92 protein-coding genes and 1 tRNA gene (2 of these 93 cut by a window edge) are annotated in these 113,682 nt (G+C 67.7%); 43 read left to right on the forward strand and 50 right to left on the reverse strand.

From position 1 onward, the window contains the following. The 7 genes from C1O66_RS01785 to C1O66_RS01815 form a co-directional block, all read right to left on the reverse strand. Positions 1-804, reverse strand: partial view of a GMC family oxidoreductase gene (locus tag C1O66_RS01785; RefSeq protein ID WP_102766278.1) — the 5' end (the start) only. The gene continues 888 nt to the left of window position 1, outside the view; the window shows 804 of its 1,692 coding nt (coding positions 1-804); its start codon is at positions 802-804; its stop codon lies off the left edge, out of view. A 2-nt stretch (positions 805-806) separates the two neighbouring features. Continuing rightward, entirely contained in the window at positions 807-1,349 is a 543-nt protein-coding gene (locus C1O66_RS01790) for a hypothetical protein (protein ID WP_133155066.1), read from the reverse strand. Next, complete coding sequence (locus tag C1O66_RS01795; RefSeq protein WP_102766280.1) at positions 1,346-2,755, reverse strand: coniferyl aldehyde dehydrogenase; 1,410 nt, start codon at positions 2,753-2,755, stop codon at positions 1,346-1,348. The genes C1O66_RS01790 and C1O66_RS01795 overlap by 4 nt, the downstream gene beginning before the upstream one ends. A 232-nt stretch (positions 2,756-2,987) precedes the next feature. After that, complete coding sequence (gene purH / locus C1O66_RS01800) at positions 2,988-4,568, reverse strand: bifunctional phosphoribosylaminoimidazolecarboxamide formyltransferase/IMP cyclohydrolase (RefSeq protein WP_207795880.1); 1,581 nt, start codon at positions 4,566-4,568, stop codon at positions 2,988-2,990. 52 nt (positions 4,569-4,620) lie between these two features. Further along, entirely contained in the window at positions 4,621-4,860 is a 240-nt protein-coding gene (locus C1O66_RS01805; RefSeq protein WP_102766281.1) for a helix-turn-helix domain-containing protein, read from the reverse strand. Beyond that, the gene (gene dusB / locus C1O66_RS01810) at positions 4,857-5,957 is read right to left on the reverse strand and encodes a tRNA dihydrouridine synthase DusB (RefSeq protein WP_165794421.1); all 1,101 of its coding nucleotides are present in this window, start codon (positions 5,955-5,957) and stop codon (positions 4,857-4,859) included. Before dusB ends, C1O66_RS01805 begins: the two co-directional genes overlap by 4 nt. Before the next feature lie 164 nt (positions 5,958-6,121). Next, the gene (locus C1O66_RS01815) at positions 6,122-6,973 is read right to left on the reverse strand and encodes a substrate-binding periplasmic protein (RefSeq protein WP_102766282.1); all 852 of its coding nucleotides are present in this window, start codon (positions 6,971-6,973) and stop codon (positions 6,122-6,124) included. Positions 6,974-6,997: 24 nt separating this feature from the next. On the opposite strand from C1O66_RS01815, the gene C1O66_RS01820 reads away from it, so the two are divergent. Both C1O66_RS01820 and C1O66_RS01825 read left to right on the forward strand, forming a co-directional pair. Beyond that, positions 6,998-7,492, forward strand: a complete 495-nt coding sequence (locus C1O66_RS01820) for a YqaA family protein (RefSeq protein ID WP_102766605.1) — start codon at positions 6,998-7,000, stop codon at positions 7,490-7,492. A gap of 65 nt (positions 7,493-7,557) precedes the next feature. Beyond that, entirely contained in the window at positions 7,558-9,045 is a 1,488-nt protein-coding gene (locus C1O66_RS01825) for a carboxypeptidase M32 (RefSeq protein ID WP_102766606.1), read from the forward strand. 132 nt (positions 9,046-9,177) lie between these two features. Here C1O66_RS01825 and C1O66_RS01830 read toward each other — a convergent pair whose 3' ends face one another. The 3 genes from C1O66_RS01830 to C1O66_RS01840 form a co-directional block, all read right to left on the reverse strand. Then, positions 9,178-9,792: a PEP-CTERM sorting domain-containing protein gene (locus C1O66_RS01830; RefSeq protein ID WP_102766607.1), complete on the reverse strand. Its 615-nt coding sequence runs from the start codon at positions 9,790-9,792 to the stop codon at positions 9,178-9,180. Positions 9,793-9,931: 139 nt separating this feature from the next. Continuing rightward, positions 9,932-11,200: a patatin-like phospholipase family protein gene (locus C1O66_RS01835; protein ID WP_102766283.1), complete on the reverse strand. Its 1,269-nt coding sequence runs from the start codon at positions 11,198-11,200 to the stop codon at positions 9,932-9,934. A 47-nt stretch (positions 11,201-11,247) separates the two neighbouring features. Then, complete coding sequence (locus C1O66_RS01840; RefSeq protein ID WP_341476777.1) at positions 11,248-12,033, reverse strand: phasin family protein; 786 nt, start codon at positions 12,031-12,033, stop codon at positions 11,248-11,250. A 257-nt stretch (positions 12,034-12,290) separates the two neighbouring features. Here C1O66_RS01840 and C1O66_RS01845 point away from each other — a divergent pair, with 257 nt between their 5' ends. After that, positions 12,291-14,297: an SDR family oxidoreductase gene (locus tag C1O66_RS01845; protein ID WP_102766608.1), complete on the forward strand. Its 2,007-nt coding sequence runs from the start codon at positions 12,291-12,293 to the stop codon at positions 14,295-14,297. A 75-nt stretch (positions 14,298-14,372) separates the two neighbouring features. Here the strand turns inward: C1O66_RS01845 and C1O66_RS01850 are convergent, their stop codons facing one another. From C1O66_RS01850 to C1O66_RS01890, 9 genes are all read right to left on the reverse strand, one after another. Next, on the reverse strand, positions 14,373-14,840 hold the full coding sequence (locus tag C1O66_RS01850; protein WP_102766285.1) for a GyrI-like domain-containing protein: 468 nt from the start codon (positions 14,838-14,840) through the stop codon (positions 14,373-14,375). Positions 14,841-14,994: 154 nt separating this feature from the next. Further along, a complete protein-coding gene (locus C1O66_RS01855; protein ID WP_102766286.1) occupies positions 14,995-16,560 on the reverse strand; it encodes a methyl-accepting chemotaxis protein in 1,566 nt (521 codons plus the stop codon). Between the two features lie 398 nt (positions 16,561-16,958). After that, positions 16,959-17,393, reverse strand: coding sequence for a PaaI family thioesterase (locus C1O66_RS01860; RefSeq protein WP_102766287.1), 435 nt, complete (start codon positions 17,391-17,393; stop codon positions 16,959-16,961). 391 nt (positions 17,394-17,784) lie between these two features. Beyond that, positions 17,785-20,169: a M4 family metallopeptidase gene (locus C1O66_RS01865; protein ID WP_102766288.1), complete on the reverse strand. Its 2,385-nt coding sequence runs from the start codon at positions 20,167-20,169 to the stop codon at positions 17,785-17,787. A gap of 99 nt (positions 20,170-20,268) precedes the next feature. After that, on the reverse strand, positions 20,269-20,895 hold the full coding sequence (locus C1O66_RS01870; RefSeq protein ID WP_102766289.1) for a PEP-CTERM sorting domain-containing protein: 627 nt from the start codon (positions 20,893-20,895) through the stop codon (positions 20,269-20,271). Between the two features lie 192 nt (positions 20,896-21,087). Beyond that, on the reverse strand, positions 21,088-24,345 hold the full coding sequence (locus C1O66_RS01875) for an error-prone DNA polymerase (protein ID WP_102766290.1): 3,258 nt from the start codon (positions 24,343-24,345) through the stop codon (positions 21,088-21,090). Next, the gene (locus C1O66_RS24175; RefSeq protein ID WP_102766291.1) at positions 24,342-25,742 is read right to left on the reverse strand and encodes a Y-family DNA polymerase; all 1,401 of its coding nucleotides are present in this window, start codon (positions 25,740-25,742) and stop codon (positions 24,342-24,344) included. The genes C1O66_RS01875 and C1O66_RS24175 overlap by 4 nt, the downstream gene beginning before the upstream one ends. Beyond that, on the reverse strand, positions 25,699-26,643 hold the full coding sequence (locus tag C1O66_RS01885) for a recombinase RecA (RefSeq protein WP_133155069.1): 945 nt from the start codon (positions 26,641-26,643) through the stop codon (positions 25,699-25,701). Before C1O66_RS01885 ends, C1O66_RS24175 begins: the two co-directional genes overlap by 44 nt. A 335-nt stretch (positions 26,644-26,978) precedes the next feature. Further along, complete coding sequence (locus tag C1O66_RS01890; RefSeq protein ID WP_102766293.1) at positions 26,979-28,178, reverse strand: S1C family serine protease; 1,200 nt, start codon at positions 28,176-28,178, stop codon at positions 26,979-26,981. Positions 28,179-28,215: 37 nt separating this feature from the next. Between C1O66_RS01890 and C1O66_RS01895 the strand changes: the two genes are divergently transcribed. Beyond that, the gene (locus C1O66_RS01895; RefSeq protein ID WP_102766294.1) at positions 28,216-28,965 is read left to right on the forward strand and encodes a Nif3-like dinuclear metal center hexameric protein; all 750 of its coding nucleotides are present in this window, start codon (positions 28,216-28,218) and stop codon (positions 28,963-28,965) included. Then, a complete protein-coding gene (gene pdxA / locus C1O66_RS01900) occupies positions 28,962-30,020 on the forward strand; it encodes a 4-hydroxythreonine-4-phosphate dehydrogenase PdxA (RefSeq protein ID WP_102766295.1) in 1,059 nt (352 codons plus the stop codon). The genes C1O66_RS01895 and pdxA overlap by 4 nt, the downstream gene beginning before the upstream one ends. Positions 30,021-30,038: 18 nt before the next feature. Here pdxA and C1O66_RS01905 read toward each other — a convergent pair whose 3' ends face one another. Further along, positions 30,039-32,534: a DUF1631 family protein gene (locus tag C1O66_RS01905; RefSeq protein ID WP_133155070.1), complete on the reverse strand. Its 2,496-nt coding sequence runs from the start codon at positions 32,532-32,534 to the stop codon at positions 30,039-30,041. Positions 32,535-32,746: 212 nt separating this feature from the next. Beyond that, the gene (gene mscL, locus C1O66_RS01910; RefSeq protein WP_102766297.1) at positions 32,747-33,187 is read right to left on the reverse strand and encodes a large conductance mechanosensitive channel protein MscL; all 441 of its coding nucleotides are present in this window, start codon (positions 33,185-33,187) and stop codon (positions 32,747-32,749) included. 239 nt (positions 33,188-33,426) lie between these two features. Here mscL and petA point away from each other — a divergent pair, with 239 nt between their 5' ends. The 6 genes from petA to C1O66_RS01940 all read left to right on the forward strand — a co-directional run bounded on the left by petA (position 33,427) and on the right by C1O66_RS01940 (position 37,916). After that, entirely contained in the window at positions 33,427-34,023 is a 597-nt protein-coding gene (gene petA, locus C1O66_RS01915; protein WP_102766298.1) for a ubiquinol-cytochrome c reductase iron-sulfur subunit, read from the forward strand. Positions 34,024-34,067: 44 nt separating this feature from the next. Further along, complete coding sequence (locus tag C1O66_RS01920; protein ID WP_102766299.1) at positions 34,068-35,480, forward strand: cytochrome b; 1,413 nt, start codon at positions 34,068-34,070, stop codon at positions 35,478-35,480. Between the two features lie 21 nt (positions 35,481-35,501). Beyond that, positions 35,502-36,284, forward strand: coding sequence for a cytochrome c1 (locus C1O66_RS01925; RefSeq protein ID WP_102766300.1), 783 nt, complete (start codon positions 35,502-35,504; stop codon positions 36,282-36,284). A 162-nt stretch (positions 36,285-36,446) separates the two neighbouring features. After that, the gene (locus C1O66_RS01930; protein ID WP_102766301.1) at positions 36,447-37,064 is read left to right on the forward strand and encodes a glutathione S-transferase N-terminal domain-containing protein; all 618 of its coding nucleotides are present in this window, start codon (positions 36,447-36,449) and stop codon (positions 37,062-37,064) included. A gap of 36 nt (positions 37,065-37,100) precedes the next feature. After that, a complete protein-coding gene (locus C1O66_RS01935) occupies positions 37,101-37,754 on the forward strand; it encodes a ClpXP protease specificity-enhancing factor (RefSeq protein ID WP_102766302.1) in 654 nt (217 codons plus the stop codon). 86 nt (positions 37,755-37,840) lie between these two features. After that, positions 37,841-37,916: transfer RNA gene (locus tag C1O66_RS01940), tRNA-Thr, on the forward strand. A gap of 107 nt (positions 37,917-38,023) precedes the next feature. On the opposite strand, the gene C1O66_RS01945 is transcribed toward C1O66_RS01940, so the two are convergent. Beyond that, a complete protein-coding gene (locus C1O66_RS01945) occupies positions 38,024-38,371 on the reverse strand; it encodes a hypothetical protein (protein WP_223696641.1) in 348 nt (115 codons plus the stop codon). Between the two features lie 332 nt (positions 38,372-38,703). Between C1O66_RS01945 and secA the strand changes: the two genes are divergently transcribed. The 3 genes from secA to C1O66_RS24045 all read left to right on the forward strand — a co-directional run bounded on the left by secA (position 38,704) and on the right by C1O66_RS24045 (position 43,034). Next, positions 38,704-41,448, forward strand: a complete 2,745-nt coding sequence (gene secA, locus C1O66_RS01950; protein WP_102766304.1) for a preprotein translocase subunit SecA — start codon at positions 38,704-38,706, stop codon at positions 41,446-41,448. A 273-nt stretch (positions 41,449-41,721) separates the two neighbouring features. Then, positions 41,722-42,285, forward strand: coding sequence for a PEP-CTERM sorting domain-containing protein (locus C1O66_RS01955; protein ID WP_108724336.1), 564 nt, complete (start codon positions 41,722-41,724; stop codon positions 42,283-42,285). A gap of 53 nt (positions 42,286-42,338) precedes the next feature. Further along, positions 42,339-43,034: a PEP-CTERM sorting domain-containing protein gene (locus tag C1O66_RS24045; RefSeq protein WP_102766609.1), complete on the forward strand. Its 696-nt coding sequence runs from the start codon at positions 42,339-42,341 to the stop codon at positions 43,032-43,034. Positions 43,035-43,452: 418 nt separating this feature from the next. Here the strand turns inward: C1O66_RS24045 and C1O66_RS01965 are convergent, their stop codons facing one another. The 9 genes from C1O66_RS01965 to hemP all read right to left on the reverse strand — a co-directional run bounded on the left by C1O66_RS01965 (position 43,453) and on the right by hemP (position 53,621). Further along, a complete protein-coding gene (locus C1O66_RS01965; protein WP_133155086.1) occupies positions 43,453-44,523 on the reverse strand; it encodes a choice-of-anchor A family protein in 1,071 nt (356 codons plus the stop codon). Between the two features lie 185 nt (positions 44,524-44,708). After that, on the reverse strand, positions 44,709-46,106 hold the full coding sequence (locus tag C1O66_RS01970) for a DUF2325 domain-containing protein (RefSeq protein WP_102766307.1): 1,398 nt from the start codon (positions 46,104-46,106) through the stop codon (positions 44,709-44,711). 74 nt (positions 46,107-46,180) lie between these two features. Beyond that, positions 46,181-46,951: a TonB family protein gene (locus C1O66_RS01975; RefSeq protein ID WP_165794422.1), complete on the reverse strand. Its 771-nt coding sequence runs from the start codon at positions 46,949-46,951 to the stop codon at positions 46,181-46,183. A 33-nt stretch (positions 46,952-46,984) separates the two neighbouring features. Further along, the gene (locus tag C1O66_RS01980; protein ID WP_102766309.1) at positions 46,985-47,800 is read right to left on the reverse strand and encodes an ATP-binding cassette domain-containing protein; all 816 of its coding nucleotides are present in this window, start codon (positions 47,798-47,800) and stop codon (positions 46,985-46,987) included. After that, on the reverse strand, positions 47,797-48,852 hold the full coding sequence (locus C1O66_RS01985; protein WP_102766310.1) for a FecCD family ABC transporter permease: 1,056 nt from the start codon (positions 48,850-48,852) through the stop codon (positions 47,797-47,799). The genes C1O66_RS01980 and C1O66_RS01985 overlap by 4 nt, the downstream gene beginning before the upstream one ends. Then, positions 48,849-49,751, reverse strand: coding sequence for a heme/hemin ABC transporter substrate-binding protein (locus C1O66_RS01990; RefSeq protein WP_243392668.1), 903 nt, complete (start codon positions 49,749-49,751; stop codon positions 48,849-48,851). Before C1O66_RS01990 ends, C1O66_RS01985 begins: the two co-directional genes overlap by 4 nt. Further along, on the reverse strand, positions 49,748-50,851 hold the full coding sequence (locus C1O66_RS01995) for a hemin-degrading factor (protein ID WP_102766311.1): 1,104 nt from the start codon (positions 50,849-50,851) through the stop codon (positions 49,748-49,750). The genes C1O66_RS01990 and C1O66_RS01995 overlap by 4 nt, the downstream gene beginning before the upstream one ends. A 42-nt stretch (positions 50,852-50,893) precedes the next feature. Beyond that, a complete protein-coding gene (locus tag C1O66_RS02000) occupies positions 50,894-53,164 on the reverse strand; it encodes a TonB-dependent hemoglobin/transferrin/lactoferrin family receptor (RefSeq protein WP_102766312.1) in 2,271 nt (756 codons plus the stop codon). A 166-nt stretch (positions 53,165-53,330) separates the two neighbouring features. Next, positions 53,331-53,621: a hemin uptake protein HemP gene (gene hemP, locus C1O66_RS02005; protein ID WP_102766313.1), complete on the reverse strand. Its 291-nt coding sequence runs from the start codon at positions 53,619-53,621 to the stop codon at positions 53,331-53,333. A gap of 224 nt (positions 53,622-53,845) precedes the next feature. Between hemP and bfr the strand changes: the two genes are divergently transcribed. The 14 genes from bfr (at position 53,846) to C1O66_RS02075 (ending at position 68,152) form a co-directional block, all read left to right on the forward strand. Then, entirely contained in the window at positions 53,846-54,313 is a 468-nt protein-coding gene (bfr, locus tag C1O66_RS02010) for a bacterioferritin (protein ID WP_102766314.1), read from the forward strand. A 201-nt stretch (positions 54,314-54,514) separates the two neighbouring features. Further along, entirely contained in the window at positions 54,515-54,781 is a 267-nt protein-coding gene (locus C1O66_RS02015) for a (2Fe-2S)-binding protein (RefSeq protein ID WP_102766315.1), read from the forward strand. Between the two features lie 170 nt (positions 54,782-54,951). Continuing rightward, entirely contained in the window at positions 54,952-56,748 is a 1,797-nt protein-coding gene (locus C1O66_RS02020) for a phosphatase PAP2 family protein (protein WP_102766316.1), read from the forward strand. Between the two features lie 2 nt (positions 56,749-56,750). After that, positions 56,751-57,866: a glycosyltransferase family 2 protein gene (locus C1O66_RS02025; RefSeq protein WP_102766317.1), complete on the forward strand. Its 1,116-nt coding sequence runs from the start codon at positions 56,751-56,753 to the stop codon at positions 57,864-57,866. Beyond that, positions 57,863-59,470 (forward strand): ArnT family glycosyltransferase, encoded by a 1,608-nt coding sequence (locus C1O66_RS02030; RefSeq protein ID WP_102766318.1) that lies wholly within the window; start codon positions 57,863-57,865, stop codon positions 59,468-59,470. Before C1O66_RS02025 ends, C1O66_RS02030 begins: the two co-directional genes overlap by 4 nt. Further along, the gene (locus C1O66_RS02035) at positions 59,467-60,210 is read left to right on the forward strand and encodes a phosphatase PAP2 family protein (RefSeq protein ID WP_102766319.1); all 744 of its coding nucleotides are present in this window, start codon (positions 59,467-59,469) and stop codon (positions 60,208-60,210) included. Before C1O66_RS02030 ends, C1O66_RS02035 begins: the two co-directional genes overlap by 4 nt. Continuing rightward, positions 60,207-60,869 carry an acyloxyacyl hydrolase gene (locus C1O66_RS02040; protein WP_102766320.1) on the forward strand — a complete coding sequence of 221 codons (663 nt, stop codon included), beginning with the start codon at positions 60,207-60,209 and terminating at the stop codon, positions 60,867-60,869. Before C1O66_RS02035 ends, C1O66_RS02040 begins: the two co-directional genes overlap by 4 nt. Before the next feature lie 45 nt (positions 60,870-60,914). Further along, a complete protein-coding gene (locus tag C1O66_RS02045) occupies positions 60,915-62,624 on the forward strand; it encodes a gamma-glutamyltransferase family protein (protein WP_102766321.1) in 1,710 nt (569 codons plus the stop codon). Positions 62,625-62,656: 32 nt separating this feature from the next. After that, the gene (locus C1O66_RS02050; RefSeq protein WP_102766322.1) at positions 62,657-63,532 is read left to right on the forward strand and encodes a GNAT family N-acetyltransferase; all 876 of its coding nucleotides are present in this window, start codon (positions 62,657-62,659) and stop codon (positions 63,530-63,532) included. A gap of 421 nt (positions 63,533-63,953) precedes the next feature. After that, positions 63,954-65,345, forward strand: coding sequence for an MFS transporter (locus C1O66_RS02055; RefSeq protein ID WP_102766323.1), 1,392 nt, complete (start codon positions 63,954-63,956; stop codon positions 65,343-65,345). A gap of 38 nt (positions 65,346-65,383) precedes the next feature. Then, a complete protein-coding gene (locus C1O66_RS02060; RefSeq protein ID WP_165794423.1) occupies positions 65,384-65,953 on the forward strand; it encodes a GNAT family N-acetyltransferase in 570 nt (189 codons plus the stop codon). Positions 65,954-65,986: 33 nt separating this feature from the next. Next, positions 65,987-66,424, forward strand: a complete 438-nt coding sequence (locus tag C1O66_RS02065; RefSeq protein WP_102766611.1) for a GNAT family N-acetyltransferase — start codon at positions 65,987-65,989, stop codon at positions 66,422-66,424. 67 nt (positions 66,425-66,491) lie between these two features. Next, positions 66,492-67,757: an FAD-binding domain-containing protein gene (locus tag C1O66_RS02070; RefSeq protein WP_102766325.1), complete on the forward strand. Its 1,266-nt coding sequence runs from the start codon at positions 66,492-66,494 to the stop codon at positions 67,755-67,757. After that, positions 67,754-68,152 (forward strand): thiol-disulfide oxidoreductase DCC family protein, encoded by a 399-nt coding sequence (locus C1O66_RS02075; RefSeq protein ID WP_102766326.1) that lies wholly within the window; start codon positions 67,754-67,756, stop codon positions 68,150-68,152. The genes C1O66_RS02070 and C1O66_RS02075 overlap by 4 nt, the downstream gene beginning before the upstream one ends. Positions 68,153-68,167: 15 nt before the next feature. Here C1O66_RS02075 and ugpQ read toward each other — a convergent pair whose 3' ends face one another. Next, positions 68,168-68,923: a glycerophosphodiester phosphodiesterase gene (gene ugpQ / locus C1O66_RS02080; RefSeq protein ID WP_102766327.1), complete on the reverse strand. Its 756-nt coding sequence runs from the start codon at positions 68,921-68,923 to the stop codon at positions 68,168-68,170. Positions 68,924-69,270: 347 nt separating this feature from the next. Between ugpQ and C1O66_RS02085 the strand changes: the two genes are divergently transcribed. Next, positions 69,271-73,194, forward strand: a complete 3,924-nt coding sequence (locus C1O66_RS02085; protein WP_243392690.1) for a DUF3683 domain-containing protein — start codon at positions 69,271-69,273, stop codon at positions 73,192-73,194. An 86-nt stretch (positions 73,195-73,280) separates the two neighbouring features. Here C1O66_RS02085 and C1O66_RS02090 read toward each other — a convergent pair whose 3' ends face one another. Continuing rightward, complete coding sequence (locus C1O66_RS02090) at positions 73,281-74,309, reverse strand: Bug family tripartite tricarboxylate transporter substrate binding protein (protein ID WP_102766329.1); 1,029 nt, start codon at positions 74,307-74,309, stop codon at positions 73,281-73,283. A gap of 61 nt (positions 74,310-74,370) precedes the next feature. On the opposite strand from C1O66_RS02090, the gene C1O66_RS02095 reads away from it, so the two are divergent. Beyond that, positions 74,371-74,835: an HIT family protein gene (locus C1O66_RS02095; RefSeq protein WP_102766330.1), complete on the forward strand. Its 465-nt coding sequence runs from the start codon at positions 74,371-74,373 to the stop codon at positions 74,833-74,835. A 181-nt stretch (positions 74,836-75,016) separates the two neighbouring features. After that, positions 75,017-76,249 carry a hypothetical protein gene (locus C1O66_RS02100; protein ID WP_102766331.1) on the forward strand — a complete coding sequence of 411 codons (1,233 nt, stop codon included), beginning with the start codon at positions 75,017-75,019 and terminating at the stop codon, positions 76,247-76,249. A gap of 48 nt (positions 76,250-76,297) precedes the next feature. Here the strand turns inward: C1O66_RS02100 and C1O66_RS02105 are convergent, their stop codons facing one another. Next, positions 76,298-77,350 carry an ornithine cyclodeaminase gene (locus C1O66_RS02105; protein WP_102766332.1) on the reverse strand — a complete coding sequence of 351 codons (1,053 nt, stop codon included), beginning with the start codon at positions 77,348-77,350 and terminating at the stop codon, positions 76,298-76,300. A gap of 226 nt (positions 77,351-77,576) precedes the next feature. Here C1O66_RS02105 and C1O66_RS02110 point away from each other — a divergent pair, with 226 nt between their 5' ends. Both C1O66_RS02110 and C1O66_RS02115 read left to right on the forward strand, forming a co-directional pair. Continuing rightward, complete coding sequence (locus C1O66_RS02110) at positions 77,577-78,002, forward strand: Lrp/AsnC family transcriptional regulator (protein ID WP_102766333.1); 426 nt, start codon at positions 77,577-77,579, stop codon at positions 78,000-78,002. Between the two features lie 111 nt (positions 78,003-78,113). Continuing rightward, a complete protein-coding gene (locus C1O66_RS02115) occupies positions 78,114-80,375 on the forward strand; it encodes a sensor domain-containing protein (RefSeq protein WP_102766334.1) in 2,262 nt (753 codons plus the stop codon). Positions 80,376-80,387: 12 nt separating this feature from the next. On the opposite strand, the gene C1O66_RS02120 is transcribed toward C1O66_RS02115, so the two are convergent. Beyond that, positions 80,388-82,805 carry a penicillin acylase family protein gene (locus C1O66_RS02120; protein WP_102766335.1) on the reverse strand — a complete coding sequence of 806 codons (2,418 nt, stop codon included), beginning with the start codon at positions 82,803-82,805 and terminating at the stop codon, positions 80,388-80,390. Between the two features lie 170 nt (positions 82,806-82,975). Here C1O66_RS02120 and C1O66_RS02125 point away from each other — a divergent pair, with 170 nt between their 5' ends. Continuing rightward, positions 82,976-83,971, forward strand: coding sequence for a patatin-like phospholipase family protein (locus C1O66_RS02125; RefSeq protein ID WP_102766336.1), 996 nt, complete (start codon positions 82,976-82,978; stop codon positions 83,969-83,971). A gap of 85 nt (positions 83,972-84,056) precedes the next feature. Then, entirely contained in the window at positions 84,057-84,710 is a 654-nt protein-coding gene (locus tag C1O66_RS02130; protein WP_102766337.1) for an LON peptidase substrate-binding domain-containing protein, read from the forward strand. 739 nt (positions 84,711-85,449) lie between these two features. Here the strand turns inward: C1O66_RS02130 and C1O66_RS02135 are convergent. Beyond that, a complete protein-coding gene (locus C1O66_RS02135; protein WP_102766338.1) occupies positions 85,450-86,007 on the reverse strand; it encodes a phasin family protein in 558 nt (185 codons plus the stop codon). 244 nt (positions 86,008-86,251) lie between these two features. Here C1O66_RS02135 and C1O66_RS02140 point away from each other — a divergent pair, with 244 nt between their 5' ends. The 4 genes from C1O66_RS02140 (at position 86,252) to C1O66_RS02155 (ending at position 90,480) form a co-directional block, all read left to right on the forward strand. Beyond that, positions 86,252-87,199, forward strand: coding sequence for a histone deacetylase family protein (locus C1O66_RS02140; RefSeq protein ID WP_102766339.1), 948 nt, complete (start codon positions 86,252-86,254; stop codon positions 87,197-87,199). Positions 87,200-87,314: 115 nt separating this feature from the next. Beyond that, entirely contained in the window at positions 87,315-88,037 is a 723-nt protein-coding gene (locus C1O66_RS02145) for a nitroreductase (protein WP_102766340.1), read from the forward strand. 13 nt (positions 88,038-88,050) lie between these two features. Continuing rightward, entirely contained in the window at positions 88,051-89,478 is a 1,428-nt protein-coding gene (locus tag C1O66_RS02150) for a sodium:proton antiporter (RefSeq protein ID WP_394341015.1), read from the forward strand. Between the two features lie 15 nt (positions 89,479-89,493). After that, positions 89,494-90,480 (forward strand): 2-hydroxyacid dehydrogenase, encoded by a 987-nt coding sequence (locus C1O66_RS02155; protein WP_102766612.1) that lies wholly within the window; start codon positions 89,494-89,496, stop codon positions 90,478-90,480. 30 nt (positions 90,481-90,510) lie between these two features. Here the strand turns inward: C1O66_RS02155 and C1O66_RS24180 are convergent, their stop codons facing one another. The 6 genes from C1O66_RS24180 to C1O66_RS02190 all read right to left on the reverse strand — a co-directional run bounded on the left by C1O66_RS24180 (position 90,511) and on the right by C1O66_RS02190 (position 99,388). After that, complete coding sequence (locus tag C1O66_RS24180; RefSeq protein ID WP_102766342.1) at positions 90,511-90,924, reverse strand: VOC family protein; 414 nt, start codon at positions 90,922-90,924, stop codon at positions 90,511-90,513. Between the two features lie 44 nt (positions 90,925-90,968). Continuing rightward, positions 90,969-91,814 (reverse strand): glycoside hydrolase family 19 protein, encoded by an 846-nt coding sequence (locus tag C1O66_RS02165; RefSeq protein ID WP_102766343.1) that lies wholly within the window; start codon positions 91,812-91,814, stop codon positions 90,969-90,971. Between the two features lie 742 nt (positions 91,815-92,556). After that, positions 92,557-93,051 (reverse strand): hypothetical protein, encoded by a 495-nt coding sequence (locus C1O66_RS02170; RefSeq protein ID WP_102766344.1) that lies wholly within the window; start codon positions 93,049-93,051, stop codon positions 92,557-92,559. A 614-nt stretch (positions 93,052-93,665) separates the two neighbouring features. Beyond that, positions 93,666-94,088, reverse strand: a complete 423-nt coding sequence (locus C1O66_RS02180; RefSeq protein ID WP_102766346.1) for a PACE efflux transporter — start codon at positions 94,086-94,088, stop codon at positions 93,666-93,668. Further along, positions 94,085-95,053, reverse strand: a complete 969-nt coding sequence (locus C1O66_RS02185; RefSeq protein ID WP_102766347.1) for a DMT family transporter — start codon at positions 95,051-95,053, stop codon at positions 94,085-94,087. Before C1O66_RS02185 ends, C1O66_RS02180 begins: the two co-directional genes overlap by 4 nt. Before the next feature lie 42 nt (positions 95,054-95,095). Beyond that, a complete protein-coding gene (locus C1O66_RS02190; protein ID WP_102766348.1) occupies positions 95,096-99,388 on the reverse strand; it encodes a hypothetical protein in 4,293 nt (1,430 codons plus the stop codon). A gap of 140 nt (positions 99,389-99,528) precedes the next feature. Between C1O66_RS02190 and C1O66_RS02195 the strand changes: the two genes are divergently transcribed. The 3 genes from C1O66_RS02195 to C1O66_RS02205 all read left to right on the forward strand — a co-directional run bounded on the left by C1O66_RS02195 (position 99,529) and on the right by C1O66_RS02205 (position 103,157). Next, positions 99,529-100,929: a DNA recombination protein RmuC gene (locus C1O66_RS02195; RefSeq protein WP_102766349.1), complete on the forward strand. Its 1,401-nt coding sequence runs from the start codon at positions 99,529-99,531 to the stop codon at positions 100,927-100,929. A gap of 28 nt (positions 100,930-100,957) precedes the next feature. Beyond that, positions 100,958-102,229 carry an MFS transporter gene (locus tag C1O66_RS02200; RefSeq protein WP_102766350.1) on the forward strand — a complete coding sequence of 424 codons (1,272 nt, stop codon included), beginning with the start codon at positions 100,958-100,960 and terminating at the stop codon, positions 102,227-102,229. A 67-nt stretch (positions 102,230-102,296) separates the two neighbouring features. Further along, complete coding sequence (locus tag C1O66_RS02205) at positions 102,297-103,157, forward strand: substrate-binding periplasmic protein (RefSeq protein WP_165794425.1); 861 nt, start codon at positions 102,297-102,299, stop codon at positions 103,155-103,157. 142 nt (positions 103,158-103,299) lie between these two features. On the opposite strand, the gene C1O66_RS02210 is transcribed toward C1O66_RS02205, so the two are convergent. Together C1O66_RS02210 and C1O66_RS02215 are read right to left on the reverse strand one after the other, a co-directional pair. After that, on the reverse strand, positions 103,300-103,482 hold the full coding sequence (locus C1O66_RS02210; RefSeq protein WP_102766352.1) for a hypothetical protein: 183 nt from the start codon (positions 103,480-103,482) through the stop codon (positions 103,300-103,302). A gap of 114 nt (positions 103,483-103,596) precedes the next feature. Next, positions 103,597-104,367, reverse strand: coding sequence for a hypothetical protein (locus C1O66_RS02215; protein WP_133155071.1), 771 nt, complete (start codon positions 104,365-104,367; stop codon positions 103,597-103,599). 303 nt (positions 104,368-104,670) lie between these two features. Here C1O66_RS02215 and C1O66_RS02225 point away from each other — a divergent pair, with 303 nt between their 5' ends. Next, a complete protein-coding gene (locus tag C1O66_RS02225) occupies positions 104,671-107,508 on the forward strand; it encodes a M16 family metallopeptidase (protein ID WP_165794426.1) in 2,838 nt (945 codons plus the stop codon). A gap of 5 nt (positions 107,509-107,513) precedes the next feature. Here the strand turns inward: C1O66_RS02225 and C1O66_RS02230 are convergent, their stop codons facing one another. The 6 genes from C1O66_RS02230 to C1O66_RS02255 form a co-directional block, all read right to left on the reverse strand. Continuing rightward, positions 107,514-108,506 (reverse strand): dienelactone hydrolase family protein, encoded by a 993-nt coding sequence (locus C1O66_RS02230; RefSeq protein ID WP_102766356.1) that lies wholly within the window; start codon positions 108,504-108,506, stop codon positions 107,514-107,516. A 117-nt stretch (positions 108,507-108,623) separates the two neighbouring features. Then, complete coding sequence (locus C1O66_RS02235) at positions 108,624-110,453, reverse strand: di-heme-cytochrome C peroxidase (RefSeq protein ID WP_102766357.1); 1,830 nt, start codon at positions 110,451-110,453, stop codon at positions 108,624-108,626. Positions 110,454-110,542: 89 nt separating this feature from the next. Beyond that, positions 110,543-112,234, reverse strand: coding sequence for a hypothetical protein (locus C1O66_RS02240; protein ID WP_102766358.1), 1,692 nt, complete (start codon positions 112,232-112,234; stop codon positions 110,543-110,545). Between the two features lie 186 nt (positions 112,235-112,420). Next, on the reverse strand, positions 112,421-112,699 hold the full coding sequence (locus C1O66_RS02245) for a hypothetical protein (protein ID WP_102766359.1): 279 nt from the start codon (positions 112,697-112,699) through the stop codon (positions 112,421-112,423). A gap of 48 nt (positions 112,700-112,747) precedes the next feature. Then, positions 112,748-113,269 (reverse strand): hypothetical protein, encoded by a 522-nt coding sequence (locus C1O66_RS02250; protein ID WP_102766360.1) that lies wholly within the window; start codon positions 113,267-113,269, stop codon positions 112,748-112,750. A 55-nt stretch (positions 113,270-113,324) separates the two neighbouring features. Further along, positions 113,325-113,682, reverse strand: the 3' portion of a protein-coding gene (locus tag C1O66_RS02255) for a sensor histidine kinase (RefSeq protein ID WP_102766361.1). The gene runs 1,004 nt beyond the window's last position; only the last 358 of its 1,362 coding nucleotides appear in the window; the start codon falls outside the window, past its right edge; its stop codon occupies positions 113,325-113,327.

Consider the following 113,682-nt stretch of genomic DNA (forward strand, 5'->3'; position numbering starts at 1 on the left):
CTGGATGGGCTGGCAGATCAGGGCTTCAGCCTCGCGCTCATCGCTGTTGCCCAGCTTGCTCTGCAGCTCGAAGCGCTCGGCCCGGGTCTGCACCAGCAGGGTCGCACCCAGGTCCAGAGCGGCCGGGATGGTGGTCACCAGCATGGACTGCTTGGCATTGGTCGGACAGCCCAGGCCGCAGGAACCCAGGTTCCAGCAGCCTTTGACATTGCGGTTGATGGTGGGCGCAGGAACGCCGACCTTCTCCAGGCCGCGGCGCAGTACCTGGTTGTTGGCGTTGGCTTCGGTCAGCCAGGGCGAGATGTTCAGGCGCTTCTCCACCTGCTCGAACCAGGGTTGCATGGCGTCGAAGTTCAGCGTGCTCAGGCCGAAGCGCTCGCCCCAGAAGGCCAGGGTTTCGGCCGGGGTGCGGAAGGAGCCGGCCCAGTTGACGGTGGTGCTGCCGCCGACGCAGCGGCCTTGCAGCACGGGGATGGCCTGGTCGGCGGTCTTGCGGCCGCCGCCTTCCTGGTAGAGCTGGGTGTAAGCGTCGGATTCGCGCTGGCGGAAGTCGCGGCTGGATTTGAGCGGGCCTTCTTCGATGATCAAGACCTGGAGGCCGGCGCGCGCCAGCATCTCGGCCGTGACGCCGGCGCCGGCGCCGCTGCCGATGATGGCGACATCGCAGTCGATGCGCTCGGGCAGGGCACCATGCGGGCCGCCGCGCACCTTCCAGCCGCGTGCCAGGCCTTCTGCAATGGGGTCTGGGATGCCAGTGATCGCGCCGCTGGGGCCGTCGTTGTCACGGATGTCACTGCTGCTCATGCTCAATTCGTCCTCGGACCGGGGTAGCCGACCAGGGCCCAGCTGGCCGGGTCGTTGAAGAACACCAGGCAGTTCAGGTCCCGCAGGGCATGGAAGACCTGCTGACGCAGGGCCAGGCTGGAGTGGCCCATGACTTGCAGCCGGGCCTGCACTTCGGCCGCAGAGGCCTCGGCCCAAGGGCTGCGCAAGCCCATCAGGCCCAGGCGGCCGGGCGCCGTGCCCAGCAGGGTCAGCAATTGGCCCAAGTCGCCGCGCAAGGCGGGCGGGAAGCCGGCAATCTGACGGTCCAGTTGGTCCATGTGTCGGGCCAGGCGTGCTTCGCGAGCCGGACCCTCGGGCGGCAGCAGATCGCCGCAGACGGCCACGGTGATGGCGCGCATCAGCTGGCGCGAGGGCGCGCTCAGGCGGCCTTCGATCAGGCCGGGCTTGCTCAGCAAGGCAGTGCCGGCACCGGCCACGGCCAGCAAGGCCGTGGCCCCCAGGCCTAACTTCAGAAAGCGGCGGCGCTGCATTGAGGCTGGGGAGGACATCGGGGTGGCGTTCATGCGATCTTCTTCAGCAAACCCAGCAGGCGGTCAAAGGTCTTGCCGTAGGGTGGGAAAAACAAGCGCGTGCCGGCCCAGCGCGATTGGTGGAAGACTGGCTTCTCCTTGCTGAAGCTGCGGAAGCCGAACTCGCCGTGGTAGGCGCCCATGCCACTGGCGCCAACGCCGCCGAAGGGCTGTTCCTCCTGGCCGAGGTGCCAGATGCAGTCGTTGACCGTCACGCCGCCGGCCTGGGTCTGGCTCAGCACATGCTCCCGCATGGCGGCATCGCGGCCGAACCAGTACAGGGCCAGGGGCTTGTCGTGGCGGTTGATATAGGCGAGGGCATGGTCCACCTCGACGTAGGGCACGATGGGCAGCAGGGGGCCGAAAATCTCCTCCTGCATCACCGTCATCTGCTCGTTCACGCCCAGCAGCAACTGCGGCACCAGGCCGCGGCCGACGGTTTTTTCCTCGTGGCTGGGGATGATCTTGGCGCCCTTGGCGCGGGCATCGTCGAGCAGGCCGCGCAGCCGGGCCAGGTGGCGCGGCGTGGCGATGTGGGTGTAGTCGGGGTTGCCGGCGATCTTGGGGTAGAGCCGGCGCATGGCGCCGCGGATCTCCTGCACCAGGGGCTCGACCATGTCCTTGGGCACCAGCAGGTAGTCGGGCGCCACGCAGGTCTGGCCGGCGTTGAAGAGCTTGCCATGCGCGATGCGGCTGGCGGTGAGCTTGAGGTCGCAGCTGCGGTCCACCAGGGCGGGCGATTTGCCGCCCAACTCCAGCGTCACCGGGGTCAGGTTTTGCGCCGCCGCCTGCGCGACGATGCGGCCCACGGCGGTGGAGCCGGTGAAGCACAGATGATCAAAGGGCAGGGCGGTGAAGGCGCGCGCCAGCTCGGCCTCGCCATTGACCACGGTCATCTCCTCGGGCGCAAAGAACTCGGCCACCATGGCGGCCATCAGCTCACCGGTGCGCGGTGTCAGCTCCGAGGGCTTGATCATCACCCGGTTGCCCGCGGCCAGGGCGCCCACGGCCGGGCCCAGGGCCAGGTAGTAGGGGTAGTTCCAGGGCGCCACCACGCCGACCACGCCCAGAGGCTGGCGCATCAGCAGATTGCGGGCCGGCTGGAAGTGCAGGGCGGTGGGCTGGCGGCGCGGGCGCATCCAGTCACGCAGATGCTTCTGCGCATGGCGGGCGCCCGATTCGACCGTGAAGATGTCGGCCAGCAGGGTTTCCTGGCGGGCGCGGTGACCGAAATCGGCCGAGATGGCTTTCACCAGGGCTTCGCTGTGTTGGGCCGTCATGCGGCGCACGCGTTCCAGCCGGTCCAGGCGGACCTCGCGGCTGGGCGCCATCTCGGCGCGGAAGGCGGCGCGCTGCTGTTCCAGCACGAGATGCAGACGCTCTTGCAGCGTTTGATCCATTGAAAGTGTCTCCTGGCGGTCTTTTCCTGTTTGCCGCCAAGGCTAACCGCAAGCGCATCCCCTGCCTAGCGAATCAGCCCTCGGCTAGAGGCAGGTGTCTAGTCGTGCTGAAAGAGGGCCGGCCTGCCAAGGAAAGCGAAACGGCCGACCCTGCCGCCTACGGGCAGGGCCGGCCGTTTGGCAGGCCGCGGGACAGGTCGTGGGGGGGCCGTACAGCGCCTCGCGCTGCCGCTCAGTGGCGGAAGTGACGCACGCCGGTGAAGACCATGGCCAGGCCGCGCTCATTGGCGGCGGCGATCACTTCGTCGTCGCGCATGGAGCCGCCTGGCTGGATGACGCAGGTGGCGCCAGCATCGGCCAGCACGTCCACGCCGTCGCGGAAGGGGAAGAAGGCATCGCTGGCGACCGCCGAGCCCTTCAGTTCCAGGCCGGCGTTGGCGGCCTTGATGGCGGCGATCTTGGTCGAGTCGACACGGCTCATCTGGCCGGCGCCCACGCCCAGGGTCATGCCGCCGCCGCAGAAGACGATGGCATTGCTCTTCACATACTGGGCCACGGTCCAGGCGAACATCAGGTCATCGAGCTGCTGGGCGCTGGGCTGCAGGGCCGTGACGATCTTCAGGTCTTCCTTCTTGAGGAAGTGGTTGTCGGCGCTTTGCAGCAGGATGCCGGAACCAATGCGCTTGCTGTCGCCCAGATTGCGGCCTTGCAGCCAAGGTGTCGAGCCGCCCGGGGGCAGGTCGATCTGCAGCAGGCGCACATTGACCTTGGCCTTGAAGATCTCCAGCGCTTCGGCGCTGAAGCTCGGCGCCATCAGCACTTCGACGAACTGCTTGGACACGTGTGCAGCAGCGGCGCCGTCCACCTCACGGTTGAAGGCGATGATGCCGCCGAAGGCGCTGGTCGGGTCGGTCTTCAAGGCCTTGGCATAGGCTTCGGCCGCGTTGGCGGCGACGGCCACGCCGCAGGGGTTGGCGTGCTTGACGATCACGCAGGCCGGCACGTCAAAGCTCTTCACGCATTCCCAGGCGGCGTCGGAGTCGGCGATATTGTTGTAGCTGAGTTCTTTGCCTTGGAGTTGCTTGGCGGTGACCAGCGAACCGGGTGCAGGGTGCAGATCGCGGTAGAGCGCAGCGGTCTGATGGCTGTTCTCGCCGTAGCGCAGGTCTTGCACCTTGACGAAGCTGCTGTTCATCTGGCCGGGGTACTCGGACAGCGTGCCTTCTTCGGTGCGTGCGCTCAGGTAATTGCTGATCGCAGCGTCATATTGAGCGATGCGGTTGAAGGCGGCCACGGAGGCGGCAAAGCGGGTCTTGTCGCTGGTCTTGCCGTGAGCCTTCAGCTCGGCCAGCACTTGGGCGTACTGGCTGGCGTCGGTCAGCACGGTGACGTCTTTCCAGTTCTTGGCCGCGCTGCGCACCATGGCCGGGCCGCCGATGTCGATGTTCTCGATTGCGTCTTCCAGCGTGCAACCGGGCTTGGCGACGGTGGCCTCAAAGGGGTAGAGGTTGACAGCCAGGATGTCGATCATGGTGATGCCGTGCTGAGCGGCGGCAGCCATGTGTTCGGGGAAGTCGCGGCGGGCCAGCAGGCCGCCGTGCACCTTGGGGTGCAAGGTCTTGACGCGACCGTCCAGCATCTCGGGGAAGCCGGTGTGATCAGCCACCTCGGTCACTGGCAGGCCGGCATCGGCCAGCAGCTTGGCCGTGCCGCCGGTCGACAGCAGGCGCACATTCAGGGCGTGCAGCTCCTTGGCGAATTCGAGGATGCCGGTCTTGTCGGACACGGAGATCAAGGCAGTCAGTTGCGTCATGGCAGGTGCTCGTCGGGGAGTGTGGATTCGTGGCGTGTGCTGTGTGCGGGGCTCACAGCATCTGGTGTTCGGTCAGCTTGCGGCGCAAGGTGTTGCGGTTGATGCCCAGCCATTCGGCCGCCTTGCTCTGGTTGCCCTGGGCTTTTTGCATCACCACCTCGAGCAGGGGCTTTTCCACCAGCTTGATCAGCATCTCGTGCATGGAATGAGGCTCCTCGCCTTCCAGGTCACTGAAATAGGCCTGCAGGTTCTCGCGAACGCATTGATCGATCGGGGTGGGCGTGGTGCTCATGCAGAAGCTTTCGGTGCGTGTTCTTTTTGTGAGGAGGCGTCGTCGGTGTCGCCGCCATCGTCCCCGAGGGGCAGCGTCGACACAGGCAGCCGTTCATGCTGGTCGGCCAGCTCGGCGAACCACTGGCGCAGGGCGATGACCTGGGCCTCGCAGCTCTCCAGCAGGTTCATGTGCTGGCGGAACTCTTCGCCGCCGGGCAGGCCGCGCACGGCCCAGCCGATGTGCTTGCGCGCGCTGCGCATGCCGGCCAGCGCGCCATAGAGGCTGTAGTGGTCGTGCAGGTGTTCGATCAGCCAGTCGCTGGCGTCCTGCACGCGCGGTGGCGGCAGCGCTTCGCCGGTGCGCAGGAAGTGATCGATCTCGGCAAAGATCCAGGGCCGGCCTTGGGCAGCGCGGCCGATCATCAGGGCATCGGCGCCGGTGCGATCGAGCACGGCCTTGGCTTTCTGAGGCGAATCGATGTCGCCATTGGCCACCACCGGGATCTGTAGCGCGGCCTTGACCGAGGCCACCGTGTCGTACTCGGCCAGGCCTTTGTAGCCCTGCTCGCGGGTGCGGCCATGCACGGTGACCATGGCAATGCCGGCATCCTGCGCGGCCAGGGCCAGGCGCTGGGCGTTCTTCTCGGTTTCGCACCAGCCGGTGCGCATCTTCAGGGTCACCGGCACGCCGAAGGGCGCGGCCGCTTCGACCACGGCGGCCATGATCTCGGTGGCCAGGGGTTCGTCCTGCATCAGGGCCGAGCCGGCCCATTTGGTGCAGACCTTTTTGGCCGGGCAGCCCATATTGATGTCAATGATCTGGGCGCCGCGCTCGATGTTGTAGCGGGCGGCCTCGGCCATCATGGGCGCGTCGGTGCCGGCGATCTGCACGGCGATGGGACCGGCCTCACCGTCGTGGTTGGCGCGGCGCGAGGTCTTGAGGCTGTTCCAGAGGTCTTTGCGCGAGGTCACCATCTCGCTGACCGCATAGCCGGCACCCAGGCGCCGGCAGAGCTGGCGGAACGGCCGGTCGGTGACGCCGGCCATGGGCGCCACGAACAGTCGGTTGGGCAGGGAATGGGTGCCGAGACGGAGCGTCGGCAGGGCGGCGGGCATGGAGACGACGGCGGGCGAAAAAGAAGCGGTGGAGCGGCGGGGCGCCAGCGCGGCGGCCGCACTGGCAGGCAGCTGGCGAGCCGTTCACAGCCCTCAATCTGCCCAAAAAAGAGGCAGGATTATATGCCGCGGGTGCCCGTCCAGGCGGCTTGGCCCGCTGCTATTTATTTCACGTTCGGGCTGTGCAGGCGCCAGAGCTGGATGTTTTTGTCCAGCAGCTCGGGCAGCGGGTTGGCGCCAGCCAGCTTGTGCAGGGCGCGGGCGATCCGTCCCCGCAACTCGCCGGTGTTGCAGGGCGATTTGTGGGCCAGAGTCAGGTGCAGGGCTTCGTTGGCGACGGCCGGCGTCAGCATGCGCACCCCCTGGATGTCCAGCTTGGCCAGAAAGGCCTGGCCGGGGCTGTCTTCGTAAATCAGGTAATCGGCCCGGCCGCGCTGCAGCATCTGGATGGCCTGCTCCAGGCTGGCCACCTGGGTGATCTTGAGGGCTTGGCGGGCGTAGCGGTCGAAGGCCTCGCCAAAGCTGTTGTTGATGACCGTCACGCCCTGCTGGCCGACCAGATCGCTCCATTGGCGGTAAACCAGGCGTGACTTGGCGTTCACCCAGATCACCGAGCGTGTCTGGTGAAACGCCGGGGTGAAGTAGTCCATGTACTCGGTGCGCGGCTGGGTCCAGAAGGCCCCGGCGATCAGATCGATGCGGCCGGCCTTGGCCTCTTCCTGCACCCGGCCCCAGGGGCCGACGTAGCGCATCTCGATGGTCACGCCCAGCTCCTGGGCCAGACGCTGCATCAGGTCGGCATTGGCGCCGACCAGGCGGCTTTCATCGGCTGGATCGCGCCAGAGGTAGGGCGGGTATTGCGGGTTGCCCGAGGCCACCAAGGTTTTGCAGACGGCGGGTTCGGCCCAGGCGCCCGAGCTGCCGCCCAGCCACAAGCCCGCGAGCAGGCACAGCCAGCGGCGATGCTGCTGCCAGGCTCGGCTCAGGGGGGCAGGGGAGGTAGGGCGGGCGCTCATCCGGGCCTCAGGATAATGCCTTTGATGGAAACCGCTTTGCAAAACATGATTCACGGCCTGCTGGCCTGGGCCGCGCTGCCGGCGGTGGGCCTGCCGGCGGTGTTCCTGATCGCCCTGGTCTCGGCCACCTTGCTGCCCCTGGGTTCGGAGCCGGCCGTGTTCCTGCTGGTCAAGGCCGATCCGGCCATGTTCTGGCCGGCGGTGCTGGTGGCCACGGTGGGCAACACCCTGGGCGGCGCCATCAGCTGGTGGATGGGCCGAGGCGCCGAGCTGGCCTACGAGCACCGCGTCAAGCGGGCTCCGCCCAACCCGCGCGCCCTGGCCTGGCTGCAGCAGTTCGGGGCCAAGGCCTGTTTGCTGAGCTGGCTGCCGGGGGTGGGGGATCCGCTGTGTGCCGTGGCGGGCTGGTTGCGCCTGCCCTTCTGGCCCTGCGTGGCCTATATGGCGGTGGGCAAGTTCTGCCGCTATGTGCTGATGACGGCGGCCCTGATCTGGGTCTTCCCGGGTTCGGCGCCCTGACTTGGGGCACGGGCCGGTCGAACGTGGACAATGCGCCCCAGTTCCAACTCTTCGCGAACCGCCTCATGAGCACGCCCGCCTACACCGAACTGTTCCAGCGCCACCAGCGTCTGCACCGCCTGGGTCATCTGCAATCGATCGCGCAATGGGACCAGTCGGCCAATATGCCGCCCAAGGGCAATGAGGCGCGCTCGCTGGCCCTGGCCGAAATGGGCGGCCTGCTGCACCAGCTGGCCACCGAGCCGCAGCTCAAAAGTCTGCTGGAGCAGGCCGCAGCGGAAAACCTGGAGGCCGACCAACGCGCCAATCTGCGTGAGATGGGCCGCGCCTGGCGCGCGTCCAACGCCTTGCCGCAAAGCCTGGTCGAAGCCAAGTCTTTGGCCAACTCTCGCTGCGAACATGCGTGGCGCGCGCAGCGCCAGGCCAATGACTGGGCCGGCTATGTCGAGAACCTGCGCGAGGTCGTTCGTCTGACCCGCGAAGAAGCGACTCTGCTCGCCGATGGCACGGGCCTGTCGCGCTATGACGCGCTGCTCGATCTGTACGAGCCCGGCATGCGCAGCGCCGAAGTGGACCGCGTGTTTGGCGACCTGCGCAGCTGGCTGCCGGCCCTGATCCGGCAGGTGCGCGAGAAGCAGGCGCAGGAGACCGTGATCCGCCCGGTCGGCCCCTTCACGCAAGCGGCGCAAAAAGCCCTGGGCCTGGACGCCATGCGATTGATGGGCTTTGATTTCGAAGCCGGCCGCCTGGACGAGAGCAGCCACCCCTTCTGCGGCGGCGTGCCCGAAGACGTGCGCATGACCACGCGCTACCGCGAGGACGATTTCCTGCCCAGCCTGATGGGCACCATCCACGAAACCGGCCACGGTCGCTACGAGCAGAACCTGCCGCGCGAGTGGCTGGGCCAGCCTTTGGGCCAGGCCCGCTCCATGGGTTTGCACGAAAGCCAGAGCCTGTCTTTCGAGATGCAGCTGGGCAGCCATCCGGCCTTTGCCCGCCTGCTCAGCCCACTGGTCAGCCGCCATCTGGGCGAGCAGCCTGCTTTTGAGCCGGGCAATCTGAATCGCCTGCTGACCCGTGTGAACCCCGGCTTCATCCGTGTGGATGCTGACGAGGTGACCTACCCGGCCCATGTGATCCTGCGCTACGAGATCGAGCGGCCTCTGGTCGAGGGCGAGATCGAGGTCGAGGACATCCCGGCCCTGTGGGACGCCAAGATGATGGAGCTGCTGGGTCTGGACACCCGTGGCAACTACAAGGACGGCTGCATGCAGGACGTGCACTGGGGTTGCGGCCTGATCGGCTACTTCCCCTGCTACACACTGGGCGCCATGTATGCCGCCCAATGGTTCGCCACCATGCGCCGCGCCATGCCCGACCTGGACGCCCGCATCGCCGCCGGCGATCTGGCCCCGGTGTTCGACTGGCTGCGCGAGAACATCTGGCTGCAAGGCAGCCGCTACGAGACGCCCGAGCTGGTGCGCCGCGCCAGCGGCGAGACGCTGAATCCGGCGCATTTCAAGGCCCATCTGCAGTCGCGCTACCTCGGCTGAGGCCCGCAGCCACGGCCGCTGCAAAAGCAAAGGGCGCCCCCGCGAGGAGGCGCCCTTTTTTGGTTCCGCTTTTCTCTTCTCTTCTTTTCTTGTCGTTTCAGGACCCACGACGTCCCGGTGTGCGGATTGTGATCAGTTCAGGCGCCGGCGGCGGGCCAGAAAGCTGAGCGCGGCCAGGCCGCCCAGCAGCAGGGCGGCGCTTTGCGGCTCCGGCACGGCCGTGGTGATGCTGACCTGGTCCAGCGAGGTGCCCAGACGGTCGCTGCTGCCGCTGGCGCGGAAGTAGAGCGTGGTCGCGCCCGTGGCATTGAAGTCGAACTGCAGCTGCTTCCAGTCGTGGCTGTTGCCACCGGTGCCGCTGCTGACCGCGTTCCAGTGGCTGCCGTCCAGGCTCCAGTCCAGGCCGTTGCTGGCCTGGCCGTTGCCGATGCGGTCGGCGTAGAAAAAGCTCAGGGTGTAGCGCTGGCCGGCCTGGGTGGCCACGGTCTGGAACATGCTGCTGTTGGCCGTGGTGTCCAGCTCCACGAAATTGACGCCGTCGCGGGCCAGGCCCACCGCGTTGTTGCGCACCTCGATGCCGGCGCTGCCGCCAGTCCAGCCGCTGATGTTGCTGAAGATGTCCCAGCGATTGCTGGAGTTGATGACCACGGATTCAAAGCTGCCGTTGACCACCAGATTGCTGGCGCTGTCGGCCTGGCTGAGCAGCGGGGTGGCGAGCAGCAGGGCGGAGAGGAGCATCGTGCGCATGGGGACTTCCTTGAGGCGGGCCGCCGGTGCGGAGGCCCTGGAAGCCATTGTTGCGAGGCCTGGTCTGCGGGAATACCCCTGGCTGGAGGGGCTGCAGGGCGCGAACGTGACGGGGGTCACGCCGCAGCGGCCTGTGCGCTCAGGCGTGGCGCGCTTCCAGCAGGCTCAGGGCCGCGCGCAGGCGGCGCAGAGCATCTTCGGTGCGGGTGGCCGCGGGCTCGCTGAGCAGGCGTCGGCCTGGCTCGTTCAGTGCTTCCAGGTTGAGGCTGAGGCCATGGCGCTGCAGGGCGGCCTGCAACTTGGGCGCGCGGCGGCGCAGGCGCGCCCGCGTGGTCTGGTAGGCGTGCTCGGCCAGATGGCGGCGCTGCGAGTAGCTGAAGGTGTTGGCCAGGAACATCTCGGCATCGCGGTGGTCGGGCTCGAAGAGCAGGATGTCGGTGCCGGGGTGGGTGTGCTCGTAGCGCTTCATGCCCAGCTCCAGCCGCGAGTGGATCAGCGAGCGGAAGGTCTGGCTCATCACCAGGGGCAGGCCGCCGTCCACGAGGTGGGGGATGGAGGTTTCCTGGGGCCCTTGGCCCCGTGCCGGCATCTGTTGCGCCAGCGGATGCTCGCGGTCCGATTCATAGGGCACCAGCGGGTTCAGGCAGATCAGCAGATCCACGCCTTCCTGCAGCAGCAGCGAGGCATGCAAGGTCTTTTTGAGGGCGCCGTCCACATAGTGACGGCCGGCGATCTTGACCGGCGGGAACAGGCCCGGCAGGGCGGCGCTGGCCTGCACGGCGCGCGAGATGGGCACATCGTCCCAGCCGGGCAGGCCGAAGGGCACAGCCTCGCCGCTGTCCAGATCGGTGGCCACCAGCACCAGGCGGCGGCCGAGTTCGCGGAAATCGTTGCTGCGGCCGGGCAGGGCGAACTGGCGGCGGATCTGCGCTTCCAGCGCGTCGCCTGAAAGCAGGCCGGTGGGCAGGGCGCGGCCCAGGCGCTCGAAGGCGCCCATCAGCGAGCGGCCTTCCATCCAGTGATCCCAAACTGCAGATTTCAGCAGACCGGGCAGCAGGCGCAGGCGCTCGCCGTATTCGGCCCAGGCCGGGTGCATGAGCTCGGCCGGGTCAAAGCTGTCGGGTGCCGGGGCGCTGTTCTCGATGAAGGCCGCGCTGAGCATGCGCGGGCCCATGCCATTGGCCAGGCCGGCGGCGATGAAGCCGCCGGCGCTGATGCCGATGTAGGAGTCGCAGTCGCAGAAGTCCAGGCCCGTGATCGATTCTTCCAGCGCGCAGAGCGCGCCGATTTCATAGATCGCGCCGAGCGGCCCACCGCCCGCCAGGGCCAGCCCGATGCGCGGCCGGCCGGAGCGGCGCGGTGGCGTGGCGGGGGGGGCCGAGCGGGGCTTGCGGCGGGCTGTGGGCATGCGGCGGTGGGACAGTCAGCGAGTGCGCGTGGCGGGCGGTCGATCGATCAGGCGGCGGTGCCGGCCTCGGCGGCGGCTGCGGCAGCCGGGCTGGCGCTGGCAGCGGCGCTCACCGGGGCGGCGGCCTTCTTGGCGCGCGGCTTGGCGGCGGGCTTGGGCGCCGGTGCGGCTGCTTTGGCTGCTGCCTTGACCGGAGCTTTGGCGGCCGGCTTGGCAGCGGCCTTCACCGGGGCTTTGGCTGCCGGCCTGCTCGCGGCTTTGGCGAAGGGCTGGGCGGGTGCCTTGCTGGCAGCGGCCTTTTTGGCGGGCGCTTTGGCTGGGGCTTTGTCGGCGGTTTTAGCCGCCGGCTTGGCCGCAGCCTTGGCCTTGGGTGCCGCGGCCTTGCCGGCCTTCTTGGCCGGCACCTTCAGGCCCAGGGCGTCGCTGAGGGCGTCGATGCGCTCGATCAGCTCGTCGATGTCCTTGGCGGCGGGCACGCCCAGGCGCTTGAGCGCACGGGCCACGCGTTCTTCAAAAATCGATTCCAGCTTGTCCCAGTGCTGGCCGGCCTTGCTGCCGACATCACCGGCCATGCCGCTGACCTTGCTGGCCATGGCGCCGAGCTTTTCTTCGGCGGCCGATTGGGTTTTCTTCTGCAGGGTCAGGCCTTCCTTGACCAGGGCTTCAAACACCTTGCCACCCTCGCCCTGTGCCTTGGAGAAGGCGCCCAGGCCAGCGGCCCAGATTTGTTGAGCGGAGTCACGCACGCTCTGCGCCAGCTGGCTGTCCAGCAGGCCGGCGGGCAGGGCGCCGCCGAAGGCTCCATTGGAAGCGGAGTTTTTCTTGGCTGCCATTTTCTGAAGCTTCTTGACCATGTTGTCAGTCCTTGGAGAGCGTTGGTTGGATTGTCGCCAGCCTTTGCCAGCGATGAAGTCACTATAGATCGCCCCGCTGGCATTTGGCACCGGGGAAAGCTAGGCAGTACGCTCTACCTAAGCCCGGATGGGGCGCTGTGCAGCCCTGTGCGGGAAAGCATGCAGCAGCGCCTGCTTTCACTTGGTCAAGAATCCAGGCACAAGAGTTCTCGCACCCCTACGCAGGAGACATGCACATGCAGCAGTATTTCGTCACCGGAGCCACGGGCTTCATCGGCAAGCGCCTGGTCAAAAAGCTGCTGGCCCGGCGCGGCAGCACGGTTCACTTCCTGCTGCGCGAAGAAAGCCGGGACAAGCTGCCCGAGCTGCTGGCCTTTTGGGGCCTGGCCAAGAACAGCACCCGCGCGCTGCCGGTGTTCGGTGACCTAACGGGCAAGAAGCTTGGTGTGGCGGCGGAGGACCTCAAGCGCCTCAAAGGCCAGATCGACCATGTCTTCCATCTGGCCGCGGTCTACGACCTCAAGGCCGACGAGGCCTCGCAAGTGGCGGTGAATGTCGACGGCACGCGCAGCCTGGTCGAGTTTGCCCAGGCCATCGAGGCCGGTCATGTTCACCATGTTTCGTCCATCGCCGCGGCCGGCCTCTACGAAGGCGTGTTCCGCGAGGACATGTTCGACGAGGCCGAGGGCCTGGATCACCCCTACTTCATGACCAAGCACGAGAGCGAGAAGATCGTGCGCAAGGAGTGCAAGCGGCCCTGGACGGTCTACCGCCCGGCCATGGTGGTGGGCGACTCCAGCACCGGCGAGATGGACAAGGTCGACGGCCCGTACTACTTTTTCAAGCCCATCCAGCGCCTACGCCAGATCCTGCCGCCCTGGATGCCCTCGATTGGCCTGGAAGGCGGGCGCGTCAACATCGTGCCGGTCGATTTCGTCGTCAACGCGCTCGACCACATCGCCCACCGCGAGCGCAAGAGCGGCGCCTGCTTCCATCTGGTCGACCCGGTCGGCTACCGCGTCGGCGATGTGCTGGACATCTTCTCCAAGGCCGCGCATGCGCCCAAGATGAATCTCTTCATCAATGCGGCCCTGCTCGGTTTCATTCCCAAGAGCGTCAAGAAGGGGCTGATGGCGCTGGCGCCGGTGCGGCGCATCCGCAATGCGGTGATGAAGGATCTCGGCCTGCCCGACGATATGTTCACCTTCATCAACTACCCGACTCGCTTTGATTGCCGTGAGACCGAGGCTGCGCTCAAGGGCTCGGGCATTGCCTGCCCCAATCTGCATGACTACGCCTGGCGGCTGTGGGATTACTGGGAGCGCCACCTCGACCCCGATCTGTCGATCGACCGCAGCCTGCGCGGTGCCACCGCCGGCAAGGTGGTGCTGGTGACGGGCGGCTCCTCCGGCATCGGCTTGGCGGCGGCCAAGAAGTTTGCCGAAGCCGGCGCCATCACCCTGATCTGCGCCCGCGACGAGATCAAGCTGGCCGAAGCGGTGAAGGAGATCCGCGAGGCTGCTGGTGCGCAAGCCCAGGTGCACGCTTTCTCGGCCGACATTGCCAACGAGGAAAGCTGCGCGGCCATGATTGCCGCCATCTCCGAACAGTTCGGTGGTGTCGATTTCCTGATCAACAACGCCGGCCGCTCGATCCGCCGCGCCATCGAGAGCAGCTACGACCGCTTCCATGATTTCGAGCGCACCATGCAGCTGAATTATTTCGGCTGCCTGCGCGTGACCATGGGTCTGCTGCCCGGCATGGTGGCCAAGAAGAAGGGCCATGTGGTCAACATCTCCAGCATCGGCGTGCTGACCAATGCGCCGCGCTTCTCGGCCTATGTGGCCAGCAAGGCCGCGCTCGATGCCTGGACACGCTGCGCCTCCAGCGAATATGCCGACCTGGGCGTGACCTTCACCACCATCAATATGCCGCTGGTGCGCACGCCCATGATCGCGCCGACGCAGATCTACAAGAACGTGCCTACGCTGGCGCCGGAAGAAGCGGCCGATATGGTGGCGCAGGCCTGCATTGCCAAGCCGGTGCGCATCGCCACACGTCTGGGCATCACCGGCGAGCTGATGCATGCCCTGGTGCCGCGTGTCGCGCAGATCGTCATGAACACCAGCTTCCGCATGTTCCCTGACAGCGATGCGGCCAAGGGCGCCAAGCCCGGCTCCAAGCCGCAGCTGTCTGCCGAGGCGATCGCCCTGCAGCAGATGATGAAGGGCATTCACTTCTGAGCCTCGAAGCGGGTGCCACGAGTCGGGTGGCGCCCGCTGTTCGAACCGAGCTTCTTCAGTGCGCCGGGTCTCGATCTAGTCTTTCAGGCCGATGCAGATCTGCACATGGCCCGGGCCCAGATAACGCTCCAGGTCCACGCCGTAGGCGCGCTCGGGCGCGCCCGGCTGCTCGAAATAGGCCCAGACCTCGCCCCAGGTCTGGATCAAAGCCTCTGGCAGAGTGCCCTGGGCTTCAAAGACCAGGTAGCGGCCGGCCGGCACCTGCAGGCGGCGGTCGGTGGTGGCTCCGGCATTGACCTTGCGTTCTTCCGCGCTGTGAGGCGCCCGGATGCCAGCCAGCACGCGGTAGTCCGCGTGGTGGCGGTCGGCGTAGTCGAAGTAGGCCCCGAACACATCACCTTGCAGGCCCGAGCCTGCAAAGTCTTGCCAGAGCCGGCCGATGCGCGCGCGCTCGGGATGCTGGTGGTCCATTTCAGCGGCGTTGCTGGTGCGGCAACTCAGGCCGAGGAGTTCAAAGGCGGGGAGGGTTTCGACGTGGGGCATGGCGCACGGTGCAGTCTGCTGATGGGCTTGGGAGCGAAGTAGCCCCGATCATCGTTGCAGACGGCGCTGGCGTGCGGCCTGGGCGGCCGTTGAGCTGCGGTAGTAATCACGCGACCTTGCTGGCCGCGGTGGCAAGGCGCTCCGCGGCGCGGCTTCAGTGCCGGCCTGGCTCGGCGCGGAAGATGGCCAGGGCGCGCACCAGCTGATCGGCCTGGTTGCGCAGGCTTTCGGTGGCGGCGGTGGATTGCTCGACCAGGGCGGCGTTCTGCTGCGTGACCTGGTCGAGGTGGTTGACCGCCTCGGTGACCTGGCCGATGCCGGTGCTCTGCTCGCGGTTGGCCTGGCTGATGCTGGTGATCAGCTGGCTGACCTGGCTCACTTGCTGGACGATCTCGCCCATGGTGCGCTCGGCATTGCCGACCTGGCGGGCGCCATGTTCGACCTTCTCGACGCTGTCGCTGATCAGGGTCTTGATCTCCTTGGCCGCCTCGGCGCTGCGCTGGGCCAGGCTGCGCACCTCGGCCGCCACCACGGCAAAGCCGCGGCCTTGCTCGCCAGCGCGCGCCGCTTCCACGGCCGCATTCAGTGCCAGGATGTTGGTCTGGAAAGCAATGCCGTCGATCACGCCGATGATGTCGTTGATCTTGCGGCTGGAGGCGGTGATGCCTTCCATGGTGCGGTTGACCTGGCCGACCACCTCGCCGCCTTGTTCGGCCACGCGGCTCGCATCCTGGGCCACCTGGGTGGCCTGGTGGGCGGTGTCGGAGTTGTTTCGCACGGTGGAGCTCATCTGCTCCATCGAAGCGGCCGTTTCCTCCAGGCTGGACGCCGCCTGTTCCGTGCGGGCGCTGAGGTCGTTGTTGCCTTGCGCGATCTCGCTGCTGGCGGTGCGCACGGTCAGCACCTGCTCGCTGACGTCGTCCACGATCCAGCGGAACATCAGGCCCAGCTGGTTGATGGCGCGCATGCTCATGCCAAGCTCGTCGACGCGGTCCATCTGGATGTTGGAGTGGGTATCGCCCGCTGCAATGGCGCGGGCCTGCGAGGCGAGCAATTCGACCGGCGTTGAAACCTGGCTGTGCAGCCACCAGGCACTCAGGCCGCAGCTCAAGGCCAGGATGCCCGCCAGGCCGGCCAGCGCGCCCGTTGCCAAGCCGAGCTGGCTGGCTGCCAGCAGGCTCAGCACGGGCATCAGCAAGGCGCCGGCCCAGATGCGGGTTCGCACCGACCAAGTCTGCAGTCCGCGTGAAAACACGCCACGCAGACCGCGTCGCACGATCAATCCTTTGTGGAAGCTCAAGTCACCGGCCTGACCCTGACGAAAGGCGGCATAGAGCGTTTCGGCGGTCTGGATTTCAGCGCGCGGCGGTTTGGTGCGCACCGACATATAGCCGACCACGCGGCCGTGGCGCTCCACCGGCGTGGCGTTGGCGCGCACCCAGTAGTGGTCGCCGTTCTGGCGGCGGTTCTTGACCAAGGCGGTCCAGGACTGGCCGGACTTGAGCGTGGCCCACATATCGGCGAAGGCTTCCGCCGGCATGTCGGGGTGGCGCACCAGGTTGTGGGGCTGACCGAGGATGTCGGCCTCGCTGTAGCCACTGACGGCCACAAAGGCGCCGTTGGCATAGGTGATGCGGGAGTTGACATCCGTGGTGGACATCAGGGTGGCATCGGCCGGGAAGTCATATTCCCGTTGGCTGACCGGCTGATTGTTGCGCATGACAAACCTTGTGTTGTGGGCGCGGCTCTCGGTGCAAGGACGCCGGTGTTGGCCGCTGGATGGCTGAACCACGCACAGGCCTGAGACTGCTCCGTCTGGGTGCAAGTCAGACCTGATGGATGGAGGACCTCTTCCCTGATCCGGCGTCGCCCATTCACTTCTGCAGGAGGTGAGGCGGGCAGGCCGGGAGATCCCCTGGCGTTATCGGCAGTGTGACGAATTTGTGAAGGCGCATGTGTGCGAATTTCGCATCTCTGTCGCTCCAGCCGAATGCCGGTGCAGTGCCTGCAAGGTGGCGAGCAGCAACTGGCTGCCAAAGCCTGCCAACAGCAGGGCCAGTGAGCACCCTGTGCTCGACTCGGTGAAGCTCCGCTCCGTGGGGTCAGGTCTTGTGGGCCTCAGTCTTTGCGCGGAATGGCGTAGGTGCCCACCACATGCGCGACCGGCTCATCGCTGCCCTCGGAGTACAGGCTGACCTCGCCCACCGCCAGGGTTCGGCCCAGCTTCATCAGGGTGCAGACGCCGAGGATGTCACGGTCACCGGCCGGCTTGCGCAGAAAATTGATGTTCAGGCTGGTGGTCACCGTCAGTGGCACGATGCCGATCTCGCCAAGAATGGCCACGTACAAGGCCACATCGGCCACGGTCATCAACACCGGCCCGGACACGGTGCCGCCGGGCCGCAACTCCGACTCACCGACCGGATGCCGCACTGTTGCGCTGCGCGGCCCCAGCGCCTCGATGCTGCATTTGGACTGCGGAAACTCCCGGGCCAGGAAGTCGGCCAACTCGGCCTGGCTTGGGCGTGGAGGGGCTTGGTGAAGGCGTGTCATGGGTGGTGATGCGGGGTCAACTCGTCGTGGATTGATTTTGACGGCCTTGTTGCCGCCTGAGCGCTGCGTTTCGAAGAACAGCTGGTCCGTCGAGGGAGGCAGTTGCATGCGGCTGTCGGCACAGAGCCGTCGTTCGCTGAGGTTTCGATTCGAACGCAGAGTTCTCGGAGAACCGCAGAGGCTGCAGTGAGAGAAAGGAGTTTTTGTCTCAGCGTCCTTTGCGGTCCTCTGAGAGCTCTGCGAGCTGCAGCTTGTGCGCGAGCGACAGCTCCGCGCCGACAGCTTCCTTCAGCGCGTTCCAAGCCCGGCCATAAAAAAGGCCTCCCGAAGGGAGGCCTGTATGAACCGTGAGAAGGGACCGGCGAGCGCAGCGCCGGTGCCGCTTTCAGGCTCAGGGGGTGCAGCGATACACCTTCACGTCATCGACATACCAGCCGATGTTGCCACCGCAACCGTCGGTGGACATCTCGAAGCGCAGCTTGACCTTGTCATTGGGCTTGGCAAAGCGAGACAGGTTGACGATGGAGCGACCCCAGGAGCCACTCACCGAACCACCGTCCGTGCCCGAGAAGGCGGCTTGGCCGGCCAGCGGGTTGTCGTTGCCTTGGGCGACCGTTTTCAGGGTCGTGTTGTAGGCGTTGTAGACAAAGTCCGAGGCGGCGATCAGCTGCCAGGCACCGCCGTTGACGCTGATCTTCAGATTGCCGCCGTCCCAGGTGGGCTCGGTGGCGACCCAGTGATCAAACGTCAGCTTCGGCGCTGCGGCATCGGCCGTGATGGCGAACTCGGGGCTTTCGATGCGGACGACGCCCGCTTCGTTGCCGCCGGGGCTGCAGGTGCCGATATTGGGGTCGGCAGCAAACAGGGCATAACCCGGGCGTCCGTTGGGCAGCTTGGTCACCACGCCCCAGTTGCGAGGTGTGAACTCGGGGTTGCGGCCTTGGTAGCTGACTTGCCAACGCACACCGCCGGCCTTGCCGCCGTCGAAGCTGTCCGACAGCAGCGGAGCCACATTGCCGGTGGGGCACAGGGCTGGTGGCGACTTGGCCAGCAGGGGCACAAAGTTGCACTGCGACGGTGGGGTGCGCAGCTCAACGGCTTGGGCCATCTTGCCAATCTGCGCGCAGTCCTGGGCGTTGATGACCTCGCCCGAGGGAGCGCCAGTCTTCAGGTCGTTCAGGTTCTGGCCGGTCAGGTCGGTGCAGGACTGAGCCAGGGCGTCGGCGTGATCGGCGAAGCCGCTGGCCGGGCCTTGGTACACGCTTTGGGCGCGGTAGTAGATGTGGGCGGCCTTGGTCAGGCCGATCGGGAGGATCGTCTGACCGTTGTAAGTGCCGCCGTCCACCAGCAGGGCGTAACCATGGTTGGGCACGCCGGAGTTGCTGTGCACGCCACCGGAGTCGCCGGTGCTGCAGCGGTAGCGGGTGTCCGTCACCTTGGCCGGGTGGCCGTAGCAGGTCGGGTTGTACATATCGCGGATGGCGCCGCTGAAAGCGGTGGCATCTTCGCCCATCAGCCAGCGCACCGAGTTGTCGGTGCCGGGCACGCCACCGACCTTGGTGAAGACCGTGCAGGCGCCGGCGGTACGGGCCGCATCGGGAACGTCGGTGCCGCGGCTGTTCAGGCGGTCCACGGTTTCACCCCAGATGTCGGAGTAGGCCTCATTCAAGGCGCCCGGTTGCCATTGGTAGATCAGGCCGTGGGTGTACTCGGTGTAGGCATGACCCCATTCGTGCGCGGTCACGTCGTCGGTTGTGGTGCCCGGGCAGAAGGAGATGTAGGTGCCGTTCCAGGACGCGTTCGGGCAGAGGTCGCCGCGGTTGAAGATCGAGTCCATGGTCTTGCCCTTGCCGTCAAAGGCGTCGCGACCGAAGGCGTTCTTGAACATGTTGTAAATGTCGGCAGAGGCGGCAATCATGTTGTCAGCCTCGACGGTGCCGGTCGGGAATGCCTGGCCTTCCACCCAGAACGGTGAGTTCGGGTAGTTGGGCACCGGCGGCAGCTTGCCCTGGCCGTCGAAGGCGCGGCGGTTCATGGACTCATGGATGCCGCTGATCTTGTCGATCACCTTGCCGGTGTGGGCATCGACGTACACGAACTCGCGCACATCCTGCTTGTTGCCCACTTCGACCTGCCAGGCCAGGTGGTTGATGCCTTCCACGCCCTTGGCCAGACCTTCGCGGAAGATCATCAGGGTCGGGGTGCCGGCGCTCAGGCGAGTCGGCCGCTTCAGTTCGGCATTGACGGCGGTCACGGCGATCTTGCTGGCCTGCTCGGCCGTGCGGCTGGGCGTGGCCTTGACGTTGATGCCGGGGATGAAGGTGCCGTTGACGACCACCAGATTGTCGGCGGCGTCGTAGTGGGCCTTGAGTTCGCCGCCGAACACCGGCAAGCCTTGGTAGACCTGCTGGTAGCTCAGGCGGGTGCTGCCTTGGCGGTCCTTGCTGATGATCGGGGCCGACAGTTCGCTGCTAGCGTCTCGGATGCCAAACAGCGCGGCGTACTCGTTCAGGAATTGCACCGTGGCGGTCTGCTTGGCGGCATCGCCGACGGCACTGGCACGGGCAGCCAGCTTGGCGCCGGCCGGCACGCGCACGAAGCGGGCGGCACCGGTGGCGGCATGGTAGGACACATCAGCGCTGCTGCCGGTGGCAGTGGCCAGTCGGTCCAGGGCTTCGCGTTGGCCGTTCAGGGCGTTCTGTGCCTGCGCTTGGCTGGCCAGGGCCAGGCCCATGGACAGGGCCAGCAGGGACAGCTTCTTTTGGTTTCGGGTCATAAGGTCTCCGGAGCGCGGTGGCTTCACCGCATCAACATGGATGGAAGAATCGGCGGCATCGAGGCGGGCGCTTTCGGTGCGCCCGCCGCTATGGGGCGATCAGTGTTGCGTGGCGCTGCTGCGGCGGCGGGCGAGGGCACCCACGCCGATCAGGCCCAGGCCCATCAGGGCCCAGCTGCTGGGTTCCGGCACCGGGGTGACCGAGCCCACGGTCAGGTTGTCCACGCTGGCGTACAGCGTGGCGCCGGGTGCGCTGATGGTCAGCGAGCTGATGACCTGGGTCGAGGCGAAGCCGCGGAAACTGTCAGCCGCGCTGGCCGGGGTGAAGGTGGTGGTGGTGCCGTCGCTCAAGGTCAGGGTCACCGCAACCTGCTGGAACTCGTCCGACAGGTTGACGTTGAAGAAATCGCCGCCCACGGCGGTGACATTGCCGCTGGTGAAGGTGATGGTCAGTGCCTGGTCGGGCAGGCTGGTGCCCAGGACGGAGCCCGATGCGTACAGATCGCCGAGAGAGCTGATGCTGTAGCTGAAGCCTCCCGAGCTGAAGCTCAGGTTGGCGCCGCTGGCCGGACTGCTCAGGCCAGCGAAAGCCTCGGTGTAGCCGGGGCCGCTCAGGCCGGCCAGGAAGGCGGCCGAGTTGGTGTAGGTGGTGGTGTCGGCGAACGACGGTGTGGCCAGGGCGGCCAGCACGGCGGCCGTGACAGCCAGGCGGTGTGCAGTCTGCATTCAGATTCCCTCGATCAAATGGATGAGACGAACCCCAGAAGGTTCTCGTGCCTTCGACGTTCTCACGTGACGCAAGTCACGGAAAGGGGGGAAGCACTAGGAGTGAAGTGCCTGTCCTGAAAACGCGGGATGCGGGATCACCGGATTGCGAGCGGTCGATATTTGTGCCATGTCGAGCGCGGCGTTATGAGTTCAGTGAAAGTCGCGGCTGCCCACGTCCTTGCCCAGGCGGCCCAGCAGCGGGGTCAGGTCTTGCACGCGGCGGGCGATCAGATTGCGCACGCCGTTCTCGTACTGCCACTGGCCCTGTACCGCCAGCAGCCGGGCCACCAGGATGGTGCGGCGGAAGGCGGCGTAGACATCCGGCCAGACGATCACCTGCACGCTGCCGCTCTCGTCTTCCAGGCTGATGAAGAGCACGCCCTTGGCCGTCTGCGGGCGCTGGCGCACGGTGACCAGGCCGCAGGCCTGGGCCGACTGGCCGCTGCGCCAGGCGCGCAGCTCCTGCGCATTGCGGTAGCCCAGGCGTGCCAGCCGGGGCCGCAGCAGGGCCAGCGGATGGCTGCGCAGGCTCAGGCCCAGGGCGGCGTAGTCCCAGACCACCTCTTCGCCCTCGGCGGCCGCCGGCAGGTCCAGCTCCTCCTCGGCGGCATAGGCCTGGCGCAAGAGCGGCGGCTGGGCGCGCAGGGCCGAGGCCTGCCAGACCTGCTGGCGGCGGTGGCCGGCCAGGCTTTGCAAGGCATCGGCCGCGGCCAGCTGCTGCAGCTCCTGCTGGTCCAGGCTGGCGCGCAGGGCCAGGTCTTGCGTGTCCACAAACCGCCCCTCAGCGGCTCGCGCGGCCTCGATGCGCAGGGCCGCCGCCCGGCTCAGACCGTGTACCAGATGCAGGCCCAGGCGCACGGCCGGCTGCACGCCGTCGTCCAGGCGCTCGGCGGGCTCGGGCGCCTCGGGATGCTCCAGGCTGCTCAGCCAGCCGCCGTGGTTGACATCGCTGGGCCGCACCTCGATGCGGTGGCGGCGGGCGTCCTGCACCAGCTGGCTGGGGGTGTAGAAACCCAGCGGCTGCGAGTTCAGCAGGGCGCAGAGAAAGGCCGCCGGTTCATGGCGCTTGATCCAGCAGGACACATACGTCAGCAGGGCGAAGCTGGCCGCATGCGACTCGGGGAAGCCGTAGGAGGCAAAGCCCTTGATCTGGCGGAAGATGGCCTCGGCAAACGCGTCCTCGTAGCCGCGTTCGCGCATGCCGCTGAGGATCTTCTCGTGGAAGCGGGCCAGGTCACCGGGCCGCTTCCAGGCGGCCATGGCGCGGCGCAGCTGGTCGGCCTCGCCGGGGCTGAAGCCGGCGGCGATCATGGCCACCTGCATCACCTGCTCCTGGAAGATGGGGATGCCGCAGGTGCGCTCAAGCGCGGCGCGCAGATCGTCTTTCGGATACTTGATTTGCCCGGGCGGCAGGGCGCGGTTCTGCAAATAGGGGTGGACCATGCCGCCTTCGATGGGCCCGGGCCGCACGATGGCCACCTCGATCACCAGGTCGTAAAAGCAGCGCGGCCGCAGGCGCGGCAGCATGGACATCTGCGCGCGTGATTCGATCTGGAACACCCCCACCGTGTCGGCGCGGCAGATCATGTCGTAGGTGGGCTTGTCGTCGGCCGGCACATCGCTCATGCCGAAGGGCTGGGCAGCCGGGTAGCCGCGCAAGCGGCTGATCAGGGCGAAGCTGCGCTGCAGGGCGCTGAGCATGCCAAGGGCCAGCACATCGACCTTCATCAGGCCCAGGGCGTCGATGTCGTCCTTGTCCCACTCGATCACGGTGCGCTCGGTCATGGCCGCGTTCTCGATCGGCACCAGGCGCGAGAGCGGGCCGGCCGTCAGCACAAAGCCGCCCGGGTGTTGGCTCAGGTGGCGCGGCATGCCCATCAGCTGGCGGGTGAGCCGCACCAGCTGGCGGATCTGCAGGTCCTGAGGGTCGAAGCCCAGCTCCTGCTGCAGCTGGGCCAGGCGATCGTCGGGCAGGGATTCCTCGCTCCAGCCATGGTGGTCGCCGGCTAGCTTCTCGACCAGGGCCTCATCCAGCCCCAGGGCGCGGCCGACATCGCGGATGGCGCTGCGCGGCCGGTAGCTGATCACCACGGCGGTCAGCGCGGCGCGTTCGCGGCCGTATTTGCGGTAGAGGTACTGGATCACCTCCTCGCGCCGCTCGTGTTCGAAATCGACGTCGATGTCGGGCGGCTCGTTGCGCTCGCGGCTGATGAAGCGCTCGAACAGCAGGCTGCTGCGCGCCGGGTCCACTTCCGTGATGAAGAGGCAGTAACAGACCACGCTGTTGGCCGCCGAGCCGCGGCCCTGGCAGAGGATGTCCACGCTGCGCGCGAAGGCGACGACATCGGCCACGGTCAGGAAGTAATGCTCGTAGCCCAGCTCCTGGATCAGGGCCAGCTCATGCTCGATCTGCGCGCGCAGCTCGGGCTTGATGCCATGGGGCCAGCGGCGGGCCGCACCGGCCTCAGTCAAGGCGCGCAGATGGCTGCTCGGCGTGGCGCCTTCGGGCACGACTTCGGCCGGGTATTGGTAGCGGATCTCCTGGAGCGAGAACTGACATTGCGCCGCCACCCGCAAGGTCTCGGCCAGCAGGGCCGGCGGGTAGAGCTGGCCCAGGCGCAGGCGGCTGCGCAGATGGCGCTCGGCATTGGCCTGCAGCTGGTGGCCGCAGGCGGCGATGGGGCGGTTCAGCCGGGTGGCGGTCAGCACATCCTGCAAGGCCTTGCGCGAGCGCCGGTGCATGTGCACATCGCCGGCCGCCACCAGGGGCAGGGCCGTCTGCTCGGACAGCTGGCCCAGGCGCTGCAGCCAGAGCTCGTCGCCCAGCTCGCGCAGCAGCTCGACACCGATCCAGGCCTGGCCGGTGAAATGGCGCAGCAGCCAGCGCGCCGGGATCAGCAGCTCTTCGTCGCTGGCCTCGCGCGGCGGCAGCAGCAGGGCCAGGCAGTCGGCCAGCTCGCCGCGCTGGGCCGTCTCTTGCAGCCGCGCCCAGCTCAGGCGGTAGCTGCCCTTGGTGGCGCTGCGGCGCAGGCCGGTGATGAACTGGCAGAGGTTGCCGTAGCCCTCGAGATGGCGCGCCAGCAGCACCAGCTTGAACCTCACTGGGTCGGGGGTGGTCTCGGGCGGCCCGGGCGGCGCCTGCGCCAGCCGGCGCACGCTGAACTCGGCGCCGATCAGCAGCTTCAGCTCGGGCTCCCCGGTGACCGGGTCGCGCGGCAGGGCCTGGGCCGCCACATGGGCGCGCACCACGCCGGCCAGCGAGCATTCGTCGGTCAGGGCCAGGGCGGCATAACCCTGCTCATGCGCGCGCTCCACCAGCTCGCCCGGCGTGGAGGCGCCGCGCAGAAAGGAGTAGTTGCTGAGCGCATGCAGCTCGGCATAGGCGGGCAGCAGGCTTGATTTTTTCATGCGAACAGCCCGTGCAGAAACCAGCCTTCTTCTTCGCTGCTCAGGCGCTGCTGGAAGATCCACAGCAGGCCGGCCTGCGGGCTGCTGGCCAGGAAGTAATCGCGCTGCTGGTGCAGCGAGCTCTGGCCGTCGGCCGCCGGTTGCCACCAACCGCCCTCGATGCGCTGCGGCCCGGCCAGCAGTTGCAGCGCTGCGCCGCCGTAGACCGGCTGGTCCTGGCGCAGGCTCAGTCGCAGCGGCGGCGCCAGCAGCCAGGTCGGCTGTGGGCAGAGCGGCAGGGCCTCTGGCGCAGCGGCTGAGGCCGCCGTGTGGGGTGGGCTTTCGTTCCATGCCACCCAGCGCTGCATCTGTTCCAGCCGGTGGTCCTGCTGCAGCTGGCCGCAGCGCACAGCCTGTGCGCCGAGGCGGATGCTCAGGCGCATCAGCAGCTGCTCCAGCGGTTCCTTGGCCTGCTCGGGCCCGGCCGGCAGCAGGCTGGCGCTGCGCTCTTCCAGGGCCCGCACTTCGCCGGCCTGCAGGCTCAGCTCGGCCACCGGCGCGGCCAGCTCCAGGCGCAGCAGGTGCTCGTGCAGCAGGCGCGAGAGCTGGCCGAAATCGCGCGTCAGCGCGGCGCTGTGCACGAGCAGCCGGCCGCCCGGGCCGATGTCGCGCGCCCGCATGGCGTCATGGGCCCAGGCCAGCTCGAAGGCCTCGATGCCGGCGTGGCGCGCCGCCAGCCAGGCGCAGAGCTGGCGCAGCAGCTCCTGGGCGTGCTGCAGCAAGGCCAGGGCGTTGTCCAGGCGCTGCGGCAGCTCCAGCTTGGCTTGGAACTGCTCGGGCGCAGTGATCCAGGCATGGGCTTGGGGTGCCTGGCCATAGGCCTGGTCCAGGGCGCGAAGAAGCCCCGGGCCGAAACGCCGGCTCAGGGCGGCCCGCGGCAGGCGGCGCACATCGCCCAGCGTGCGGCAGCCCAGGCGCGCCAGCATGGGCGATTGCGCCTGCGCGGCGCTGAGGGTGAACAGCGGCAGCGGGTCCAGCAGGCTGGCCAGGGGGGCGGACAGGCCATCGGCCCGCACGCAGGCCTCACCCGGTGCCCCCGCCGCCCCCGGCTGCGCCAGCGCCCCGCGCGCCAGCGCCAGGGCCGCCAACGCGGTGGGCGCCCAGGCCAGGGCGGCCAGGCTCAGGCCGGCGTCGCCGATCCGCGCCGCCACCCGCTGGTGCAAGGCCTCGGGCCCGCCAAACAGGCGCAGGCTGGCGGCCACCTCCAGCACCACGGCCTCCTCCAGCGCCGCCACCCTTGGCGAGAACTGCAGCGCCCACCAGGCCAGGGCTGGGGCTGCGGCTTCGTGCCGGGGGTGGCTCGGGGCAGTGGCCTCATCCGGCGGCGCGGGCGGGCTGAGCAGGGCGAGCCAGTGCATGAGGCGAGGGCGCCGCGGGGCGCGGCGCTTGCAGAACCGGGGGCGTGTTGGGTGCCAGGCTCGGGCGTCCGAGGCCGCGCGCCAGCATGGTGGCCGTCAGCACCCGCTCCAGGCCCGAGGGCAGGGCGGGCAGCTGCAGCAGGCCTTCGAAAGCCGGGCCGCGCCGTTTCAGGATGCGCAGCTGCAGATCGGCCAGCTCCTGCTGCGGCTTGCGCGCGCCCAGGGCCAGGTCCAGATGCAGGCGCAGCGGCGCGGCCGAGGACTGCGCCGCCGCCGCCTCGGGCCGGAACAGGAACAGCGGCGCGTCCAGGCCCAGGGCCTGGGTCTGTAGGCGGCGCAGTTGCTCGGGCCGCAGTTTCGGCAACCAGAGCAGCAGGGCGGCGGCGGCATTCGATTTGATCGCCTGCTCGGCCGCCCAGAGCTGCTGCTGCGGGGTCTCTGGCGCCAGCCAGATCAGCTGTTGTGGCGCCAGGCCGGCGGCTTGCAAACCCGGCAGATGCGGAATCAGCGGAGGGTTGATCAGCAGCAGCGGCCGCTGTTGTTGCGCGCGCGGGGCGCTGGGCTTGCGCGCCCGGCCTCGGCCACGCGAGGCGGGGGCTGCTGCCTGCGGCTCGGCCAGCAGCCCGCGCAGCGCCGGCAGCAGCAAACGCCACTCCAGATGCAGGCCCGGCGGGCAGAGGAGTTCACTGAGGCTGTGCGTGGGCCAGCCGCCGCCGGGCAGTTCGGCGTCCAGGGCGGCAAAGCCGCTGCTCAGGCAGGGGCTGCTGCTGGCGCCCAGGCTGCTGGCCCGCCAGACCTGCTGCTCCAGCAAGCGAGCCTCGCGCTCGGCCAGCCGCGCCGGCGCTGCTGACGGCAGGGCCGGCATCGACGCGGGTGGAGCGTTGACGAGAGGGGTGAACATGGCAAAAAGGGCGGGCGGGTGCTGTGCATGAGCGGCCGAAGGCCGGTGAGCCGGAGAACCAGGGGATGGGGCCGAAATCCAGAAGCAAGGCCGGTTCCGGCCTCGGTGTCGTGATCCAGAACGCTGGTGAGAACTGTATTTTTATACAGTATACGGTCGCCGGTCCAGCGCGCCAAGCCTGCAAGCGTGATGCATGCCCGGCGCTTGAAAACAGGGGGCGCGCGTGGGCGAGCGCGCCCGACCGCAGGGCCCTTGGGTGGGCGCTGCGGGCGGCGGAGGCTCGGGAGGTGCGAGCGGTGGGGAGGCGAGAAGGTGGGAGCGCGCTTGGGGCCGGCTCAGTCCCGCTCCACCTGCGGTTTGGGCCGCTGAGCCACGGTGATGGCGATGTCCAGTTGTTGACCGGCGCGTTGCACGGTGACCTGGGTGCCGGTTTTGGGCTTGAGGGCGGAGACGGCGGCGAGCAACTGGGCCGGGGTGGCGACCGGGGTGTCGCCGACGCGGGTCAGCACATCGCCGGGTTTGAGGCCGGCCTTCGCGGCCGGGGCGTCGGCGACCACGCCGCTGATCAGCACGCCTTGCTTGACGGTGACCTTGAAGGCCTCGGCGAATTCGGGCGTCAGCTCGCGGGTCTGCACGCCGATCCAGCCGCGGGCGACCTGGCCATCGCGGATCAGCGACTCCATCACCTGGCGCGCGGTGCTGACCGGAATGGCGAAGCCGATGCCCAGGCTGCCGCCGCTGCGCGAGAAGATGGCGGTGTTGATGCCGACTAGGTTTCCTTCGGCGTCGACCAGGGCGCCGCCCGAGTTGCCGGGGTTGATGGCGGCATCGGTCTGAATGAAATTCTCGAAGGTGTTGATGCCCAGCTGGTTGCGACCCAGGGCGCTGACGATGCCTGAAGTGACCGTCTGGCCGACATTGAAGGGGTTGCCGATGGCCAGCACCACATCACCCACTTCCAGGCTCTCGGCATGGCCGAGCTGGATCACGGGCAGGCGCTCGAGTGCGATCTTGAGCACGGCGACATCGGTCTCCGGGTCGCTGCCGACCAGGGTGGCGCGGGCCTGGCGGCCGTCGCTGAGCATGACCTCGATGTCCGAGGCGCCTTCGATCACATGGTTGTTGGTGAGCAGATAGCCGTCGGCCGAGACGATCACGCCCGAGCCCAGGCCGGTCTGCGGCCGCTCAGACGGCTGACCCCGGCCGCGTGGGCCGAAATGGAAGCGGAACCAGGGGTCGTTGCTGTCGGCCGTGCGGCTGGGCGCCTTGCTGGCGGTGATGCTGACCACGGCCGGCGCGGCGCGGCGTGCGGCCAGGGCATAGCCGCTGCGTGCCGGGGCGGAGGCGCCGCTGGCTGCCGGCGCGGCCGGGCTGGGTTCGGCGATCTTGAACAGGGGCAGGCTGGCGGCCGGGCCACCGGCGCTGCCCGCGAGGCCGCGGCCTTGCAGCCATTGCGGTTTCAGGGTGCTGACCACGAAGAGCAGGGCCAGCACCACCGTGGTGGCCTGAGCGAAAATCAACCAAAGTCTGCGCACTACAACAACTCCTCTTCCGAACCCGAGCGGCCCACCGATGACTTCACGACACAGCCTGGAACGACATCTCCATATGGAGCTCAATGTCGACCGTTTCAAGGATTATGGGCCGAACGGTTTGCAGGTGGAGGGGCGGGCCGAGGTGCGCCATCTGGTCTGCGGCGTGACGGCCAGCCTGGCCTTGATCGAGGCGGCGATTGCCGCCGGGGCCGATGCCATCCTGGTCCACCACGGCCTGTTCTGGCGCGGCCAGGACGGCCGCGTCACTGGTTGGATGAAGCAGCGCCTGGCGCGCCTGCTGGCTGCCGATGTCAGCCTGCTGGCCTACCACCTGCCGCTGGACGCCCATGCCGAACTCGGCAACAACGCCCAGCTCGGCCGCGTGCTGGGCTGGCAGGCCGACGGCCGCTTCGGCGAGCAGGACCTGGGCTTCATCGGTGCGGCTGCGCAGCCTTTGAGCTTGCAGGCCCTGGGCGAGCAGATCGAGCAAGGCCTGGGCCGTGCGCCGGTGCTGGCGCCCGGTGATGGGCGGGTGCTGAAGCGCATTGCCTGGTGCACCGGTGGGGCTCAGGGTTATTTTGAACAGGCGATTGCGGCCGGCGCCGATGTGTTCGTCACCGGCGAGATTTCCGAGCCGCAAGCCCATCTGGCCGCCGAGACCGGCGTGGCCTTCATCGCCGCCGGCCACCATGCCACCGAGCGCTACGGCGTGCAGGCTCTGGGGCAGCATCTGGCCCAGCAGTTCGGCCTGAGCCAGCAGTTCATCGATCTGCCCAATCCGGCATGAGCACGCTCACGTCAAGCCCGCGGCCCTTGCTGCTCAGCATGGGCGATGTCTGCGGCATCGGCCCCGAGGTGGCGGTGGCGGCCTGGGCGGCCGATCTGGATCTCAGTGGTCGCAGCGATCTCTGCCTGGTCGGCGATGTGGCCGTGCTGCGTCGGGCCCTGGGCTTCATGGGTCTGCAGGCGCCGGTGCTGCAGCTGGAATGTTTGCAGGACTTTGCCCAGCGCCCGCCCCATGCCCTGCCGGTGTGGCAACCCCCGGGCCTGGCGGTGGGTTTGGTCGATGAGGCGCTGGGCCAGATCTCGGCGCGCGCTGGTGTGGCGGCGGCCCTGTGCATCGAGGCTTCGGTGGCCGCCCTCCTGGCTGGGCAGGCTCAGTGCCTGGTGACAGCGCCCATCCACAAAGAGGCCTTGCATGCGGCCGGCGTGGATTTCCCGGGGCATACCGAGCTGCTGCAGGCGCGCTCGGTGCCGGCCGGCGCGGCCTTGCCGCCGGTGCGCATGATGCTGGCCAATGAGGAGCTGCGCACGGTGCTGGTCACCATCCATTGCTCGCTGCGCCAGGCCATCGAGCAGATCAGCGCCGCGCGGGTGCTGGAGACGCTGCGCATCACCCACCAGGCGCTGCAGCGCATGGGCATCGCCCGGCCGCGCATCGCGGTGGCGGGCTTGAATCCGCATGCGGGCGAGGGTGGGCTGTTTGGCGATGAGGAGATCCTGCACATCGCGCCGGCCATCCAGCAGGCCCGGGCCGAGGGCCTGGACGCCAGCGGTCCTTACGCGCCCGACACGGTCTTCATGCGCGCCCGCCATGCGGCTGGCCACCCGGGCGAGTTCGATGTGGTGGTGGCCATGACGCACGACCATGGCCTGATTCCAGTGAAGTACCTGGGCGTGGAGCAGGGCGTCAACGTGACCCTGGGTCTGCCCTTTGTGCGCACCAGCCCCGATCACGGCACGGCTTTCGATCTGGCCGGCAGCGGCCGGGCCGATCCGGCCAGCATGGCGGCGGCGATTCGCATGGCGCGGCGCTTGATGCAGCCGCCAGTGGCGACCTGAAAGGGCGCCCTGAGGTTTTCAGCTCTTGCTGCCGATGGCGGCCAGCTGCTTGCGGGCGCGCGAGATCGCGCGCTCCATCAGGTAGGCGTGCTCAAAGGCGCGCAGACGGCCTGATTCGCACAGACGCTTGAGCATGCGTGCGGTCATGGTGACCGTTTCCTGGTGCTTGGCACCCTGGGTGAAGATGAAGAAGCTGCGGCCGGCGCTGATATGGGCCAGGCGGACCTTGTGCCAGCTGTCGCCGGTGTGCATGCGGTAGGCGAAACCGAGCTGCAGGTGGTCGATCAGCAGCTCGCCCTCGCTGGGCTCAGGCGCTTCGGTGGCGGCGGGCAGGCCGTCGATGCTGATGTCGACGGCCTGCAGCGGCGCTTGTGGCTCGTCGTCGCCGAGCACGATGTCGACCGTGCCGTCCCAATCGACCCCGCTTTCGCGCACCAGACCCAGGCTCTGGGCTTCCTGCGGGCTCAGGCGGCTGCCCATGTCCAGGTCTTGCGGCACGGTGACCGGTGCATCGGCGGGCAGGTCGCGCTCTTCCGGCGGCGCACAGCCGAACACGCCGTCCAGCTGCTTGATCAGCAGATTGGTTTCCAGCGCGCTGGGTGCCACGCCCTTGAGGGATTCGGCATGGGCCGGCAGCAGGGCGCCGAAGAAGACCTTGCGGGCGGGCTCGGGCCAGGCGATCAGGTCCAGGCCTTCGCCGAGGGTGCGCATCAGGGCGGGCAGCTGGCTCAGAAAGGCCTGGCGCTGGGCCGTGCCGCCCTTGGGCTGCACGCTCATCACCAGCTCGCGGCCGAGCTGGCGGAAGCGCAGGGTGCGCTCGGGCGTGCCCTTGGGGTCGCGCGAGGACAGCACGATGGCCTGACTCCAGACCTGGGCCAGGAAATCGCGCAGGAAATCCTGCATGGGCACGGGGGCCAGCGCGGTTTGCAGCTGCTGGGTGTAGCGCTGCTGCAGGCGCAGGTCGATTTCCTTGCGGTCCAGCAGCTCGGCCATATCGCCGACGGCGCTGCCTTCGCTGGCGCTCTTCAGTGTGCCGGCGATCTGCTCCTGGATGAAACGCTCCAGGGCATCGAGCTTGCTTTCGTAGACCTCCATGCGGTCGAAGTCGCCGCTGGCGACCTCCTGCACGAGATCGCGCACATGGGCCAGGAAATCGCTGCCGGGCGCTTCGCTGAAGTCATCGAAGGCGCAGGCCAGCGAGGCCATGCGATTGACAAAGCGGCGCACCGGATGCCGGCGCGAGGAGAAAAAGCTCGGGTCGCCCAGGGCCGCGCGCAGCACCGGCAGCTGCAGCCGGGCCAGCAGGCGCGCCATTTGCGGAGGCACCTTGGGGTCCGACAAGACCTGGTCGAACAGGCTGCTGACCACATCGATGACCATGTGATCCAGGCGCCCGGTGGCCGCCTGACGCAGCTCGTCGCGGTGGATCTGAATCAGATTGGGGGGCTGCACGCCTTGCCAGGCGGAGCCGCCGAAGTCTTCGGCCCAGTCGCCCGGCGCGGCGCCGAGTGCCGCGGGGCCCAGGGCTGCGCTGCCCGCATGGCCGCCGACCGCGCCCGACGGCAGGCCGCCGCTCATGCCGCTCATGCCGCCGAAGCCGGAAACACCGGCCGGTGCCGGCGCCTGGGCGAGGCGGCGCAGCAGGTCCATCAGCTGGCCGTCGACCACGCCCATACCGCCGGCGTTGGCGCTGCCGTAACGGCTGTGGCCGCCGGCCATGCCTGCGCCACCATAACTGCTGCCGCTGTAACTGTTGCCAAACTCGCTGCGAGCACTGCGCGGGCCGTTGTGGCTGAACTGCGCCTGCCCACCCGGGCCGGAATCGAGCTCGCCGTGCACCGAGGCGCCACCGGCCAGGCCCTGCGCGCGGGTGCTGGCGTTGGGGGATTCGTTGCCGCGCACGCGCAGGTCTTGCGGGCGCAGGCCGCGGTGGCGGAACAGTTCCGCGATGTCGGCATAGCAGGCGCGCATCTCCTGTGTCATCGCCCGCGTCATTTCATCGACCAGGATCTGTCGGCTTTCGCTATCCTCGGTCACGGCGTGGACGGCGGCCAGCAGGGCGCGTGCGACCAACTCGGGCCGCAGGGGGTTGCGATCGCCATTGCGCAGGCTGGCCACATAGGACTCGACCTCGCGCAGCTCCCACTCGCTCTGGTGGCCGATGGCCAGGCCGATGCGGTCGCTGACCACCAGGGCGTCGACCGCGTCATCGTCCATCAGGGACAGCTCGGTCCAGTCCTTCTTGGCGGCGGTGGTGGCTTCGGCCTTGGGGGCCTGTTCCTGGCTCAGCTGCTGGCGCAGCTCCTGAGTGAAGCGTTGGCTGAACAGGCCCTGCTGGCGGCGAAACACCAATTGGGTGGCCAGCAGCAGATCACGCCGCTTGGCTTGGCCGGCCGAGAGCGCCGCCAGACCCATGCCCTCGGCGCAGCGCTCCGAGGCCTGCTCGGCGGCTGTGCGAATGCGCTGGAGGGCAGCCTCCAGATGGGGGTTGAGTCCGAGGTCGGGCGAATTCATGAAGAGGGTGGGGGTGGAGCTGTCGTGAGCGTGCCACAAATCTGGGGTCAGTATCGCGTCAATACAAGGCCATCTCCAGCCAGATGTGCGGGCCTCGGCGCCTGAGCTTGCCAAATAGCTAACGCCCGGTGCCTGCGAAACTTTTGCTTACAGGCGGTCCGGGCGTTACGGGGCGGGGTGGCGCCGGTTTCAGCGGCGCCACAGGCGGGTGATCAGCGCTTCAGCGAGTCGCGGATCTCGCGCAGCAGCACGATGTCTTCCGGCGTCACCGGAGCCTCGGCCGGGGCGGGCGCCGGGGTGTCGGCGCGCTTGAGGCGGTTGATCTGCTTGATCATCAGGAAAATGATGAAGGCCAGGATGACGAAGTTCAGCAGCACGGTCAGGAAGCTGCCGTAGGCGAACAGAGGCACGCCGGCCTTGGTCAGGGCTTCGTAGGTCTGCGCGCCCTTGAAATCGGCCGGGATGCTGCCCAGCACCACAAAATAATTGGAGAAGTCCAGGCCGCCGACCACCTTGCCGACGATGGGCATGATCAGATCCTTGACCACCGAATCGACGATCTTGCCGAAGGCGCCGCCGATGATGACGCCGACCGCCAGGTCAACGACATTGCCCTTGACCGCAAACTCCCTGAATTCCGAGAAAAAACTCATCGATCTCTCCGTGGGCGGCCAGAGGCCGCGCTTTCCTTGTTGATGGATAAAAAACCATGCGAGCGCCCATGGGGCGCGCAACGGCCATGATTGTCGACGGCGATGGCCCCGCACAGCGGTAAAACGCTGATACTGTGGCGCGGAAAACAGTTTCGGATGCGGTTGCCGATACTGAGAGCTGATAGCGTCCGTTAGAATCCCGGGTTGCCCCCGATCAGAAGTCTCGTTTGAGGATCCTCATGAGTGACCAGCAAGTGGACCACGGCAAGCGCACCTGGCTCATCGCCACAAGTTGCGCCGGTGCCGTTGGCGGCGTAGCCACCGCCGTACCTTTCGTCAGTACTTTCACACCGTCCGAGCGTGCCAAGGCCGCCGGTGCCGCCGTGGAAGCCGATATCAGCGGCCTCAAGCCGGGTGAGAAGATGACCGTCGAATGGCGCGGCAAGCCCGTGTGGATCGTCCGTCGTACGCCCGAGCAGTTGGAAGCCCTGAAGGGTATTGACGGCCAACTGGCCGATCCGAACTCGGACCGCAAGGCCTACCCGACGCCCGAGTACGCCAAGAATACCCATCGCTCGATCAAACCCGAGTTCTTCGTCGGCGTGGGCATCTGCTCGCACCTGGGCTGCTCGCCCAGCGACAAGTTCCAGGCCGGTCCTCAGCCCTCGCTGCCGGATGATTGGCACGGCGGCTTCCTGTGCCCCTGCCATGGCTCGACCTTCGACCTGGCTGGCCGTGTGTTCAAGAACAAGCCGGCGCCCGACAACCTTGAGGTGCCCCCTCACATGTACCTGTCCGACGCCAAGATCCTGATTGGCGAAGACAAGAAGGCTTGATGCTCCGGCATCAAGTCGCACAAGGCTAAAGGACAGAGGTCAACATGGCTGCTGAATTCAAAGAAGCTCCCGCCGGCGCTGGCGCTGGCGAAAAACTGCTGACGTGGGTGGACAACCGCTTCCCGGCTAGCAAGCTCTACAAAGAGCATCTCTCGGAGTACTACGCTCCGAAAAACTTCAACTGGTGGTACATCTTCGGGTCGCTGGCCCTGGTGGTGCTGGTGATCCAGATCGTCACCGGCATCTTCCTGGTGATGCACTACAAGCCCGACGCCAATCTGGCGTTCGCCTCGGTCGAGTACATCATGCGCGATGTGCCCTGGGGTTGGCTGATCCGCTACATGCACTCCACCGGCGCTTCGGCGTTCTTTGTGGTGGTGTACCTGCACATGTTCCGTGGCCTGATGTACGGTTCTTACCGCAAGCCGCGCGAGTTGGTCTGGATCTTCGGTTGCGGCATCTTCCTGTGCCTGATGGCTGAAGCCTTCATGGGTTACCTGCTGCCCTGGGGTCAGATGTCCTACTGGGGCGCCCAGGTGATCGTGAACCTGTTCGCGGCCGTGCCCTTCGTCGGTCCGGATCTGGCCCTGTTGATCCGCGGTGACTTCGTGGTGGGCGACGCGACCCTGAACCGCTTCTTCAGCTTCCACGTCATTGCCGTGCCGCTGGTGCTGCTGGGTCTGGTGGTGGCGCACATCATTGCGCTGCACGAGGTGGGTTCCAACAACCCCGACGGTGTTGAAATCAAAGGCCCGAAGGCGCCCAAGGATGCCCAAGGGCACCCTCTGGACGGCGTGCCTTTCCACCCGTACTACACGGTGCATGACATCTTCGGCCTGAGCCTGTTCCTGATTGCGTTCACCAGCGTTGTGTTCTTCGCGCCGGAGTTGGGTGGTTACTTCCTGGAGTACAACAACTTCATCCCGGCTGACCCGCTGAAGACGCCAGCGCACATCGCCCCGGTCTGGTACTTCACGCCTTTCTACTCCATGCTGCGCGCCACGACCGACACCATGGTCAATGTGCTGGTGGGCATCATCGGGCTGGGTGCATTGCTGGCGGTCATCAAGGGCAGCTTCAGCGGCAAGGCCAAGATGGCGGTGCTGGTGCTCGCCGTGGTGGCCTGCTTCCTGCTCAAAGTCTTCGACGCCAAGTTCTGGGGCGTGGTGGTGATGGGCGGTGCCGTGGTGATTCTGTTCTTCCTGCCTTGGCTGGACCACAGCCCCGTCAAGTCGATCCGTTATCGCCCTGACTGGCACAAGTATGTCTATGCCGTGTTCGTGGTGTTCTTCCTGGTGCTGGGCTATTTGGGTATCCAGCCGCCGACCGACCTCGGCACGCTGGTTTCGCAAGTGGGCACGCTCTTCTACTTTGGCTTCTTCCTGCTGATGCCCTGGTGGAGCAAGCTGGGCACGCCCAAGGCTGTGCCTGACCGTGTGACCTTCCACGCCCACTGAACAAGCACCGGAGTCCAAAGAATGAAGAAACTCATCGCTACGCTGCTGACCGCCCTGTCTTTGGGTATGGGGCTGGTCTCCGGCGCCCATGCTGCCGGCGGCGGCATCGAGTGGGACAAGTTCCCCAAGGAAAAGATGACCGACATGGCGGCGCTGCAAAACGGTGCCAAGCTGTTCGTCAACTACTGCCTGAACTGCCACGCTGCAGCCTTCAATCGCTACAACCGTCTGCGTGACCTTGGCCTGACCGAAGCGCAGATCAAGAGCAATCTGCTGTTTGCGGGCGACAAGGTGGGCGAGACCATGAAGGTGTCGCTGGACCCCAAGCAAGCCAAGGACTGGTTCGGCGCGACGCCGCCGGATCTGACCGTGATCGCACGTTCGCGTGCTGATGGCTCCAAGGGTTCGGGTGCAGATTATCTGTACACCTATCTGCGCACTTACTACCGCGACGACACCAAGGCCACGGGCTGGAACAACCTGGCCTTCCCCAGCGTGGCCATGCCGCATGTGCTGTGGGAACTGCAAGGCCAACGCGGCGCCAAGTTCGCTGAAGAAGCCGATCCGCATGACGCCAGCAAGACAGTCCATGTCTTCAAGGGCTTCGAGCAACTGACCCCCGGTACCCTGGACGCTCGCGCGTACGACAGCGCCGTGGGCGATTTGGTCGCCTATCTCCAATGGATGGGCGAGCCGGCCCAGGCCCAGCGCTTCCGCCTGGGTGTTTTGGTGCTCTTGTTCCTGTCGGTGTTCACGGTGTTCGCATGGCGCCTGAATGCCTCGTACTGGAAAGACGTGAAGTAACGTCTTCCGTCCCGGTCCTGGCGGCTGCGAGAGCGGCGGCCGGGTCCAACACGCAGTGGGTGGCTCGTCCGGAGCGCCCGCTGCGTTTGTCTTTTGTGCGGCTCACTGCAAGACCCGATGTGACCCGCAGCCTTTTCACCTGACCTCTCGGAGCCTGCCGCCATGATGGTGCTTTATTCTGGAACCACCTGCCCCTACTCGCATCGCTGCCGCTTCGTGCTGTTCGAAAAGGGCATGGACTTCGAGATCCGTGATGTGGACTTGTTCGCCAAGCCCGAAGACATCGCCTTGATGAACCCGTACAACGAAGTGCCCATCCTGGTCGAACGTGACCTGATCCTGTACGAATCGCACATCATCAACGAGTACATCGACGAGCGCTTCCCGCACCCGCAGCTGATGCCCGGTGACCCGGTCGCCCGTGCCCGCGTGCGCCTGTTCCTGCTGAATTTCGAGAAGGAACTGTTCGCTCACGTGAACGTGCTGGAAGGCCGCGGCCAGGCCGTCAAGGCGACCGACAAGCAGCTGGAAAAGGCCCGCGCGCAAATCCGCGACCGCCTGACTCAGCTCGCCCCGATCTTCCTGAAGAACAAATACATGCTGGGCGACGATTTCTCGATGCTCGACGTGGCCATCGCACCGCTGCTGTGGCGCCTGGACTACTACGGCATCGACATGTCGAAGAATGCCCTGCCGCTGCTGAAGTACGCCGAGCGCATCTTCTCGCGCCCGGCCTACATCGAAGCGCTGACGCCTTCTGAAAAGGTGATGCGCAAGTAAGCGCCGACCGCAGCGTAGCGAGCACAAGAGTTCGACATGGATCAAAGCCCCGACAAGGGCGGACCGGGCAGCAGCTCGACCCGTCCCTACCTGATTCGCGCCCTGCACGACTGGTGCACTGACAACGGCTTCACGCCCTACATCGCGGTCCATGTCGACCGCCTCGTGCAGGTGCCAATGGAGTACGTCAGCAACAACGAGATCGTGCTCAACGTTGGCTTTGACGCCACCAGCGGTCTGGACCTCGGCAACGAGTTCATCCAGTTCAAGGCCCGCTTCGGCGGCACCGCACGCGAGATCATGGTTCCGGTCGATCATGTGGTGGCCATTTACGCCCGTGAGAACGGGCAGGGCATGGCCTTTCCTGCGCCTGAGCTTGCCGACACCACGGCGCCCGCTGCCGGTGCTGTGGCTGCGTCTCCGTCGGTCGCGGAGGCGCCGAAGCCCGCGCGTGGCTTGCGCCTGGCTTCTGTGCCTTCGGCTGCTCCCGAGGCGACGGACGAGTCACCTGCGACCGAATCGCCGCTTGAATCGCCTGCCGCGGCGCCTGAACCTGCCGCTGCAGCCCCGGCGCTGACTTCGGTGCCGGCCTCGCCTGCTCCGGCCGCCGATGCGGCACCGGGCGATGGCTCGGAGCCTGACGGCCCGGGGCCGGGTGCCGGTCGTCCCGCACTCAAGCGGATCAAGTGAAGGACAAGACCGATCGGGTCTGACTTCACGTTCTTGAATCCTTCGGGCTTGGGGCGTCAAAACTCCGGCTATACTGAAGGGCTAGTGCCGGCTTAGCTCAGTTGGTAGAGCAACCGCCTTGTAAGCGGTAGGTCATCAGTTCGAATCCGATAGCCGGCACCAGACGCACAAACGAAAAAACGAGTCTTCGAGAGAAGGCTCGTTTTTTTTCGTCCCTGCCGTCCGTGGCTGGTTGGAACCGGCTCGGCGCCGAAGCGGCGTCTCGGGCCTCAGCCCTGCTGCTCGACCTTGATGCGCACCTTGTGCGGCTGAATGCCTTGCTCGGCCAGCAATTCTTCCAGCCGTGGTTGCAGCTGGCGCAGCTTGGCGGCCACGGCGGCGTTGGCAGCGATCAGGCTCCAGCCTTCTTCGTCCACCGGGCCGGGTTTGATGAAGCGGCTCAGCGCGCCAGGCAGGGCGGGGGCGACCACGGCCATGCGGCGTTTCGACTCATGCAGCAAACGCCCGAGGCGGGCCAGGGCGTCATGGCCGGCCAGGGCCTGCGAGATCGGCAGCGGGTCGGGCACCGCGCATGGGCTGGGGCTGCCGGGGGGGCGGATTCGGAACGGTGCGCGCATGGCGGCAGTGTAAGGCGCAGTGCCGGGTGACGCCCCCGCAAGCCGGGGCTTGCCCGGGGGGCGCAGCCCCAGGTTTGTCAAATGGCGAATGCTAAACTGACGGGCTTTTGCGCCTGGAGCACCGTGGATTTTGCGTAGGGCCGCGCTTGCAAGTGCGGCAGCACGCCCCATATGGACCGGGCGCATTCAGAAACAACACAAGAAGACCCGTCTCACACAGAAGGCCCAGTCTCGCGGCGCGAATTTCACGATGCACGCCGGCAGCGACAGCCGTCACCAGGAGCTTGCCCCGGCGGGCTCCCGTTCCACGACCGAACAAACCATCACGCTGCATGTTGCCCAAGCTTCTCACCCAGATTTTCGGTAGCCGCAATGAGCGCTTGCTCAAGGGCTATCGCCGCGTCGTCCAGCAGATCAATGCGCTGGAACCCAAGTTCGAAGCCCTCGATGACGAAGCTCTGCGGGCCAAGACCGCCGAGTTCAAGGCACGCGTGGCCCAGGGCGAATCGCTCGATGCCCTGCTGCCCGAGGCCTTTGCCGTTGTGCGCGAAGGCAGCAAGCGCGCGCTCAAGATGCGCCACTTCGATGTGCAGCTGATCGGCGGCATGGTGCTGCATGCCGGCAAGGTCGCTGAAATGCGCACCGGTGAAGGCAAGACCCTGATGGGCACGCTGCCGGTCTACCTGAATGCACTGACCGGCAAGGGCGTGCATCTGGTGACGGTCAACGACTACCTGGCCAAGCGTGACGCCGAGTGGATGGCCCAGCTCTACAACTTCCTCGGCTTGAGCGTGGGCATCAACCTGCCCAATATGCCGCGCGAGCAGAAGCAGGCCGCCTACGCCGCCGATGTGACCTACGGCACCAACAACGAGTACGGCTTCGACTACCTGCGCGACAACATGGTCCACGACGTGGCCGACCGCGTGCAGCGCCCGCTGGCCTACGCCATCGTCGACGAGGTGGACTCCATCCTGATCGACGAAGCGCGCACCCCGCTGATCATCTCGGGCCAGGCCGACGACCAGACCGATGTGTACCTGGCCATCAACCAGGTGGCACCGCGCCTGAAGAAGCAGATTGGCGAACTGGACCCGCGCACCGGCGAGGGCGTGATCGAGCCGGGTGACTTCACCGTCGACGAGAAGTCGCACCAGATCTACCTGACCGAAGACGGCCACGACAACGCCGAGCGCCTGCTCGCCGAAGCCGGCCTCCTGCCCGAGGGCGCCAGCCTTTACGACGCGGCCAATATCTCGCTGATGCATCATCTGTATGCAGCGCTGCGTGCCCACCACATCTACCACCGCGACCAGCATTACGTGGTGCAGAACGGTGAAGTCACCATCGTCGACGAGTTCACCGGTCGCCTGATGACCGGCCGCCGCTGGAGCGATGGCCTGCACCAGGCCGTGGAGGCCAAGGAAGGCGTGGCGGTGCAGAGCGAGAACCAGACCCTGGCCTCGATCACCTTCCAGAACTACTTCCGCATGTACGGCAAGCTGGGCGGCATGACCGGCACGGCCGACACCGAAGCCTACGAGTTCCAGGAAATCTACGGCCTGGAAACCGTGGTGATCCCGCCCAACCGCCCGACCCAGCGTCGCGACGAGCTGGACCTGGTCTACAAGACCAACAAGGAAAAGTTCGAAGCCGTGGTGCGCGACATCCGCGACTGCCACGAGCGTGGCCAGCCCGTGCTGGTGGGCACCACCTCGATCGAGAACTCCGAGCTGATCTCGGCTCTGCTGAACAAGGAAAAGCTGCCGCATCAGGTGCTGAACGCCAAGCAGCATGCCAAGGAAGCCGAGATCGTGGCCCAGGCCGGCCGCCCCGGCGTGATCACCATCGCCACCAATATGGCCGGTCGCGGCACCGACATCGTGCTGGGCGGCAATGTCGAAAACCAGGTCAAGGTCATCGAGGCCGACGCCTCGCTGCCCGATTCGGTCAAGGCCGAGCGCATCGCCAAGCTCAAGAGCGAGTGGGCTGGCTTGCATGAGGCCGTCAAGGCCCAAGGCGGCCTGCGCATCATCGCCACCGAGCGTCACGAAAGCCGCCGCATCGACAACCAACTGCGTGGCCGTTCGGGCCGTCAGGGCGACCCGGGCAGCTCGCGCTTCTACCTGTCGCTGGACGACCAGCTGATGCGCATCTTCGCGGGCGACCGCGTGCGCGCCATCATGGACCGCCTGAAGATGCCCGAGGGCGAGGCCATCGAGGCCGGCATCGTCACCCGCTCGATCGAAAGCGCGCAGCGCAAGGTCGAAGGCCGCAACTTCGACATTCGCAAGCAACTGCTCGAGTACGACGACGTCTCGAACGACCAGCGCAAGGTCATCTACCAGCAGCGCAACGACATCCTCGAAGCCGATAGCCTGGTCGAGCAGATCACCAATCTGCGCGCCAGCAGCCTGACCGATGTGGTGCGCACCTTCGTCCCGGCCGAGAGCCTGGAAGAGCAGTGGGATCTGGCCAGCCTGGAGCGCGTGCTGCGCGACGAGTGGCAGCTGGAGGTGCCGCTCAAGGCCCTGGTCGAGAAGAGCGACGCCATCACCGACGAAGAAATCGTCGAAGCCGTGGTCAAGGCCGGCGATGCCTCTTTCAACGACAAGATCGCCCGCGTCGGCATCGAGCAGCTGACGCCTTTCATGCGCATGGTGCTGCTGCAAAGCATTGACCAACACTGGCGCGAGCATCTGGCCTCGCTGGACTATCTGCGCCAGGGCATCCATCTGCGCGGCTATGCCCAGAAGAACCCCAAGCAGGAGTACAAGCGCGAAGCCTTCGAGCTGTTCTCGCAGCTGCTGGACGTGGTGAAGATGGAAGTCACCCGCACCCTGCTCAATGTGCGCATCCAGTCGCAGGAAGAGGCCGACCGCGCCGCCCAAGCCATGGAAGCGCGCGCCGACCAGGTCAGCAACGTCACCTACACCCATCCCAACGAGGATGGCTCGGTCTCGCAGGACCCGGCCGATGGCTTCGATGTGTCCAAGTACGGCCATGTCGGCCGCAACGACCCCTGCCCCTGCGGCAGCGGCAAGAAGTTCAAGGCCTGCCACGGCAAGCTGAGCTGATCGCCCGCGCGCCGCGGCGCGCTTGCGAGCCCAAAGACGCCCCGCCTGTCGGGGCGTTTTTCATGGGGGCCAGGCCTGCTGGCCCTAGGTTTACATCTCTAAAAGCCCTGACTTCCCGTGCTTTTCACACGAGCACGCGTGCCGAGCCCCTGCTCAGGGGGGCGACGTTATCGGGGGCTTCCCCTAGCATCTCCCCCTAGATTGAAGTGGTTTTCGATTGGACTGGTTTCACCGGTTCAGACCACGAAACTTTCGAACCGGAGGGTGATAGAGATGCGTACAAAACAAGCTGTCGTCGTGATGTCCCTGGCCACCGCCCTGATGGGCCTGGCTTCGCAAGTCCAAGCCGGCCCGGTCACTCAGCTGACTCTGGGGGCCGATGGCGCATTCTCGAACCCGAGCGTTGGCAACAAGAGCGGCCAGAACTTCGCCAACGTCTTCAGCGGCTTGCTGCTGAGCGCCGACACCCTGGTCAGCGGCAATCTCTTCACCAAGGCCAATATGGCCGTGGACGTGGAAGAGGTGTTCCTGCTCAAGCTCGATGGCAATGGCAAGGCCGACCCGGCCAGCCGCCTGTCCTTCACCCAGACCGTGGGCCGTGACTGGTCCAAGCCCGGCTACGGTGCCGAAGAGTGGACCCTGGCTCCTGTGAGCCTGAGCGCCGGCCAGTGGGAGCTGCATGTCAACGGCTACCTGGAAGGTGCCAAGCATGGCGCGGCTTTCAACGGCCAGCTCAAGACCGGCAGCAACAACGTGCCCGAGCCACAAAGCCTGGCCCTGAGCCTGGTGGCTCTGGCCGCCATGGCCGGCCTCAGCCGCCGCCGCCAGAAGGCCTGAGCCCGCCGCCGTTCACCGATCTGCCGAATGCACCGAATCGAAAGTCAATGACCATGTCGACCCTGTTCAAGAAGACCCTGACCGCCGCCACCTTGGCCCTGATCGCCGGCACCGCATCGGCCGCCAGCGTGGACCTGCTCTTCGTCAACAACTCCGGCGAGCTGGAGCTGGACACCTCCTACACCGACACCGCCGGCCGCCAGCTGGAATCCTTCGGTTATGCCACCGGGGCCCTGCAGTTCGAGAACCGCGCCGGTGCCAGCTTCTACGCCTTTTGCGTCGAACTGGCCCAGGACTACGCCAGCACCCGCCGCGGCTTCCAGACCTACTCGGAAGGCAGCTTCAGTGCCGGTGAAAACAAGCTGCTGCAAGGCCTGTTTGCCACCAGCTTCAGCAACTCGCTGAACGCCAGCCAGCAAGCCGCCTTCCAGACCGCGGTCTGGGAAATTACCCACGAAACCGCGGGCAACCCGCTCAATGTGGCCGCCGGCCAGGGTGCTTTCTTCGTGCAAGGCCTGGGCGGCGCCACCGTGGCCGAGCAGAACGCCTTTGTCGCCAGCGTCAACGGCTATCTGCAAGCCGCCGCCAGCTACAACGGCCCCGACCTTTACACCATCACCAAGCTCAGCAACGCCGACTACCAGGATCTGCTGACCGTCAGCGCCGTGCCCGAGCCGGGCAGCCTGGCCATGATCATGGCCGGTCTGGGTGTGATTGGCTTTACCGCACGCCGCCGTCGTCAAGCCTGATTGCTTTGAGTGACTGAGCGCTGCGAAGTGCGGCGCTGATCGGTCCCAACAGAACCAAAAAGGCCGGTCGATCAGACCGGCCTTTTTTCGTTCTGGTTCTCCAGCTGCTGACCGGCGAGCACTACCGGGGCGACGCGCTCCTGGCTCCGAAGCTCGCTTGCACAGGCGGCTCGGTCAAAAAGCCTGAGCTCGTCTGAGCCGCCGCTTCGGCCTGCAAATTGCGGTGTTTGCGTCCGCTGCCTTCGCCAAGCCCATACGCGTGTGAAGCTTCGGCGGCCCTCGCTGCTCCGTCTCGCTTTGTGCTGCAGCTCACAGCCTCATCGTGGGCTGCGGCTCTGTTCAAGTGCGTCATTTTCGAGCGCCCATGAAAAAGAGCTCCCGAAGGAGCTCTTGTGCTGGGCCGTAGCTGCCAGTCGCTTCAGCGCACGCGGCGGCGGCGGGCGACGAAACCGATCACGCCCAGGCCGGCCAGCAGCATGGCGTAGCTGCCCGGCTCCGGCACGGCCGAGACCAGGGGCGAGTAGCCAATTTCCAGATTGCTCTTCAGGCCCAGGGCCATGAGCTGGCCTTCGAGGTGGCCGCCGCCGGTGCGTTGCTCGCCGCCGTAGACCAGGGCGTAGGGCGCCAGGATGCTGCCGCCGACAAAGCTGCCCACGGTCACATCGGTGGCCTTGCTGAAGTTGAACAGCACATTGCTGTTCAGCGCGTCCAGCTGGGTGGCGGGCTTGCCCCAGGGGTCCAGGCCGCCGATGGCCACATTCTGGGTCAGTTGGCCGCCGGCAAACAGCACGGCATCGCTGCCGGTGTAGTTGATCACCACGGTGGCGCCGGCCTTGATGCCGCTCAGGCTCAGATTGCGGAAGGTGGCGGTGTTGACGTTGAAGACTTCAAAGTCAGCGCCGGTGCCGACGAAGCTGATACCGCTGATTTGGGTCTTGCCGTTGGCGGTGTAGCTGCTGATTTGCGTCTTGCCGGTGGCGCTGAGGCTGCCCAGCTGGGCGGTGGTGTTGCGCAGGGTGGTGGCCGCGGCGTTGAAGTCGATCAGGCCGCTTTGCTGACGCAGGTCCAGCGAGGCGGAAGAGCCGGCCTTGCTGCCGCCGAACACGCCGTAGCTGTTGCCGTACTTGCTCAGGCTTTGGTCCCAGTAAGGCAGGTGAGAACCCTTGGTGGAATCGACGCCGGCCGGCGCATTGCTGTAGATGCGGCCGCCCTGGAGTTTCACATCGCCGCCGACCACCAGGGCCGGGCCCGTCACCGTGGACGGAGTGCGGTAGTTGATGGACAGGCCGTTGGCCGTCAGATTGCCACCGACGGCCATGCGGCCCTCGATGTCATTCGCTTGCTCGACATTGCCAAGGATGAAGGCGCTGAAGCCCTTGGCAGCGCCGAAGTCGATGGTGGGCACGGCGTGCGCAGCGCCGGCACCCAGCAGCGCCAGGGCTGCAGAAACCAGTTGGAGGCCAGTCTTGAGCTGGGTCGTCTTCTTCATGGTCAGTTGCTTCACTCGATTCCCTTGTTTCGGTTGCGCTCTCTCGAAAAGCCTGTGTTTTCGAGCTGAGTAAATTCTAGGAAGCGTTCCCGCCTGCGGGTATCCCCGGACTCAAGTGGTATTTCATTGGTTTGTGCGCTATGCACGGAAGTGCGGCACTTGACACTCCGGCTGACCGTCACAACTCATGTCGCGTCGTCGGCCGCAGCTGCGGAACTGCCGGCCTCCAGCGCACCCAGCGCTCGGCGTAGGCTGCTGGCGCTGGGCGATTCGACGTAGACGCAGCGCTTGCCGTGGCGTTTGCAGTGGTCCTTGACCCGCCAGTAGGCGTCGTGGCTGATGCAGCCGGTCTGGCAGATCACCAGGTCGGCGGCGGCCAGGCTGGCGTCGAGCTTGGCGACGGCGTCTTCTTCGCCGCCGTCATGGTGCAGAAAACGGCCGCCCGTGCCCTCGATCAGCTGGCGGTAGATGGGCACCACGCTCGGCCGGCCGCCGACGCAGAGCACGGCGCGTTCGCCCAGGTCAGGCGATGACGCGGGCTCGGGTGCAGCGTTCGCCACCGGCTCGGCCGGCGCGAGCGTCTGCAGGCGCTGCAGCTCAGCCTGGCTTTCACGCTGGCGCTGCTCGGCCAGGGCGGCGTCCTGGCGGGCGCGCAGCAGGGCGCGTTCCAGATCCTGGATGCGGCTGAGTTGATGACGGATCTGCTCGGCCTGCTCCTGGCGGTGGCGCAGGCCCGGCGCGGCGGCCTCGAGCGCCTGCATGTCGTCGCGCAGGCTGGCGAGCAAGTTGTCGCGGCCCAGCAGCTGGGCGCGCAGCTGCACCAGCTCGGCAGCCTGGCGTTCTTGCGCCGCGGCGCGCTCCTGCAGCACCCGCTGGCTGCGCTGCTGCACGCGCGCCAGCTCGGCGGCCAGCACCGCGTTCTCGTCGGCCAGGGCTTCCAGCCGGCCCAGATCGGCGCGGTTGGCCGCGCCCACCTGGTGCTGCAGCATGTGGATGTCGCGCAGCACCTGTTCCTGCAGGCTGTGCTCGCAGCGCGCGTGCGTCAGGGTGGCCCAAAAGCAGGCGGCGACGTCGAGCGGCGGCTCGCCCTCGCGCAGGGGCTGGCCCTGGGCGGCCGCGGCCCACCAGGCGGCCAGGGCCAGGGTGGTCTTGCAGGTCGCCGCCAGGCGCAGGGTGCGGATGAAGCGCTGATCCAGCTCGCGCTGCAGCAGCTCGGCCACATCGCTGCGCTGGCCGCAGGCGTCGATGGCCAGGCAGTGCAGCTCGTAATCGTTGGCGCGCGGGTTGATGCCGGGCAGGCGCCCCAGGCGGCGCCGCAGCAAGGGCATGGGCAGGCAAACGCCGATCACCGGGCACAAGGCCTGGCTGGGCAGCTCCCAGAGCCGGCGTCGGCGCGAACCCAGGCGGTGCTCCGCCGCCGCGGGTTCTTTCGGCAGCGCCGGCTTGCGGGCCAGTCCACCGAGCAGGGCGGGGGCGGCCGAGCCGGTTTGGGCTTCGCCCTCGATCAGGGCGGTGAAGACATTGGGGCTGTCACACATGCGGGTCTCCTTGTAGGCGAGGTAGGCGATGTAGGCGAGGGACAAGTCGAGGGAAGGAGCAAGGGGGTGGGTGAACTCAAAAGGGGCGGACGCGAAAACGGTCTGAACTTCCGCTGCGCTCAGTGCGGCGACTCGGAGCTTGTCGGGTTGCCGCTGCTGCCGCGCTGCAAGGCAAAGCGCACCGGCACCTCCACCCAGCTGCTCAGTGCCTGCAGCTGCTCCTGCGTGCGCGCCTGGGCCGGCACATAGCGGCAGGCCAGGGCCAGGGCTTGCGCGGCCTGGTCCAGCAGGCGCCAGCCGCTGCCGCGTTGCACGCGCACCTCGGCCGCCCGGCCGTCTTCGGCCACCTGCACGCGCAGCAGCACCTGGCCCTCGATGCCGCGTTCGCGCAGCGCCGCCGGGTAGAGCCGGGCCGCCTGGCGCGCGGCGCAATCGCCATGCTCGGCCGGCAGCTGCGCCGGGCTGCCGATGTCGACCGGATGTGCGGGCATGGGCCGGGCGCTGACAGGGCTGGCTGCCGTTTGCTGGGCCACCGCGGCCAGCAGAGGCAGGTCTGCACGGGCCTTGCTGGCTTCGGCTTCGAGCGTCACAGGGGCACTGACGACAGAGGGTGCCTGTGCCATCGCCTGCAACACGGGCAAGCTCGGGGCGGCAGCCAGGGAAGGCCTCGGCGCCCGCTCAGGTCGTGGCGCAGGAGCGGAATCCTTCGCCTGCGGAATCCTCTGCGGCAGCAGCGACACGGCAACCGTCATCGGCCGTGCAGCAGGCGGGCTGGCCGGCCGCCCGTGCAAGGCCCAGGCCAGGCCCAGCACACCGCTCAGATGGGCCGTCAGCACCAGGCCCAGCACGACCGGGCGGCGCGGTGTGGCGAGGGCAGGTGTCTTGTGCATCGACATGGGCTCCGGGCGCTGGCCGTTGAAGCTTCAGGCCACGCGCCGCGGCGCGGCCGCAGGCGCCAGGCTGGCCACCAGGGCCGAGCCCTCGCCATCGCGCAGCAGACGCAGGCGCACGCCGTAGAGCTGCTCCAGCAAGGGCAGGGCGGCGGGCACGGCGCCGCAGTCGGCCAGCAGGCGGCCGGCTTGCAGCAGCCAGAGGCGCTCGAAGTTCTGCATCGCCAGGTGCAGGTCGTGCAGCACCGCCACCAAGGCATGGCCGCGGGCGGCGGCAAAGCGGCGCCAGCGCTCCATCAGCTCCAGGGCCAGGCCCGGGTCCAGGGCGGCCAGGGGCTCGTCCACCAGCAGCAGGCCGGCCTCGCAGTCCCAGGCCTGGGCGAACACGCGCGCCATCTGCACGCGTGCCTGCTCGCCGCCCGAGAGGCTGTCGAAGCGCCGGCCGGCCAGGTGCCCGGCCTGGGCCTGCAGCAGCGCAGCGGCGACGATCTGCGCCTGTTGCGGGTCGCCATCGCGCGTGGCTTGCGCCACCCGGCCCAGCGACACCACCAGCTCCACCGGCAGGCCAAAGGCCACGCCATGCTGCTGCGGCAGCACCGCGCGCCGCAGGGCCAGCGCCGCAGCCGGCCAGTCCTGCAGCGGCCGGCCGTCCAGGCGCAGCTGGCCGCGCTGCGGGCGCAACTCGCCGGCCATCAGTCGGAGCAGGCTGGATTTGCCAGCGCCGCTGGGGCCGAGGATGGCCACGCGCTCGCCCGCCTGCAGGGTCAGGCTGAAGGGGCCCAGCTCGGGCGCACCGGGCCCCGAGCCCAGGCGCAGGCCCAGCTGGTCCATTTGCAGCAGGCGGCTCATGTGACAGCTCCGTGGCGCAGGGACTGGCGCAGCAGCCACAAGAAACAGGGCGCACCGAGCAGGGCGCTGAAGATGCCGACCGGGATCTCGGCCGGCACGGCCAGGGTGCGGGCCAGGGTGTCGGCCAGCAGCAGCAAGAGGGCGCCGCTCAGCATGGCGCAGGGCATCAAGCGGCGCAGATCGGGCCCGACCAGCTGGCGCGCCAGATGCGGCGCCATCAAGCCGATGAAGCCGATGCTGCCGCAGGCCGACACGGCCAGGGCCGAGAGCAGGGCAATGCCCAGCACGCTGCGCCGCCGCAGGCCCTGCACATCGACGCCGACATGGGCCGCCTGCTCGCGCCCCAGGGCCAGGGCATTCAAGGGCTGGGCCCAGCGCCGGGCCTGCAGCGCCACGGCCAGCAGGGCCACGCCCATCAGCAGCAGCAGCCAGCCATTGGCGCCGGCCAGCGAGCCCAGGCTCCAGAAGCTCAGCGCGCGCAGCTGTTCATCGGTGGCCAGATGGCTGCACAAGCCCACCAGGGCGAAGGCCAGGGCCTGCACCGCCAGGCCGCAAAGCAGCAGGGCTGACACCGAGCCCGGCGCCAGCCAGCGCGCCAGGCGCTCCAGCGCCCAGCACACGCCCAGCGCCCCGGCAAAGCCCGCCACCGGCAGCAGCCAGATCTGCCAGGCCGGCGGCAGCTGGAACTGCAGGCCGGCGAACAGGGTCAGGCACAGGGCCACCGCGGCGGCCGCGCCGGCGCTGATGCCCAGCAGGCCGGGGTCGGCCATGGGGTTGCGAAACAAAGCCTGGCTCAGGCAGCCGGCCAGGCCCAGGGCCGCGCCGACCGCAAGGCTCAAACCCACACGCGGCAGGCGCAGATGCCAAAGCACATGGGCGCCGCCGCTCAGCGGCGCCTCGCCACCCGGCCAGAGCAGCCAGTCGCCCGGCGCGATCTGCACCGCGCCCAGATGCAGGGCCAGGGCGCTGCCCAGCAGCAGGGCCAGGCCCAGCAGCCCGGTGGCCGACAGCTGCGGCCGCAACGGGGTGGCCGTGCTCAGCGAGGGATTCATGCGCCGGCCCCAGCGCGGCCGGGCTCGGGGTAGAGGCCTTGCGCCAAGCGGGCCAGAGCCTGGGGCAGGCGCGGGCCGAAGCCCAGCAGCTCCAGGGCATCCAGCGCAAGCACGCGGCGTTGCTGGCCGGCTGGGGTCTGCGCCAGGCCGGGCAGCTTGAGCAAGGCCTCCAGGCCGCCGGCCGCAGCCAGGCCTTGCTCGGTCAGGAGGATGTGCTCAGGGGCAGCGGCGATCACCGCTTCCGGCGTCAAGGGCTTGTAGCCGCTCACGCCCTGCAAGGCATTGCGTGCGCCGGCATAACTGAGCATGGCATCGGCAGCCGTATCCTGGCCGGCGATGCGCACCTGGCCCATGCCGTGCGAGAGGATGAAGAGCACGCGCGGCGCCAGCCGGCTGCCGCGCGGGCCGGCGCTGCGCTGGGCCACCTGGCGCAGGCTGGCCTGCCAGTCACGTTCCAGGCGCTCGCACAGGGCAGTGGCTTCGCTGCGGCGGTTCAGCAGCTCGCCGAGTCGGCGGGTGCGGGCGATCAGGCCTTCGAAGCGGTGCTCGGCGCGCAGGATCTGCAAGGGCACGCCGGCCGCCTCCAGCTGGCGCAGCACGGCCGGCGGGCCGGCGTCTTCGGTGGCGATGATGAGCTGGGCTTGCAGGGCCAGCAGGCCCTCGGTGGCCAGTGTGCGTGCGTAGCCGACATTGGGCAGGCGTTGGGCTTGCGGCGGGTAGAGCGAGGTGCTGTCCACGCCGACCAGGCTGGCCTCCGCGCCCAGGGCATAGACCAGCTCGGTCAGCGCGCCGCCGATGCTGATCAGGCGCTGCGGGCTGGGCGCAGCGCACAGAGGCGTCGCCCCAGCGGCCATCAACAGGCCCAGGCCTGCCCCGGCGCTGAACTGGCGGCGCTTCACGGGCAGGCCTCCGCAGCGGCGGCCTGACGGTCCGCCAGGCTTTCCAGCAGGGTGCGCCAGTCGCAGCGCTCGGCCTGGCCGGGCTTGCGCTCGCCAAACATCATGGCGATGTTGCGGCCCTGGGCGTCGAAGAGTTCGAGCGAGCAGACCAGGCCGTCCACCGTGGGCTTGCGCACCAGCCAGGCCTGGGCGATGTGGTCTTCGCGCAGGTGCAGATTGAAGCCGGGGTCCAGCACATTGAGCCATGGGCCCATCACCGCCACGCGCTGGATCGGGCCGCTGTGGATCTGGATGGCGCCGGCATTGCCGGTGAACACCATGAGGGGCACGGCCTCCTGCGCCGCCCGGCTCAGCAGTTCCTGGGCCGCGGCCAGGGGCAGGGCCTGGGCAAACTGCGGCTCGGCCAGGCGCAGGGCTTGGGGGCGGCTGAGGCCGAAGCGGCGCAGCAGGGCGAAGAAGTCATGGGTGTCGCGCAGCGAAGCCCAGGCGGCATGGAAACCGGCCAGGTCGATTTCGGCATCGGGCTTCTCCGCGGGTTCGGTGGATGCGGCTTCGACCTGGATGCCGGGCGCCTGGTCTACGTGCGCAAAGCGCTGCACCAGGGCCTCGTAGGCCGCTTGATTGCTCTCCGGGCGCAAGAAGATCTTGTGGATGGCCTGACCGCTGGCGTCGAAGAACTGCAGGCTGCGCTGCTCGGCGCCATCAGCCAGGCGCTCGCTGAGCGCAAAACCATGGGCCCAGGCGCGGTAGAACAGGCGAAGATCGATGGCCCCGCCCAGCACCAGGCCGACGCCCCCTTGCGCGCTGGCGCCGCGGTAGGGCCCGGTTTTCTCGTGCACGCAGGATTCGTTGCGGGTCAGCGCCATCAGCTCGCCCAGGGCCTCGCAGGCTTCGATCAGCTCGGGCCAGAGTGGCTGCAGGCGCTGGGCGCGCAGCGGGGATTCCTCGGCGGTGAAGGCGCCGAGATGGGCGGCGACCAGCTCGCCTTCGCTGATCTGCAGCTTGTGGGCAATGTCGCGGTGGCGGGCAGGCTGGCCGGCGGAGGGGCTGAGGCGGGCGTGGCCAAAGGCCTGGCGCAGGCGGCTGAAGCTGGCTTGCATGGTGAAACTCTCCGGGTGTTGGGTGTGGAAAAGGGCGCGGGCTCAGAACTCGGCGGCCAGTGAGACCTGCAGCTGGCGGCCGGGCGCGGTGTAGGCGTCCAGCTCGGTGGTGGTGGCGGCCAGGCCGCGCACATCGGCCCATCGCCAGTAGCGCTTGTTGCCCACGTTGTTCAGCTGGGCCTGCAGGCGCCAGCCGGGCTGGACACGCCAGCCCAGGCCCAGGTCCAGGACCTGGTAGCGGGGCGTGAGGAACTGGCTGGCGACGCTGCTGTCCTGGGCGCGCTTGGCGGCGGCCAGCTGCCAGTTGGCGCTCCAGCTCCAGTCGCCGCGCTCCCAGCGCGCGCCCAGCTGGGCGCGGTCGGGCTGCACGGTGTCGAGCGGGCTGCGCTCGCCTTTTTGCTCGCTGTGGCCGCGGCTGCGGGCCAGGGCGGCGCTCAGCTCCAGGCCCGGCTGGGCCTGCCAGAACACCCGGGCCTCGACGCCGTGGATGCGCGCCTGGTTCAGATTGATCGACTGAAAGATCAGCGGGTCTTTGGGTTTGCCGCTGCCGCGCACCACCTGCTGGCTGATGAAGTCGCGGTAGCGGTTGCGGTAGGTGCTGAGCTGCCAGCGCAGCTGCTCGGCCACACGGCCGCGCAGGCCCAGCTCCAGGCTTTGTGCGCGTTCGGCTTTCAGGTCGGGGTTGCCGATGCTTTCATAGCCATGCACGGGGTTGGCAAAGCCGTTGTTGACCTGATCGGCCGTGGGTGCGCGAAAGCCCAGCGCCCACTGGGCATAGGGCTGGACCGTTTCGCTGGCGCGCCACACCAGGCCCAGGCGTGGTGTCAGTGCCTGGTCGCTGAGGCTGACCACGGCGCCGCTGTAGCCCGTGCTCTTGGGGCTGAGGCGGTAGCGCTCGTAGCGCAGGCCGGGAATCAGGCTCAAGCTGCCGGTCTCGATCTCGCTTTGCACAAAGGCGCCGATCTGGCTGGCATCGGTGTCGGGGAAGGGCTTGCTCGGGAAGCTCTCGCCGGCCGGCGGCACGGTGCCATCGCGCAGGCCGCTGATGCGGTTGCGGCTGAGGTCGATGCCGTAGCTCAGGCGCTGGCCGCTGAGCTGGGTCTGCGCCTGGCTGCTGAAGCCGATCAGTTCCTCGCGGTAGAAGCCTTCGCGGATACGGTCGGGCGACTGGTGGCGGTCTTCCACGCTGCGCTGGCGGGTCTCGCTGTGCTGCACATAGATCTGGCTGTACAGGGATTGCAGCCATTCGCCGTTCAGGTCGTCGTAGCGGTGTTCCAGCGAGACGCGGCGGCGGTTCAGGCGGTCTTGGGCGTCGAGGTCGATCACGGCCGTGGGCGTCTTGTCGTTGACCACGGGGGCTCGGCCCGACAGCACTTCGGTCTCTTGCTTGCGTTGGCGCAACTCCAGCGTCGCTTGCAGGCGCTGGCTGGGGCTCAGGCGCAGGCCGGTTTTGGCCAGCAGGTTTTCGCTGTGGATGTCGGCCGGGTTGGGCGCGGTGCGCAGGCTGTTGAGGTCTTTACGCTCGCCGCGGTTTTGGGTTTCATGGCCGCGCGTCAGGCTCAGCTGCAGCAGGTGCTGCCATTCGCCCTGTTGGAATGCATAGGCGCCGCTGAGGCGCTGCGAACGGTCCACCGTGGCCAGGCTGCTGCGCAGCAGGCCGGCCTGAGTCTTGCCGTCCTTGAGCAGGTCTTCGGGCGAGAGGCTGCTCAGGCTCAGGGCGCCGGCCAGGCCGTCGCTGCCGAACTGGGCCGAGGCCGGGCCGCGCAGCACCTCGGCGCGGCTCAGCGCATCGAGGTCCACCTGGTCGGCGCGGCCGCTGGCGAATGCGCCGAAGCTGAAGGCCTGGGGCAGGCGGATGCCGTCCACCATCATCAGCACCTGGTTGCCCTCCAGGCCGCGGATGTTCAGGCCCTCGTTGCCGGCGCGGCCGAGCGAGCTGCCAGCGGCGCTGAAGCGGGTGGCGGCGCTGCGCACAGCCAGATCGACCTCGTCGTCAAGCAGGTCCTTGAGGTTGCGCGCCTCACGCTTGAGCAGGGCGGCGCGGTCGATCACGGTGACGGTGTTGGGCACCTTGTCACTGGCCCGCTCGGTGCGGGTGGCGCTGATGGTGATCTCGGGCAGGGCCGTCACGGCGGCGGTTTGCGCCGCCTGGTCGGCCTTCGGCGTGCCGCTCTGGGCCAAGCCGAGCCCTGGCGTTGCCATCAGGGCCACCGCAAGGGCGATGGGTTGCAGCGTGCTTGGGTAATGGCTTACTTCAGCGCCAGAGAAAAATGGGCGCGAGGCAATCGAGGCGGCAGCGTGCGTGCGCAGCATGGTCGTGAGTCCTTGTCTGGAAAAGGGACTGGCACGGGCGGGCTGGCGCGGGGCGAGGCTGGCTGGTGCGAAAAAGAAATGAAAGAAGCGAACGTGTCTGGAAAAGAAACGGCAAAAAGGAAGTCGTTCGGGTGGTCAGGCGGGCCGGTGGAGGGCGGCGTCGGCGCTACTTGGTCAGGATCAGCTTGCCCAGCGAGGTGACGCGCAGCCGGTAGATCTGGCCGGCATGTTCGATCTCGACCTCGCGGCGGTCGGCCAGCAAGGTTTCGCTGCTGAGGCGGCGCGGCGCAGCGCCGGGGCGTGCCGACGACAGGGCTGCCAGCGATGCGGACGATGCAGGCGAAACGGGCGAGGCCGCGGGCGTGGGCCGCGTGGCCGACAGCGCGCCCGGGGCTTCGGTTTCCAGCGCCAGGCTGGCAGCCAGCAGGCTGGCGGGACGGGTGGAAGAGGATGACATGGCTCTCATCTTAAATGAGAACGATTCGTAATTGCAATCTCTTTCGAGCGCAGCCGCGACTGTCCTGTGCGCGTCGCAGTCGGGTGCCGAGATGAGAATGCAAGCTGTTTCGACCGGACGAGCGCGGTCTTGCCTCAGCGTGGAGCGGCTGCACGCACAATGCTCCGTCCGCGTGCGCCTTCGGCCTGCGCGCCACTTGCATGCTTTGTTGAAAGGAAGCCACCATGAAGGGTGATGCCAAGGTCATCGAATACCTGAATGCCCAGCTCAAGAACGAGCTGACCGCCATCAACCAGTATTTCCTGCACTACCGCATGCTCAAGAACTGGGGCCTGGAGCGCCTGGCCAAGCATGAGCACGACGAGTCCATCGAGGAGATGAAGCACGCCGACAAGCTGATCGACCGCATCCTGATGCTGGAAGGCCTGCCCAATCTGCAAGACCTGGGCAAGCTCTACATCGGCGAGAACGCGATCGAGGTGCTGCACTGCGACCTGAAGATCGAGGTCGGCTCGCACCCGCTGCTGAAGGAGGCGATCGCCTACTGCGAAAGCATCCGCGACTACGTCTCGCGCGAGGTGCTGGTCAGCATCCTCGAAGACACCGAAGAGCACATCGACCATCTGGAAACCCAGATCGGTCTGGTCGCCCAACTGGGCGAGCAGAACTGGCTGCAATCGCAGCTGTCCTGATCGCTTCAGAAGCACAGGCCGCCGTCCCGGGAGGGGCGGCGGCCTTTGTACTTTGCGCGGCAAGGCCCTCAGTTTCAGGGGGATGCTTGCGAACATGATTGAGAAGTGTTCGCATTTGCGATAGAGTGGCGACGCCATCTGGCACTTTTCTGCCCACTTCTTCATGCCATGTCGGCTCCGTGCCGGCAGCCGCCCCGCGCCATGATCGTCTGCCTCTGCCACCGTGTTTCCGATCGCGACATCCGCCGCCAGGTGGCCGATGGCGTGCGCAATTTCGAGGTGCTGCAGGACGAAACCCGGGTGGCCGCCGCTTGCGGCAGCTGCCTGGACTGCGCCCGCGAGGTCTTCGATGAAGCTGTGGCCCAACCCGCCTGCGCTGCCCGTTGCGGCGGCGCGCCCTTGCAGATGAGCGCCGGCAGCCAGCCGCTGCGCCGCATGACGGTGCGCCCGGAGCTGCTGCTGCCCTGATGGGCTGATTTGACGCTCGCGTGCGTGCGGCCGCTGCAGCGCTGATTCGCTTTTCTCCCTCCCTTTTTCCCTGAGCCGGCTGGCGTGCAGGCGCCTGTCGCCGGTTTGTCTTGATTCCGTCGAATCACTGACAAGTGCGCGTCATATGGGCTGCCTAGCATGGCCAGCTCATGAGCCCTGCCATTCCCAACGCCTGCGAGCGCCGCCTGCCTGACGCGCTCCTCTCGCGAGCGAGGCAGGGCGCCGTCCTGTGTCTGGCCGGCTTGCTGGCGCTGCTGGCCCTGGCTCTGCGTGGCTCCGGCCGCGAGCCGCTCTGGCTGGCCCAGCTGCAGCCCACGCTGGCGCAGTTCTCGCCCACGCTCTGGTCCTTGCTGAGCGTCGCCGGTCTCGGCTGGGCGGCGCTGGGTTTCGTGTCGGTGCAAAAGCCAGCCCTGGCAGAGCGCCTGTGGCCGACCGGCTTGTTTGCCTTGCTGGTCGGCGGCGTGCTGGCCCAGGTGCTGAAGAAATCGATCAACGCGCCGCGCCCGCCCTCGGTGCTGGGCGCGGGCGAGCTTTGGGTCACCGGCGATCCGCTTTTTTTCAACGCCATGCCCTCGGGACACTCGGCCACCGCAGCGACCTTGGTCTTGCTGATTTGGGCGCTGGCCCGGCCGCCGCGCTGGGGTCAGATCTTGCTGGTCTGGGCAGCGGTGTCGGTCGGCCTTGCGCGCGTCGGCGTCGGCGCGCATTGGGCCAGCGATGTGCTGGCCGGGTGGGCACTGGGCTTGGTGGTGGGTCTGCTGGCGCTGCATGCGGTGCCGCATGCGCCGCGTTGGATGCATGGCGCGCGGGGTGTGCGCTGGCGCGCTGCTGTGGGTTTGCTGAGCGGCTGCGTGCTGGCCCTCATGCCCTGGGGCTACCCTTTGGCGGAAAACGGCCAATGGCTGATGGGCCTGGGGCTGATCGCGGCCGCCGCCTGGCAGCTCTGGCGCCATGGTGAGCTGGCGCGACCGGCCGCCCTGCTGCGCATGGTGCTCGGCCTTTTGCTGCTGCTGGCGCTTCTGGCCTGGGCGGCGCCGCAGGTCGATCTGCAGCAATGGCAGGCCAGCCTGGCGCGCGTGGCAGCCGGCGACTGGTTGCTGGCGAGCCTGGCCCTTTTGCTGAGCTTGGGGTTGCGTGGCTGGCGGGTGCAGCTGGAGTGGCGCGCGCGGCGCGCACGCAGCGAGCTGCCCGCGGTATCGCTGAGTTATGGCGCCAGCCTGCGTTTGCTCTTGCTCCACACCCTGGCGTTGAACTGGGCTCCCTTGCGCAGCGGTGAGCTGGGCTACCTCTGGCTGGCTCAGCGCCAGTACGGCGCCACGGCCTCGGAAGCCCTGGCCAGCCTGGTCTGGCTGCGCCTGCAGGATCTGCTGGTCTTGGGCAGCTTGAGCCTGGCGGCGGTGCTGGCTTGGTGTTTGGGGCAGGGGGCGGGACTGGCCTTGCTGATGAGCGCGCTGTGCTTTCTGGCCGGCTCGGCGCTGCTGCGTGGCGTGTTGGCCCGGTTGCAGCCCTCGACCCAGCCACAAGCCTTGCCCCAGGGGCGGTGGGCGCGCTTGCGCGCGGCCCTGGCCCAGGCGCCATCCCTGGGGGCTCAGCGCCCCATAGCCTTGCTCAGCCTCGCCAACTGGTGGCTCAAGCTGGCGGCGCTGGGCGGCTTGCTGATGGCCTTGCTGGGCGGCTCGCCCTTGCAGGGCTTGCTGGCGGCGATCGGTGGCGAACTGGGCGGCATGTGGCCGATTCAAGCCACCGCGGGCCTGGGCAGTTATGAGGCGGGCGTGGCCGGCGTCGCCGCTTGGCTGGGCGTCGAGATGGCGCTGCCGCTGGTCCTGGCTGCCGCTCTGGCCGTGCACGGCCTGGCCTTGCTGCTCAGCACCGTGGCCGGCCTGCTGGTGCTCTTGTTCTACGGTTTCCCGGCCCGCGCGCCGGCGGTCACTTTGCGAGTCGCATGACGATGAATCCTTCTTCCTCCCTGGTCCTCGACCCGCCCCTGGGTGCGCTGCCGGCTGCCGGTGCTGATGCTGTTGGCGCAGCTGCAGGCAGTCATTCGGCCCACGCGCTCGAGCCGCTGCCAGCGCACCGCCTCAGCGTGGTCGTGCCCATGTACAACGAGCGCGAGAACGCCGCGCCCTTGATCGACGCGGTGCAGGCCGCGCTGGCGGACTATGGCTACCCTTGGGAGCTGCTGGTGGTGGACGATGGCAGCCGCGATGGCACGGCCGCCCTGCTGAGCCAGCATGCCCGGCGCGTCGGCCCGCATATCCGCGTCATCCGCCTGGCACGCAATTTCCGCCAGACCGCGGCCATGCAGGCCGGTATCGATGCGGCCCGTGGCGATGTCATCGTCACCATGGACGGTGACTTGCAAAACGACCCACGCGACATCCCGCGCCTGGTCGAGCGCCTGCTGCGCGAAGACCTGGATCTGGTGGCCGGTTGGCGCCAGCAGCGGCAGGATGGCCTGTGGCTGCGCAAGATTCCTTCGTTGCTGGCCAACCGCCTGATCCGCAAGATCACCGGCCTGCAGTTCCAGGACCTGGGCTGCAGTCTCAAGGCCTTCCGTGCGCCGGTGCTCAAGCAGGTTCGCTTGTACGGGGAGATGCATCGTTTCATCCCGGCCTGGCTGGCCACGGTGACCGCGCCCGAGCGCATGGCCGAGGAGCCGGTGCAGCACCACGCGCGCCTGCGCGGCCAGTCCAAGTACGGCATCTCGCGCTCGTTGCGGGTGGTGGTCGATCTGCTGGCCGTGTTTTTCTTCCTGCGCTTCGGCACCCGGCCGGGGCATTTCTTCGGCGTGCTGGGCTTGGGCGTGATGATGGTGGGCATGGCCCTGCTCAGTTATCTGGGCGTGCTCAAGCTGCTGGGTGAGTCGATCGGCGGCCGGCCCTTGCTGCTGCTGGGCTTCTTCTCGCTGCTGGGCGGCTTGCAGTTCCTGACCACCGGTGTGCTGGCCGAGCTCCTGATGCGGGTGTACTTCGAGGGTCGCCAGGTGCGGCCTTACCAGCGTGCCCTGCACAGCGCCGACGCCGACCCCACGCCCGAGCGCGGCTGGAGCCAGGCCGCGCCATGACGGCACTCGCTCCTCAGCGCTTCAGTCCGCTGGCCTGGGGCGGATGGGCGCTCGTCATGGCGACGCTGTTCCTGCTGCGCCTGGGCGCGGCGCCGCTCTTCGATGTGGACGAAGGTGCGTTTGCCGAGGCCTCGCGCGAGATGCTGGCCAGCGGCGATTGGCTCCACACCACGCTCAACGGCCGCGACCGTTTTGACAAGCCGATCGGCGTCTACTGGCTGCAGGCCGGCAGCCTGGCCTTGTTCGGTGTCAACGAGTTCGCGGCGCGCCTGCCCTCGGCCCTGTGCGGCCTGGGCTGGGTGCTGGCCCTGGCCGGCTTTGCCCGGCCGCGCTTTGGTGACGCCACCGCCATGTTTGCCGCCACGGCCCTGGGCAGCAGCCTGGGCGTGCTCCTGATCGGCCGCGCGGCCACGGCCGATGCGCTGCTCAACCTGCTCTTGGTGCTGACCCTGCTGGACTTGTGGCGGCATCTGGAGTCCTCGGCGGGCCGGCCCTGGGCGCTGCGCCGTGCGGCCTTGTGGGCGGGCCTGGGCGTGCTGACCAAGGGGCCGGTGGCGGTCTTGATTCCCTTCGCCACCTTGTTGCTTTGGCTGTGGCGCCAGCAGGGCTTGCGGGCTTTGCCGCGCAGCCTGTGGCGGACCCTGGCCGAGCCCGGCGCACTGGCCCTGTTCTTCATCGCCTGGGCGCCCTGGTATGCCTATGCCTTGCAACGCCATGGCTGGGCCTTCATCGATGGCTTTTTGCTGCAGCACAACTTGCAGCGTTTCAGCTCACCGCTGGAGGGCCATGGCGGCGGGCCGCTGTACTACCTGCTGATGCTTCCCTTGCTGAGCCTGCCCTGGACGCCGCTGCTGGCTGCGGCCTTGCTGCAGATCCGCCGGCATTGGCAGCAGCCCTTGCCGAGCTTTCTGATCTGCTGGGCTGGCTTTGTGCTGGTGTTCTTTTCGCTTTCGGGCACCAAGCTGCCGCACTACGTGCTGTACGGCCTGACGCCCTGGCTGCTGCTGGGCGCGATGTCCTTGAAGCCGCCCTTGAGCCGCGCCTGGCGCCTGGCACTGGCGGTTTCGGCTGCTGGCCTCGTGCTCCTGCTGGGCGGCTTGATGGCGGCGGCGGCCACGGGCCGCTTGACGGCGGGCAAGACCGGTTTGTATGCGGAACTGATCGCCGCCGCGCCGGCCCTGCCTGGCTTTGCGCCCGCGTTGCTGGCCGTCTTGATGGCGCTGTTGCTGGGCCTTTGGCTCTGGCCATGGCTGAGCCTGCCCAAGGCGGCGCTGGGCACGGCGGTTCTTGCGGGTGGCTTTTTGGTGGCCGTGGTCGTGCCCTGGTGGGGTCAGGTCTTGCAAGGGCCGGTGCGGGCAGCGGCCTTGACGGCCGCGCAGCGAGACGCGAGTCAGCCTGGCCAGATCTGGCTCTGGCGAAGCCAGACCCCGAGCTTTGGGTTTTACCGACAGCAGCCCACGCCTGGCCTGCCCGAGCCACGGCCCGGCGACTGGGTCTTCACCCGCGCCGATGAGTTGAAGAGCGCGCCGCCGGCTGCAGCCTACGACATCATCCGCCCCGGCCCGGGCTATGTGCTGCTGCGTTGGCGGACGGAGGCGCCATGAGCGTCTGGACCAGCCCACGCGCCCGCCATCGTGAGATGCGCGCCTTCCTCATCTGTCTGGTCGCAGCCCTGGCCTTGTTCGCCGCTTGGCCGACGCTGGACCTGAGCCTCAGCCGCAGCTTGTATGCCGGCCAGTTCGTGCACGCGGACAAGGCCTGGGTTCGGGCCATGTACGAGGCCGTGCCCTGGTTGACTCGGGCGCTGGCCGTTTACCTGTTGCTGCGCTTGCTGGCAGGCCGTTGGCGTTTGTCGCGGCCGGTCTGGCGGCGGCTGTGGGTCAGCTTGCTGCTGCTGGTGCTGGTGGTGGGCGCCCTGGTCCACGGGCCGGTCAAGCAATTCTGGTCGCGGCCGCGGCCGGTCCAGGTGCTGGAGTTTGGCGGCAGCGAGGCCTACAGCCCGCCGCTGGCGCCGGCGGGTTTGAACCCTGAACGCAAGCGCTATTCCTTTGTCAGCGGCCATGCCGCCTCCGGCTTTGCCCTGCTGGCGCCGGCCTTGTTCGCAGCGCCCGCGCGGCGGCGCTGGTGGGGGCGGGCGGCGCTGGGCCTGGGGCTGCTGATCGGCCTGGGGCGGATCTTGCAGGGTGGCCATTTCCTCAGCGATGTGCTGTTCGCCGGCCTGCTGGTCTGGGGCTCGGCCCTGTTGATCCGGCAGCTGTGGCTGTTGGGCGGTCTGCGCCGCGTGCGCCCGGCACAGGCACAGGCACGGGCCTGGATTCAGAGTTGGAAGAAGAGAACGGTATGACACGAGTTTCGAAAGGTCTGGCCGCCAGCGTGGCCCTGCTGCTGTGCAGTGCTCATGGCTGGGTTCAGGCAGAAGAAAGAGCCGCGCTCAAATCCATGGCCGTGGGCGGCAGCCTGATGAGCTGGGCCTGGCTGGCTTGGCAGGGTGCGCCGATTGACTCGGCCTTGTGCGCGAAGCAGGGCCCGAGCGGCCTGCGTTTCGAGGCCGCCAAGGACCGCGAGTTGCGCGCCGCCAGCCTGGGCTGGCGCCTGGGCGAATGCACGGCCTGGCGCGCTTCTTCAAGCGCACTCAGTCTGCAGCTGGCACCGCGGCTGCAGCTGGGGGCTTGGCAGGCCGAGCGCGGAGCCGCGGAGCCGCGGCGTTTGCTCGATGCCGCCTTCATCCCGGCCCTGCGCTGGGAACTGGGCTCGCCGGCCGCGGGTCTGCGCCTCGACCTGGAACTGGGCATCGGCGCCGGCCTGATCAGCCACAGCCGTATCGGCGCGCGCCAGAAGAGCACGAACTTCCAGTTCTTCGACGTCATGGGCCTGGGTCTGCGCAGCGCCGATGCGCGCTGGCGCCTGAGCCTGGACTACCGCCACGTCAGCAATGCCGACATCCGCAAGCCCAACCAGGCGGTGGACTTCATCGGCCTGAGTGTGGAAGTCCCCATGCCTTGAGTCGCCGGGGCGGGCCACAATCCGGCCCACACAGGAGACTTCGCGATGCAGGCTTTCGACTGGCAGAACCCTTACCCGAGCACACGCAGCCCGCTGTTCGCGCGCAACATCGTGTCCACCTCGCACCCGCTGGCCGCGCAAGCGGGCTTGCGCATCTTGGCCCTGGGCGGCAATGCCGTCGATGCGGCGATTGCCACGGCCGCCTGCATGACCCTGGTCGAACCCTGCAGCAATGGCCTGGGCTCGGACGCGTTTTGCATCCTCTGGGACGGCCAGCAGCTGCACGGCCTCAATGCCTCGGGCACGGCGCCCCAGGCCTGGACACCCGAACACTTCTTCAAGACCTATGGCACGGATGCGAAAACTCCGCCCAAGCGCGGCTGGGGCGGCGTCACCGTGCCGGGCGCCGTGGCCGGCTGGGTGGCTTTGAGCGAGCGCTTTGGCAAGCTGCCCTTTGCCGACTTGATGGCCCCGGCCATCGAGATCGCCGAGCGCGGCTATGCCGTGCCGGTGGTGGTGCAAAGCAAATGGGCGATGGCGGCGGAGCTGGCCGACCTGACCAGCCAGCCCGGCTTCGCCGAAGCCTTCTTGCCGCGCGGCCGCGCGCCCCAGGTGGGCGAGCTGTTCAAGTTTCCGGCGGCAGCCCGCACCCTGCGCCTGATTGCCGAGAGCAAGGGCGAAGCGTTCTACCGCGGCGAGGTGGCCGCGGCCGTCGAGGCCTTTGCGCGCAGCACCGGCGGCGCCATCACCGCGGCCGACTTTGCCGCCTACCAGCCAGAGTGGGTGACGCCGATCTCGCAAAGCTATGCCGGCCATGAGTTGCACGAGATTCCGCCCAATGGCCAGGGCATTGCGGCCCTGATCGCCCTGGGCATTCTCAAGCACCGCGATCTGCGCAGTCATGCGGTGGACAGCGTGGCCGGCCAGCATCTGCAGATCGAGGCCATGAAGCTGGCCTTCGCCGATGTGTACCGTTATGTCGCCGACCCGCGCAGCATGGATGTGAGCGCGGCCGAGCTGCTGGACGAGCAGTACCTGGCCCGCCGCGCGGCCTTGATCGACCCGAATCGTGCCCAGGATTTCCAGTGCGGCAACCCGGTCAAGGGCGGCACCATCTACCTGACTGCAGCCGACGAGAGCGGCATGATGGTCAGCTTCATCCAGAGCAATTACATGGGCTTTGGCTCCGGCCTCGTGCTGCCCGGCTACGGTGTGTCCTTGCAGAACCGGGGCCACTGCTTCACGCTGGAAGCGGGCCACCCGAACGTGGTCGCGCCCGGCAAGCGCCCATTCCACACCATCATCCCCGCGTTTCTGACAGCCCCCACGTCGCCTGCGGCTCCTGCCCCCCGAGGGGGCGCGGCGCCGCCTTGGGGCGGCCCGGCGGCAGCGCCTGACCCACAAATTCCGAGTCGGGTTCCAGTGATGAGCTTCGGCGTGATGGGCGGCAATATGCAGCCGCAAGGCCATATGCAGACCCTGGTGCGCATGCTGGACTATGGCCAGCAGCCGCAGACCGCCTGCGACGCACCGCGCTGGCGCTTCAACGAAGGCCTGTCGCTCAATGTCGAGCCGCACATGCCGCCGGCCACGGTGGCCGGCCTGCGCGAGCTGGGCCATCAGATTGGCGACATCCACGACAGTTATCAAGACTTCGGCGCCGGCCAATTCATCTGGCGCCTGGGCGACCCGGCGGTGGAAGGCTATGTGGCCGCCAGCGACCCGCGCCGCGACGGCGCCGCGGTGGGCTTCTGAAGCGAGGGTCAGGTCTTGCCTGCGTGCCGACCATGCCTGGCCTGATCGAGCGCCTGTCCCTGGGTTGGCAGACCGATCTGATCTTTGCCCGCTTCGACGGGCAGATGATCGAGCGGCCCGATTGCCTGGTGCTGCGCATGCCCGGCAACCCGCTGTTCTACTGGGGCAATGCCTTGATCCTGCCCGAGCCGCCGCGCGATACCGAGCTGACGCATTGGCTGCAGCGCTTTGAAGAGGAGGTGGGCCAGCACACGCGCGAATCCGGCCATGTGGCCATCGGTTTTGATGCGGCCGCGCCGCATGAGCCGCTCCTGAGCTGGGCAGCGGCCGGCTTCGAGATCTTTGGCAGCGCCACCCTGGCCGTCACGGCCGCGGCCTGGCGCCGCCCGCAGCGAGCTTTGGCGCCCGAGTTCCACATCCGCGCGCTGGACCTGACGCAGGAGGGTGAACTGGCCGCCGTGCTCGATCTGCAGTGCGAAAGCAATGACGCGGGCTACGAGCCCTTCGGCTATCGCGTGCACCGCGAGCGCCAGATGCGCCGCTATGCCGCGATGCAGGCGGCCGGTCTGGGTTCCTGGTTCGCTGTCTTCGCAGGCGAGCAGCTGGTGGCCGATTGCGGCCTGTTCCGGGCCGCGCAACTCGGCCGGCCCGAGCTGGGCCGCTTTCAGCATGTCGGCACGCACCCGGCCTGGCGGCGCCGCGGCCTGTGCACGGCCTTGATCGATGCGGTGGTGGGGCAGGGCTTGCAGACGTGGGGGCTGGAGCGCCTGGTCATGTGCGCCGACCCGGACGATGTGGCCATCGGCATCTACGAATCGCTGGGTTTTTCGCGTGCGCTGGCCGGCGATGTACGGGCCATCTGCGCGCAGAGAAGACCGACCCGGGATCAGGCGCCGAATCAGCGTTGAGGGTTCGCGCTGCGCCCCCGAGCTGCAGGGGGCGTGACCCCACGCACTTGCCCGGCCTCATGGCCCGCTGTTAGCATGGCCGCTCTTGATACAGATCAGACCATGACCAAGCTCCTCGACCGCACCCGACGACGCACACCCCGTGCGGCGCTCGCCTGCGCGCGAGTCGCAGCCTGGCCCCAGGCTGCCGCCGACTGCCCGCATTGACGCGGCGCTGCTTCGGTTGACCCCTCTCCTCGGTGAGCCGCCGTGCCTTTGATTTGCCGGCCTGCTGCTTCGCTTCCAGCTCACCCTGTTCCGCCTTTGTCTCTTGTTTGTTTCTCGCATTTCGCCGCCAGGGCGGAATGTCCTGCTTGTGCTTCGGCTCCCGCCCTGCGCGTGGTGAGCCGCACACCGGGAACCGTTTCGGAGTGTGTTTCTCATGGCTACCCGCTTTTTTGCATCCTTGTCGCGCCCCGGCCTCTGGCCGGGCTTGCTGTTCGAGCGAATGCGCCGCCTGCTGACCCTGCCGCCTGGCGATCTGCTGCGTGACGCGATCTACCGCCGGCTCTGGACTTCTATCCTGATCAGCTCCCTGGGCGGGCAGATCACGATGCTGGCCCTGCCGCTGACGGCGGCCGTGCTGCTCAATGCCAGCCCCACGCAGATGGGCTTGCTGACCTCGATGGAGATCGCGCCCTTTGTGCTGTTCTCGTTGCCAGGTGGTGTCTGGCTGGACCGCGTGCGCAAGCTGCCCGTCTATATCTTCGGTGAGGCTTTTCTGGGCCTGGCCGTGGCCACCGTGCCCCTGGCTGCCTGGATGGGCTGGCTCACCATGACTTGGCTGTATGTGGTCGGCTTTGTGCTCGGCACGGTCTACACCATCGCTGGCAGTGCCTCGCAAATTGTGCTGACCCAGGTGGTCAGCCGCGACCGCCTGGTCGAGGCCCATGCCAAGAATGCGCTCGCCTCCAGCGGCGCCGAAGTGGCCGGCCCCGGCGTGGCCGGAGTGCTGATCAAGCTCTTGGGTGCGCCCATGGCCCTGGCGGTGGATGCCGTGCTGGTGCTGTTCTCGGCCCTGATCCTGCGTGGCATCAAGGTGCAGGAGCAGCTGACGCCGAGCGGGCAGGCAGATTTCTGGCGCGACCTCAAGGCCGGCGTTCAGTTCGTGCGCGAGCGTGCGCTGCTGGTCAGCCTGGCCTGCACGGTGGGCAGCTGGCAGCTTTGCTACAACGCCGCGCAGGTGGTGCAGATCCTGTTTGCCACCCGCAGCTTGGGGCTGAGCGCGCAAGAGGTGGGCCTGAGCTATGTGGCCCTGGGCGCCGGCACGGTGCTGGCCAGTGTGTTCGGCCACCGCATCAGTGCCAAGGTCGGGCCGGGCCCTTGCCTGGTGCTGGGCGTGGCCAGCTCGGGTTTCGGCTGGCTGCTCCTCGGATTGATGCCGGCCAATGCCTGGGGTGTGGCGGCTTTTGCTTTCATGCTCTTCATGTTCGGCGTCGGTGCGGTGCTGATCTTCATCAACTTCCTGTCCCTGCGCCAAGCGGTGACGCCGGCGCCCATGCTGGGCCGCATGACCAGCACCATGCGCTGGTTGATCCTGATTCCAGCCGGCCCGGGTGCGCTGCTGGGCGGCTGGCTCGGTGAGCATGTGGGCCTGCGTTCCTCGCTGCTCTTCGCCGGTGTGGGCGCGCTCTGCCTGGCCTTGATCGCCTGGCGCCACCCGGTCATTCGCGATGTGCGCGAGCTGCCCAAGGCCGAGGATCTGGAAGACCAGAACCCGCAAGGCGTGGCCGGCGCCAGCGGCCTGGCGTTGGACCTGGGGCCGAACAAATGAGCGAGGCAAGACCTGACCCCGCTGTTTCTGGGTCGGCGGTGCCCGACCCCATCCTGATCGAGGTCCCCGAGACGATCAGCACCGAGCGCCTGCTGCTGGCCGCGCCGCGGCCCGGCATCGGCCCGGCGCTGAGCGTGGCCGTGGCCGAGTCCATCGGCCTGCTCAGCCCCTGGATGCCCTGGGCCCAGCAGGTGCCCAGCTTTGAAGAATCTGAAGCGGTGGCACGCCGCCAGCAGGCCGACTTCATCGCCCGCCGCGATCTTTGCTACCAGATCTACGACCGCGCGCCCGAAGGCCGCCGCCTGCTCGGCGGCACCGGCTTGCACCGCATGGACTGGACCGTGCGCCGCTTCGAGATCGGTTACTGGCTGCGCGCCAGCGCCCAGGGCCAGGGCTTCATGAGCGAGGCCGTGATGGCCCTGAGCCACATGGCCTTCGAGCAGCTGCGTGCTCGCCGGGTCGAGATCCGCATGGATGAAGGCAACCTCGCCAGCCGCGCCGTGGCGGAGCGCTGCGGCTTTGAGCTCGAAGGCATCTTGCGCTGCGACAGCCTGTCGCCGCAGGGGGAGCCGAGGAACACTTGCGTGTACGCACGCCTGGGCCTGTGATCGATGAGCGCTTCGGAATCGATCCGTTTTGACATGAGTGGCCCGCCAGACGCCGCGGCCTTTCAGCGGCTGTACGACAGCACCGGCTGGGCCGGAGGCGTGGAGCGGGAACCTTTGTTTTATGCGCGCGCCCTGGCGGGTTCCTGGGCGCAGTGTGCGGCCTATGCCGGTGAGGAGCTGGTGGGCTTCGGTCGGGTGATCTCGGATGGGGTTCTGCACGCCTTCATCACCGAGATGATCGTGCTGCCACCCTGGCAGGGACAGGGCCTGGGTGCGCAGCTGCTCGATCGCCTGGTTCAACATTGCCTGCAGCAGGGCTTGCGCGACATCCAGCTCTTCTGCGCCGAGGGCAAGCAAGCCTTTTACGAGAAGGGCGGTTTCACGCCGCGGCTGCCGGGCCGACCGGGCATGCAGTACACGCGATGTGCTGAGGCCTCCGAATCGCCCGTATCGCCAGCATCGCCTGAATAGCCCCGGCCCAGCGCGGCCATGCCCGCGAACCTATGCTGCGCGCTGAGCGCTTCAAGGACCCGCAGGCATGGACGACGACACGATAGGCAAGAGCTGGCACCGGCCCTCGCGGGCCCATGGCCATGAACTGCGGGCGCCTGAGTCAGCCACCGAGCCCAGCCTGGCCGCTGCGCGGGCGCGCATCGCGGTGGTTGACCCGGCGGCGTATGCGCGCAGTCGCAATGCACTTGACGGCGCGGTCACCGGTTTGTCGCCCTACCTCACCCATGGCTTGGTGAGCCTGGCCGAGGTCCTGGCCGGCGTGCAGCAGCGCCATGCGCTGGAGGTGCAGCACAAGCTGGTGTTCGAGCTCGGCTGGCGCGCTTACTTTCGCCACGTCTGGCAGCACCGGGGCGAGGCGATTTTTGCCTCGCTGCACGAAGGGCCTCTGCCCGATGCGGCCTATGCCCGCGAGCTGCCGGCCGATGTGCGCGAGGCCCGCACTGGTGTGCCGGTGATCGACCAGGCGGTTCGCACGCTCTACGAGACCGGCCTGCTGCACAACCACGCGCGCATGTGGCTGGCCAGCTATCTGGTCCATGTGCGCAAGATCCACTGGCGCAGCGGCGCCGACTGGCTCTACGGCCATTTGCTCGACGGTGATCTGGCCAGCAACCACCTGAGCTGGCAATGGGTGGCCGGCACCGGCAGCCGCAAGCCCTATTTGTTCAATGCCGAGAATGTGGCGCGTTATGCCCCCGCAAGCTGGCACAGCCCGGGCACGGTGATCGATGCCAGCTACGAAGCCCTCGATCAGCTGGCGCGTCAACCCCAGCCGGCGCTGCTGGAGGGAACGACCGAGCGGCCGGCCCCGAGGGAAGCACCCACCTTGCTGTCCGCGCCACCCCCGGGTTTGGCGATCCAGTCACCCGATGCGAGCCAGGTGGCTGGCCGCGAGGTGTGGCTGGTGCACCCCTGGAGCCTGGGCGCGCTGCCGGCCGACTTGCCGCCCGACACTCGGGTGATCGGCCTCTGGCTGCAGGACTTCCACCAGGTCTGGCCCTGGAGCGAGCGGCGCTGGCGCTGGGTGGCTGCACGCATGGCCGAGCTGGGCGCGGTGATGTGGTGGACGGATGCCGCGGCGCTGGGGCAGGCCTTGAGCGGCGCGCGCCGGGTGCGCTGCCGCGCCGAGCCGCATCTTCAAGCCTGGCTGCCCCGCTGGGCCGAGTGCCTGCCCGATCCGGCGCTCTTTCCAGAGGTGACGCCGTGCTGTGCGTCCTTCTCGGCCTGGTGGACCCGCAGCACGCGTGGCCTCAGCAGCACCGAAGACTTGCTGTCGAGGGAACCACGATGAAGCCGAAAACCTGTGAGCCCGCGCCCAGCGATTCGCTGACCGTGCTTTTCGACGGCGCCTGCCCTTTGTGCCGGCGCGAGATCGCGCTCTACCGCGGCCAGGCCGAGGGTCAGCCGGTCTGCTTTGCCGATGTCAGCGACCCGGCCCAGGTCTTGCCGGCAGGGCGCACGCAGGCGGAGCTGCTGGCGCGCTTCCATGTGCAGCTGCCCGACGGGCGCTTGCTTAGCGGCGCCGAGGCTTTTCTGGCCCTGTGGGCGCGGCTGCCCGGCTGGCGCTGGCTGGCCTGGCTGGGGCGGTTGCCTGGCGTGGCGCGTTTGATGGAGTGGGCTTACCTTGGTTTCTTGCGCGTGCGGCCGGCCGTGCAGCGGGGATTTCGGCGCTGGAAGCCCGACTGAAGCGCGCTGGCATGCTCAGTCGCCGGGCGCGAAGCGATCCACCGCGTCGGTGATGATGCCGTCCACCCCGTTGGCCCGCAGCCAGGCCACGACCGATTCGTCGTTGGCGGTGTAGACCAGGGCCTTCATGCCGGCCGCGTGGATGGCTTGCACGCGCGCCGCGTCCATCAGGCGGTAGTTGGTGATGACGGCCACGCAGCCCAGGCTTTGCGCCTCGTCAAGCCAGCTTTCGCGCGGGCTGTCGAGCAAGAGTCCGCGCGGCACGCCGGGGGCAGTCTCGCGGGCACCTTCCAGGGCGACGGGCTCGAAAGAGCTGAGCAGGGGTAAGTGCGCCTCCACACCGCCCCAAAGCCGCAGCACTTCGCGGCCCACGACCTGGCCGGTCAGGCGCTCCTGGCCCGGCGTCGGTTTGAGTTCCAGATTGAGGCCAAAGCGGTTGGCTTGGACGAAGCGGGCCACGGCCTCCAGGCTGGCCAGGGGCTCGCCCGCATGAGCGCGGCTGTGCCAACTGCCAGCGTCCAGGCGGCTCAGGTCCGACCAGCTCTGCGCGCTGGCCAGGCCCGAGCCCGTGCTGGTGCGGCGCAGGCTGCTGTCGTGCAGCAGGAAGGGAACGCCGTCCAGGCTCAGCTTCACATCGCACTCAAAAGCCCGGTAGCCATGGGCGGCACCGAGGCGGAAGGCGGCCAGGGTGTTCTCGGGTGCCAGCTTGCCGGCGCCGCGGTGGGCGATCCAGAAGGGCAGGGGCCAGGCGGGCGTGGACGCGATGTTCATGGCAGCGGATTCAGCTGAGGGCGACACGATGTTAGCCCTGGAGAGGGCGCTCCAGTCGCAAGGCCAATCGCCGCCGGAGGGCAGGGCAAATGCTGCGCTGCGGTACGATCACGGCCCGAGCGTGCAAGGCCCGGCCGCGCGATCCGCCGGCGGTTGCCGGTGTGGCGCAGGGCCGGCCCTGACAGGCCTGGGCCACAAGCCCGTCGATGCCCTGGGTCCGTTCGTTCCAGCCAATTCCCCAGCCTTGTGGCTGGGCTTTTCGGGCGCCAGAGCCCGGGGGGCCTGGCCGCAGCCAACCAAGGGTGTGTCGCCCGCACCTGGCCGCCATGAATGCACCGCATCCGTTGATGCTTGAAGATCCCGCTGCCCCGAACGCCGCTGCCGATGCGGCCCATGCAGCATCCCCCCGCCTGCGCGAGATTCCCTACAACTACACCTCCTTCTCCGACCGCGAGATCGTCATCCGCCTGCTCGGCGAGCCCGCCTGGGCCCTGCTGGACAAGCTGCGCGAAGAGCGCCGCACCGGCCGCTCGGCCCGTATGCTTTACGAGGTGCTCGGTGACATCTGGGTGGTGCAGCGCAACCCCTATCTGCAAGACGATCTGCTGGACAACCCCAAGCGCCGCGGCCTCTTGATCGAAGCCTTGCAGCACCGCTTGAGCGAGGTGGAACGGCGCCGCGACCCCAGCACTGACGCCCAACGCGATGCCGATGTCGGCCAGCTGCTGAAGGCCGCGCAAGAGGCGGTGCGCCAGTTCGCCAGCCAGTTCGAGCAGGTGGCCGAGCTGCGCCGCCGCACCATCCGCCTGCTGGGCAAGACCACGGCGCGCGACAACATCAAGTTCGACGGCCTGGCCCGCGTCTCTCACGTCACCGACGCGACCGACTGGCGTGTCGAGTACCCCTTTGTTGTGCTGACCCCGGACAGCGAGGCCGAGATGGCCCAGCTGGTCAAGGGCTGTGTGGAGCTGGGCCTGACCATCATCCCGCGTGGCGGCGGCACCGGCTACACCGGCGGCGCCGTGCCCCTGGTTTGGAACAGCGCGGTCATCAACACCGAAAAGCTCGAAGGCCTGCGCGGCGTCGAGATGCTGCGTTTGCCCGGCCTGGACCGCGAAGTGGCCACGATCTGGAGCGAGGCCGGTGTGGTGACGCAGCGCGTGTCCGATCTGGCCGAGCAGCATGGTTTTGTGTTTGCGGTCGACCCGACCAGCGCCGAGGCCTCTTGCGTGGGCGGCAATATCGCCATGAACGCCGGCGGCAAGAAGGCCGTGCTCTGGGGCACGGCGCTCGACAACCTGGCCAGCTGGCGCATGGTCACGCCCGAGGCCAAATGGCTGGAGGTGACCCGCCTCAACCACAATATGGGCAAGATCCATGATGTGGAGGTGGCCAGTTTCGAGCTGCGCTATTTCGACGCCAGCGGCAAGAAGCTGGAGCGCAGCGAGCGCCTGGACATCCCGGGCCGCACCTTCCGCAAGGAAGGCCTGGGCAAGGACGTCACTGACAAATTCCTGGCCGGTCTGCCCGGCATCCAGAAAGAGGGCTGCGACGGCCTGATCACCAGCGCCCGCTGGGTCGTGCACAAGATGCCGGCCCATGTGCGCACGGTCTGCCTGGAGTTCTTCGGCAACCCCAAGGACTGCGTGCCGGCCATCGTCGACATCAAGGACTTCATGTTTGCCGAGGCGAAGCGCCCCGGCGGCGCGGTGCTGGCGGGCCTGGAGCATCTGGACGACCGCTACCTCAAGGCCGTGGGTTATTCGACCAAGAGCAAGCGCGCCCATCTGGCCGGCGCGTCCTCCAACGGCCTGCCCAAGATGGTGCTGGTCGGGGACATCGTCGGTGAGGATGCCGATGCCGTGGCCCGCGCCACCTCGGAGGTGGTGCGCCTGGCCAATGGCCGCAACGGCGAAGGCTTTGTCGCCATCAGCGCCGACGCGCGCAAGAAGTTCTGGCTGGACCGCAAGCGCACGGCCGCCATCTCCAAGCACACCAATGCCTTCAAGGTGAACGAGGATGTGGTGATCCCGTTGCCGCGCATGGGCGAGTACACCCTGGGCATCGAGCGCATCAATATCGAGCTGTCGCTGCGCAACAAGCTGGCCCTGGTCGGCGCGCTGCAGCAGTTGTTCAGCACCGCCAAGCTGCCCCTGGGCAAGAGCGACGACGCTGGCGAGATTCCCAGCGCCGAGCTGCTGGGCGACCGCGTGCAGCAAGCCCTGGCCCTGCTGGCCGAGGTGGGGGCGCAGTGGCAACGTTGGAAAGATGAGCTGGACCTGCCCCGCCCCGAGGAAGGCGGAAGTTACTTCGATCAGCTGCAAGACCACAGCCTGCGTGCATCCTGGAAGACGCAGATCTTCAAGCCCCTGCAAGCCATCTTCAGCGGCGCGGCGTTTGCGCAGATCCTGGAGGAGTGCAAGCGCATTCACCAGGAGGTGCTGCGCGGCCGGGTCTGGGTGGCCTTGCACATGCATGCCGGCGACGGCAATGTGCACACCAACATCCCCGTCAACTCCGACAACTACGAGATGCTGCAGACGGCGCATGAGGCGGTGGGCCGCATCATGAAGCTGGCGCGCAGCCTGGACGGCGTGATCTCGGGCGAGCACGGCATCGGCATCACCAAGCTGGAGTTCCTCAGCGATGCCGAGCTGGCCGATTTTGCCGACTACAAGCTGCGCGTCGACCCCGAGGGCCGCTTCAACAAGGGCAAGCTGCTGCGCCCCAAGGCCTCCACCCACGGCACCTTTGCCGACCTGACCAATGCCTACACGCCCAGCTTCGGCCTGATGGGCCATGAGTCGCTGATCATGCAGCAGAGCGATATCGGCGCCATCAGCGACAGCATCAAGGACTGCCTGCGCTGCGGCAAGTGCAAGCCGGTTTGCGCCACCCATGTGCCGCGCGCCAATCTGCTCTATTCACCGCGCAACAAGATCCTGGCCACTTCCTTGCTGGTCGAGGCTTTCTTGTACGAGGAGCAGACCCGCCGTGGCATCTCGATCAAGCATTGGGAAGAGTTCGAGGATGTGGCCGACCACTGCACGGTCTGCCACAAATGCGCCAACCCCTGCCCGGTCAAGATCGACTTCGGTGATGTGACCATGAATATGCGCAACCTCTTGCGCAAGATGGGTCAGAAGAGCTTCCGCCCCGGCAATGCCGCGGCCATGTTCATGCTCAATGCCACCAACCCCGAGACCATCAAGATGGCCCGGGCGGCCATGGTGGGCGTGGGCTTCAAGGCCCAGCGCCTGGCGCACGATGTGCTGAAGACCTTTGCCAAGAAGCAGACCGAGGCCCCGCGCGCCACCCTGGGCCCGGCGCCGATCAAGGAACAGGTCATCCACTTCATCAACAAGAAGCTGCCCGGCGGCCTGCCCAAGAAGACGGCGCGGGCCCTGCTGGACATCGAGGACAAGGACTACGTGCCCATCATCCGCAACCCGGCCGCCACCACGGCCGAGACGGAAGCCGTGTTCTATTTCCCCGGCTGCGGCTCCGAGCGCCTGTTCAGCCAGGTGGGCCTGGCCACCCAGGCCATGCTCTGGCACGCCGGCGTGCAGACCGTGCTGCCACCGGGTTATCTGTGCTGCGGTTATCCGCAGCGCGGCTCGGGCCAGTTCGACAAGGCTGAGAAGATGATCACCGACAACCGGGTGCTCTTCCACCGCGTGGCCAACACCTTGAACTACCTGGACATCAAGACCGTGGTGGTTTCTTGTGGCACCTGCTACGACCAGCTGCAGGGCTACAAGTTCGAGGAGATCTTCCCCGGCTGCCGCATCATCGACATCCACGAGTACCTGCTGGAAAAAGGCATCACGCTCGGCAGCGACAAGAGCTACCTCTACCACGACCCCTGCCACACACCCATGAAGCTGCAGGAGCCGATGAAGACGGTCAAGGCCCTGGTCGGTGACAACGTGGTCGAGAGCAAGCGCTGCTGCGGCGAAAGCGGCACCCTGGGCGTGACCCGGCCGGACATCTCGACCCAGATCCGCTTCCGCAAGGAAGAGGAGCTGCGCAAGACCGAGACTCAGCTGCGCGAGAGCGGCAAGGTCGCGGCCGCCGACAACCTGAAGATCCTGACCAGCTGCCCGAGCTGCCTGCAAGGCCTGTCACGCTACGGCGGTGATCTGCAGAACGGCCTGCTGGAGGCCGACTACATCGTCGTCGAAATGGCCCGCCAGATCCTCGGCGAAGACTGGATGCCGCAGTACGTGGCTCAGGCCAATAACGGCGGCATTGAGCGGGTTCTTGTTTGAAGGTGAACAGGTGAACAGGTGAACAGGTGAATGGTTCACCAGGCGCGCAGCGCCGCTCACCGGTTCACACCTTCACTCTGGATTTCTCATTCGGCCGACAACTTCCGCTCGCGGATCAGCCGGTGCCAGGTCTGGGTTTCCTGCTGCACGAATCGGCCCAGGCTGGCCGCGTCGCTGGGCGTCACTTCAAGGCCGAACTCCTCCAGCCTTGCTTTCACCTCAGGCATTTGCAGTGTCCGATTCAACTCGGAACTGAGGCGTGTGGTCACAGCCTCGGGCGTGCCCCGAGGCAGGAACAGGCCTTGCCAGGCTGAGACATCCACGCCTTTGAGCCCCAACTCGTCGAAGGTAGGGACATCGGGCAGCTGCGCCACGCGCTTGCCGCTGAGCACGGCCAGGGCGCGCAGCTTGCCGCTGCGGATTTGCGGCAGGCCCGCGGCGGTGTCGAGGATGGCCATGGGCACCACGCCGGCCAGCAGGTCCTGCACCGCATTGGCCGTGCCGCGGTAAGGCACATGGACGATGAAGCTGCCGCTGCGTTCCTTGAGCATCTCCATGGCCAGGTGGTGCGGACTGCCCACGCCGGGCGAAGCGTAGCTGAACTTGCCCGGGTTCTTCTTCATATCGGACAGCCATTGGCCCACGCTGCTGAAGCCGGCCTGCGGGTTGACCACCAGCAGCAGGGGGAAGCGGGCCATCAGGCCGACCGCCTGGAAATCGCTGGCTGTGTAGGGCAGTTTTTTGTACATGGCGCTGTTGAAGACCATGGCGCCGTTGTCGCCGCTGAGCCAGGTGTAGCCGTCGGCCGACGATTTGGCGGCCGCATCCGTGCCGATGCTGCCGCCGGCGCCGGGCCGGTTGTCGATGACGATTTGCTGGCCCAGCTGCTTGCTCAGCTGCGGCGCCAGCTGGCGGGCCAGAAAATCCGAGCCGCCGCCGGCTGGGTAGGCCACGATCCATTTGATCGGGTGGGCTGGCCAGTTGCTGGCGTTGCCGCTTTGCGCCCAAGCGCTGCTGCCGCTAGTGCCCAGCAGGGTCAGGCCGGTCAAGGCGACCAGGGCGTGGGTCCAGCGGCGCCGTTGTTGTTGTGGGCCGCCATGGTTCTTCTTCCTCATCGGGCTCTCCTCAGGTGCATTGCTACAGTCGGCGCATCTTAGTCAGCCCAGGCTTGTCGATATGTCTGCCTCTCTCAGTGATTGCCCTTTGTGCCGTGATGCGCTGCTCACCGCGCCTGAGCCGGGTGTGGAGCTGCTGCTGCAGCGGCCGCGCTACCGCGTGGTGCGGGTGCAGGATGCGGATTTCCCGGCCTTCTACCGCGTGATCTGGCAAGCCCATGTGGCCGAGTTCAGCGATCTGGCCGCGGCGGATCGTCTGGTCTGCATGGAGGCGGTCACGGCGGTCGAACAGGCTTTGCGCCGCCAGCTGCAGCCCACCAAGGTCAATCTGGCCACCCTGGGCAATGTGGTGCCGCATCTGCACTGGCATGTGATCGCGCGCTTCGATTGGGACACGCATTTCCCCGCGCCCATCTGGGCGACCACTCAGCGCGGCGCCGATGCCGAGCGCCTGGCGGCCTTGCGCCAGGCGCTGCCGGCTCTGGATGCCGCGGTGCTGCAGGCCTTGGAGTCAGTGCCCGGTTGATGATGCGAACGCCCCGCCGTGCCTCGTTCCATCGCGCCACCCCTGCAAATGTCGCCTGAAATCAGCCGTTCTGCCTAGCCCCTGAATGCCCCCATGGGTTAGGTTCATGCCCGGCCTAAACTCAGTAAAAACTCACAAAAACAACGGGTGGGCGGGCGAGACAAGAACGGTTGGGTCTGCCATGGCAGTGAATGTGGATGTGCCCGGCGCGCCGGATGGGCGTGGCGCGCTGGACGAGGGGTCCTTGACGCAGGCCGAGGCCTTGGTGGCCGCCGAGGCTTTTGATGCCGCGCTGCAGCACACACGGGCGATGCTGGAGCGCTTGCGTGGCCGCGAAGCCGAGCCAGCGGTGGCCGAGTTGGCCCGCCGCATCTACCAGCTGCGCGGCGATTGCCTGACACGGCTGGACCGCTTCCCCGAGTTGCTGGCCGATTGCGCGGCCCGCATGGACCTGCTCTCGGTCGACCAGGCCTCGGCGCAGCGCGCCGAGCTGATGATCAAGATGTCGTTTGCGCATGCCAATCTGGCCATGCCCGAGCAGGCCTTGCGCTCGGCCCATGTGGCCTTGCAGGACGCCCTGAACCTGGGCCAGCGCCTGCTGTCGGCCCAGGCTCTGGAGCGTCTGGCCATGGCTTACCTGTCCATGGGTGACGGCGTGGCCGCCGAGCGGTTCATGTTCGAGGCGCTGGAGCACAGCGATGCCAGCAGCCCGCCGCAAGAGCGCCTGCGCCGGGTCTCCAACACCGTGCATCTGCTGTGCACGCTGCACGATGCCTACCTCGATATGGGCCTGGCCTATCTGGGGGAATCGGTGCTGGCCCGGGCTCAGGGCTTGCCGGCCAAGGCCGAGGCGCTGCTTCCCACCGTGCCGGGGCGCTACCTGGCCTGCATGTGGCAGGCCAACCAGGCGCGCTGGCTGCGGCGCAGCGGCCAGCTGGAGCCCGCAAGGCGTTGTTTCGAGGCCTGTCTGAGCCAGGCGCAGACCGAGGGCTGGCATGCGGTCAGCCGCCCGGTGCAGCTGGAGCTGGCGCTGATGGCCGAGCAGGAGGGCGATCTGAACACCGCGCTGGGTCTGCTGCGCGCGCTGTTCGAGCCTGAGAGCCTGCGTGTGCGCGATGTGGTGGCGTTGCCCGCCTATCGCGTGCTTGAGCGGATCTGCAGGATCTTGGGCCATGGGGCCGAAGCCGAGCAAGCGGCCGAGCGCCGGCGTGCTCGACAGGCGGCGCGTCATCAGGCGGTGTTGGAGGCGGCCGCGCACAACCACCACCACGGTCAACTCATCCTGTCCACCCTGGCGGCGGCCGAGCGCCAGCGGGTCGATGCCGAAATTCAGCGCCTGCGCAGCCAGCATGCGGCTGGTGCTGTGCTCCGTATGCCGGACCAGGAAGACTGGTTCCGGTTGGACTTGCCCTGACCCTGACCCTGGTTTGAACCCGGATCGAGTTCGCCCGGGAGCCCGCGCTCAGGCTGCCGCTTGCGCCAGGGCCGCAGCCGGTTGGCTCAGGCCCAGCTGGCCGAACAAGTCCTTGGGGTCGGCCATCTGCGGGATCAGGCTCACGTCCTGGCCCAGGCCCAGCTCGCGGGCCAGGTCGCGCAGCAGGCGCAGCATGGAGTAGTCCTCCAGCGCAAAGCCCACCGAGTCGAAGAAGGTGATCTCCTGCTCGCTGGCGCGGCCCGTGCTCAAGCCCTTGAGCACGCGCCAGAACTCGGTCACCGGGAAATCGGCCGGCATCTGCTGCACATCGCCTTCGATGCGCGATTGCGGTTCGAATTCGACGAAGACCGAGGCCATCTCCAGGACGCCGCGGTGCATCTCGGTCTTGCCGGGGCAGTCGCCACCGACGCCGTTGATGTGCATGCCGGGCTCGATCATCTCGGGCGTCAGGATGGTGGCATTGGTCTTGTCGGCCGTCACGGTGGTGACGATGTCGGCGCCGCGCACGGCCTCGGCCGTGCTCTTGCAGGCGATCAGGCGCAAGCCGGGCAGGGCGCTCAGATGGCGCTGCAGCTTGGCGGTGGCAGCCGGGTCGATGTCGAACAGGCGGATTTCGTTGATGCCCAGCAGGTGGTGGAAGGCCAGGGCCTGGAACTCGCTCTGCGCGCCATTGCCGATCAAGGCCATGCTGCGGGCGTTTTTGCGGGCCAGCTGCTTGGCGGCCATCACCGAGGTGGCGGCGGTGCGGATGGCGGTGCTCAGGGTCAGCTCGCTGAGCAGCTCGGGCCGGCCGGTGGCCACATCGGCCAGCAGGCCCACGGCCATGACCGTGGGCAGGCCGGCGCGGGTGTTCTTGGGATGGCCGTTGACGTACTTGAAGCTGTAGAGGCTGGCGTCGGCAATCGGCATCAGCTCGATCACGCCATCGGGCGAGTGGCTGGCCACGCGGGCGCATTTGTCAAATTCGTTCCAGCGCAGGTAATCGGCTTCGAGATAGCCCACCATGCGCTTGAACAACTCGGCCATGCCGAGGGTTTGGGCCATTCGGGCGACGTCTTGTGTGTTCAGCAAAGTGGTCATGGGAGGTCTCCGTTGTTCTGTTGAGATGGATTCTTCCCAAGCTCGCTGCTAGCGAGAAGAGCAAGAACTGATCAAAAAGTGATGGGTTCCTGTCATTTCGATAGACATAATTGGCGAAATGGCAGTTTTGGTGGGGCGTGAACGAGTGAACAAGTGATCGGGTGAACAAAACACCCGACGTCCTCACCGCCCCTTCACCCATTCACCCGTTCACTTCTTCTCGCCCATGGACACCCTGGATCAACAACTGCTGGCGCTGCTGCGCCTCGACGCCCGCGCCACCGTGGCCACCCTGGCCGCCAAGCTCAAGGTCTCGCGCGGCACCGTGACCAACCGCATCGCCAAGCTGGAGGATGCCGGCGTCATCGTCGGCTACACGGTGCGCTTGCGGCCCGATGTCACGCCCAACGAGATTTGCGCCTGGATGAGCATCGCCGTAGAGGGCAACAAAACCCGCGAGGTGATCAGCATCCTGCTGGGCGAGCCCGGCGTGGCCGGCCTCTTCGACACCAATGGCCGCTGGGATCTGCTGGCCGAGCTGCGCGCCGCCACCCTGGCCGAGCTGGCCGATGTGCTGGAGCGGGTGCGCCTGATCAAGGGCATCGGCGCCACCGAAACAAGCATTCATTTGCAGACCTACAAAGCGGCCTGAATCCCGGGCGGCCATGTACATTCACAGCTGGCCCCGGGCTGTGGAGTTCGGCACTTGGGGCTCTGGGCGACACCTGGCGCCCGGCATCGGCTTGCAGCGTACAGCCTCACGATGAGCGAAGACTTGTTGCCCACAGATCCCGCGCCGAGTTCCGACGTCAACCGCCAGCTCGAGCTGGCCTTGCGCGAGCGCGACATCATTCTGGGCAGCGCCGGCCTGGGCATCGTCTACGTGCGGCAGCGCGTCATCCTGCGCTGCAATGGCCGCTACGCCGAGATCTTTGGCTATGCCGATGCCAGCGAGCCGCTGGGCCGCAGCAGCGTGGAGCTCTACCCCGATGAGCCGGCCTTCAAGCAGCTGGGCGCCGAGGCCTACCCGGTGATGGCCTCGGGCCAGCGCTACAAGACCGAGCGCCTGATGCGGCGCCGCAATGGCGAGCTGTTCTGGGCCAGCATGACGGGCCGATTGATTGCGCCCGACGACCCGGCGCAGGGTTCGATCTGGATCGTCGACGACATCACCGAGCAGCGCCAGGCCCAGGATGCCCTGGCCGCGGTGACGGCCGAGCTGCAGCTGATCCTGGAGCATTCCATGGTCGGCATCGTCTTCTTGCGCGACCGCCGTGTGACGCGTTGCAATCGCAGCTTCGAGCTCTTGTTCGGCTACGAACCGGGCGAGCTCAACGGCAGCTCCTCGCGTCAGTGGTACCTCAGCGATGCCGATTGGGAGGCTGCCGGCCAGCGCTGCTACGAGCCCTTCAAGCAGGGCCGTGCGTTCGAAGGCGAGATGCTGCTGCGCAAGAAGGACGGCACGCCGGTGCACTGCGAGGTGCGCAGCAAGGCCATCGACGTCAGCGACCTCTCGCGCGGCTCGATCTGGATCACCATGGACATCAGCGCGCGCAAGAACGCCGAGGGTGCCCTGGTGCAGGCCAAGGACGAGCTCGAACACCTGATCAAGAAACGCACCCGCCAGTTGCAGCAGACCGTGCTGGCCATGGAGCAAAAGGTGCTGGAGCAGCAGCGCGCCGAGGCCCACATCCAGCGCCTGGCCCATTTCGACGCGCTGACCGGCCTGCCCAACCGCGTGCTGCTGGCCGAGCGCTGCCACCAGGCCATCGAGATCGCACGCCGCCATGGCGAGAGCCTGGCCCTGGTTTTTCTCGATCTCGACCATTTCAAGAACGTCAACGACTCGCTCGGCCACCGCTTCGGCGATGAGCTGCTTAAGACTCTGGCGCGCCGCCTCAAAACCGCCGTGCGCGAGCAGGACACGGTCTCGCGCCTGGGCGGCGATGAGTTCATCCTGGTCCTGCCCGGCACCGACAACACCGGCGCCGGCCATGTGGCCGAGAAGGTCATGGAGCTGGCCGCCCAGCCCTTCCAGATCGAGCAGCACGAGCTCAATGTCACGCCCTCGATCGGCATCGCCATGTACCCCTCGGATGGCAGCGATTTCGACGCCCTGTGCCGCAGCGCCGACATCGCCATGTACCGCGCCAAGCAGGACGGCCGCAACAGCTTCCGCTTCTTCACCAGCCTGATGCAGGCCGAGGCCCGGCGTGGCCTGCAGCTGGAGAATTCATTGCGCCGCGCGCTCGAGCGCGACCAGCTCAGCCTGGTCTACCAGCCGCAGGTGTCCCTGGTCAGCGGCCAGGTGATCGGAGCCGAGGCCTTGCTGCGCTGGCGCCACCCGGAGCTGGGCGAGGTCTCGCCGGCCGAGTTCATCCCGGTGGCTGAATCGACCGGCCTGATCGTGCCGATTGGCGAGTGGGTGATGCGCACGGCTGTGCAGCAGCTCAAGGCCTGGATGGCGCAGGGCATGGCGCCGCTGGTGATGTCGGTGAATCTGTCTTCGGTGCAGTTCCGTCACAACGACCTGCCGGGTCAGATCAGCCGCATCCTCGATGAAGTCGCCCTGCCGGCCGAGCTGCTGGAGCTGGAGCTGACCGAGGGCGTGGCCATGCGCGACCCGCAGGGCGCCATCGCGGTGATGAACGATTTGCACCGCCGCGGCATCCGCCTGTCCATCGACGATTTCGGCACCGGCTACTCCTCGCTCAGCTATCTCAAGAAGTTCCGCGTCTACAAGCTCAAGGTCGACCAGAGCTTTGTGCGCGACCTGGGCGACGACCCGGAAGACCGCGCCATCGTCAGCGCCATCATCAGCATGGCCCACAGCCTGGGCCTGCAGACCATTGCCGAAGGGGTCGAGACCCTGGAGCAAATGCAGTTCCTGCGCAGCCAGGGCTGCAAGGAGGTGCAGGGCTATCTGTTCAGCCGGCCGCTGCGCGCCGAGGAGTTCCCGGCCTTTGTGGCTGCCGGCACCCGCGTGCTCGATGAGCACGCGGAGCTGTGGCATTACGCAATCTGAGCGGGTGCCACTTCAGGGCCGCGCTTCCAGCTGATGCTTGGCCGGCCCGGCCAGCAGCGGCGTGGGCCGGGCGCGCATGAAATCGGCATGGCCGGCGCCGTAGTAGGGCGAGAGCGGGTGGCCGCTCTGGCCCCCCGGCATCGACAGCAGGCCCTGGGCCTCATGGCCGGGCGCCACCACCAGGCGCTGCGACTGGCCGTGGCGCTGCTGCATGACCTGGGGCAGATTGCCGTCGCCGTCCATGCCCTCGACCGGCATGTCCAGCCAGCGGCTCAGAGCCGGAATCGCGCGTGAGAGCACATGCTGGATGCGCGCCGGATTGGCCTCGCCCCAGGTCGCCTCGGCCAGGGGGCGGCGTTGCTTGCCGCTGCCCTGGCTCATCTCGGCCATCGCCGCGTCGATCTGGCTCAGCTCGAAGGCCTCCCAGCTGCTGAAGCCCGGCGGCAGCAGATGGGCTGGGCGCAGCTCCAGGGCCTGCACCGCGCTGTACTCGAAGTTCTTTTTCCAGCCGAGGCGGGTCTTCTCGTCGCCTTGCAGTTCGTCGCCCAAATCCTTGCCCAGCGCGGCGCGGCTCCAGGCGTCCCAGAGGGCGTCCAGGCAGCGCAGGCGCACGCTGCGCGCCAGGCGGTAGCCGGCCTGGTCGGCGGCGGCCTGACCGTTCCATTGCTGGAGCAGGCGCAGGGCCTCGGCCTGGGCGGCGGTGGGCGCGGGGCTGGCGGCCAGCCGGGACTCGGCACGGCGCGCCCAGCTCTTGATGAAGCGCGCCTCATGGTCCAGCTGGATGGCGGCCAGGCTGGCTTCGTCGTGCCGCGGCCTTTCACTCAGGCGATCACGCACCTGCTGCGCACGGGCGCCGAGGTCAAAGCCACCATCGCCGATCAGCTCGCCCCAGGCGCCGGCGGCCTGGCGGTTGTTGGCCGTCCAGAGCTGGCCCTGGCTGGGATTCTTGATCACCGGGTAGTCGGCCGGCGCCAGCCAGCCCCGGGCCGGGCTGTCCAGGCTCTGGAATCTGGCATAACGTTCACCCAGGCCGGAGCCGCTCCAGAGCCGGCCGGCCACGGTCCAGGCGATCTGGCCCTGGCGGTCGGCCACCAGCAGGTTCTGGTGCGGCAGGCCGGCGCGCTGGGCCAGAGCGAGCACCTCGTCCACGTTGCGCGCCTGCAGGAACTGATCCAGACCCAGGTTGTAGGCCTCGCCCTGGTGCGCCGCCCAGCGCAGGGCATAACGCCGGCCTTGCAGGGTCTTGGCGATGGGGGCGCCGTCCACCACCTGCACGCGCAAGGCGCGCGCGGGCTCGCCCTTGACCTCGATGCGCTCGTTGAACACACGCAGGCGCTCGGCCGGAATTTCGGCCGGCAGCGCAATCCAGTCGAACCACTGGCCGTAGGCATTGGTGAAGCCCCAGGCCACCTGGCCGTTGCTGCCCACGATCAGGCTGGGCACGCCGGGCAGGCTCAGGCCGGCGGCGCGCAGCGCGCCCTCGCCACGGCCCAGCTGCAGCTGGGTGCGGTACCAGATGCTGGGCACCGAGAGGCTCAGGTGCATGTCATCGGCCAGGATGGCGCGGCCGTCGGCCGTGCGGCTGCCCGCCACGGCCCAGTTGTTGCTGCCGACCGGGGCTTCATCGAGCGATGTCGCACGGGCCAGCGCTTCCGGCTTGTGGGCCGATTTCTGCAGATTGAGCAGCTCGGGGCCGGGCAGGGGCATAGGCGGCAGCTGGCTGCCGTCAAGGGCGGCATCCCAGCGGCCACCGCGCGGGTGGAGCCAGTCGAACAGCGTGTCGCCGGCCTTCTCGCGCAGCAGGGCGCGTTCAAAGCCGCCCTGGATGCCCCCGCTTTGCAGCATGGAGAACATCTCGCCAATCACCAGCAGGGAATCGACCGGCGTCCAGTCTTGCGGCTCGGCGCGCAGCAGCAGGTACTGCCAGGGCCGCACGCGCAGGGCGGCCAGGCCGGCGTTGACGCCGCTGGCATAGGCCTGCAGCAGGGCGCGATCGGCCTCGCTCATGCCGGCCAGGCGCTCACTCAGGCGGGCGCGCAGGCGGTGCAGGCGGCGCTCCTGGTCGCGCTCCACGGCCTTGGGGCCGAACAGGGCAGCCAGCTCGCCGGCGGCCGAGCGGCGGCTCAGGTCCATCTCGAAAAAGCGCTCCTGGGCATGAACAAAACCCAGGCCGCGGGCCAGGTCCAGGCGGTTCTCGCCCTGCAGCACGGCCGTGCCCAGGCTGTCACGCGCCACGCTCAGCGGCGCGCTCAAACCGGGCAGCTGGATGCGGCCATCCAGCTGCGGCAGGCTGGCGCGCAGCAGGGCCCAGAGCGTCATGGCCAGCAGCCCGGCGATCAGCAGCAGGCCGAGCAGGCTGCGGCGCAGCCAGCGGCGCCAGCGCGGCGCGGCGGGACGGGAAGGCAGGGTCGGGGTGGCGGACAAGCTCATGGTGAAAGGACAGCGTCGGTACAGCAAGAGGAGAGACGAAACGGCCCGAGCGATAAAACACCGGGTCGGGGCGCGATTGTGGCCGCGCCGGGTGAGGCCGGCCTTCGGGGTTTTGCAGGGTGTCGGGGCACACGGGCGGCGCTAGCGGGCGCCCTCCTAGAATCCGCGCCATGTCTGCGATCTCCTCCAAGTTCTCCTTCTTGTTCCTCGCGCTGCGCGCTGCGGCGCCTGCCCGTCTCGGTGCCGCCCTGCTGGTCCTGACGCTGGCCGCCTGCTCGCATGTGCCCTTGATCGGCTCGGGCCCGGCCCCGGCGCCCAGCAGCCCCAGCACGCCGGCGCCGGCCGATCCGGTGGCGCCCGTGGTGGTGCCGGTCGTGAAGGCGCCGCCCGTGCCGCCCAAGATCGGCCTGGCCCTGGGCGGCGGCGCGGCGCGTGGCTTTGCCCACATCGGCGTGATCCAGGTGCTGGAGGAAAACGGCATCAAGGTCGATCTGGTGGCCGGCACCTCGGCCGGCAGCTTGGTGGCGGCGCTGTACGCCTCGGGCATGAGCGGGCGCGAGCTGGCCACGCTGGCCGAGACCATGGACGAAGGCGCCATCACCGACTGGGCCTTCCCGACCCGCGGCCTGATCCGCGGCGAGGCCCTGGCCAAGTATGTGCGTGACAAGACTGGAGGCAAGAACATCGAGCAGATGCGCATCCCCCTGGGCGTGGTGGCCACCGATTTGTCGGATGGCTCCGGCTCGCTGTTCCGCCGCGGCGACACCGGCGTGGCGGTGCGGGCCTCCAGCTCGGTGCCAGCGGTGTTCCAGCCGGTGCGCATTGGCAACCGAGACTATGTCGACGGCGGCCTGGTCGCCCCGGTGCCGGTGCGCTATGCGCGCCAGATGGGGGCCGAGCTGGTGATTGCGGTGGACATCTCCTCGCCGCCGGAAGAAAAACCCGGCACTGGCGCCATCCCCATGCTGATGCAGACTTTTTCCATCATGGGCCGCAGCATCAACAACTTCGAGCTGCGCGAGGCCGATGTGCTGGTGCGGCCCAAGCTCGATGGCGTGGGCAGCGCGGATTTTGGCGCCCGGCGCCGCTCCATCCAGGCCGGCCGCGAGGCGGCGCAGGCCGCCTTGTCGCAGTTGCGTGCGCGCATCGCTGAAAAGACCCGTTAGGACTCAAGACAGCCCCAGGCCGGGGCGGGGCGCTCAGTCTCGGCTAGGCTAGGGGCCTCGCCTCCCGGCATCTGGTGCATCGCCCGTGACCCAACCCGATTCCGCCACGCCCTTGTTCCCGCTGCAGTCGGTGCTTTTTCCCGAGGGCTATTTGCAGCTGCAGATCTTTGAGCCGCGCTATCTGGACATGGTGCAGCGCTGCTGGCGCGAGGGCCGGCCCTTCGGCGTGCTCAGCCTGATCGAAGGCGGCGAGGTGCGCCGCCGCGACCCGGCGCGTGGCGAGGCCTTTGTGCAGGAGCGGTTTCAGAGCGTGGGCACCCTGGCCCGCATCGAGCATTGCGAAACGCTGCAAGCCGGCTTGATGCGCATTCGCTGCCGTGGCGGCCAGCGCTTTCGCCTGCTGTCCAGCGAATGCCTGCCCGGCGGCCTGTGGGTGGGGCAGATCGAGCCCATGGCCGAGGATGCGGCCGTGCCCGTGCCCACCGACCTGAAGGTCACTTCCACCCTCTTGCAAAGCCTGCTGCACAGCCTGGAGCAAGGGGCTGCCGCGGTGGATGTGCCGGTGCAGCCCCCTTACCGCTGGGACGACAGCGGCTGGCTGGCCAACCGCTGGTGCGAGCTGCTGCCCCTGCCCCCCGAGGAGCGCCAGCGCCTGATGCAACTCGACAACCCCTTGCTGCGTCTGGAACTGGTGGCCGATCAGCTCGATCAGCCGGGGGTGTTGGCGGGGCGGGCTTGAGCTTTCGCCCCTCACTTGCCTTGCTGTGTTCGGAGTGGCTTTTGGGGTGCAACGTGAGGCCCTGCAGCCCGCGCCGCCGCCGGGCTCATGGTTCGGGGATCGGGCCTGACGGGCCGACTCCCCTGCGCTGCTCGCGCCTCGGGGCTGGCGCATAACTCACTTCGCTCCCTGCGTTCGCTTCGTTCAGACAGAAGCGCCAAGTCAGAAATTGAAGCGCGCGTGATCGCGCGCGCCCCGAGGCGCTGTGCTGCTCGGCCCTTCACAAATCGCCCGGCAGCGGCCCAGGCTGCAGGGCGCTTGCATCGCGGTCAATGTGCCCCTCGTCGGTGGAGAACGCCATCTTCGGAGGCGGCTCGGCCCGCCGACGGGCGATTTGTGCGCGGCCGAGGGCGCAGCGAAGCGGCTCAGGCGCGCGGTCACGCGCGCTTCAAGCGCTGACTCGGCGCCACTGTCTGACCACAGTGAGCGCAGCGAACGGAGGGAGTTTGGCGCCGCTGAGCCGCGGAGTGAGCAGCGAGGGGAGTCGGCTCGCCCGAGCCGACCCGCGAACCATGAGCCCGGCGGCGGGCCAAGCCACCGCAGCGAGCCAGATCAAGACGGCGTAGGTTCACCGTGTGCGGTTACATGAACAGCTTCACAGATGAAAAAAAGCCCAGCGGATGCTGGGCTTGAAGGGCACGTTTGGGGACCGGCGAGGCCGGCCTCAGCGGTGCCGAGGAGACAACTGATGCGCGATGGCTCAGGCGGCAGCGCGCTTGGAAGCGCGGGTGGCCGTTTGGGTGGCCTTGACGGCGCTGTTGGTGGCGGCTTCGAAGTTGGCTTCGGCCACTTCGGTGGCTTGCTTGGCTGCCTTTTGCACGGTCTCGAAGGCGTTGTTGGCGGCAGCGACGGCGCTCTTCACCAGGGCGACGGCGTTTTCGGTGCCGGCCGGTGCGTTCTTGGCAGCGTTTTCGACCACGGCCGAGAACTTGGCCTGGATGTCGGCCAGCTGGGCTTCAGCGACCTTGGCCACTTCGGCATTGGTGCTGGAGGCGATGTCGTACAGATGGCGGCTGTAGGAAGCGGCCTTCTCGGCGCTGGGCTGCAGCAGGGCGCTTTGCAGGGCCAGCAGCTCTTGAGCGTCTTTCACCGACAGGGCGGCGTGGGTCGACTCAGCGACTTCGCTCAGGGCGGTCTTGGCCACTTGCAGGTTCAGTTCGACCAGCTTTTCCACGCCTTCGAAAGCCTTGTTGGTCAGGCCAAACAGGGTTTCGACATTGGCTTTGTGGGCGGCGATGATTTGTTCGGTAGTCAGCATGGAGCACTCCTGATGGGGGGTGACCCCCGTTGATTCGATGGATGAAATCGTTCGACAGCGATAAATGTTGCACTGCAACAAAACGAAGTATAGGGATGCCGGGCGGCTTTGCAAGACATTTTTGCTGCGGCGCAGCAAATTAGGGGGATTCGCCGGAATTCCTGCCTTCTTCCGCAGCTTGGCGCCGCGCGGTGACGCCCCCATGACAGGCACGGAATGCCACCGCCCGCTATGGTGTGCACCCATGCAGGCCTTTCATTCCGACGCCCATTCCCTGGCCTTGCCGCCGGGTCACAGCTTTCCCGCCAGCAAGTACCGCCTGCTGCGCGAGCTTTTCGAGGCCGAGCCCGGTCTGCTGCGCATGGCGCCGGCGCCGGCTGCCAGCGAGGCGGAACTCTGCCTCGTCCACACGCCCGAGTATGTGAACGCGGTGTTGCAGGGCCGGTTGAGCGCGGCCCAGCAGCGCGAGATCGGTTTCCCCTGGTCGCCCTCGATGGCGGCGCGCTCGCTTCATTCGGTAGGCGCCAGCATTGCGGCAGCCCGCGCTGCCCTGGCCGAGGGCGTGGCCGCGAACATGGCCGGCGGCACCCACCATGCCTTTGCCGACCGGGGCTCGGGCTACTGCGTCTTCAACGATGTCGCGGTGGCCGCGCGCCTGATGCAGCAGCAGTGGAGCGCGCAGGCGTGGCCGGGCGATTCGCGGCTGCGCGTGCTCGTGATCGATCTCGATGTCCACCAGGGCAATGGCACGGCCGCCATTTTTGAGGGTGACGACAGCGTGTTCACCTTCTCCATGCACGGCGCCAAGAACTTCCCGGCCTGCAAGGAGCGCAGCGATCTCGATGTGGAACTGCCCGATGGCTGCAGTGACGAGCCCTATCTGCAGGCGCTGGACCAGGCGCTCGAAGAGATCTGGGCTCGCCATGCCGCCGCAGGTGCCATGCCCGGCCTGGCCTTCTACCTGGCCGGCGCCGACCCGCACGAAGGCGACCGCCTGGGCCGCCTCAAGCTCAGCAGCGCCGGCCTGCTGGAACGCGACCGGCGCGTGCTCTCCGCCCTGTGCGAGCGTGGCATCCCTGTGGCCCTCAGCATGGCCGGCGGCTACGGCCATGACATCGCCACCACGGTGGCAGTGCAGGCCAACACGCTCAACGAAGCGGTCAGGGCCTGGGCGGCGTGGCGGCTGCGGTGAAAGCCGGGGCCGGTCGTCTTGAATCTTTGTGGTTGAATTTCCCCCAACCGTCGGCTGTTTCGGCCACGCCTCTTTCTTCTTTGTCTTTTGCCCACCCGGACGCTGCGCGCGCTATATGACCTCACCCAATCTGTTCCAGCAACCCACGCCCGCCGACACGGCCGCCGTGGACACCGCCATCGTGACCCGGCGCTCCATGCGCGCCTTCTTGCCCACCGAGGTGCCGGAGAGTCAGATCGAGGAGATCCTGAACGTGGCGTCCCGGGCGCCGTCGGGCACCAACACCCAGCCCTGGCAGGTCCATGTGCTGACCGGCGCGGCGCGCCAGCGCCTGGTGGACCGCATCCAGGCGGCCTACCTCGACCCGGCCGAGTTGGCGAAGCACACGGAGGAATACGCCTACTACCCGACCGAATGGGTCTCGCCCTACATCGACCGCCGCCGCAAGGTGGGCTGGGATCTGTATGGCCTGCTGAACATCGCCAAGACCGACAAGGCCCGCATGCAGGCGCAACATGCGCGCAACTTCCAGTTTTTTGATGCCCCGGTGGGGCTGATCTTCACCATCGACCGCGTCATGCAGCAGGGCAGCTGGCTGGACTACGGCATGTTCCTGGAGAACGTGATGATCGCGGCGCGCGGCCGCGGCCTGCACACCTGCCCGCAGGCCGCATTCACCCAGTTCCACCGCCTGATCGCCGAAGAGCTGCAGCTGGCGCCCAGCCAGATGGTGGTCTGTGGCATGGCGCTCGGTCACGCCGACCCCGCCGCGGTGGAGAACAGCCTGCTGACCGAGCGTGCAGCGGTGGCCGAATTCACGCGCTTCTACCGTGATTGAGCGCGGCGGGCGCGTGAAGAGGGGCCAGGTCTTGCGCACCTGGGGCAGCCGGGTCACGGCGCTGCTGTTGGCGGGCGCCGCCGGCCCGGCCCTGGCGGCCGATCTGGACGGCAGCCGTTTCGGCGCGATCTGGGGCCTGCCGTTTGCGGGCTTGCTGCTGTCCATCGCCCTGATGCCCTTGCTGGCGCCGGCGATCTGGCACCGCCATTTCGGCAAGATCAGCGCCGGCTGGGCCTTGGTTTTGCTGCTGCCGCTGCTGGCACGTGAGGGCGCCGGCACGACGGGCGGCGTGTTGCTGCACACCGCCGTGGCCGAGTACCTGCCGTTTGTGATCCTGCTGACGGCGCTGTTCACCACCGCGGGCGGCATCTTCATCCGCGGCAATCTGCATGGCAGCCCGGGGCTCAATGTCGGCCTGCTGGCAGTCGGCGCGGCCCTGGCCAGCGTGATGGGCACGACGGGGGCGTCCATGCTGATGGTGCGGCCGCTGATCCGCGCCAACGACAACCGCCGCCACAACGTCCATGTGCTGGTGTTCTTCATCTTCATCGTCAGCAATGCCGGTGGCGCGTTGACGCCGCTGGGCGACCCACCGCTGTTCCTGGGTTTTCTGCAAGGCGTGAGCTTCTTCTGGACCCTGCAGCATCTGGCGCCGCAGACCCTGTTCATGGTGGGCAGCCTGCTGGCCATCTTCTACGGGCTGGACCGCCATTTCTACCGCCGCGAAGGCGTGCTGCCGCGCGACCCCACGCCGGACGACCACCGCTTCGGCATCGAGGGCGGCCTGAACTTCGCCTTGCTCGGCGTGGTGGTGGGCCTGGTGCTGATGAGCGGGCTGTGGAAGCCGGCGCACCCGGGTTGGCAGCTCGGCAGCGTGAGCCTGAGCCTGCCGGCCCTGCTGCGCGATGGCGCCCTGATCCTGGTGACCCTGGCCTCGGTCGTGCTGACGCCCCGTGATGTGCGTGCGCGCAACCAGTTTTCTTGGGCGCCCATGCTGGAGGTGGCCAAGCTCTTTGCCGCCATCTTCGTGACCATGGCGCCGGTGCTGGCCATGCTCAAGGCGGGCGAGCAGGGGGCGTTTGCCGCCGTCACCCGCGCCGTCACCGCGCCCGATGGCCAGCCCATGCCCTGGGCCTACTTCTGGTTCAGCGGCTTGCTCTCGTCCTTCCTGGACAACGCGCCGACTTATTTGGTGTTCTTCAACCTGGCCGGGGGTGATGCGGCGCAGCTGATGACGACGCTGGCGCCCACGCTGGTGGCCATCTCGGCCGGCTCGGTGTTCATGGGCGCCAACAGCTACATCGGCAATGCGCCCAACTTCATGGTCAAAGCCATCGCCGAAGAGCGCGGCATCGCCATGCCCAGCTTCTTTGGCTATATGGCCTGGTCGGGCGCGGTCTTGACCCCCTTGTTTCTTGTGATGAGCCTGATCTGGTTCTGAGGAGTGGTGTTCTTCATGCCGAACCTTGCCGCCCCCAAACCGCGCGTGCTCTTGGCCCGCCGCATCTTTCCGGACATCGCCGCGCGCATGGCCGAGGCCTTTGACCTCGACTACGCCGATGACGATCAGCCCCTGAGCCCGGAAGCCTTGCGCCAGCGACTGCAAGGCAAGCTGGGGCTGCTCGCCTCCGGCACCGAGCAGATCACGGCCGAGCTGCTGGACGCCTGCCCCGAGCTGCGCGTCATCAGCCTGATGACCGTGGGCCACAACAATGTGGACCTGGCCGCTTGCAGCGCGCGCGGCGTGCGCGTCAGCAATGCGCCCGATGTGCTGACCGAAACCACGGCTGACTTCGGCTTCGCCTTGATGATGGCCGCGGCCCGGCGCATCAGCGAAAGCGAGCATTACCTGCGCCGTGGCGATTGGAAGCAATGGCGGGTGGACCTGTTCGCTGGCGCCGACATCCACGGCACCACCCTGGGCATCCTCGGCATGGGCCGCATCGGCCAGGCCATCGCACGGCGCGGCGCCCTGGGCTTTGGCATGAAGGTGATCTATCACAACCGCAGCCGCCTCGCGCCCGAGCAGGAGGCGCCCATCGGCGCCCGCTGGGTCAGCAAGGAGGCGCTGTTGCGCGAGGCCGATCACCTCGTCATCGTCGTGCCCTACACGCCGGCGTCCCACCACCTGGTGGCCGAGCAAGACCTGGCCCTGATGAAGCCCAGCGCCACCCTGACCAATATCGCCCGCGGCGGCGTGGTGGACGATGTGGCCCTGGCCCGCGCCCTGCAGCAAGGTCGACTGGCCGCAGCCGGCCTCGATGTCTTCGAGCGCGAGCCCCAGGTGCACCCGGACCTGCTGGCCTGCGCCAATGTCGTGCTCACACCCCACATCGCCAGCGCTTCGGTGCCGACGCGGCGGGCGATGTGCGAGCTGGCGGAGCGAAACCTTTTGGCGGCTTTCAGTGGCCGTCCGATGCCGAGTCTGCTGAACTCGTTTTGAGCCCGCAGCCCGAGCCAGCCGGGGTGGCAGTCATTGCCCTTCGGGCGGCTGCCAGAGTTCGATGCGGTTGCCGTCGGGGTCCATGACCCAGCCGAACTTGCCGTATTCGGATTCATCCACCTTGTCGTCGACCTGGCAGCCCTCGGCCCGCAGCAGGGCCAGCAGGGCATGCAGATCGGCCACGCGGTAGTTCACCATGAAGGGGGCGGGGCTGGGGTCGAAGTAGCTGCTGGCGGCATCAAAAATGCTCCAGACCGTGCTGCCCTGGCCCTCGGGGTTGTGTTCGCCGCGCCAGCGAAAGGCCGTACCGCCCCAGGCCTCGACGGGGATACCCAGGTGGCGCCGGTACCAGTCGCGCAGCCGTTCGGGCTGGCTGGATTTGATGAAGATGCCGCCGATGCCGGTGACCCGGCTGGGGCTGCTAACGGGCGTGTCGCTGTTCATGAGGGGTCTTGCCTCGCCGGAAATAGGGCTGTCGTGATTTGGCCTCAGTTTTTGGCTTTGGCCTTGGCCTTGACGGTTCGCACCGCAGCCTTGGGTTTCTTGGCTTTGTTGCTGTCGGGCTTGGGGGCTGCCTTGGCTGCGGCCTTGGCGTCCGTCTTCTTGGGCTTGCTGGCCTTCTCCGCCTTTTCGGCTTTCTCGGCTTTCTCGGCCTTGGCCTTGCTGCTCTTGGCTTTATTGCTCTTGCCCGCTGCGGCCAGCCCCGCCATCGGCGGCATGGCAGGCATCTCGCGGCTGCCCGCTTCAGCCTCGCTCAGAATCGCCAGTGCCTTGGCGTAGAAAGCCTTGCGCTCTTCCAGGCCGCGGTTGCCGCCGTTGACGGTGTAGCTGATGAACTCTACCGGCGAGAGGTCCAGCACTGCGCCTTTGTATTTTTTCTTCAGCCGGTCGCTGTCCGGGTGGTTGGCGGCGTCATTGAGGTTGCGGGTCAGCCAGTACTCGCAGGCGCTCCAGACCGCCATCTCGGGCTCTTCCAGCAGCTCCGGCTTGTTGATGAACAGATCGCGCGAGCCTTTCTTGATGCCCAGCTGCAGGTAATTGGCCCGCCCCGTGGTCTGAAAAATGCCGCGGCCGCGAAAGCGCACCCCGTCACCCGCCTGCGTGTTGCCCAGATCCGCCCGGCCCTCGTAGGCGCTGCCCGAGGCGTACTCGCGCAAGGTCTTGAAATGGTCGGTCTCATGGCAGGCCTGGGCCAGGAAATGCGCGTACTCCTGGGCCGTGTCGATCTGGTACTGCGGGCACAGCAGGTTCATCCACTCGGCCAGGGCCGGCATCAGGGCCGTCTTGCGTCCAGCGATCTGGGCCAGGTGTTCTGCGGTGATGGCAAGTGTCATGGCGGTGGGGCTCCGGGTGATGGTTGGCATTCAGCTGCAGCGCCGGCGTCAGTCGGCCTCGCAGTGCCGGGCTCATCATCGGGGGCGAAGCAGCTTCGACCAACCCCTAGCTCATCGCGCTGCAATGGGTATGAGTCGGCCATGCTGCAGTGCTATACCCTGCCTCGCGGCCTATTCGATTTCTCTCGAAGCACTCAGCGAAGCGCGTCGGCTCGCGCTGGTTCGAAGCCATCGGCTCAGAAAGAAGCGTGCCTTCGGATGGCTCGCCATTGCCCGACTGCTGGAGGGACAAAGTCGGCCACAGTCTCCGCTAGCGCATAACAAGCCTAGCCATGCTTTGGCCCGGATTCGAGAGCGCCGAATCGATTCAGAGCGATCAGCGTCAGGCCAAGGCCGACAAGAACCATAGCGAGGCCGAGTGCCCAGTGAAATGCAAAGAAGATCCCAGATGGAAAGAAGAGGGTGAGCCAGAACCATTGGCGCATGCCCGCCTGATGAAAGTACTGTGCACAAGCCTCTCCTCTCAGAGGGTGAACGATGGATGAATTCGATTGAGCCCAAGCGGAGTGCCCGTGGCTAGTTCCACAGCTTGGACTGGGTCTGGCTTTGAGAGTTATGAGGCCGAGCCTCGTGTGAGGGCTGAGGCTTGACACTAGATGCACTCACAAGGGGCGACGCCCTCTTGTGACTGTCAGTTCGATGGAGGGGTTTGACCTCATGGTGGAGGCACTCGCCAACTTAACTACTTGGCTTCTTTGTACTCGCCAAGCCCGCGACTTGCGGGAACAACCTCCAAGGTGTTGGAGGTGATTGTTGGGAAGACCGCGACGAGCTTGTGAGGCGTATTCACCACCAGTTGATGCTTCGACTCGAAGTTGACCATGTCCTGGTGCACTAGAGTAATTTCGTAGGTGCCAAACGGAAGCAGGGTAGCAAGGAACTCCCCAACGTGCACTTGTCCGAGCCCCTTACCGTTCACCGCGATGTTGATGCGCCCTGTTCCTGCCATTTTCCAAAGGTCACGGTCCAGCCCATGTACGTTGCGCAAGTCGGAGTCATTGCGGTAGATCTTTGGGTTCTCGTTCAGGAACACGACCTTGCCAAGGTTGGCTTCGGTTGAAGGAGCCATCGGTGAACCTGCCGCTAGAGGCAGCTCTTTGGCTATGGGTGCAAGGCTGCAGCCAGTGATCGAAATCGAGAGCGCTATTGCTGAAAGGATCGCCAGTATTTGACTCATTCGTGTTCTCCTCGTGTGAGTTGTCGTTGAAAATTCTCCGACGAGCATATCGTCATGTGAGGTCGAACGTTCGCGGTAAGCGGACCATCCAGCGTAGCTGGCGCAGGTCCGCTTGACCAAAAGGTTAAAGCGCAGGGGGCAAAACATGACCGACTCCCTTCGTGCCACCTTCCCACACCGTGAATTTGGCGCCTGCGAGGAAGTGCTGCTTAGCTTCTGGGACGAGCAACTGGACCGTCGCTCGAAAGCATTCACCCGGCGCAGGGGCATCATCAAACTGCATTCGCGCAGACCAATGCTCGTCTTTGATGCCGAGGACAGTTCGCCATTCGCCCGACACCAAAGGGCCGACGCGCCCTCCATCCTCCGCAGATAGCAGGTGGATCTCGGCGAGGAAAGTTTCGGGCATGCGCTTTGACGCTAATTTTGGACGACAAAATTACGACCGAACCTCGGCGTCATCAACGGCTCGAAGCATCGATTGCTTGAGGCAAGCGCTTGATTTGGCATTGTTTCCTTCTCTTGGGGATCGGGTAAAGGGCTACCAAAAGAACGACAAAAGCATCACAGGGTTGCATCTGATTTGGCGCTCCGATTTCCCCAAACTCCCTTGCTCATGCCTTGGCCGATTCCGGCAACCCAAACACCCGATCAAACGCCCACGTGAAGACAATCGCGTAGACGAAGAAAAACGCCAGGATGGCCAGGTCGGCGATCAGGGCTTCGAGCAGGCTGATATCCAGCCACCAGGCCATCAGCGGCACCAGGAACAGCACCAGCCCGCCTTCGAAACCGATGCCGTGCAGCAGGCGTCGACCCAAGGACCGGCCCTTGACCGTTTGACGCGCCTCCCAGCGTTCGAACAGGGCGTTGAAGACATAGTTCCAGGCCAGGGCGATGCTGGACATGGCCAGGGCCAGCAGGGCCGAAGACTGCAGGGAGGTGGCAAACATCCATGCGACGGCCGGGCCGACCATGGCCACGGCGATGGCTTCGTACAAAAGGGCTTGAAGGACGCGGCGTTGGCGGGGGGTCATGGGCCCGGAGTGTCGCAGGACGGCGGGTTTTGCCCGGCCTTCTTGCCTGTGACGGCGGCCTGCCGCCGCCCCAGCACCCAGATGCTGACCAGCAGCAAAGCGCCGCCCAGCCATTGGCTGGCCCTCAAGCTCTGGTTCAGGAGCAAGGCTGAGAGCAGCACGGCGGTCAGCGGCTCCATCAAGGTGGCCACGGTCAGGGTGCTGGGGCTCAGGCGTGCCGCGCCCCAGCTGAAGGCCAGCAAGGCCAGCGCGGCAGTCACCAGGCCCAGGTACAAAAACCAGGCTTGCGGCGGAATCGAGTCGGGCCAGTGAAACGGGCGGATCAGCGCGAACAGGCTGGTGCTCACTGCCGCGATGACGGTGAGGCAGGCGCTCGATGGGCCGGGGCCCATGCTCACCGAGAGGCGCGAGCTCACCAGCGTGAAGCCCGTGTACAGCAGCGCCGATGCCACCGAGAAGGCGACACCGATCCACAGGTTTTGCGTGTGCCCGACATCGATGCCGGCGCCATGGCCGAGCACCAACATCACTGTGCCAGCCAGGGCCGCGCACAGGGCAGCGAACAGGCCCAAGCCCGGCGCCTCGGTGCCCCGGGCCAGGCCGATCAGCGTCACCAGCACGGGCGGCAGGCACAGCGCAATCAAGGTGGGCACCGAAGGGCCGATGCGCTCTATCCCTAAGAACCAGCACAGCACATAGCCGGCCATGGCGGCGCCGGCCGCCACCAGGGTCAGCCACAGGCTTTTCAACGCGGCCCAGTCGATCTGCCGGCCGTACACGGCCAGCAAGACCAGGGCGCCGACGCTGAAGCGCCAGAAGGAAATGTTCTCGGGCGAAAAGCCGTGCCGGCTGACCAGCACATCGACCACCAAGGCGCCGGTGCCCCAGAGCATGCCGGCCGAGCAGGCCGCCAGCAGGCCCAAGAGGGCCTGGCCTTGGCTGGGCTGCTGTGTGCTTGGATTCATCAAGAGGTGTGCCTTGTGGTGTTGTTGCGGCTTGCGCAGGGTTCAGCTGTCAGCACCGCCCCTGGGGCTCGCGGCTTTGCGAGGCGGCGCCTCGCGCCACAGCCCGCCTTCGCTGAAGCACTCCCAGCCCCATTTCAGCCAGCGCAGCAGCGAGGCGGCCAGCCACAGGGCCCAGAGCAGCATGGCCAGGCGGTACAGCCACAGCGGCGCGCTGATCACCCAGGCTTGCGCGGTGCCGGCGCCCGCGCTGAATCGATCCGCGTACCAGCGCAGCAGGCTGGCATTCGATTCATGGCCGGTGATCATTAGATCCGGCAGGCCCAGCAGGCCGACCTGCAGCGCCTGCAGCAGCACCGCCACAAACCCTAGGGCCCAGAAGCCCAGCAGCAGCTGCAGGCCGATGAAGGGGCCACGCGCCAGGCCGGGGCCATGCCGCTTGCGCAGCAAGAGCAGCAGAAAGCCCGCCACCACCCAGGCCAGGCCGGACAGGGTCACCGGCGCCAGGCCCAGGCCCAGCAGCAGCCAGGCCGAGAGCTTCAGCGGCAGGCCCGGCACGCGGCTCAAGCCCAGGGCCAGAATCGCCACCGCCAGCAGCGCGCCCCAGAACAGCACGGCCGGGCCCAGCAGCGGCCCGCCCAGGGCCAGCACGATGCGGTCGCCCGGCACATGGATCTGCAGGCTGTCGTTCACGCCGGCCGCGCCCAGCTGCACGCTGGGGCTGCGGAACCACCAGCCCATGCCGCCATCGTCGGCGCGCCAGCGCAGCTCCAGCCGGTGCTCGCCCGGGGTGATGGGCAGCTGCAGGGCGCCGTTCTTGGCTTGCAGGGGCAGCTCGGCGCCGTCCAGGCTCAGGCCTTGCAGGGCCGCGCCTGCGGGCAGCTGCAGGGTCTGCTGGCCGCCCAGGCTGGAGCGCAGGGTGGCGCTGAGCTTGAAGTCGCTGCTGCGCGCGCCGGGCGTCACCTCGGTCAGCACCTGGTCCCAGGTCAGGGTGGGGCCGGCCACGCCGGCCGGTCTGCTCAAATTCAGCGTCAGCTGCTCGCCGGGCCAGGGCCGCCACAGCGGCTGCCAGCGCCCGCCTTGCTGGTGCACCACCGGGGCCAGGCCCTGGTGTTCGACATGCCAGAGCGTCGAAGCGTCCAGCGCCCATTGCTCGATCTGCTGGGTGGCCGGGTGGCTCTTCAGCGTCAGTTTCGCTTGCGGGCGCAGCTCGCTGTCGAACTCCAGCACCTCGGCCGCGCCCAGCTGCACGCTGGCCAGGCCCTCGCTGATCTGCACGCTGTTGTCTTGCACCGCCTCGCCGGGCAGCAGCTGCCATTGCACGCGCAGCGGCGCGCGGCTGGGCGCGATGCGCTCGATGCGGGTGTGCACGGTCCAGCGCAGGCCCAGCTCCAGCTGGCGCTGGATGCGCACAAAGGCGGGCAGGGCATCGCGCGGGTTGTTCTGTGCATCGGCTCCCGCTGCCTCTTTGTCATCGCTTGCGCTCTGCTCGCGCAGCAGGCTCAGCGCGGCGCCGGGCAGGCCCTGGGCATTGAGGCCTTGCAAGCGCCAGCCGCGCAGCTGGCTCTTCAGCTCTCGCACCGGCAGGGGCAGACTGATGTCCAGCTCCTGCATCGGCGCGGCGCCGAGATCGGCCTCCATGCTGATCTGGCTGATGCCGGCTTTCAGTGCGATCCAGATCTGGCCCTGGGCATCGCGGCGCAGCGGCGCGGGCTGGCCGTCCAGCAGCACCTGGCTCGGTTGCCAGGCGCCGGCCTGGCCGGGCAGGGGCAGGGCCACGTCGGCCTGAGCATGGGCTTCCAGGCGCAAGAGCACGCGCGAGCCTTCGGCCTGCAAGTTCAGGCGCGCCAGCTCGGCGCAGCGCGGCAGGCAATCCGGGGCGGGGCGCAGGCGCTGGCGCATCTCGGCCAGCAAGGCATCGGACGGCGGCTGCAGGCCGGTGGGCTTCTGGGCTTTCTCCGAAGGCGCGGGCTTGGCCGGCTCATTCTCGGCATGGGCCGGATCGGCAGGCAGGCTCAAGCCGAGCGCGAAGGTCAGGGCCAGTGCGGCGCTGGTGCCAGCGCCGGTTCCTGCCCGCCGCGGCCACCAGGGCTGACCCGTGCGGCCGCTGGCCAGGGCCAGCAGGGCCGCCAGCATCAAGAGCAGGCTGGCCACGCGCAGCAGCGCTGTGCCGGCCGGCGGCAGCAGGTAGAGCTGCAGCGCCTGATCGGCCTGCACCGGGCCTTGCCAGACCAGGGCATGCTCTTGCCAATGCCAGCTGGGCAGGCCGGGGCCGGTCTGCACGCGGGCGCTGGGGTCGGCCTGGTCCAAACGGCGCGGCTCCTTTTGAGGCACGGGCGCAGCATCGCTGACCGCTTCCTTGAGGCGGCTGTAGCTGGAGCCGGCAGGCGCGGGCTCGGCCATCTCGGGCGGCGGGATGAAGGGCGGGGCTGCCGCAGGCACTGCTGTTTCAGCCTGGGGCAGGCCATGCGTCATGGCCGGCTGGTCCAAGGCCGGATACATGGCATAACGCAGCTGGTCCACGCCAAAAGGCAGCAGCAACAAGGCGATGGCCACCATGCAGGCCTGTTCGGCGCGGCGCAGCAGCAGGGCCAGGCGGGCGAACTTGTCGGTCATGCTGCCCAGGGCCTTGTTGACGGCCATCAGGCCCAGCCAGAACAGCCACAGGAACTGCGGCGCATCGCGCAGATGCCAGCTGCACACCAGGGCGGCGCCCAGCAGCAGGCCGCGCGGCCAGCCCAGCAGGCGGCCGGCGGCCAAAGCGCTGAGCAGCACGAAGAAAAAGTCCCAGAGCGACCAGGCGCCCAGCCAGGAGCCAGCCACCCGGTCCGGCCCGCTGGCGTGCAGCAGGCGCCAGCCGGGCGGCAGGTGCAGGGCCGTGCCGGTCGATTGGAAATCACCGCTCCAGCCGCTGGCCGGCAGGGTCGCATCGCGGGCCCAGCGGCTCTCGGCCGTGATGTTGGCCGTGCCTTGGCGCACCTCGATGCCGTCGGGGGCGTTCGGCTGAGCCGGCGCCGATGCGGCAGCGCTTGGCCCCCGCCTTGTGATCAGCTGATCCTGGCCATCGAGCGCGGCCCGGCCTAGGGCGCCCGGCGCGGCCAGCTCCAGGCGGGTGGAGCGGCTCAGCTCGCCTTCGATGCGGTCTTGCGCGGTGTAGCCCTGGCCGTCGAAATCAAGCCAGAGCTGGCGTGTGAGGCGCAGCTGATCGGGCGCCGGCTCGGGGTTGCCGCGCCGGCTTTGCTTGATTTGCAGGGTGGCGCCGGGCGCCATGCGGTAGGCCGGAAAGCTCTGCCAGCTCTCGGGCATGACGGTCTGCTTGGGGTCCACGGCGGGCACGCCCTCGATGCTGACCACGCGCAGTTCGTTGTGCGCCGAAAAGGCCCAGACCTCCTCGCCCAGCGGGCTTTCGCCGGGCTTGGGCGCGGCGGCGGGCAGCTGCAGCGCCTGCGGGGGCGCCATGCCGCGGGCCAGCAGCTCCACGGTCCAGCGGCCCGGGCGGGCCTGCACCAGCAGGGCACCGTCCTCGCGCAGCCGGGCGGGCAGGGCGCTGCTCAGCGCCTCGGCCACCAGGCCCGGCAGCAGCGCTTGCGGCAGCACCAGCTCGCGGGCGCGGCCCGAGACGGCCAGCTCGATATGGGTGTTGATGCGCATGGGCACCTGGTCGTCGATCAGGCGCGCGGTGCGCACACTCAAGGCTTCGCTGCTGGCGCTGTCCTCGCGGCTGGCCTTCAGCCAGAGCCGTCCCTGGGCATCGGGTGTGCGCTTCTGTGCCTGGCCCTCGAGCCAGAAATTGAGCAAGCCCAGATTGGGCGGCAGCAGCAGGCCTTGCGGCATCTGCGCCCAGGGGATCTGGCCCTCGATGACGTGGCGGCCCGGCTCCAGACGCACGCTGGGCCGGCCCTGGGCCAGCACCACGGCCAGGGGCTTGCCGGCGCTTTTCACGTCCTGCGGCCAGAGGCTGGGCTTGCTGTTGCCGGAGCCCGCGCCCGGCGCATCGTCGGCCGCTTCGCCGGGCAGGGGCAGCAGCTGGGCCGTGCCATAGACCTGCACCTCCAGCCGGAAGCTGGCACCACCGGGCCCTGCGCGCAGCTCCAGCCGCGCCGGCCAGAGGCAGTTGCGCAGCTCGGCCTCACCGGGGCGGCCGGGCTGCAGCGGGCAGAGCTGGCTCTCCTGGCCTTGCAGGGCCCAGGGCAGCCAGTCGCGCAAGGCCGGGGGCAGCTCTTGCGGGCTCAGGGCGCCGGCTGCGGCGGCCCAGGCGCTGCTGCCGAGCAAGAGCAGGCCCAGCAGGCGCTGCTTTATGCGGCCTTGGACTTGCAAGGTTTGGGATTCAAGGCTCATGCCAGCACTCCTGGGCTCCATCAGAGCGCGCAGCTTAACTGCCGGATCACACGGCACACCACGGCGGAGAACCCCAGGCGCATGTGCGGCCACCGCCCGTAGCGCGAGCCGCTGCCGCCATGGCTGAGACAATGCGAGGCATGAGTCTTGTCGAGTTGCTCTTGCTGTCTTTGTTGGTCTTGATGCTGCTGGCGCTGTTCCTGCTCTGGCGCCAGGGGCCAGCCAGCCAGGTGGGCGAACAAGACCCGACCCTGCTGCGCCTGCAGCAGCAGCTCAGCCAAGGCAATGAGCGCCTGGAGCGCGAGCTGCGTGACGAGCTCAGCCGCAGCAGCGCCGCCACGCGGCAGGAGCTGCAGCAAAGCCTGGGCCGCTTCCAGCAGGCGCTGAGCCAGGGCTTGCAGCAGAGCAACCAGTCCCTGGGCCTGCAGGCGATTGCCGCCCGCGAGGCGCAGGACGCCGCCGGCCAGCGCCTGGCCGAGCAGCTCGGCCAACAGCTGCGCGCCCTGGCCCAGACCGTGGACCAGCGCCTGGGCCTGATCCAGCAGGACAACGAGAAAAAGCTCGAACAGATGCGCGCCACCGTGGACGAAAAACTGCACGCCACGCTGGAGCAGCGCCTGGGCGAGAGCTTCAAACAGGTGGCCGAGCGCCTGGAGCAGGTGCACCAGGGACTGGGCGAGATGCAGGGCCTGGCGCGCGATGTCGGCTCGCTGAGCCGGGTGCTGGGCAATGTCAAGACGCGCGGCATCTTTGGCGAGGTGCAACTGGCCGGCCTGCTGGAGCAGGTGTTCACGATGGAGCAGTACGCGGCGAACGTGGCCACGCGGCCGGGTAGCGCCGAGCGGGTGGAGTTTGCAATCCGCCTGCCGGGCCAGCGCCAGGACGGCCAGCCGCTCTGGCTGCCCATCGACGCCAAGTTCCCACGCGAGGACTACGAGCGCCTGCTCGATGCCCAGGACCGCGCCGACGCGCCCGCCGCCGAGGCCGCCGCCAAGGCCATCGAGCAGCGCCTGCGCACCGAGGCGCGCAGCATCCGCGAGAAGTACATCGCCCCGCCGCACAGCACCGATTTCGGCATCCTGTTCCTGCCCACCGAAGGCCTCTACGCCGAGGCCTTGCGCCGGCCCGGCCTGATGGAGGCGCTGCAGCGCGAGCACAAGGTCATGCTGGCCGGCCCGACCACGTTGCTGGCCACGCTGAACAGCCTGCAGATGGGCTTTCGCACCCTGGCGCTGGAGAAGCGCTCGGCCGAGGTCTGGGAGGTGCTGGGCGCCGTCAAGACGGAGTTCGGCAAGTTCGGCGAGGTGCTGGCCAAGACCAAGAAAAAGCTGGATGAAGCCAGCCAGACCATCGATGCGGCCGAGACCCGCACGCGGGTCATGACACGCAAGCTCAAGAGCGTGGAAGCACTGCCGGACGATGCCGCCCAGCAGCTGCTGCGCCTGAGCCTGCCGGGGGACGAGGAGCCGCTCAGCGGCGGCGGAGGTGGTGCCGAGGAGGCACCGCGTCGAGGAGGAGAACGACCGCCTTCAGCTGTTTGAAGGCGCCATTCTTCGAAAGCACGATCTTTTGACCCACGACCCCAACTCCACCGATTCCGCCAGCGATCCCCCCGCCGATCCAGACACCCTGGCCCATCAGGCCAGCGCGGCCGCCCTGCGCCGCGCCTTTCCCTGGCTGATCGCCACCCTGATCACCCTGCATGCCTGCATGGCCAGCACCCGCGTGGCGGCCAGCCTCTGGGTGCTCGATCAGGGCTATGGCGAGTGGACCGTGGGCCTCTTGCTCAGCCTCTTTGCCGTGGCGCCCATGGCCCTGGCCTTGTGGGCCGGGCGCCAGGCCGACCGCTATGGATTCCACCGCCCGGTGGGCATCGGCGTCAGCATGGCCTTGTTCGGCGCCTGTGTGGCCCTGGCCTGGCAGGGCGTCTGGACGATTGCCTTCAGCTGCCTGCTCAGCGGCGGTGCGCTCAGCGTGGCGGCCGTGGCCATCCAGCGCGAGGCCGGGCTGATGGCCGACGACCCCTCGCAGCTCAAGCGTGTGTTCAGCTGGGTGGCTTTGGGGCCGGCGCTGTCCAATGCGCTGGCGCCGGTGGTGGCGGGGCTGTTGATCGACCATGTCAGCTTCCGCGCGGCTTTCGCCCTGGCGGCCTTGCTGCCCCTGCTGTGCTGGCTCATGGCCCGGCGCGTGCCGAGCCATCCGCCCAAGCCCCAGAGCGCGGCCCAGCGTGCCCGCCCGGCTTGGGACCTGCTGCGCCAGCCGGCCCTGCGTCAGCTGCTGTTGCTCAATGTGGTGCTGGCTGCGTGCTGGGATGCGCACAGCTTTGTCGTGCCGGTGGTCGGCCATGCGCGTGGCCTCAGTGCCTCCAGCATCGGCGTGGTGCTGGGCAGCTTTGCGGTGGCGGCCACGGTGGTGCGTCTGGCCATCGTGCGCTTCTCTCAGCATCTCGATGAGCTCAAGGCCTTGCGCAGCGCCATGCTGCTGGCCACCGTGGTGCTGGCCGGTTACTACTGGCTGCCGGGCACGGCCGGCCTGATGGTGGGCTCGGCCCTGCTGGGCCTGGCCCTGGGCTCGGTGCAGCCCATGGTGTTGTCCATGCTGCACCAGGTCACGCCACATGAACGCCACGGCCAGGCCCTGGGCCTGCGCATGCTGGCCACCAATGGCGCGACCGTGGCCATGCCGGTGGGCTTCGGCCTGCTGGCGGCGGCCAGCGTGGCGGCCGCACCCATGTGGTTGATGGCAAGTGTGCTGCTGCTGGCGCAGCTGCCGGCCCGCGCCTTGAGCCGCCAACTGGCGCGCGAGCCCCTGGCCTCGACCGAAGAGCGCGTGCAAGGCTAGCCGCGAACCTATACTGGTTCAAACGGCTGCCTCCATGCAAGCGTGGCCGGGGAGAGGTGCAGACATCATGGCGAATCCTGGCTCCTCAGGCCGCCGCCGCTTGGCGTGCGCCCTGGTCTTGCTGCCGGTCGGCGTGCCGGCGCTGTGGCCCCGCCATGTGCATGCCCAGCTGCCGGCGAAGGGCGGCGGCATCGAGTTCCGCATCGCCTTCGAAGACAAGGACAGCCCCGACCACACCGGCAGCCTGACCGTGCCGGCCGAGAACCCCGGCATCATCGTCGAGATGGTGCAGATGCTGCCGGCCCGCCTGGGCGGCGAGATCCGCGTGCAGCTGCTGCGCCGGCCCTGGGCGCGCTGCCTGGCCGAGCTGGAAGCCGGCCAGGTGGATGCCATCTTCTCAAGCAGCTTCAAGCCCGAGCGTTTGAAGATCGGCCTGTATCCCATGAAGAACGGCCAGCCCGACCGGGCGCTGCGCATCGACACCAAGAGCTACAAGCTCTACACGCGGGCTGACGCCGGCCTGAGCTGGGACGGCCAGCGCTTCACCGGCCCCGAGCGGCCGCTGGAGCTGGTGGCCATGCGCGGCTACGCCATCATCGATGAGCTGCGCAAGCTGCCCGGCGTGAGCGTGTCCGAGGTGGACCGAGCCGAGGTCGCGTTCCGCATGCTGCTGGCAGGGCGCGCTCATGGCTTTGCCCAGCTCAGCGAAGCGGCCGAGCATGTGCTGCGCAACACGCCCGAATTCGACCGCGCCATCGTCAAGCTGGAGCCACCGCTGATGAGCAAGGACTACTTCCTGCAGATCAGCCATGCCTTCCACCAGCGCCACCCCAAGCTCAGCGCCCGCATCTGGCGGGCCCTGGGCGAGATCCGCCAGGGCGAGCAGGAGCGGCTGGTGGCCAAATACCTGAAGCTGAGTGCGGATTGAGCGCCCCTTCACACACACTCTTTCTTTCTCTCGGTTGCAGGGGCTTGATCGTCTGGGCTTCGGCCGGCCGCTCGTGAGCGACTGGGTTCTGGTGCAGGGAGGCTGACTGCTGGGGAGCCCGCTGCAGACGGACTTGAGGAATCTACGAAAGGGCAGGGCCGTGGATATGGGCCTGGAGCTGAACGCGAACAAGCGGCTTTTGTTTCGGCGCGTCGCCAGACTCGGCGGCGGTCGCTTCGGGGCTGCCGGCCACCAAGGCCAGGGCCAGGATGGGCGCCCAAACGGGCGCCAGTAACACCTGCTTACCGCTGAAATAGTTTGTCATGTGAACTGCTGAAACGTCTTGCCTGCTCGGCGATGGACGCGAGTCTAGGCAGGGGTTTCGCAGCTTTCAGCTCCCCCAAAGTGAGGGTTCCGACGAACGGTCGGCCGGCTCGGTTCAGCGGCCGTCTTGCGGGCCGTAAAGCATCAGGCCGGCCAGGGCGCAGGCCATGGGTTCGCGTTGATCGGCAGGCAGCTGGCGCTGCTGCCAGATGCGGCCCGGGTGCAGCACCTCGACGGCGGCGATGGAGCTGCCGCGCAGGCTGTCGACGCGGTAGCCCAGGGCCGGGGATTTGAGGCTTTGTTCGACCGGCATGCCGTTCTGGGTGCGGCGTTCGGCGATCTGGCTCATGCGGTACTCGGCGCCGCCGACGTAGAGCCGGCCCTCCAGCGGCTTCCACTCGTCCTTGAGCTCCAGGCGCACGGTCTGTGCGCCATGGCGGCAGCTGCAGTCCAGCGTGGCCTTGTTGTTCTCGAGTTGCATGCCGATCTTCAGGCCTTGCTCCTTGGCGCGGTATTCGCAGCTGCCGTCCCAATCGCGCTGACCCTTGAAGCGGTAGCTGAAGCCTTGCTTCTGGGTCTTGCTGCTGAAGAGGCCCAGCGAGCTGCTGTCGCTGCTGGTCCAGCCGCGCTTGACATGGCTGACCTGGTAGGGGCCGACCTGGAAGTCTTCGGCCGCAAACAGGCCTGTGCCTTTGGCGCGGGCGCCGACATCGAGCACCTCAGCCGTTTGGTCCAGATCGCCGGGTGCGGCCATGCGTGTGGGCGTGGTGACGCAGGCACTCAAGCCCACCAAGGTCGCCAGCAAGGCCGTCAGCGAGGCGGGTCGCCCCAGGGCCGGGGCGGGGCGGTGGGGCAGGGTTGGGGAAAAGGGTGCGTTGGCGCTCATGGTGTCGAGGTGCGGTTGGTATTGCCAGATGGGCTCGGACGGGGCGCAGTGTCGCCTGCGGATCCGCTTTGTGAACTCCTGTGATGGCCAGGCTCAGGTAAGTATCGTTTTCTGAACTTTTGTGGAGCTTGCCGCGCCGTGGCGGGCGGAGGCGGCCGATGCATCCTTCAGAATGCCGCCACGGGCCGCCTGTCGTGGCTCGCGGTTTTGCGCGCCGCTCGCATGCTCGCGTTTCGCTTGCGAATATGTTTGGCGGCCTGGTTTTTTCTGTGCCGGCTGGATCCGGCAGATTGGTCTTTCCTCATGCACATGCCCACTCGTTTCCGTGTTTCGGCCTTGTTGCTGGCCTGCAGCCTGGTGTGGCTGCCGGTTCAGCTGGCTTCGGCTCAGGCTGCGGCCCCGGCGGCCAAGTCCAGCAAGGCCGGCAGCGGCGGCAAAATTGCCAAGCCCGTGCCAGCCCCTGCGGCCCGGGCGGCGGCGCCCGCCGCGGTGCTGAAGGCCGAGTTTGTGCGCGAGCTCGGCGGCATCGAAGAGTACCGCCTGCCCAATGGCTTGCAGATCCTGCTCTTCCCCGATGAGGCGCAGAGCACAACCACGGTCAACATCACCTACCGGGTGGGGAGCCGCCACGAAAGCCAGGGCGAGTTCGGCATGGCCCATCTGCTCGAGCATCTGGTCTTCAAGGGCACGCCCACGCACCGCGACATTCCCGGTGCCTTCGCCGAGCGTGGCGTGCGTTTCAACGGCACCACCACCAGCGACCGCACCAATTACTTCGCCTCTTTCAATGCCAACGAGGACACCCTGGCCTATGTGCTGGGCCTGGAGGCGGACCGAATGGTCAACAGCTTCATCGCCAAGTCCGACCTGGACAAGGAGATGAGCGTGGTGCGCAATGAGTTCGAGCGCGGCGAGACCGAGCCCATGCAAGTGCTGTTCAAGCGCGTGCAATCGGTGGCCTACGACTGGCACCCGTACGGCAATTCGACCATCGGCCCCAAGAGCGACATCGAGAACGTGCCGATCGAGCGTCTGCAGGCTTTTTACAAGCGCTTCTACCGGCCCGACAACGCCACGGTGCTGGTGGCCGGGCGCTTTGACAAGGCGGCCGTGCTGCAGCGCATTGCCGCGCAGTTCGGCCCGCTGGTCAGGCCAGCGCAAGCCCTGCCCGTGCTGTACACCGAAGAGCCGGCTCAGGACGGCGAGCGCACGGTCACCGTGCGCCGCGTCGGTGGCCAGCCCACGGTGCTGGCTTACTACCATGTGCCTGCCATCTCGCATGCCGATTCGGCGCCGCTGCTGGTGCTCAGCCTGCTGATGTCCATGCCGCCCAGCGGCCAGCTCTACAAGGAGCTGGTGGAGAGCAAGCTGGCCATCAACGCCGGCCTGTTTGGCCTGGGGCAGGCGGCGCCCGGCGGCATCTCGGCCATGGCCATACCAGCCGCGCAGGCCGACAGCGAGAAGGTGGAAAAACTGCTGCTCGATCTGGTCGAAGGCCGGGCCGGCAAGCCCTTTGAGGAGAGCGAGTTGCAGCGCGTGCGCGAGGTGGCGCTGAACTCCTACCGCCAGCAGATGAAGAAGCCTGAGGCCTTGATCCAGCAGATCTCCGGCCTCCTGGGTGCCGGAGATTGGCGCCTGCTGTTCCAGCTGATGGAAGACCTGCCGCGTGTGACCCTGGCCGATGTGGAGCGGGTGCGCAAGGCCTATCTGCTGCCGGCCAACCGCACTCTGGGCCGCTTTGTGCCGTCCAAGGAGGTCACCCGGGTGGAGATCCCGGCGGCCCCGCCGCTCGATCAACGTCTGGCCGAGCTCAAGGGCCCGCCCAAGCTGGAGGATGGCGAGCGCTTCGATCCCACCCCCGAGCATCTGGCCGAGCGCACGCGGCGCACCGTGCTGCCCAGCGGCATCGAGTTGCAGACCCTGGCCAAGCGCACCCGTGGCAACACCGTCCATCTGCAGCTGCAGCTGCGCTGGGGCGAGCGCGAGCCGACCTTTGCCCGGCGCGGCACCGGCTGGGTCGGTGAGCTGATGTTCGAAGGCAGCCAGGGCCTGGACAAGCAGGCGCTGCAGGACCGACTGATCCGCCTCAAGGCCGGCCTGTCCATCGGCGGTGCCGACCAGGGCGCCACCATCAACCTCACGGCCGAGAAGGACAGCCTGCTCGAAGCCCTGGCCATCGTGGCCGATCTGCTGCAGCGGCCGCTGCTGCCGGCCGATGCCTTCGAACGCGTGGTCAAGCGCCATATCGCCGCGCTGGAGGGCTCGCGCCTGGAGCTGGAAACCCTGCGTCAGGAAGCCACCCGCGAGCACTACAACTTTGCCCTCGGCGTGGTGCAAGGCCATCCGGACTACCAGCTCAGCGTCAACCAGCGCCTGGCCGAGGTGAAGGCGATTCGCCTCGACGATGTACGCAGCTTCCACGCCGATTACTGGTCGGCCAACGAGGCGCGCGTCACCGCCGTCGGTGCTCTGCCTGAGGGCCTGGATGCGGCGGTCGAGCAGCTCTTCGGTCGTTGGAAGAAACCCGCTGCCGCGCGCTTTGTGCGTTATGAGGGTCGGCATGTGGACATCCCCGCGGCCCGCTTTGACGTCAGGGCCAAGGACAAGGCCAATGCGATTTTGCGCATGCGACTGGAGTTTCCGCTCAATGAGCTGGACCCTGACTACTTCCCTCTGATGCTGGCCACCCAGGTCTTCGGCGCCGGTGGCATGGAAAGCCGGCTGGCGGCGCGCGTGCGCCAGCAGGAAGGTCTGAGCTACGGCATCGGCGCCTCGCTGGGCGTGCCGCGCTGGGGCAATGACGCCACCCTGTCCATCGGCGGCAGCTTCGCACCGCAGAACCGCGACAAGGTGCTGGCCCTGGTGGACGAAGAGCTGGCCCGCATGGCGAGCGAAGGCATCAGCGAGGCCGAGCTGGCACGCGCCAAGCAGAATGTGCTGGAGGCGCGCCTGCAGGGCCGCAGCGACGACGGCCAGCTGACCGCCTCACTGGGCCACCTGGCCGAGCGTGGCGAGGGCTGGGCCGCCGTGGCGCAGCGCGAGGCGCAGATCCGCGCCGTCACGCTGGAGCAGGCCAATGCCGCTTGGGCACGCCACATCCGCCGCGAGCGCTTTGTGGTGTCCACGGCGGGAGACTTTTGACGGGCTCAGAACCAGGGCGCCATTCGTTCGGGATAGTCGCGCGGCAGGATGTGGCCGCCGGGGAAACGCAGGTGCTGTTTGGCGGCGCCGGGCATCGCGTCGAACAGGGCCTGGTTCTGCGCGGCGCTGGCGTACTCGTCATCCTCGGCGCTGAGCAGCCAGAGCTTCTTCTTGCCCGCGAGCCCCGGGAGAAAGCGCTGCGGTGACACGGCGGCCACCTTGTCGTCCAGATGCGGCGGCACGATGGCGGCCACTGCGGTAACGCGTGGCTCCAGGCTGCTCAGGATCAGCGCCATCTGCCCGCCCATGCTGTAGCCGGTGAGTTGCACCCGGCTGGCGTCGATCTGCGGCTGCGGCAGCAGCCAGTCCAGCAGCAGGCGGTAGTCCTTGATGCTGTCGATGATCATCTGCTCATAGGGCTCGCGCTTGCCCCACAGGTCCATATCGCGCATCAGGTCGAGCACGCTGTAGTCGAGGTTCTTGCGCTCGCCATGGCGGCGTGCGTCCAGGGCCAGCACGGCATAGCCTTGTTTCAAGGCCAGCTCGGTGACGAGGTGGGTGTGCTCCAGGGTTTCGCCGCCCTTGTAGCTTGCTTGCCACCAGCGCATATGGCTGCGCCCCAGCCCATGCATGGCGACCAGCAGGGGAAACGGCGCCTTGGCCTGGGCCGGATCGCTGGGGTACTGGATACGGCCGTTGACCGCCGCGCCGTCGAAGCTGATGAAGCGAATCTCCTGCGCGAGCGGGCCCAGGGCGCGCAGCTGCGGCGTGATCGGCACGGCGCCGGCATGGGCGTAGCGCGCGGCCAGGTCCTGGGCGCTGGGCTGGTAGGGGCGCAGGGCAAACAGCTGCCACCACAGCAGTCCGAGCAAGAGGGTCAGCCCCAGCAGGGCCAGACCGCCTCTTGCGAGACGGCGTGGCCATTGGCGGCCGGGCCGTGGATGTGGAGTTGGGAGGCCGGGCAAACCCGGGCGCATGGGGTGGCTGTGGCTGTTCATGGGCGCAGATTAGCCAGCCGCTTGTGAGTTGGATGTGAAGTGCCCGCCTGCTGCAGCACGTCACTGTGCCCGCTGCCGCCGCCCGGCGCGCTGCCGGGCGGGGGATTGCACACGAGTTCACAAGGACTTCAGATACTCCAGCAGCGCTCGCTTCTGTGCCTCGTCCAGCGTGGTGCCGAAGAGGTGGCCGCTGTTGCTGTTGCCGGGCAGGCGGGTGTCGAAGCGCGACGGGCCTCGGGCGGTGTCGAAGCCCACGCGTTGCGGATCGAACTCGCGGCTGCCGACCTGGAACTGGCGTGGCCGCTGCTCCACCGGCTGTAGCAGATCCCAGAGCGTCGGCACCGAGCCGTTGTGCAGATAGGGCGCGGTGGCCCAGATGCCGTTGAGCGGCCGGGCCTTGTAGATGGCATTCGGGGTCGGCGTCGGGCTGGCTTCCGCGGCGGCCGCCTGGGCTGCAGCTGGCTGGGCCTTGGGGTTGAGGACCTGTTGCAGCAGCTCGGCGCTGGGGCGCGGGGTGGCCGGGCGGGCGTTGCGCTGGGCGGCGCTGCCGCGCAACTCGTCCTGCAGCTGGGCCTCGTACTGGCTGATCAGCGCGGCCAGGGTCGCATCCAGATCGCCGAACAGCACCCCGGTCGCCGCCTGCACTGTCAGCGCGCCACCGCCGGCCTCGGCGCCGTAGCGCTGAAAGCTCGGAAAGGCCAGCGTGCCCTGCAGCGGCCCGGTCTTGGCCATGCGCATGGCAGCGGCCGTGGCCATGGCCGGATCGGTGCCGACATCGCGCATCTGTGCCGTGATGCGGCGGAAGGGGTCTTTGCGATCGATCACCGCATGGCAGCTGATGCATTGGTTCTGGTAGATCTGCTGGCCGCGCTGTACCAGGCTGGCGTCCAGCGGACCCAGCGCTTTCTCGTACCACTGTGGGGACCAGAGGCTGCGCACCCAGCCTTCGAGCTGGCCCAGCTGGCGGATGTCCACATGGTTGGGGTAGCGGCAGCCGTCCTTGCCGCAGTCGTTCACGCCGAGGCCGCCGAACACGCCCAGCACCTCGCCCACATTGCGGGTCAGCTCACCCAGGCCGAAGGGGCCGTTGGGGGCGGAGCCGTTCCACTGCACCTTGTCATGCTGGGGTGTGTCCCAGATGAAGGGGTAGGACACGGGGGCATCGGGCGCCTGGGCATTGCCGGGCTGCTGCAGGGCCACGACCAGCACCTCGTTGAAGATATTGCCGAAGGCGTCCAGCCGCGCGTGGCCTGCCGGGAAGCTGGGGGTGTTCAGTGTCAGGCGCTGGCGGCTGTCCTTGGCTTGTTGGCCCAGCGCAAGGCGCAGGGCCTGTTTCTGGGTCTCACTGGCGCCGGGGCCCAGCACGGCTTTGGCAAAGCGCTCGAACTTGGCCGTATCGGCCCAGGTGGCCTCCAGGGCGGCGACCAGCTCACGGAAGAAGAGGTTGAAATCGGCCATGGACGGGCCGCCGTCGATGCGCAGGCCGACGCCGCGCAGATTGACCTGGCTGGTGTGGCAGGCGGCACAAGTCAGGCCCAGCCAGGCCTGGGTTTGCGGCCCTTGGGTCTGGGCAAAGCCTACGGGCAGGCCGTCGTGGTTCCAGCGGCCCGGCCCGGGCTTGGCGGGCAGATAGCCCAGGCGCTCGATATTGGCGTTGCTGCGAAAGGGCTGGCTGTTGCCGGCTTGCTCCAGGGCCAGAAACCAGGTGTAGGGCACGATGCGCGAACCCTGGGTGCTGAACCAGAAGGCCATTTGCGTGGCCTCGTCCCAGCCCTGATCCAGATTGAGCACCTGCTCCGGGCCCACGGCATCGGGCACCGGCGTGCCGTCGGACATCGGCGTGATGGGGGCGCAGGCGATCAGCGCAAGCATCAGGGACAGGGACAGGGACAGGGTCAGCGGGAGCGCCAGAGGCCGGACCCGGCGTGCTTTCGTGGAGACTTTCATGTGTCGTGCTTTCCTCATGCCCCAATCGCTGCAGCAGGGGCCGGAGCGCAAACCTGGGGCATGGACAGGTGTGCGGCGGCCGTGCGGAATCAGTCGAACATGGACGTCAGCATTTGCGCATTGCTGAGGCCGCCCTGGTTGCCCAGGGTCGAGTCCGAGGCCAGGCACCAGCAGCTCAGATGCGCGAGCGCATTGACCAGGGTGGCCGAGAGCTCCAGTTGGGTGAAGGTGTTGTAGCGCGGGAAGTTGCCGCCGCTTTCCAGCTCCAGCGCGGCACGCACGTCGAAGGGCAGGGCCTTCCACCAGCTGCTGACGAAATCGTTGTAGACCCAGAGCAGCTCGACGCTGTCCTGCGCCGGCACGTCGAACCAGTCATTGGCCAGCACCGGCAGGCGCTGGCGGAACAGGATGGCGCCGCCGGCCTGGCGCGCCGCAAACAGGCCCGCCTGCAACTGGGCAAAGGCCTGGCGCGCAAAGACCTGGTTGTGGCGGTACAGCCGTGCCGCCCCTTGCCCCGGCTGCTGCGCGCTGTAGGGCAGATAGCCCAGGCCGGGCTGGAAGGGCTGCAGGCCGAACAGCGGCGGCAGGTCGTCCGACAGCACGATGTCACCGCTCGCGGGGTCACGGCTGATGGCCTGGTCGGTGTTGACGCAGACGATCAGCCGCCGCAGCCCGCGCGCCAGCAAGGCATTCAGGCCCAGGTTCTCCAGGCTGCCGCCATCGGCGAAACGGTAGTGCAGGGTGTCTTGCTCGGCCCGCTCTGCCACCGGCCAGTAGGGGTAGCGAGGCACCAGGCCGGAGAGCACGGGGTACTGCTCCTCCAGCATCTGGGCAAAGGCGGCACTGCTGCAGCCGGCGATGTCGTTGAGCGCAAAAGGCCGCGCGGGCCTGCCACTGCTGACCCAGCCGCCTCCGTTCGCCTCGCCCAGGTAGCGGCCGCCCATGGCAAAGGCGTCCAGCAGGCCGCCGCCGATGGCGCCCTGCTGGCTGGGTTGGGCCGGGAAGTTGTGGCGCACGCCGAGCTGGAAGTTGCACTCGAAGGGGATGAGGTCGGCATCCGGCCCGTCATTGCTGAAGAGGGCCGTGTTGAAGATGGCAAAGGGCCGCGCCCGCTCCACGCACAGAAAACTGCCGGGCTTGAGACCGGGGTTGTGCGCCAGGATGCCGTTCTGGCCCTGCAGATAGCGCCGGGTCCACGTGAAGTAACGTGGGTCATGGCCGCTGGCATCGGGCTGCCACAGGCCGTAGGGCTTGAACACCTGCTCGCCGATCAGGCCCTGCCAGAGCTCGTCGTTGGCATAGCCATGGCGCTCCTTCAGCGTCAGGATGGCGTCGAGGTCGCGCCACAAGCCCAGCCGGGTCGGTACCTCGCCGAGGTTGTGGGGGGGCAGGTGGTCCAGCCGGTGGGGGCCGATCAGCAAGCTCAGCTGGCTGGGGTCCAGCACGGGCTGGCCGAGAAAATCATCGTCGCTGATGTGCTCGGGCAGGTAGGTGAACAGGCTGTTGGCCCAGCTGCCGCCCGAGACCGAGGAGATCACGAAGAGCTCATCGAGCTTGCCCAGCCAGCGCAGCGCCCGCAGCTGGCCCATGGCGCAACTCAGGGCCCGGCTGCCACCACCCGAGAGGCACAGCCCGACGGCGCCCGGTACCGCTTGAGGCAGGCCTTCAAGCCCGTCACCGGGGTGCTGTCTGTCCGCAGGATTGGGGATGGGCGCCGTGCCCAGCGTTTGCGAGCCACGCGCCAAGACGGTGATACCCGCCACCAAGCGATTGCTGTCCATGGTCTGCACTCCCTGTGCGGCAAGGGGGCGGTATGGGCTCTCGTCTTGCCTGACCGTGAACTTAGGCGGCGCGCCAGCGTTTGTCCATCTGGCAGAACTTACAGCCAGACAGCCCGGGGTGACTGCGTGTAAGCGTGGCGCTGTCGTCCCGCAAACCCCTGCGCTGCTGCCCTCCTGGGCTTGCCTTCAAGGCCGTTGCGTGGCGCGCCGCCGCAGCCATCTTGCGATCAGCGTTCCCAGGCCGGCCAGGGCCAGGCCCAGCAGGCTGCTGGTGATCAGGGCCACGCTGAGCATGGAGTCGCCGCTGCCCGGAGCGCGCGGCAGCAGCTCGAGGATCAGCACGCTGGTCGGCCACATGCCGGCCGCCAGCAGCCATGCCGCCAGCGGGTGCAGGCCGCGGCGCAGCAGCCAGCTGGGGGCCATCAAGCAGGCCAGGGCCAGGACGGTCAGGATGAGAACGACCATGGAGTTGGCTGCAGGTGCGGAACGCTCAGTTCATCGGGCGCGCGGCGGTCACCGACCGTTCCGACTTACAAAGCGGTCCCGCGCTTGGCTGTACTGTGGCTCCAGCACAGCGACATTGATCGCGCGTGCGAGCTGAGCTTCGGCCTTGTCACGTTCCACTTCGGGCAGCAGCGCGAGATAGCGGAACCAGGCCCAGAGAAAGAGCCGCGCACCGAGCAGAATCAGCGGCAGGATCAGCATCACACAGGCAATGATCACTGCAAGCAGTGTCAGGAGATTGTCGTCCCGGCGGGCCGGCAGCCAGCTATCTAGCCTGCGCGCCACCAGGACCAAGGGGCTGATGGCGAGCAGCAGCGCCGACGGAAACAAGAGCCAGGCCACCAGCCGATGACGAATCCGGCACCAGCCCCGGCTTTGCGAGCACTGCAGGCGTGCGTGCTCCAAGGCGTCAAGCAATTCCCGGTTGTCCGGCTCGGCGCTCAGCGCCGCCTCCAGGCAGGCGACCGCACGGTTGAAGCGGCCGTACTGCAAAAGAATGCCGGCGCGCCGGACGGCTGGGTGTGACTTCATCCGAGGTTGGTGGTCTTTGCAATGTCAAGGCCTAAGGATAGATCAGCCGACCCGCTCAAGACATGGTGTGCTCAGTTCGTGTGCCAGTGTCGAGGGCTGATGGTTCGCTCGGCGCGCCCATCAGGCTGACGGTGGTCCAGCCCGAGGCGTGCTGCAGCTCCAGCCTCAGGCCATGGCGCTCGGCCAGGCGGCGCACGATGGGCAGGCCCAGGCCCAGGCCGGCGCTGCCTTCGCCCTTGAGGCCGGGCTGGCGGCCGGCCGCGTCGGTACCCAGCAAGGCCTCGGGCGGCGCGGCGCTGGCATTGGCAATGCTCAGGCGCTGCGCATCGGCGCTGATGCGGATCTGCGGCGTTTGCCGGTGGGCCAGGGCGTTGCCGAGCAGATTGGTCAGCAGCAGCTGAGTCAGCGCCGGT

Origin of the sequence: Paucibacter aquatile (genome assembly GCF_002885975.1) — a bacterium.
GTDB lineage: Bacteria > Pseudomonadota > Gammaproteobacteria > Burkholderiales > Burkholderiaceae_C > Paucibacter_A > Paucibacter_A aquatilis.

Bases quoted from the DNA above. Each gene is read 5' to 3' on its own strand.
- C1O66_RS01985 (WP_102766310.1), bottom strand. From the start codon at position 48,852: ATGAATCCCTCGCTGAGCACGGCCACCCCGTTGCGGCCGCAGCTGTCG.
- C1O66_RS02230 (WP_102766356.1), bottom strand. From the start codon at position 108,506: ATGAACAGCCACAGCCACCCCATGCGCCCGGGTTTGCCCGGCCTCCCA.
- C1O66_RS02245 (WP_102766359.1), bottom strand. From the start codon at position 112,699: ATGGTCGTTCTCATCCTGACCGTCCTGGCCCTGGCCTGCTTGATGGCC.
- secA (WP_102766304.1), top strand. From the start codon at position 38,704: ATGTTGCCCAAGCTTCTCACCCAGATTTTCGGTAGCCGCAATGAGCGC.
- C1O66_RS01875 (WP_102766290.1), bottom strand. From the start codon at position 24,345: ATGAAAAAATCAAGCCTGCTGCCCGCCTATGCCGAGCTGCATGCGCTC.
- C1O66_RS02015 (WP_102766315.1), top strand. From the start codon at position 54,515: ATGATCGTCTGCCTCTGCCACCGTGTTTCCGATCGCGACATCCGCCGC.
- C1O66_RS01965 (WP_133155086.1), bottom strand. From the start codon at position 44,523: ATGAAGAAGACGACCCAGCTCAAGACTGGCCTCCAACTGGTTTCTGCA.
- C1O66_RS01945 (WP_223696641.1), bottom strand. From the start codon at position 38,371: ATGCGCGCACCGTTCCGAATCCGCCCCCCCGGCAGCCCCAGCCCATGC.
- C1O66_RS02045 (WP_102766321.1), top strand. From the start codon at position 60,915: ATGCAGGCTTTCGACTGGCAGAACCCTTACCCGAGCACACGCAGCCCG.
- purH (WP_207795880.1), bottom strand. From the start codon at position 4,568: ATGACGCAACTGACTGCCTTGATCTCCGTGTCCGACAAGACCGGCATC.
- C1O66_RS02210 (WP_102766352.1), bottom strand. From the start codon at position 103,482: ATGACAAACTATTTCAGCGGTAAGCAGGTGTTACTGGCGCCCGTTTGG.
- C1O66_RS01980 (WP_102766309.1), bottom strand. From the start codon at position 47,800: ATGAGCCGCCTGCTGCAAATGGACCAGCTGGGCCTGCGCCTGGGCTCG.
- C1O66_RS01975 (WP_165794422.1), bottom strand. From the start codon at position 46,951: ATGCACAAGACACCTGCCCTCGCCACACCGCGCCGCCCGGTCGTGCTG.
- C1O66_RS01935 (WP_102766302.1), top strand. From the start codon at position 37,101: ATGGATCAAAGCCCCGACAAGGGCGGACCGGGCAGCAGCTCGACCCGT.
- C1O66_RS02100 (WP_102766331.1), top strand. From the start codon at position 75,017: ATGGCAGTGAATGTGGATGTGCCCGGCGCGCCGGATGGGCGTGGCGCG.
- C1O66_RS01820 (WP_102766605.1), top strand. From the start codon at position 6,998: ATGGAAACCGCTTTGCAAAACATGATTCACGGCCTGCTGGCCTGGGCC.
- C1O66_RS02085 (WP_243392690.1), top strand. From the start codon at position 69,271: ATGCTTGAAGATCCCGCTGCCCCGAACGCCGCTGCCGATGCGGCCCAT.
- C1O66_RS24175 (WP_102766291.1), bottom strand. From the start codon at position 25,742: ATGCACTGGCTCGCCCTGCTCAGCCCGCCCGCGCCGCCGGATGAGGCC.
- C1O66_RS01790 (WP_133155066.1), bottom strand. From the start codon at position 1,349: ATGAACGCCACCCCGATGTCCTCCCCAGCCTCAATGCAGCGCCGCCGC.
- C1O66_RS02195 (WP_102766349.1), top strand. From the start codon at position 99,529: ATGAGTCTTGTCGAGTTGCTCTTGCTGTCTTTGTTGGTCTTGATGCTG.
- C1O66_RS01920 (WP_102766299.1), top strand. From the start codon at position 34,068: ATGGCTGCTGAATTCAAAGAAGCTCCCGCCGGCGCTGGCGCTGGCGAA.
- dusB (WP_165794421.1), bottom strand. From the start codon at position 5,957: ATGCCCGCCGCCCTGCCGACGCTCCGTCTCGGCACCCATTCCCTGCCC.
- C1O66_RS02055 (WP_102766323.1), top strand. From the start codon at position 63,954: ATGGCTACCCGCTTTTTTGCATCCTTGTCGCGCCCCGGCCTCTGGCCG.
- C1O66_RS02035 (WP_102766319.1), top strand. From the start codon at position 59,467: ATGAGCGTCTGGACCAGCCCACGCGCCCGCCATCGTGAGATGCGCGCC.
- C1O66_RS02190 (WP_102766348.1), bottom strand. From the start codon at position 99,388: ATGAGCCTTGAATCCCAAACCTTGCAAGTCCAAGGCCGCATAAAGCAG.
- C1O66_RS02125 (WP_102766336.1), top strand. From the start codon at position 82,976: ATGTCTGCGATCTCCTCCAAGTTCTCCTTCTTGTTCCTCGCGCTGCGC.
- C1O66_RS02025 (WP_102766317.1), top strand. From the start codon at position 56,751: ATGAATCCTTCTTCCTCCCTGGTCCTCGACCCGCCCCTGGGTGCGCTG.
- C1O66_RS02090 (WP_102766329.1), bottom strand. From the start codon at position 74,309: ATGAGGAAGAAGAACCATGGCGGCCCACAACAACAACGGCGCCGCTGG.
- C1O66_RS01855 (WP_102766286.1), bottom strand. From the start codon at position 16,560: ATGCGCAACAATCAGCCGGTCAGCCAACGGGAATATGACTTCCCGGCC.
- C1O66_RS01825 (WP_102766606.1), top strand. From the start codon at position 7,558: ATGAGCACGCCCGCCTACACCGAACTGTTCCAGCGCCACCAGCGTCTG.
- C1O66_RS02065 (WP_102766611.1), top strand. From the start codon at position 65,987: ATGAGTGGCCCGCCAGACGCCGCGGCCTTTCAGCGGCTGTACGACAGC.
- C1O66_RS01895 (WP_102766294.1), top strand. From the start codon at position 28,216: ATGACTTCACGACACAGCCTGGAACGACATCTCCATATGGAGCTCAAT.
- C1O66_RS01995 (WP_102766311.1), bottom strand. From the start codon at position 50,851: ATGCAAGCCAGCTTCAGCCGCCTGCGCCAGGCCTTTGGCCACGCCCGC.
- C1O66_RS02145 (WP_102766340.1), top strand. From the start codon at position 87,315: ATGACCTCACCCAATCTGTTCCAGCAACCCACGCCCGCCGACACGGCC.
- C1O66_RS02165 (WP_102766343.1), bottom strand. From the start codon at position 91,814: ATGACACTTGCCATCACCGCAGAACACCTGGCCCAGATCGCTGGACGC.
- C1O66_RS02110 (WP_102766333.1), top strand. From the start codon at position 77,577: ATGGACACCCTGGATCAACAACTGCTGGCGCTGCTGCGCCTCGACGCC.
- C1O66_RS02240 (WP_102766358.1), bottom strand. From the start codon at position 112,234: ATGGACAGCAATCGCTTGGTGGCGGGTATCACCGTCTTGGCGCGTGGC.
- C1O66_RS02140 (WP_102766339.1), top strand. From the start codon at position 86,252: ATGCAGGCCTTTCATTCCGACGCCCATTCCCTGGCCTTGCCGCCGGGT.
- C1O66_RS02215 (WP_133155071.1), bottom strand. From the start codon at position 104,367: ATGAGCGCCAACGCACCCTTTTCCCCAACCCTGCCCCACCGCCCCGCC.
- ugpQ (WP_102766327.1), bottom strand. From the start codon at position 68,923: ATGAACATCGCGTCCACGCCCGCCTGGCCCCTGCCCTTCTGGATCGCC.
- C1O66_RS01885 (WP_133155069.1), bottom strand. From the start codon at position 26,643: ATGTTCACCCCTCTCGTCAACGCTCCACCCGCGTCGATGCCGGCCCTG.
- C1O66_RS01925 (WP_102766300.1), top strand. From the start codon at position 35,502: ATGAAGAAACTCATCGCTACGCTGCTGACCGCCCTGTCTTTGGGTATG.
- C1O66_RS01955 (WP_108724336.1), top strand. From the start codon at position 41,722: ATGCGTACAAAACAAGCTGTCGTCGTGATGTCCCTGGCCACCGCCCTG.
- C1O66_RS02120 (WP_102766335.1), bottom strand. From the start codon at position 82,805: ATGAGCTTGTCCGCCACCCCGACCCTGCCTTCCCGTCCCGCCGCGCCG.
- C1O66_RS02050 (WP_102766322.1), top strand. From the start codon at position 62,657: ATGCCTGGCCTGATCGAGCGCCTGTCCCTGGGTTGGCAGACCGATCTG.
- C1O66_RS02020 (WP_102766316.1), top strand. From the start codon at position 54,952: ATGAGCCCTGCCATTCCCAACGCCTGCGAGCGCCGCCTGCCTGACGCG.
- C1O66_RS02000 (WP_102766312.1), bottom strand. From the start codon at position 53,164: ATGCTGCGCACGCACGCTGCCGCCTCGATTGCCTCGCGCCCATTTTTC.
- C1O66_RS24180 (WP_102766342.1), bottom strand. From the start codon at position 90,924: ATGAACAGCGACACGCCCGTTAGCAGCCCCAGCCGGGTCACCGGCATC.
- C1O66_RS01795 (WP_102766280.1), bottom strand. From the start codon at position 2,755: ATGGATCAAACGCTGCAAGAGCGTCTGCATCTCGTGCTGGAACAGCAG.
- C1O66_RS24045 (WP_102766609.1), top strand. From the start codon at position 42,339: ATGTCGACCCTGTTCAAGAAGACCCTGACCGCCGCCACCTTGGCCCTG.
- bfr (WP_102766314.1), top strand. From the start codon at position 53,846: ATGAAGGGTGATGCCAAGGTCATCGAATACCTGAATGCCCAGCTCAAG.
- petA (WP_102766298.1), top strand. From the start codon at position 33,427: ATGAGTGACCAGCAAGTGGACCACGGCAAGCGCACCTGGCTCATCGCC.
- C1O66_RS02115 (WP_102766334.1), top strand. From the start codon at position 78,114: ATGAGCGAAGACTTGTTGCCCACAGATCCCGCGCCGAGTTCCGACGTC.
- C1O66_RS02030 (WP_102766318.1), top strand. From the start codon at position 57,863: ATGACGGCACTCGCTCCTCAGCGCTTCAGTCCGCTGGCCTGGGGCGGA.
- C1O66_RS02105 (WP_102766332.1), bottom strand. From the start codon at position 77,350: ATGACCACTTTGCTGAACACACAAGACGTCGCCCGAATGGCCCAAACC.
- mscL (WP_102766297.1), bottom strand. From the start codon at position 33,187: ATGAGTTTTTTCTCGGAATTCAGGGAGTTTGCGGTCAAGGGCAATGTC.
- C1O66_RS01865 (WP_102766288.1), bottom strand. From the start codon at position 20,169: ATGACCCGAAACCAAAAGAAGCTGTCCCTGCTGGCCCTGTCCATGGGC.
- C1O66_RS02095 (WP_102766330.1), top strand. From the start codon at position 74,371: ATGTCTGCCTCTCTCAGTGATTGCCCTTTGTGCCGTGATGCGCTGCTC.
- C1O66_RS02250 (WP_102766360.1), bottom strand. From the start codon at position 113,269: ATGAAGTCACACCCAGCCGTCCGGCGCGCCGGCATTCTTTTGCAGTAC.
- C1O66_RS01845 (WP_102766608.1), top strand. From the start codon at position 12,291: ATGCAGCAGTATTTCGTCACCGGAGCCACGGGCTTCATCGGCAAGCGC.
- C1O66_RS02205 (WP_165794425.1), top strand. From the start codon at position 102,297: ATGGCGAATCCTGGCTCCTCAGGCCGCCGCCGCTTGGCGTGCGCCCTG.
- C1O66_RS02170 (WP_102766344.1), bottom strand. From the start codon at position 93,051: ATGAGTCAAATACTGGCGATCCTTTCAGCAATAGCGCTCTCGATTTCG.
- C1O66_RS01870 (WP_102766289.1), bottom strand. From the start codon at position 20,895: ATGCAGACTGCACACCGCCTGGCTGTCACGGCCGCCGTGCTGGCCGCC.
- C1O66_RS02235 (WP_102766357.1), bottom strand. From the start codon at position 110,453: ATGAAAGTCTCCACGAAAGCACGCCGGGTCCGGCCTCTGGCGCTCCCG.
- C1O66_RS01805 (WP_102766281.1), bottom strand. From the start codon at position 4,860: ATGAGCACCACGCCCACCCCGATCGATCAATGCGTTCGCGAGAACCTG.
- C1O66_RS02185 (WP_102766347.1), bottom strand. From the start codon at position 95,053: ATGAATCCAAGCACACAGCAGCCCAGCCAAGGCCAGGCCCTCTTGGGC.
- hemP (WP_102766313.1), bottom strand. From the start codon at position 53,621: ATGTCATCCTCTTCCACCCGTCCCGCCAGCCTGCTGGCTGCCAGCCTG.
- C1O66_RS01840 (WP_341476777.1), bottom strand. From the start codon at position 12,033: ATGGCAGCCAAGAAAAACTCCGCTTCCAATGGAGCCTTCGGCGGCGCC.
- C1O66_RS02070 (WP_102766325.1), top strand. From the start codon at position 66,492: ATGGACGACGACACGATAGGCAAGAGCTGGCACCGGCCCTCGCGGGCC.
- C1O66_RS01835 (WP_102766283.1), bottom strand. From the start codon at position 11,200: ATGCCCACAGCCCGCCGCAAGCCCCGCTCGGCCCCCCCCGCCACGCCA.
- C1O66_RS02155 (WP_102766612.1), top strand. From the start codon at position 89,494: ATGCCGAACCTTGCCGCCCCCAAACCGCGCGTGCTCTTGGCCCGCCGC.
- C1O66_RS02180 (WP_102766346.1), bottom strand. From the start codon at position 94,088: ATGACCCCCCGCCAACGCCGCGTCCTTCAAGCCCTTTTGTACGAAGCC.
- C1O66_RS01815 (WP_102766282.1), bottom strand. From the start codon at position 6,973: ATGAGCGCCCGCCCTACCTCCCCTGCCCCCCTGAGCCGAGCCTGGCAG.
- C1O66_RS02040 (WP_102766320.1), top strand. From the start codon at position 60,207: ATGACACGAGTTTCGAAAGGTCTGGCCGCCAGCGTGGCCCTGCTGCTG.
- C1O66_RS01860 (WP_102766287.1), bottom strand. From the start codon at position 17,393: ATGACACGCCTTCACCAAGCCCCTCCACGCCCAAGCCAGGCCGAGTTG.
- pdxA (WP_102766295.1), top strand. From the start codon at position 28,962: ATGAGCACGCTCACGTCAAGCCCGCGGCCCTTGCTGCTCAGCATGGGC.
- C1O66_RS02075 (WP_102766326.1), top strand. From the start codon at position 67,754: ATGAAGCCGAAAACCTGTGAGCCCGCGCCCAGCGATTCGCTGACCGTG.
- C1O66_RS01830 (WP_102766607.1), bottom strand. From the start codon at position 9,792: ATGCGCACGATGCTCCTCTCCGCCCTGCTGCTCGCCACCCCGCTGCTC.
- C1O66_RS01850 (WP_102766285.1), bottom strand. From the start codon at position 14,840: ATGCCCCACGTCGAAACCCTCCCCGCCTTTGAACTCCTCGGCCTGAGT.
- C1O66_RS01930 (WP_102766301.1), top strand. From the start codon at position 36,447: ATGATGGTGCTTTATTCTGGAACCACCTGCCCCTACTCGCATCGCTGC.
- C1O66_RS01905 (WP_133155070.1), bottom strand. From the start codon at position 32,534: ATGAATTCGCCCGACCTCGGACTCAACCCCCATCTGGAGGCTGCCCTC.
- C1O66_RS02225 (WP_165794426.1), top strand. From the start codon at position 104,671: ATGCACATGCCCACTCGTTTCCGTGTTTCGGCCTTGTTGCTGGCCTGC.
- C1O66_RS02135 (WP_102766338.1), bottom strand. From the start codon at position 86,007: ATGCTGACTACCGAACAAATCATCGCCGCCCACAAAGCCAATGTCGAA.